This is a genomic window from Candidatus Delongbacteria bacterium (genome assembly GCA_020634015.1).
Taxonomy (GTDB): domain Bacteria; phylum CAIWAD01; class CAIWAD01; order CAIWAD01; family CAIWAD01; genus JACKCN01.
In genome coordinates this window covers 288,358-403,700 of sequence record JACKCN010000003.1, presented here as the reverse complement: position 1 = coordinate 403,700, position 115,343 = coordinate 288,358, and the positions used below count along the sequence as shown (strand labels likewise).

Here is a 115,343-nt window from a genome sequence, read left to right as displayed (position 1 = left end):
GGTGAAACTCTCGGCCGGCCAGATGCCCGCTTCCACCGCCTGGCTTTCCCAGCTGTGTCCGGTGCTGCCGTACTGCATCCAGTCCACCAGATTTTCCGTGGTCTGCTCTTCGGCGGCCCAGAGCCCCACGAAGCCGTGGGTGTTGCCCATGTTGGTGCCGTTCTGGAACCACAGCTCCAGTCCATCCGGCAACTGGGCCGCCGGAGCGTTGGTATGCACGGCCAGCACGGCACCCGCGGGCACTTCGATGGCGGGCAGCACCAGGTTGGGCCCGCCCGCATCCAGCAACCAGCCCTGCAGGTTCACGGTCTCGCTGCCCATGTTGTGAATCTCGACCCACTCCGCACCGCTGTCGCTGCCCTGCGGGTCATAGAAGACTTCTCCCAGACGAACCTGCGCCTGGACCAGCATGGGAGCCAGCAGCATCCAGAGTGCGCCCTGACCGGATCTCAATCTCATTGCTCATTCCTTCCTGTGAATCACCTTGGCCCACACAGGGGCCGGAAAAAGGCAGCACCGAAGTGCTGCCACCCCGTTCCAGACAGAGACGGCGGGACTAGGGCGGGTGCAACCAGGGCGGTGTCGGCATGGGTTTCCTTTCAACCGTGCCCCATTGCCGGGGCGACAGCCAAGGAAAAGCAAGCCCGATGCCAGATCGAACGCACGAAATATCAATGACTTGGAGTCCAGTCCTGGCCGTGGATTCCAGCAGGCCAGAATTGCGGATGAGTTTCGGGAGACGAACGGCGGGCGCCGTTGGCGCGGTCTCCGGCGGGCGGGTTGAGAGGACGTCTTGCAAGAGGGCAAGCCATGCTCTATCTTGCGCGGTTCGTCATTCAATCAATGGGTAGCTCCCCGGCCAGGCCTGGGGCTCCGGAACCACGCCGCAAGGCGGAAATTCTCAGGAGGAGAATATGTCTCGTTACCGTGGACCCAAGAAGCGGCTTTGCCGCCGCTTCGGGACAAACCTCTACGGTTATCGGAAAAGTCCGCTGGATCACAAGGGCTACGCCCCTGGCCAGCACGGTCAGAACCGCCGCTTCAAGAAGAGCGAGTACGGTCTGCACCTCGACGAGAAGCAGAAATTCCGTGCTTTCTACGGAATGATCTCGGAGAAGCAGTTCCGTGCCACCTTCGATCGCGCGCGTCGCAGCCGTGCCGGTGTGACCGGTGAAGTCTTCGTGGGCATGCTCGAGAGTCGTCTGGACATGATCTGCGTGCGCATGAACTTCGCACCCAATGTCTGGTCCGGCCGTCAGATCGTGACCCATGGCCACATCGAGGTCAACGGACAGAAGGTGGACATTCCGTCCTACGAAGTGAAGCCCGGCGACACGGTCAGCGTGCGTCCGCGCAGCCGCAAGATCCCCGTGATCATGCACCACTTCTTCGGCAGCAAGATCACCCCGCCGCCCTATGTCACCGTCGAGAGCGACTCCTTCACGGGCAAGCTCGACCACTTCCCCGAGCGCCACGAAGTGCCCTTCCCCGGCGACTTCCACGAGCAGCTGGTGGTGGAGTACTATTCGCGCTGAGCGCGGATATCCGCAGAATGCATCAGGGCCTTTCCCCGCGGGAAAGGCCCTGTTCTCTTTCATGCAATTGGGCGAGGCCGGGTTACGAAAGCTGGCTTCAGCGCGAGGATCCGGCAGTATCCGAGTCCTGCTGTTGCTGGCGGCGCATCCAGCGATACACGGTGCGCTCGCTGATCTTCAGACGCCGGGCCGTCTCGCGCGTGTCGCGGTTGCAGCGTTCCAGCATTTCCTGCACCACCCGGGCCGTGTAACGGTTCACTTCTTCATCCAGGTCAAGCACATCGCGCTGCAGGTCCGGGGCCCAGCCGCCTCCCGCGCGCATGTTCAGGGGAATGCCGCGATCGAAACTCAGATCCTCAGGGCCGATCTCCAGCGTGGCCGCATGCCAGGCCCGGTCCACCAGATTCAGCAGTTCGCGCACATTGCCCGGCCAGTCATGGGCCAGCAGGCGCTGCTCGGCTTCCGCGGCCAACAGTTTGTGACTGCCATGGAACAGGTTCAGCTCCGCAATCCGGCAGCGCGCCAGCTGGAGTACATCGTTGCCGCGGCTGGCCAGAGGGGGCAGGTCGATGACGACGGTACCCAGCCGGTGATACAGCTCGTGACGGAAACGATGGTCCTGGCTCAGGTCCTGGTTGGTGGCGGCGATCACGCGCACGTTGGCCTGTTCCAGCACCGTGGAGCCGACTCGCCGGAACTGGCCGCTGTCAAGGAAGCGGAACAGATTGGCCTGTGCATCCAGCGGCAGTTCTCCCACCTCATCCAGAAAAAGGGTACCCGCGTGGGCTTCGTGCACGAATCCCGCCGCATCCTGACTGGCCCCGGTGAAGGCACCACGGCGGTGTCCGAACAGGCGGGCTTCGGCCAGTGGCGACCCCAGGTGGTAACAGTTGACCGGTACGAAACTGCGGTCGCGCCGATGGCTGGCCAGGTGCAGAGCCAGAGCCACCAGTTCCTTGCCGGTGCCCGATTCGCCTCGAATGATCACGTTGAGATCGCTGGTCGCGTAGAGATCGATCATTTCGCGCACACGCCCGATGCCCGCGCTGTCGCCCACCATCCCATGCCTGCGTGAGACAAGGATCGCGGGGGGGCGCGAGCTTTCGAACATCAGACGCGCGCAGTGTTCCTTCAGTTCGGCAAGGTGGATGCTGGCCAGGTCTTCCAGTTGAGTCATCAACGAGCGCGCCTGCAGATAGACCGCATTGGCGGGCAGCGCGTCGCTGTCCAGGCGCAACCTGAAGTACTTGGTGAGCAGCTTCTCCCGGGTGGTGGAGGCAAGCTGGGTCAGGGTAGCGATGGCGTGCCCGGCGTCGGCCGCCTGACCCTGCTCCAGGAAGTACTCGCAGGCGAGCTGGGTCAGCAGGAAGCGCTGGGTGTCCGCGGACCGCCAGCGTTCGCTGACGATCCGGAATGCTTCGAAATCGTGTGCCAGCAAGGAGACCGCGCTGAACATGTCCAGAGCGATTCCCGAGCACGCCGGATCCCGGAGCACGGCGTGCACACTGGACCAGCGCGAGCCATTGGCACTGGGCGCCAGCGCCAGCGTCCAGATCTCATCCACACCCTGGCTGGCCACACCCAGTGCACGCCAGGCCTCCAGACAGTTGCGGGACAGTTCTGGATCCCTGGTGACCAGACTCCAGAAGCCGATGTTGAGCAGGCTGGATGAGCGGTACTCCAGCGTGAGGGCTTCGTCCGTGGCAAGCCGCTTGTACACGGCGATCGCCTGCTCAGCCTGACCGGATTTCCACTGGAGTCGGGCCCAATAGTACTCGAGGATCGGCCGTTCTCCTTCGCCAGCCTCCTCGAGGTCGGAAAGGTACGCGGCCAGAAATCCTCCCGGATCTCCCGCCTCGTAACATCGCAGACACTGAAACTTCTCGAGCAAAGACTCCATTACTCGACCCATTCACCTAGGTGAGCCACCACCTGAACGAAGCGCCGGGACCCCAGGGGAGCGGGGATCACAAAGTCAAAGGCCTCCTGCCTGATCCGCTCAGCCTGGCTGAAATCGTAGGGATCATCCGAAAGCAACAGGCTGTAACTCGAGGGAGTGCAGGGAAAACCATTCTCGGTCATCGTGGGAGTCGTGCCGGTCAACGGCACTTCATCACCGCCCGACTCGATGAGGATCACGGTCTTGAGGGGACGTTCCAGGGGGCGCCAGGGCAGAAGCACGGGGCTTTGCTGCTGGAAGTCGCCCTCCAGACGCAGGACATTCTCGACGTAACACTCGTGCAGGGTCAGCAGGCTGCCCGGGTAGCCATCGACGGACTTGATGCGGCTGCCGCTGAAATCACAGTGCAGCAGCTCGGTGGTGGCGGGTGCGCTCTGGTAATCGAGTCCGGTCCAGTTGGACTGGAAACTGAGACCGTCAAGCCCCAGCAGGTCTCCCCCCTCGACCAGGATGCCTGTCTCGTTGCTGAGAAACAGGCTGTGCGTCACGGTCAGCTGCCCTTGCTGCAGCAGGATGCCCCGGTGCGCATTGCAGAAGGCGGAGCTGTCGATGAGCACCTGTGACTGCTCATGGGTGATCGTCAGCGGATCTCCAGGCCCGGCCATCACGGTGTGGTGCAGTTCCAGGGTTCCGCCGGCCACGATGATGGACAGGGACAGGTTCTCGGCATGCACATGTTCAAGGATCAGTTCACTGCCGACGGGCACCGTCAGCACGGTGGAGGCGGCGCTGGTACTGATCACATCCAGTCCGTTGAAATGCACCGTGCCGGGGGCCAGCAGCAGGTCGGCCAGGTCCAGCAGGCGGTGTCCGGAGTCCCCGTGCACCACAAGAGTGTCGATGCCTGCCATGCTGACGGGGGCCAGGGCTTCGACGTCCGCGGTGCTCAAGGTCAGTTGGGATGCATGCGCCGACAGGACGGCGGAGGCGGTCGCCAGGGCGATGGCGAAGGGCAGCAGCTTCATGGCAATTCCTGATTTGTGTGATGAGGGTGGCAAGTTAACCGCTGCACTCCGTTCGGCGAAAGCAAAAAGTGCCTGCTTCGGAATTCCTTTGAGGAGGTGTCCAGAGAACTGGACACTCTGCCTTGAGGGATTAGGCAGGAGAACTCTAAGAACCAATGGCCCGGATTTCGGGGATGGTTACAAAGATATCAGGCAAGCTGCAATGCTATTTGATCAACAGTAACTTCCTTTGTGTAGCATTATCTAAATCATCTCTTGCAACAAGAAAATAGACTCCACTTGATAGATTCTTGAAATCTAGCGCTAATCGATGTGTTCCAGGGTTGAAGTTTTCACGGTCAATCACAGTAAGTACTTTTTGACCTAAAACATTGAACAAATCAGCATTAATAACCGCCGCGCGAGAAACAGTCAATTCAATCCGAGTACGCATGTTGAATGGATTAGGGAAAGCACTCCCCAAATGAAAGCCCAACCTTTCCTCTTTGTCATTAACAGCAAGCATCCCTTCAAAGGCAACAATTATCTGACGCTGAAATCCATTTGCAACATCGTTGACTGTAACTGCCGTGTTAAATTGAAGTTCAGAGTTAACATTGAACTGCGCATATCCAATATGCTCTAAGCCATCTTGCCATGAGTTTCCTATCTGCAGTAAATCAGGATCTTCACATGTCCACGTATAATTGGGATAATTAATGCCAAATAGTGACTCACAACTCAATAAAATTTGCAAATCACCACTCACTATGTTTACAGTATCGACACCAAGAGGATTACTAAATGTTCTGTCAACATAGACCCCTGGTGTCACACTGGTGAACCCAATACTGCTGTATGTCACCGACAAAGGACTACGAGTCAAATAGGTGGTAGCGCTAACATCCAAGGAGACCGATTCATTATTTCGGTTAGGACTCACATAGGAAAGCCAGTAGAAACTGCCAGCAATGTTTCGTAAAGATCTTTGAATGTTTCGAAACACGGAACGCAACTGCATGTAATCATCAATGAAGTAATTGCCCTCACTCAAGGATTCAAGAAAACTACTATCTACACCACTGCCAACCCCAATGCAAACCACATCGTAACCAGAAACAGCACTAACTGCTTCCTGTTCTGAAAAACTTCCCTGAGTATCCTCACCATCTGTAAGTAGCACAAGTGTACTTAACTGAATACCATCAATTGTCGCATAGTTACTCATAACATTACCAGCGGCTATAACGGCCCCGTAGAGATTCGTGGACGGTGGGCCAAGAGTAATCTGATCCACAGCGTTCAACAAAGCACTTGAATCAGCAGAAAATCCAATGACCTCCACAACACTCTCCGAGAAATAGTAGACAGCAATGCTTTGCTCCTGAAACCTAGATCGAATCACTTGCCGAGCCCCTTCCTTGATCGCGTCGAGGTTCACACCGACAGAAAAACTGTTGTCTAGCATGAGAACTGTTCTAAGATCCAAAGGAATGTCGCCAAGGCTGCCGACCCTAGCAATCGATTCGGTGATCGAGAGGTTGTTGCCATCATCTAGTATTTCATAGTTGCTTACATTCGAAAGCAACTCGATAGGAGAATAGTTTCCCTGAGAGAAATCACGCAATTGAAAGACTGAATTTACAAAGGAAGGGTGTAAAGTATCCGTAAACACTTCAAGAAAGTCTAGATACGGATCTCTGCAGAGCCATCCATAGTTATAGCCTCTCGTCAAAGGAATCTCAAGATCATCAAGATTCCCATCTGTGTCTTCAAAATAGAGATGGAATCCGAAATCAATGTCTTCGTCTTCACCCCCAATAACAGGTACAAGAGTCTTCTCTAAATACTCTCGATTCGTTTCACAGAACTCATCTGAAATGATTGCTTCATCAAGCTGCTGCCCCTCGGCCACAGGATAGATGGACACATAACCAGATTCTTGCATAAACCACTGGAAGTCGTTCAGTGCTCCCTGAGTAAAACTATGCTCAAGAAACACAAACGGATATGCATTTATCGCCCCTACAAGACCGATGCCGGACTCCTGAATAATATCTAAGTAGCCATCTCGATCAAGATCAAACACCAGATTTTGGCTTATTGAAGTACCTGGAGCTGCATGAGTATTCAACCAATCGGGCCCATAAAGCATGAAGGAACCACATAGCAGGTCCATCACACCGTCACTGTTTAAGTCCACAACTATCGGCGCTGGAGCCACATTCCATCCCGAGGGAATCGGAAACTCCACTGATGTTGACCAGCCGCTTCCACCCAATGGTTCTTGATTTTCCTTAATGCAGAAGTATCGTTGGTTGTCACTAAATTGTCGATAACAATAAATCATGTCGTTCCAGTTGTCTGTGTTATAATCAGCGAAAGAATATGAGAGAATTTCAGAGTCGCTTTCATGGATCAATATCTCATTGGGCCTATTGTAGGCTTCTTGGTTATTGATTTGAACATAAATATTGTCGTTAAGATTGTAAGTGATATCGTTGTCGCCATCACTGTCATAATCTGCAGATAGTGGAACTGAGTTTTCGTCAAACCAGCCAGAACTGGTATGGATGTCCATTTGCTGCCATTGACTAATGTTCTCAATCCACTTACTTGGTGACTGTTGTGGATGGGGTACGACAAATGCATCAAAGTCACCATCACTATCGTAGTCAACAACTTCGAGGCTTGGCCAAGGATAGGATGCAGACAACCCCAACGAGTGTACAATCTCATCACTCCAGGAAAACCCCGAGTTAAAACTAATCACAAGTGCAAAGCTATCCTCTTGAACATCAATACGAATGGCATCTAAATCACCATCCCCGTCAAAATCGAAGTAATCATTTTGCCAGAACGTTGCTTGGATTGGGCCATGCAGAATCCAAGAATCAAGATCATTCTCAAGAACTTTTAGGTCAGACCCGGCCTGTGAAATTATGTCGTCATCACCATCACCATCGACGTCTGCTACAATGGTAGGGTGGAACCCACCTGGAATACTAAGGATAGTCGCAGGTACAAATCGATACTCTGAACAATTTGCACTTATTGTGAATAGAATTGACCAAGCTGCAATCCACGATGACTTGTACATTAGATTGGTTCCTCTTCTTAGCGGTTTAGTAATGTTATTAGACTTTGCAATCACCGGAAATCTAAAATCTTAATCCGCCCTCGACCACGATGGACAGCGAAAGGTTCTCGGCGTGCACGTTCTCCAGCACCAGTTCACTGCCGACGGGCACCGTCAGCACGGTGGAGGCGGCGCTGGTACTGATCACATCCAGTCCGTTGAAATGCACCGTGCCGGGGGCCAGCAGCAGGTCGGCCAGGTCCAGCAGGCGGTGTCCGGAGTCCCCGTGCACCACAAGAGTGTCGATGCCTGCCATGCTGACGGGGGCCAGGGCTTCGACGTCCGCGGTGCTCAAGGTCAGTTGGGATGCATGCGCCGACAGGACGGCGGAGGCGGTCGCCAGGGCGATGGCGAAGGGCAGCAGCTTCATGGCATTTCCTGATTTGTGTGAGAAGGGCGGCAATTTAACCGCTGCAATGCGTTCGGCAAAAGCAAAAAATGCATGCCTGAAAAATCAGCGAGCCGCATGTCCAGAAAATTGGACGATGGCGAGCAGGACCTTCCAGCGCCAGCGGTTGACTGGATCGCTCGATGGGCGCGGATCGAATCGAGAGCCTGTTGCGCTCAGCCCTTCCAGATGCCCAGCGCCCTGATGGTGGCCACCCGGCGCTCGGCCAGCCCCAGCCGGGCGGGGCCGTTGACCTGACGGGTGATGCCCTCCAGATCGCCACGGTCCGAGAGGGCCGAGCAGCCCCGGGCATCCCAGAAGGCAAAGGCGATGCGAGCGGCCATTTCCGGCTCGCGCGCCCACTCCGGGTTCTCCTCCAGCTCCAGCCCCAGCAGCCGACCGATCTCGCGGAAGTTGGCGCGGCCGGTGAGCTGCTTGTATCCACTGCCGCGGTAGGCCCAGCCGTCGCCGCTGGCTTCGTCGCCATTGCCCAGCCGCCGGGCGTAGACCCGGTTGGCGATGGCCTGTGGACCCTGCCGAATCAGTTCCCTGGCATCCTCCGTGCTGCGCACGGCCCGGAAGATGGCGTCCAAGCGCTCCGGGTTGCGGTAGTTGAGGTTCTCCTCGAGCACGGTGAAGCCGGCGGTCTCGACGAAGATCTGGCCCATGAAGTGACACAGGCGGCGTGGGCGGTCGACCGAACAGGCCTGGCGAGCGGCTTCCAGAGCCTGGGCGTGAAGTTCCGGCTGGCGAATGCGCGGGGCGAAGCGCTTGAGGGTTTCCGCGGTGATCATCGACCGTCCTCCGGAAGATCGGGTCCGTCCGTGTGTGACAACGGCATCGCGCGCAAGGTGGGCGCTTCGGGTCACGATGGCTGGATGAGGTACTGTGCGTGACGGCAAGGTAGGTCCGTACGCGGGCCGGGAGGAAGGATTTTCGCACGCCTCGCGAAGAGAGCGCCGCGATGTGGACAATGCCTCATCGCGGCGCGCGGGTTCGTGAAGACGATCGAACTACTTCAGGCGGTAGGTCAGCCCACCCAGGATGGCCCAGTTCCACTCGGCATCGCCCATGCCATCGTCGATGAAGCGGTACTGCAGCTCGGGCGTGATCGAGAGCCGGTTCTCAAGGTAGAAGATGAAGGAGCTGTTGAAGGCGGCGGCGAAACTGTTCTCGGCATCCGTGGCGGTCAGGATGTCGTAGTTCAGGGTCAGGCCGTTGTACCAGTCGATCTGGTTGGAGATCTCGTAGTCCACGCGGAACACATTCTGCAGGCTGTACACCGGGTCCGAGGCGAAGACCGTCGCCAGCGAGGTGCGATTGGTCAGCTGCAGATCAAAGCCCACGGGACGGTGGTAGTCCAGGCGGGCCACCAGACGCGGGTCGCCGGAATCGCCGTTGTAATCGGACACGCGGGCACCCACGCCCACACGCGCGGCCCAGCCGTGCCAGCGCTGCGCCGTGGGCTCGTCCAGCACTTCCTGGATGCGCAGCACACCCAGCGCGCCCAGGTTCTCGCCGCCCAGCACACCGGCGGAAATCAGGATGCGCTCCATTTCCTCGTACCAGTACTTGCGGTACTCGATGGCGCCGTAGGTGCTGCGGAACTCGTCCTCGCGGTCGATGATCGCGGCCAGCTCGAGCAGGGCGCTGTCGGGCAGCGAACCGGTTGTGACACCGTACTTGACGAAGTCTTCGTTCATGCGCACGGCCACCTTGAGCACGGTGGCATTGATCGTGCGCCCGAGCCCCGCACCGGCCTCCAGATCCACGCGCGGGTCGTCGGCGGCATCCTCTCCGGCCAGCTTGCGAAAGTCGATGGCGGCCCCGCCGTAGACGAAGGTTCGCCCCTCGTCGCGCAGGTACTTGTCCATGGTCGTGTTCACGTTCACGTTCCAGGCGTCCTCGGCCTTCGCGCCATCGGCCGTGCCCTTGCTGGTGCTGTAGCTGGCCTCGCCCGTGATGTCGTAACTGAAAGGCAGCGAGCGCAGGGCCAGCCAGTAGGTGCCCGAACCACCCAGATTGTAGCCCACCTGCAGCGAATCCTGCGAGTTGCCGCTGGAATTGAAACTGCCGTTGAGATAGGCCTGCTGGGTCGTGCTGGTGGGAAAGCGGTAATCGGTCAGGGAAATCGACCGGCCCGACCCGGCCAGAGCCAGACTGGCCAACAGGGTCAGGCCCATGGTAGCGTGAGACTGCATGTGGAACCCCTTTCTACAGGAATCCGGATATCGCGCCTGGCGCCGGGCAATGGACTCATTCGATCGCGGCCAGTTGCGCCTTTGCCAGCGACCGCCTCCCGTCCGGGACGGAGCCGGCGCAAAACCGGCCGGAATGTCGCGAATTGGGTTCGAATGAAACGCTTCACGGTGCGCGGCAGGATGACGCAGTCTCAATGGGTCATTCAGCTTCCCGGCACAGCACTGATGCGTGAAGCTCTGGCATGTATCCGGATCAGAGGCCGTGGCTGTTGCGCAGGCGCGAGCCGAAGATCACGCCCATGGCGCCCAGCACCGGATTGAGCAGCGCCACCCAGACCGGTTGCTGGCCCTTGTTCATGGCCTCCAGCATGGGCACGTTCTCGGGGCGCACCACATCGGGGTCGGGGCCCATTCCCAGCATTGCAGGCAGAGCGACCAGCAGCCCCAGGATGATCACGATGCCCAGCAGCATCTGCGCGCCGCGCGCACTGTGACTCAGGTGGTCGGCGGTCCAGCCGCCGGCGAGGGCGGCCAGGAATCCGGCAGCCAGCAACAGGAAGATCCAGAGCGGACTGACCTGCCAGCTTTCGGGCTCGAAGGCGCCCTCCGCACCCACCACCTGCCAGGCCAGGCTCATCATTCCAAAAACCAGCGCGAAGATCACCCCATATCCGGCGAGGGCACTGAGAATGTTCTTCCTCATGACAACCTCCGGTGATTGGTTTGTTCCTGCGTGATCCAGGCATTGCACGGCAAGCCCGGAGATGGTTCAGTCGCAGTGACCGTCCAACAGGGCCAGCGACTCCTCGATGATGCCCAGACCCTCGTCCAGCTCGGACTGGTTGATGACCAGCGGCGGCACCACGAAGATGTAGTTCCAACGCACGAAGGTCGAGAGCCCCCGGCTGCGCAGCAGGGCGGCCGCCTCCGTCATGGGCTTGCTCATGGGCTGGTTCCAGGGCGACATCGCGGCGCGCGTGTCACGGTTCTTCACGATCTCGAGGCACCAGAAGAGCCCCGTGCCGCGATACTCGCCCAGACTGGGATGAGCGTCCTGCATGGCGGCGAAGCGCTGGCTCACATGCTCGCCCAGACGGGCCGCGTTCTGCACCAGCTGCTCGTCCCGGTAGATGGAAATGGCTTCCAGCGCGGCCGCACAGGCCATGGGGTGCGCGTTGTAGGTGAGCCCGCAATTGAGGAAGTGGTCGTCGAAGTGCTTGCCCACGGCCTCGCTGACCATCACCGCGCCCATGGGCAGATAACCGCCCGTGAGCCCCTTGGCCAGGCACATCATGTCCGGGGTGACACCGTGATGCTCGATCGCGAACATCTTTCCGGTGCGCCCGAAACCGCTCATCACCTCGTCGTCGATCAGCAGAATGCCGTAGCGATCGCAGATCTCGCGCATGCGCTGCCAGAAGGCCGGTCCCTGAGGCATGATGATGCCGCTGGTGCCGCTCCAGCCTTCCAGCAGCAGCGCGGCCACCGTGTCCGGACTCTCGATCAGGATCGTGTCCTCGATCAGGTCGGCCAGCACCATGTCTCCCTCTTCCGGGCTGCAGTGCCGGTACAGGGGACTGCGATAGGAGTACGGATCGGGAATGTGGATGAAGCCCGGCATCTCCGGCCCGTTCAGGTGCCGACGCGGATCGCCGCCCGCCGCCGCCGAGGCATAACTGCCCCCGTGGTACGCGCGGTTGCGCCCCAGAATCTTGCTGCGCCCCGTCACCAGCCGCGCCATCTTGATCGCGTTCTCGATGGCGTCGGCCCCGCCCAGCGTGAAGAAGGATTTCTTCAGCCCCGCCGGTGTGACATCCGCCAGAGCGTGTGCCAATTTGCCGCGCACCTCGGTCGCGATGCCCGGATAGGCGAAGCAGAGTTTGCCTGCCTGCTCCTGGATCGCGCGAACCATGCGCGGATGACTGTGCCCCAGATTGGCGTACATCAGCTGGGAGGAGAAATCCAGCCAGCGCTTGTCGTTGGCGTCCCAGAAATACACCCCTGCGAGCGGGTCATCGAGATCGGGTTCAGGCTGCCCTGCGCGGACCGGGGAAAACAGACTGTACTCCAGGTTTTCCCGCAGGATCTCGTCGTGGTGTGTCATGTCATGTGCTCCTCCGATGCGTCAACCTGATACGGACTCGGGGATCGGGCATGCTCGAGCCGGGGGTCGAGCGATTGGTCAATTCAGTTCCAAAGTCGTGCCATTCCGGGCCTCATCACGGATTTCATCGTTTGTCACTGTTAGTATCGGAGTTGGCTGTCATAGTCTGTCATAGCTTTCTGTCACAGCTTGTCATTGCTTTGCCTGGCCGACCAATCAAAGTCCCCAGGCCTGGAGTTGGACCATAGGCCCGATTCGGGTCAGTCAATGCGGCAGAAGCCAGCTCAAGGATCAACCCTTTGTCAAGCAGAAGCTTCAGATCGCGCTGCAATGAGCGGCGGCTCACTGACAGGGGAAAAGCGGCTCGAGCTCACCCAAAGATGCCCGTCCGGCTTGGTGTATCGCCGCAAGAACTGCCGCCTGGCGCGCACCGGGACCCTGAGCGTGTGCCTGTACATCGGCTCGTATGACCGATGCACCGCGGTTCTTGACCTCTTCCAGCTGCTGCATCAGTCCATGGACGAAGTAGTCCAACCAGCCCGTCAAATCCATCGAGTGCTCGCGCACCCCTTGTAAAGCTGTGTAGAATGCACTGCGGTCGCGGTCGTAGAACTCACTCAAGGTGAACAACCTTTTGAAGTCGTACCCCGAACGATACAGACACAAAGTCGAAAGAAGGCGTGATGACCTGCCGTTGCCATCGACGAAGGGGTGGATGTGCACCAACTGGAACTGAGCAATGCCAGCAATCAGAACGGGATGGATGTCAGTGTCTGCACGCAGCCAATCGACCAGCTCGCGCATCAAGAGCGGCACCTGTTCAGGTGTCGGGGGCGTATAGATAACTTCGCGAGTACGGCTGTTGGCTACAAAATTCTGGATCTTCCGGTATTGCCCCGGCTGAGCAGATCCGCCGCGCACTCCCTTGACCAGCCGTTTGTGGATCTCGCGGATCAAGGCCTCGGTGATTGGTTCGCCGCTGCTGAGATACGCAGCGACAAGATTGAAGGCATCGCGGTAGTTGAGCAACTCGCGCACATCATCGCGATTCGCTCCTGCCACGGCTTCGCCTGCCCATAACCGAGCAGCTTCGTCCAGTGTGAGTTCAGTGCCCTCAATGTGAGTTGTATGATGTGCCTCCAGCAGCAACGCCCGCTCGCTCATGCGTTCAATCCATTGCTCCGGGATGTCGCAGCCTCCAGAAACCACGTGCTCGCTCAATTGAAGTCAGTGCGGCCGTAATCGAATGTGTGATACGGAAACGTGGGGAGAAAGAGACATGACTACAACGCCCCAGAAAAGCGGAGCGAATACTGGGCACCCCGGAATACTTGAAAACCCCATTCACTGCCAATCCCGGAAGGATGCGCTGATGCAAACAGGTCCTGGGTGAATCACCATGCAAAGTCACCTCTTCAATTGCAACGGTGTCACGCACCGGTTCGAAGTTGTGATAAGGGATAGTGAACTGGCTCACGCCGCTCTCCACTTCGGATGTCCAATACTTGTTTGCAACTGCATTGCAATCGTGGCACTACCTTTTCCTCATTCTGCGAAAAGGTATCGATCTCCTGGGCATGATCTCTAGTGCAACACCGGCTGTAGACATAATCAGGCTGTCTCATCATCCAGAACTCAATTCTCATGGCACAAAGATCCGCAGTAGTTGTTGGCTACCAAGTGAAGACCTTCACAGCGAAGGCAAATCATTTACCGGACCAACAACCCCTTGACAACCTCAGATCCTCCTCCAGCACGTAGTACCTGCATGAAGTAGCAACCGGAAGAGACTGCCAACCCTTCGGCGTTAAGGCCGTTCCATCCAGCGTGATGTGTGCCCCCTGTCAGGTGCCCAATAGGCGATTCAATTACAACACGACCGGACACATCAAACACCCGCAGAAAAAAGTATCCCGCGACGACTGTTTGAAATTCTATGACGGTTGATGGATTGAAAGGATTCGGCGAAGTAGAGCTGATATGTAAATCTTTCGGCAAAGATCGGATCACAATGGGTTCTCGAATCGCCGTAGAGAGCTGCTTCAAAGCCAAGCTGTGGTTTGATCCTGCCGCCAATGCAATGAAACCAGTATTCGGCTCTGGTACGTTGCACTGCCCATAGTCATTGGAACCCCAAGCGACAATCCAGCCATCATTTTTAAGTCCCAAGCTATGGGTACTTCCCGCCGCCAAGGCGATAAAGCCCACATTTACAGCAGGCAGATCGCATTGTCCAAACTCATTTGACCCCCAAGCCACAATCGATCCGATTGCCTTCAGTCCCAAGCTGTGATTCAAGCCAGTTGACACTGCAATGAAGTCGGTGTTTGGCTCCAGGCACAGGCCCTATGTCACCCACGATACAATCGAACTGTCAGCCTTCAGCCCTAGACTGTGCGAACCACTCGCAGCAATCGCAATGAAGTCTGAATTGGGTAAAGGGACATTGCATTGACCAGCATCATTGGATCCCCAAGCCATAACTGACCCATCCGCCTTGAGGCCCAGGCTGTGTGATGTGCCCGCCGCGAGTGAGGATGTAATCCGTGTTGGGCATTGTGACATTACATTGGCCAAGGGCGTTGTACCCCCAAGCAGCAATCGATCCATCGGACTTCAGACCCAGGCTATGGCCGGACCCTACTGCAATCGCTGTGAAACCTGAATTGGGGAAGGGACTTCACATTGCCCATTGGAGTTATTCCCCCATGCGGAGATGACGCCTTCGATGGTCAGGCCCATGTTGTGGTTGGAACCCGATACCAGAGCAATAAAATCTGAGTCCGGCGATGGGAGATACCCACTGTTGCCCCATCTAATATTCGATCCATCACCCTTGAAGCCAATACTGCTTCGATATCCGGCTGCCAATGCGATGAAACCCGTGTTTGGCTCGGGGACATTGCATTGCCCTTCGAAGTTCCTGCCCCAAGCGATGATTGTCCCGTCTGCCTTGAGCCCCAGACTGTGCCACTCACCTGCATCCACCGCGATGAAATCGGCATTAGGCATAGGGACATTGCATTGACCCCTGGAGTTTTCACCCCAAGCAACGATCGAGCCATCGGATTTCAATCCCAGGCCGTGATAACTTCCGCTCGCGACTGCAATGAAGTCCGAATTCAGCATAGGGATGTCGCACTGGCCATAATCATTCAAGCCCCATGCGACAATTGAGCCACCTGCCTTGAGACCCAAACTGTGACCAAAACCTGTTTCCACCGCAACAAAACCCGTGTTGGGTGCGGGAATGTTGCACTGTCCGTATCCATTGGATCCCCACCCGGCTATCGTACCATTTGCCTTGAGGCCCAAACTGTGGTTCTTGTCCGCTGCCACTGCGCTGAAGCCCGTGTTCGGCTCAGGAACATTGCATTGACCGCTGTCATTAACTCCCCAAGCCACAATTGACCCGTCTGACTTCAAGCCGGACTGTGATATCCGCCAACTGCGAAATCAATGTAATCCACATCAGACTGGGGGACGGTGCATTGGTTATAATTATTGAAGCCCCAACCCAAAGTGGAGCCATCTGCACAAAGTGCCAAGCTGTGGTATTCACCTCCAGCTGAAGCAATTATGTCTGTCGTCGCTTCAGGCTCAACTTCGATGTATCGCCCCCAACCGAGGATAGAACCGGCTTCTTGCGCAAACAACACTTTCACAAAAACTGCATGGCTGAATAGCAGCAATAGAGTCGTCCAAAGTTTCGTCTTCATATCACGATTCCCAATGAGAGTTTGCCATCTGCAAGGAAGATGCATGTCGATAGCCTAATGAAAATCCTCTCCAGCCTGAGCCTAACAATCGAATGAAACCCGATCCTCCTGTAGACCCTACAGATACTCCCCCGCCCCCCGTGCCAGATAGCGGCCCGCGCCGCGCTCGACCTTCAGGTCCCCGTTGTCGAACTGCACGCGCCCATTGGCGATGACGTAGACCGGGCCGCCCTTGGTCTCGAAGCCTTCGAAGATGCTGCGGTCCACGCGGTGGTGGTGGGTCCTGGCGGAAATGGTGCTCTGCAGGGTGGGGTCCCAGAGCACGATGTCGGCGTCGGAGCCCACGGCCAGGGCGCCCTTGCGCGGGTACATGCCGAAGAGCTTGGCGGGGCGGGTGCTGTTCAGGTCCACGAACTGGTTCAGGTCGATCTGTCCGCCGCCGACGCCGTGGGTGTACATCAGGGCCAGGCGGTGCTGGATGCCCGCGGCCCCGTTGGGGATCATGCGGAAGTCGTCACGGCCCTTGTCCTTCTGGCCGCACTGGTTGAAGGGGCAGTGGTCGGTGGCCACGGTCTGGATCACGCCGGCCTTCAGGCCCGCCCAGAGGGCTTCCTGGTGCCCCAGCGGGCGGATCGGCGGGCTCATCACGTAGGCCGCGCCTTCGAAGTCGGGTGTGTCGTAGACGCGGTCGTCCAGGATCAGGTACTGGGGGCAGGTCTCGCCGAAGACGGTCTGGCCGCGAAGGCGGGCCTCGCTGATGGCGTTCAGGGCCTCGCGGCAGGTCACGTGCACGATGTAGAGCGGGGTGCCCGTCATGCGCGCCAGCATGATCGCGCGGCTGGTGGCTTCGCCTTCCAGGGGCGAGGGCCGGGAGAGTGCGTGATACTTGGGTGCGGTCAGACCCTGGTTGAACAGTTTCTCCTGCAGGGCCAATACCATGTCGCCATGCTCGCAGTGGGCGGTGACCAGGGCGCCCAGACCCTTGGCGGTCTGCATCACCTGGATCAGCTCGGTGTCGTCCACACCGATGGCGCCCTTGTAGGCCATGAAGGTCTTGAAGGACGTGATGCCCTCGTGCTGCACGCAGTGCGCCATCTCGGCGGCGGTCTTCGGTCCGAACCAGGTCACGGCCATGTGGAAGGCGTAGTCGGCCACGCTCTTGGCGGATTTCTCGCGCCACTGGGCCAGCCCATCCAGCAGGTCCTGGTTGCGGTCGGGGATCACGAAGTCGATGATCGTGGTGGTGCCGCCCGCCACACCCGCGGCGGTGCCGGTCTCGAAGTCGTCGGCGGAGACACCGCCCATGAAGGGCAGTTCCATGTGCACGTGCGCGTCGATGCCGCCGGGAAAGACCAGCAGGTCACCGGCATCGATCACACGGGTGGACGCATCCAGTGTGCTCAGGCCGGTGCCGATGGCCTTGATCGTGCCGTCCTGCACCAGAATGTCGCCGCGCACCGTGTCCAGCGCGCTCACCAGCTGTCCGTTGCGAATCAGAATGGAAGCCATCGTCACTCTCCTTTCAGATGTCCAGCAGGCCGGTATAGGTCTCCGGGCGCCGGTCGCGGAAGAACTGCCAGGTCTTGCGCACCTCGTCGATCATGCCCAGGTCGAGTGTGGAAATCAGCAGTTCGTCCTTGTCCTCCGAGGCGCAGTCAATGATCTGGCCGCGCGGGTCCACATGATAGCTGGAGCCGTAGAAGCGGCCGATGTTCCAGGGGGCCTCGGTTCCCACCCGGTTGATGCAGCCCATGAAATAGCCGTTGGCCACGGCGTGCGCGGGCTGCTCCAGCTTCCAGAGATACTGGGAGAGACCGGCCACGGTGGCCGAAGGATTGTAGACGATTTCCGCCCCGCCCAGGCCCAGCAGGCGCGCGCCTTCGGGAAAGTGGCGGTCGTAGCAGATGTAGACGCCGATTTTCGCGTAACGCGTCTGGAAGACCGGATAGGCCGGATCCCCGGGCTTGAAGAAGTACTTCTCCCAGAAGCCGCTGGTGTGCGGGATGTGCTTCTTGCGGTACTTGCCCAGATACTGGCCATCGGCGTCGATGACCGCGGCGGTATTGTAGAAGACGCCGGCCTGGACACGCTCGTAGACGGGCACGATCATCACCATCGCGTACTTCTTCGCGTAGCTGGCCAACAGCTCCACCGTGGGACCGGGCACCGGCTCAGCGGCGTCGTACCAGCGGGCGTCCTGCGAGGGACAGAAGTAGGGGCCGTTGAAGATTTCCTGCAGACAGAGAATCTGCACGCCCTTCTTGCCCGCCTCGTCAATGAATGACAGATGGTGCTCGAGGGCCGCCTGCTGGATTTCCTTGATCGGCCGGCTCTCGTCATTGATCGGATTGTGACACTGGATCAGGCCACTGATCACGTTTCGGGCCATGATGTATTCCTTTCCTCAGTCCTAGGACATCCAGTTGCGGTGTTCCTGTTCGATCCATTTCACGGTCATTTTCTTGTCCTGGGTCCAGAACCGGACCCCCGCCTCACCGGTGAGGTCGCCCGCACCGAAACGGGATTCGTTCCAGCCGCCGAAGGCGAAGGGTTCGCGCGGGACGGGCACGCCCACATTGACCCCGCACATGCCCGCACTGGCGTGTTTCATCACGTAATCCGCGGGCGCTCCGCTGCGGGTGAAGACCGAGCAGGCGTTGCCGTAGGGGCTGGAATTCTCGATGCGCAGGGCCTCCTCGAGAGTGTCCACATGCAGGATCGAGAGCACGGGGCCGAAGATTTCCTCGCAGGCGGCGGGCGCTCCCTCCTTCAGACCATCAATCAGGGTCGGCCCGCACCACCAGCCGTTCGCGAAGGTCGAATCGGCGGGCTTGCGGCCCCGGCCATCCACCAGCAGGCGTGCTCCATCCTTCTCGGCCTGGGTGATGTACCCCTCGATGCGCTCCAGGCTCCTGGCATTGATGATCGCGCCCAACTGGCTGCCCAGCGGAACGCCCTGGGCGTAACGGGTCATCTCCGCGATCAGCGCGTCACAATCGCCCACGGCCAGCATCACGCTGGCGGCCATGCAGCGCTGTCCCGCACAGCCGATGGCCGATTCCACGATCTGCTGGGGTGCGGAGTTCGGGTCGGCATCGGGCAGCAGGATCAGATGGTTCTTGGCCCCGCCCAGCGCCAGCACGCGTTTGCCGCTGGCCGCCGCCCGGGCGTAGACATGACGGGCCACGCGTGTGCTGCCCACGAAGCTCAGCGCCCGGATGCCGGGATGATCGCAGAGCGCGTTCACCACCTGCTCGCCGCCGTGGACCACGTTCAGCACACCCGCGGGCAACCCGGCCTCCCTGAAGAGCTCGGCCAGTCGCATGGCCGACAGCGGCACCTGCTCGCTGGGCTTGAGAATCATCGTGTTGCCCACGGTGAGCGCCACCGGCAGGGTCCACATGGGCACCATCACGGGAAAGTTGAAGGGTGAGATGCTGGCCACCACGCCCAGCGGGGCGTGTTCGGTGCGGCAGGTGATCCAGCGGCTGACTTCCAGCTGCTGGCCGGCGATGGTGTTGGGCAGGGCGCAGGCGAACTCGGTGAGTTCGATCGCCTTCAGCACGTCGGCGCGGGCCTCGCTCCAGGACTTGCCGTTCTCGGCGCAGATCTGGTTGGCCAACTCGTCCAGCGAACGCTCGAGCAGTCCCTTGAGGCGGAACATCACCTGGACGCGCTCCTTGATCGGAGTCGTGCTCCAGCCGGGAAAGGCGGCAGAAGCCGCCGCCACCGCCTGGGCCACGTCCTCGCTGCCCCCCAGTGGGACCTCGGCGATGGTCTGCCCCGTATACGGCGAGGTGACCGGCAGAGTGGTGCGGGAAGTCGACGGCTGGATCCGGTCGTCGATCCAGTTGCCCAGCCGTCCGTGATCGCTCTTGATGGTCAGTTGCATGATGGAATCCTGTCCATGAAGGTCCGGGACTGGCCTGGGACTCAGGCGCGCCCGGCATCGGTGATGGTGTGGCGCGAGAACAGCCAGTGCAGCAGTCCGCCGCTGAAGCCGCCCACGAACCAGCCAAAGTTGTAGATCCAGAGCGCGTGTCCGCTGAGCTTGGCCACCAGCGTGACGGCCACCGGAATGGCGAAGGCCAGCAGCGCGCGCCAGTTGAAACGGCCATAGAGCGGGCTGTCCGCCGTGTAGAGCTGGATCAGGTCCAGGCGCTGGCGGCGAATCAGGAAGTAGTCCACCACCATGATGCCCGCGATGGGTCCCAGCAGGCTCGAGTAGCCCAGCAGCCAGTTGCTGTAGAGGCTGTCCAGTCCCACCTCGGACACCACCCAGCCCAGTTTGCGCAACAGCTCCCAGGCCATCAGCAGGAAGCCGATCACACCCGTGATCAGCACTCCCCGGCGAAAGTTGATCCGGCGGGGAAAGAGGTTCTGCAGGTCGTTGGTGGGCGAAACGATGTTGGCCGCAGTGTTGGTGGACACGGTGGCCAGAATGATCACCAGCAGGGCCAGGCTGCCCAGCACGGGGCTGTGGATCGCGCCGATCAGGCTGATCGGATCACTGAGGCTCTGCCCCACCAGTGCGGGCGAGGCCGCGGTGAGCACCACACCCAGCGACGCGAAGAGCAGCATGGTCAATGGCAGGCCGATGATCTGGCCGATGATCTGGTCCCGCTGGCTCACGGCGTAGCGGCTGAAGTCGGGAATGTTGAGCGACAGGGTGGCCCAGAAACCGACCATGGCCGTGAGACCGCCGAAGAACCAGGGCCAGAGACTGTCCCCTGCGGGGCGCGAGGGCGCGGCGGTCATCAGCGCTGGCCAGTCCACCTTGGGACCGGCCCAGAACAGCAGGCCCACGCCCACCAGCACCAGCAGCGGTGCGGCCAGAGTTTCCAGCAGCTTGAGCGAATCAAACCCTCGCAACACGATGCCGATGTTGAGCAGCCAGAAGAGCACAAAGCCAATCACCTCACCCGTGCCCCCCAACGAAGCCCAGCCCGGCAGCACCTGCGCGAACAGCAGGTGAATGGCCAGACCGCCGAAAAGGGTCTGGATGCCGAACCAGCCGCAGGCGATCAGGGCGCGGATCACGGCCGGAATGTTGGAGCCCTGGATGCCGAAAGACGAGCGCAGCAGCACGGGAAAGGGAATGCCGTAGGTCGTGCCGGGAAACGCGTTGAGAACCAGTGGCACCAGCACCAGGATGTTGGCCAGCAGGATCACGATCAGCGCTTCGGGTACCGAGAGACCGAAGTAGGAGGTGAGCACGCCGCCCAGAGTGTAGGTCGGCACGCAGATCGCCATGCCCACCCAGAGAGCCGCGATGTGCCAGCGGGTCCACGTACGCTCGGCGAAGCGGGTGGGCGCGATGTCATCGTTGTAGACGGCGCTCGCCTTCAGTTCCTCGCTGGCCTCCAGTTCCTGGTAGCCGTCGCGCTCGTTGATCACCGACTGCGCCATCAGGCCTCCTTCCCCGGAGGACAACTGCCCTCGCCGCCCGCCTCACGCACGCGCTCCAGCGGGGGATTGGTGGCCAGATACTGGGGCCAGGTCATGGGTTCCGGGGCGTGGCGCGCTTCCACCATGGTGATGCAGTCTTCCACAGGGCAGACCAGCTGACAGAGGTTGCAGCCCACGCACTCGGGTTCGATCACGCGGAAGCGGTTGCCCTGCTCGCCATGGAGAATCTCGATGGCCTGATGGGCGGCGTCCTCGCAGGCGATGTGACACTTGCCGCACCCGATGCAGGTCTGCTCGTTGATCTCGGCGTGGATGTGGAAGTTCAGATCCAGCTTCTCCCAGCTGGTGAGTTTCTCGAGGCTCAGCCCGCAGAAGTCCTCGATGCGGGTGTAGCCCTTCTCGTCCATCCAGTTGGACAGTCCGTCGCAGAGGTCGCGAATGATGCTGAATCCGTGAGTCATCACGGCCGTGCAGACCTGCAGTGTGCTGGCGCCCAGCAGGACGAACTCGGCCGCGTCGCGCCAGTTGCCGATGCCGCCGATGCCGCTCAGGGGCACGCCCGCGGTGCGCGAGTCCTGCCCAAGACTGGCCAGCATCTTGAGCGCGATCGGCTTGACCGCCGGGCCACAATAACCGCCGTAGGTGGACATGCCACCCACATTGGGGCTGGGCACCAGAGTCTCCAGATCGATACTCATCACGCTCTGGATGGTGTTGATCAGCGAGAGCCCGTGACACCCCGCCTTGACCACCGCCGCGGCCGTGGGCACCACCGAATGCACGTTGGGAGTCAGCTTGACGATCACGGGCACGCGGGCCACTTCCATCACCCAGCTCACGATCATCGCGGCGATCTCCGGGTCCTGGCCCACGGCGCTGCCCATGCCGCGCTCGTTCATGCCGTGGGGACAGCCGAAGTTCAGTTCCAGCCCGTGGCAGCCCGTGTCCTGGGTGCGTTTCACCAGCTCGTGCCAGTCCTCGCGTGTGGTGTTGGCCATCAGGCTCACCACCAGCGCGCGGTCGGGCCACTCGCGCAGCACCTCGCGGATTTCGCGCAGGTTCACCGACAGGGGACGGTCGGAGATCAGCTCGATGTTGTTCAGCCCGGAGACGATCTGGCCATTGTATGCGTTGGCGGCATAGCGCGAGGACACATTGCGCACCTGGTCGCCCAGGGTTTTCCAGACCACGCCGCCCCAGCCCGCCTCGAAGGCGCGTACCACATTCAGCTTCTTGTCCGTGGGCGGCGCCGAGGCCAGCCAGAAGGGATTCGGGGAGCGGATGCCCAGGAATTCGCTCTCAAGCTTCGCCACGGGCGGCCTCCCTTCCCAGATATTCCAGAATGCCGACCGCGGCCAGTTTGCCCGCCTGGACCGCGTCCACCACCTCCTTGCCGCCGTTCACACAGTCGCCCCCGGCGAACAGGCCGGGCATGGATGTCTTTCCATTGGCGCCCACCTGAAGTCGTCCCTTTTCGTGATGCAGTCCGAACTGGTCCAGCAGGCGCTGATAGGGACGCTGACCGATGGCGCGAATCACCATGTCGGCTTCGAGGGTGACTGTCTCACCGGTGGGCACGGGTCGGGCGCGGCCTCCGGCGGGGTCCTGTTCCAGCCTCATGCGCTGGCAGATCAGGGCGCTGACCTGGCCTTCGGTGGCGATGATCTCCTGCGGGGCCGCCAGCCATTCGATGCGGCAGCCGTCGCTGAGGGCCAGTTCCAGTTCCGCATCGCTGCAGGGCTTTTCCTCGCTCGTGCGGCGGTAGACCAGAGTCACGACCTCGGCACCCAGACGCTTTGCCTGGGTGGCCGCGTCGATGGCGGTCATGCCCATGCCCACCACCACGACCTTCTCGCCCACGGGCACGCTGTCCAGCGGTGTGCGCCGGATGCGATTGATGAAGGCCAGGGCATCCACCACGCCTTCCGCGTCTTCACCGGGAATGCCCAGCGGCTCGGTGATACCGACTCCAAAGGCCAGAAACACGGCGTCATGGTCTTCTCGCAGGGTCTGCAGCTCGAGGTTGCGCCCCAGCTCATGGCCGAAGGCCAGCTGGATGTTGGGGTGCGCGCAGAGGAAATCCATTTCCTGACGGCAGAATTCTTCGGTGACCTTGTAGGCGGCCACTCCGTCCACCATCAGCCCACCTGCCACCTCTTCGCGCTCGAAGAGTGTGACACGCACGCCTTCGCGGGCCAGCTTGACCGCGCAGGACAGACCCGCCGGTCCGGCACCCACGATGGCCACCCTCAGCTCGCCCGCGGGTTTGCTGGTGAACAGCGGCCAGTGCTCCACCAGCGCGGCGTCGGTGGCGACGCGCTGCAATCTGCCGATGGCGATCGGGCGCTGCTCGTGCGCATTGAGCACACAGGCGCCCTCGCAGAGGATCTCGACGGGGCAGACCCGGGCACAGCTTCCGCCAAGGGGATTGGCCTCGAGGATCGTGTGCGCGGCGCCGCGCAGGTTGCCGCTGGCGATCTGCTTGATGAACAGCGGTACGTCGATGTGGGTGGGACAGGCCTTGGTGCAGGGTGCGTCAAAGCAGTAGAGGCAGCGATTGCTTTCGGCCCGTTGCTCGCCCCGGCTGAGCGCGGGTTTCAGCTCGGCGAAGCGGCGGGTGTACTGGCCCGGAGCCAGTCGATTGGCACGCAGGGACATGAGCGATCCAAAGTTGGCTGTGCGGCCGGCAGGTCGCCCCGGGTTCGCCCGAAGTGGGCAGGGGGCTTGAAGCCGCGATGGTGTCCGATTGAAGCCGTGAATATACGGCCCGGGCGGGGGCGGACCTACCATTCAGGCGGGCCAATGGAATTCGTGGATCGAGCTCGCCCGGTTCGGCCGGAGGCCGAGGTGCCATCGGCGAACCCAGAGCTGAAAGGTCACTTCAGCAGGATCATCTTTCGAACCGTGGAACCGTACTCGGAACGCAGTTCATAGAAGTAGATGCCACTGGCCAGTCCCCGGCCGTCCAGCACCAGTTGGTGATGGCCCGCCTCCTGCAATCCGGGTGTCCAGGACTGCACAAGACGGCCGCCCAGATCGTACATCCGCAGTGTGACGTGCTGGGACACGTGCAGGGTGTAAGGAATCGTGGTGTCGGGATTGAAGGGATTGGGCTGGTTCTGGTGCAGGCTGAACGCGGTGGGGAGATCCCACTGCCAGGTGCTCCGGGTGGGTTCAAAATCATAGACCAGCAACCCGGCGGAGCCGGTGCCGACAATGAGTCGATCGTTGCCGAGTGTCATTCCAAGGTGAATCTGGGAAATGGGCTCGATCGCGGTCGCACGGGGACTGAATGGCGTACTCACATCGAACATGACCAGGTCACCGTCCCTGTTCGTCAGACACAGTCGATTGCCCTTCAACAGCATGCCAAGGTAACCGGAGACGTTCTGGATGGTGCTCAGCTTCTGGATTCGGTCCGGCTGGCTCACATCCAGCAGAATCGCCTTCTCTGCGGTATTCATGGCACATACGAGATCGCCCGAAAATGCCACGTTCCAGATGGAACCGAATTCGCGACTGGCCCGGACCAGGCTCGGGTTCGTGGGGTCAGCCAGATCGATCAGGCGCAATCCCATCGTCCCATCGGCGACACAGACCCTGTTCCCTTGCACCTCAACATCCCGAGCATAGCCCGGTGTGTCAAGAAATCCCGATTCCCGCAGGCTGCCGTCTTCTTCCAGAGTGACGATGCGCAGACCAGCCTCTCCAGCCACCACGCAGAGCAGCCCATCTTTGAAAGCCAGATCCAGGGCAGGCTGCACAAAACCCAGCTGGCCGGTTTCCACCGGGACCTCAGGAACACTCAGATCGATGCGGTGCAGAATTCCTTCGTCATCAATGACACACGCGCAACTGTCGCGCATGGCCAGCCTTCTGATTCCGTGCTCGATCAGGATGGAACCGATCTGTCGAATCTCCGCAGGATCCGACACATCGTACACACACATGCTTCCATGATTTTCCAGGCCGTATCCCTTGGCACAGGCAATGTCACCGTTTGTCGCCACGAGGCTGGCGTGATCGCCGGATGGGCAGATTGACAGTTCCTGAAGGTCCGCCGGATTCCGTGCGTCGATCACGCGCATACCGCTGGAGTAATTGCTCATGCAGACCAGGCTGTCTTCGACCGCCAGACCCCATGAGTAACCTGGAACACCAAACTCACAAATCGTCGTTGGGTGTGCTGGATCACTGATGTCCACGGCCCTCAAAGTGGCGGCGGTGGAAAGAACGTATACCACGTTTCCGCTGATTGTGATATCCGGACTCATTGTGCCGAGTTCGCATGATCCGATCAATACAGGTGCATCCGGGTCCCGGATATCCAGAATCAGCAACTCTCCGAAAAACGACCCCACGGCGGCAAGCGTTCCATTCAGCGCAATCCCGCTGATTCTCCCGGTGATGCTCACAAAGCCGCGCTCGAAGGGATGTGCAGGATCCTGCAGGTCCACCAGACTCAGTCCGCCAGGACCCTGCACTAGCGCCAGCTGGTCCATCATGGCGACTGCCTGTGCGCCGGCGCCATTCGTCAGGCGCCCAAGCAGGCGGGGATCCGTCGGGTCATGGACATCGACCACGCACAACCCTGAGTTGTAACTTGCCACACACGCCACGTCGGCACGGACCGCGACATCGATGATCAGACCATCCAGATCCAGATGGCCGATTTCCTCTGGACGCGCAGGATCGTGCAGATCGATCACACGCAATCCGGCTCGGTAGTCAGCGACAAAGGCCAGACTGTCCTGCACGGTGATGGAATACACGAGACCCGGGGTCTGCACCGAACCCAACCGACGAGGTTGAGCTGGGTCCGAAAGATCCTGGACGAGCACATGACATCCTGCGCTCATCACCGCCAGATCGCCCAGCATGGCCACGGCAAGGCAAGGACCCTCGCTGCTGCCCAGCAGGACAGCAGTCTCCTTGTCTTGGCCATGGGCAGCAGAACAGCCCAGCAGGGCCAGGCAGAAGCCAAGGCAGAGAGTCTTCACTGTGTCTTCCCGGGTGATGGAGTTCTTGGCCGCCCAAGGTCGGGACACGAATCCACTGATGCATGATCCTGCGCAAGCAATCGGCCGTCCGATCGAATGCCCTGGCGTCTGGGTGGCTCCGGGGCAGGCAGGATGCCCGGCGTGGCGCAAAAGGATCTGGCCCCCGGTGCGGTGCTCCGGGGGCCAGACCAGTCAGCAGATGCTGAATTCCGTGCCTATTTCACCAACAGCATGCTGCGGGTCAGACGGCTGCCTTCGTACTCGAGGGTGTAGAAATAGATGCCCGAGGCCAGGCCGCTGCCGTCGAAGCGGATGCGGTGTTCGCCCGCGCCCAGCCCACCGTCGAGCAGCGTGGTGACCGGGCGCCCCATGATGTCGTGCACGGTCAGACTGACCCGCCCTGAGCCGGGCAGATTGAAGCGGATGATGGTGTCCGGATTGAAGGGATTGGGCGCGTTGTGCTCCAGACTGAGCCCGGTGGGTACGGCAGGTCCGGGCTCCACCTTCGTGTTTTCCAGCACTTCGCCCGTGACCAGATCCATCACCACGAACAGGAAATCCTGTGTTTCCCCCAGATCGACGAAGTACTGTGCCGTCCAGAGCAGGCGGGTCGGGTCTTCGGGCCACAAATAGGATTGGGCCCCCGCCTGGAAGGATTGCTCGCATTCGGGATACAGTTGCAGGAAGTCGTCCCCCCCGTTGTCCAGAGCGATCTGCTGCATCGTGGCGGAATCCAGGAAAGTCTGAGGCAGGGCGGGCAGGTCCCGCAGGCTGCCTTCAACAGGCATGATCTCGGCCTGCACACCGGCAAAGCTCAGGTACACGACAAGCGCATCGGTCATGGTGGGCGCACTGAACATGCAGATCCAGCTGCCGGCTGCGCCATCCTCATCGAGGCCACCCCAGGTCTGCAGAACCTTCGCCTGTGCAGAGGCATCCCACTCCAGTGCCAGTGGGGTGGCGTCCGCCAGGGCTTCCTGGGCGGTGCGCATCGTCGCGAACAGATCCAGCGCGAAGTCGATGCCGGTCAGATTGCCGTCCACCAGGATGCTGTCCTGCTGGCCGTCTTCATCGGGGTCATAGATTCCGATCACGTCCACACCCTGATCGGGATTGATCTGACCATCGCCATCCAGATCGAGGGCGGCAACGGGGTAACACACGCCCGGGCGCACGAAGGGAATCTCATAGGCCCCGAACGGCCCTCCGATCGTCCCACAGAGGAACTGGGGCTCGTCGGCGAAGATCGGCTGGTCGGTCAGCAGGACCATGGCATTGGCAACCACGCCGGAAAAGGTCACTGTGCCGCCAACGGAAAACTGGCCAAGGCTCGCCTGGGTGCTCAGGAAAATGAATTCCGGGTTCGCCAGCGAGCTGGCGTCATCGCCGAAGGCCTGGCCCAGGACAAGGCAGAAATCCGTTTCTGGTGCCAGCTGCAGTGACAGATTCAGCTCGGTGAAGTCGCCGTTGACGCTGAAGTCCGTCAGGCTCATCCAATACTCGGGTTCGATGAGCATGAATTGCACGGGCAGGACCGCATCCTCACCAGCAAAGCTGTTGGCGAACTCCCTGCTGGTGTCGAGCGGAGTATCGAATGAGAGCACGAGTGTGATTGCCCCTCCAAGTCCGGCCGTGCCGGTGGCGGGACTGGAAGACACAAGGTGAATCGCGCGGGATGGAGTTCCGATGGCCAGCACCAGAAGCAGAGAAGCGAGCAATGATTTCATGGGTTACTCCTGTGGTTGGCTTCGCGAGGGACACTGATTCGCGGTCCGCAGCTTGCCACAGCAGAGTATCGGCAGTCTTTGATGTGAAAAGTGTGAGCAAAGTCAATCACGACAGAGATTTCGAGAGAAGAGCCTTCCTGTGGCGCAGGAAGGCTCTTTCGATTGAATGACGCGTGCGGTCAGTCCGCGATGACCCGCCGCACGCTGTCGATCAGGGTGCCGTCGCGGTACTCGATGACCGCCACCACCTCCTCGCCCAGCCTGGCTTCGGTCTGGTGCCCGCCCGTCAGTTCCATGGCCTTGCGGTGCAGGTCCTCGATGGTCACCAGCGGCAGGTCGCTGCCCTTGAGGCGGTCCAGCAGATCCTGACGGCGCGGATTGACCGCGATGCCGTGATCGGTCACCAGCACGTCAATGGTCTCGCCGGGGGCGGTCACGGTGGTGACACGCGGCATCACGATCGAATGGATCTTGCGCACCAGCGGCGCCGTGATGATGGTCACCTGGGCGTCGGCCGCATCGGTGAAACCGCCGATGCCGTGCAGCAGCCAGCCATCGCTGTGCGTGTTGACATTCACATTGAAATCGAAGTCGATCTCGGTAGCGCCCAGCACGCCCACCTTGACCCGCGGCGCGAAGCAGCCCTTGCTGTGCCAGTTGTATGACACGAAGGGATTGGTGTCCACATGGTTGGGATTCTCGCGCAGGCTGCGCACGCCCTCAAGGTCGAAGCTCTGCCCGTCGAGGATGTACTTCACCAGCCCTTCCTTGAGCAGCTGCACCAGCAGGCCCGTGCTGCCGCCACGAGCGAAGTCGGCCACCACGCCCTTCTCGCGCATGTAGTTGCCCATGTACTCCACGAACTTCAGCGACATGCCACCCGCGCCCGCCTGGAAACTGAATTCGGGCTCGTCGATCAGGCCCGCATCGCGCACGAAGCGCGCCGCCAGCTCGGCGATCATCACCCGGTCGGGCTCCTCGGCCACCCGGGTGGTGCCGCTGACGATCTGTGAGGCATCGCCCAGCCGGTCCACGGTGACCACGCGGTCCACGTTGCCGCCTTCGATCATCCAGGGCAGGCAGGGAAAGGGCACCAGATTGTCGGTGACCACCGTGACCCACTTCGCATACAGGCTGTCGGCCAGTGCAAAGCCCAGCGGACCGCAGGCACTGGGGCCGCGGTCACCCGTGGCATTGCCGTGAGGGTCGGCGGTGGGTGCACTGATGAAGGCGGCATCGATCGTCAGGTCGCCATCCTGGATCGCCCGGAAGCGGCCACCATGGCTGCGCAGGATGGCCGTCTTGCCGAATCCGCCCGTGGAGCACAGCTTGCCCACCGGTCCGTTCATCGAGCCTTCGATGTGCGAGACCACCCCGTTGCGGATGTGGTCGCAGAGGGGCTCATGGCAGGGAAACAGCGCCGAGGGCGCCACCACAATGTCGCGCAGTCCCTTGCGCGCGACGATCTCCAGCACCTGGTTCAGAAGCAGATCGCCATTGCGCAAGTGGTGATGAAAGCTGATCACGCTGCCGTTGCGCAGCTGGGCCGCTTCCACCGCCTCTTCCAGCGACTTCAGTCTCTTGTCGCGGTAGTCCGCGCCACTGCGGATCGGAGCGCCCGCCTTGTGGCCCGTGGGGGGCGTCTTGCCCACTCCGAGGAACGGGCGCACGGCCCGGCCATTGACCTGCTCGGGCACCCAGCGCCCAAGCGAATTCTGTATCAGTTTCATCGGTCCTCCACGATTCGTCGCGTTGATTCCGGGAACGGGCGCGAAGGTGCCAAAGAGACGGGGCATCGCCAAAGTCCCCACTACAGGAAGCGCTGACGTGCACTATGGGTGGCTCCGCGGCTGGCTTCCTGCCAGCGGACTCGGGTGGCTCCGCGGCTGGCGTCCTGCCAGCGGATTCGGGTGGCTCCGTGGGTGGCGTCCTGCCAGCCACTTCAGGTGGCTCCGCGGGTGGCTTCCTGCCAGCGGACTCGGGTGGCTCCGCGGCTGGCTTCCTGCCAGCGGACTCGGGTGGCGCCGCGGGTGGCTTCCTGCCAGCGGACTCGGGTGGCTCCGCGGGTGGCGTCCTGCCAGCGGACTTGGGTGGCTCCGTGGGTGGCGTCCTGCCAGCGGACTCGGGTGGCGCCGCGGGTGGAGACCTGCCAGCGGACTCCGGGTGGCGCCGCGGCTGGCGTCCTGCCAGCGGACTTGGGTGGCTCCGTGGGTGGCGTCCTGCCAGCGGACTTGGGTGGCACCGTTGGTGGCTTCCTGCCAGCGGAATCGGGTGGCGCCGCGGGTGGCTTCCTGCCAGCGGACTCCGGGTGGCTCCGCGGGTGGCCTCCTGCCAGCAGACTTGGGTGGGTGGGTGGCTTCCTGCCAGCGGAGCTCCGCGGGGGCTGCCAGCCACCTCGGGTCGCGGGTGGCTTCCTGCCAGCGGACTCGGGTGGCTCCGCGGCTGGCGTCCTGCCAGCGGACTCGGGTGGCTCCGCGGCTGGCTTCCTGCCAGCGGACGCGGGTGGCTCCGCAGGTGGCGTCCTGCCAGCGGATCCTCGGGTGGCTCCGCGGGTGGCGTCCTGCCAGCGGACTCGGGTGGCTCCGCGGGTGGCTTCCCACGAAAAGGGCGAGCCGCATCCGCGGCCCGCCCTGGTTCAAACAAGAATGTCTGGCTGGATCAATTGTTGAAGGGGTCGTCCGCATGACTGAAGACCCAGTCCAGTCCATAGCCCTCGCCACGGTTGGCATGGCTGTGGCAGGAAGAGCAGCTGGTCTCGCTGCCTCCTTGAACCAGTACCGTGCCGTCGCCCTCGAACATGACGTACTCCCAGCCCCCACCCTCGGGGTTGAAATCGCCGGAACGCTTGATCATCCCTGCGCGGGCGGGCAGAACGCTCCCATCCACCCAGACTTCCTTGACGAACATCGTGCCCGTGGGCCAGGCCTCGTCGCCGGGGACCGGTTCCGGATTCGCGTCCAGCTGCTTCTTGTAGACCCGACGGGTCGCGTCCGCCCCGCCGTGCGCGGTGTTGAGGAAATCATGATCGCCGGTGGCCTCGCCCACCACGGACCAGTCGCCGTAGAGCAGCAGGTCATTGATTCCGAAACTGGAGCGGCCGGGATGCTGGAACACGAAATCGAATCCGTCATAGGTGGTGGCGGCCGCATGGCAGCCATTGCACATGCCATTCAGCATGTCCATTCCGCCGCGTGCGGTGATCTGGGTGCCGTCGTTGGACAGCACCAGCCACTCCCAGTCCCCGGCGCCCGGGTTGAAACCCGCGCCCCGCTTGGCCATCGCCAGCACGCCCATCTGCTCGGGCCATTCCCAGTTGCCGCTTTCATCGAAGGTGAACGTCTCCTTCACCAGAACCGTGCCTACCGGATACTGGTTGCTCACCGGATCCAGCGGCCGATTGGCGAACACGCGCCGGCTGAAGAGGGCGTCGCCCCCCATGTGCGCCGTGCCCAGGCCATTGCTGGCGTCGATGGTGTAGTCCACCTGCTGCCAGTCCCGGTAGTCGCTCAGGTGGGCAGGCTGGGCCACATATCCTCCGCCTGAATTGAAGGCATCTCCAGGATGGTGGAACACGAAGTCCAGACCATAGCCTTCTTCCGGATTGGCATGGCTGTGGCAGCCATTGCACATGCCGTCCAGCATGTCGGCACCACCGCGAGCCGCGATGCTGTGATCCGCGGGATCCAGCATGAACCATTCCCAATCACCGGCAGCCGGGTTGAAACCGGCGCCACGCTTGACCATGCCGGTGATTTCCATGATCGAGCCATCCAGCTCGACACTCTTCACCAGAGTGGTGCCTACAGGATATTCTCCCTGATCCGGGTTGGCCATTTCCTGCTTCTTGTATACACGTCTCAGAGCATTGCCCGAGGAAGACTGGTGGGCGCTCTGAAGGAAATCATGGTCCTCCACGGTCTCCGCAATCCGGGTCCAGTTCTCGAAACCGCTGAAGCGAGCGGCATCGGCCACGACCTGTGCGGGATGATGAAACACAAAATCAAGTCCACCGTACCCGGGCGCGGCGCCATGGCAGCCGTTGCAGGCGCCAGCCATCATCTCGGCACCACCGCGGGCGAGAACGGTGCCATCGGTGCCGAGCTCGAACCATTCCCAGCCCGCGGCAGCCGGGTTGAAATCTCCACCACGCTTGACCATGGCCAGCAGGGCACCGCCCGCGGGCAACACGCGGTTGCCTGCGGCATCGTAGCTGAAGGTCTCCTTGACGATGATCGACCCCTCGTCGTAACGCTCGCCACTGGACGACAGCGCGGTCGGGTTCATGAAGATGCGCCGGGCATAATCTTCCAGCTCGCCCTGGTGTGCGTTGCCCAGACCGGGCGTGCCGTCGATGGTGTAATCCACTTCCTGCCAGGACAGGTAAGCCTGGAAAGCGCTCTCGCCAACCACCACACCATTGTCCATTGCATCACCGTCGTCCGAATCGCAGCCGGTCAGCAGCAGGGCGCTCGCGACCAGCCCCAGCAGGCAGCTGCACATGATCCTGTGTGTCATCCATCTCTCCCGTGTTGTCAGAATGTGAGGCCACTTCCTTCAGCGCCGGGCGTACACATCCCCGCCAGCGTGAACGCGGGAATCGCATGGCGTGTGTGGCGCTGTGTGCGGTGGATCGGTTCGATTCCCGATCCTCGAGACTGAAGATGGATCAGTCTCGCACCACAAGCCTCACGAAAGAATCACAAGTGGAGCAGGAGGAAGAGATTTTCAGGGAGGCGCCCGGACAGGCAGACACAGCGCTGGTCCACGGGTCTGGGCATGGGCGGGACGGGGTCGTTCCCGAAGTTCAGACTGGCGGTTCCGGGATCGGGGCGTGCATCAATTGTTGCCGGCACCCTCATCGATCCACTGGCCGATGGTCGCGATCTGCGAACTGGAAAGGGGCGGTCCGGAGGGTGGCATGATGCCTCCCATGCCATTGATCTTCTGGTACAGGAGGCTGCCCACCGCGTCGCCGGGCACCACCACGGCCCCGCTGTTGCCACCGGCCATCGTGCTGGCCCACGAGGACAAGGTCAGCCCATTGGTCCCGCCGTGGCAGCTCACACAGTTCTGCTGGAAGATGGGCAACACGGAACTGGCGAAGGAGGTGGATTCCGGTTGCAGGCAGAAGGCGAAAGACAGCGCACCCGCATCCTCGGCCGTGCCATGGCAGGAGTTGCAGGACCCCCCGCCCAGATTCGTGCCCTGCTGGAGGATGGCATTGCGCGTGAGCGCCAGTTCGAACCATTCCCAGTCATCGCTTTCCGGACTGCTGCCCGGAGCCAGCTTCCTCATGGCCACGATGCCCAGCGCTTCGGGCCAGATCACGGTGTACCCTTCCTGGCGCGAGGTCTCCATGACCACCACACTGCCTTCCAGCACGTGGTTTCCGCTGCGGCGCACGTTGCCGAAGTTCACCCGCGTGAAACGCGGATCATCGCCTTCGTGTGCCGATCCCAGCACCTCGGGAGCGATGTGATCGGTGCTGAGAATGGGCCAGTCCTGGTATCCCTGGAAATCCCCAAGAGGATTGTCGTTGCTCTCGCCAATGTCATCACAAGCGCCCAGAAAAAGTCCCAGCAACAGGAATCGGGGCAGACCGTGAGTCAGGAATCGAGTCTTCATGCGTGCTTTCAATTGCTTGCGGCCCAGCAGTCAAAAGTGATTGTGACCTGCTCGCCCACCTTCAGAAACAGGAACTCGGGCCGGGGAATGCCGTAATCCGCCAGAGCCACGGGAAACTCGGCCTGTACATGCAATACGGCACCCGGATGTCGGCAAGGTGTCTGGCTGCCGTCCGGCACCCGGGTCACAACCACGGGCACCTCGATTCGCCGCGTGACACCGTGCAACGTGAAGTCCACTTCAGCACTCAGCCTCTGGGGCTGATTCTCCACCAGCGCACCCCCATGGGTCGGAAGAAGTGACACAAGCCTGAGCTGGCTCGTGGGAAACCGCTCCGCGTGCAGGTGATTGCTCAGCATGTGCTGGTTGCGCAGGGAAATGCCCGTGTCAAAACCCTTCACGTCCACCAGGAAGTCCGCGTGCACGGGAGCGCCCAGCTGGTCTGGATCGAGGCTCAGTTCGCCACTGATCCGTGTGTTCACGCCCTCGAAGGATTCCAGAACCGCCTCGGAGTGAAACACCACACGATTCCATTCCTTGCCCCCGGAAACGCTGAAGGACTGGACTCCCGCGAGGGCGAACAAGGGACAGAGCAACAGGCAGACGATTCTGGTCAGCAGCGCCATGGCTCCTCCTAGAGGAAGTAATGCACCATCAGACTCAGTTCAAGCCAGCTGGTTCCGGCAGAGCCGTTCTCGCGCCGGAAGAGCGAAGCCCCGGGCTGGATGGCCACCCAGGGCCAGGGAATCAGATCCAGCGCCAGGCGGTTGCGAGTCTCGAAACCACTGTTGGCGTCCAGATCCCAATCGTGGAAATCGTGACTGTAGAGCACATCCATGCCCTGGCGCACCGTATACGAGAATTCGTGGGAATGCACCAGCTCGTCGTGCTGCGCGGATCCACTGACCGATTCGTCGTGCAGCATACCCAGCTCACCGAGCCAGGTGAAGGGACCCGCATGCAAGGCGGCAAAAGGTCCGTAGACCGACACGGTGCGCGCACCCGTCGTGAGTGATTCCAGCCGGTTGACCCGTGCGCTGGCACCCAGAGTCAGGTTCTTTCCCATCACTCGAGTCATGTGCGCCACGCGCCCGGTCAGCGCCTTCTGGGTATTGTCATCGAACTGGGCATTGATCCCGTTGGTGAGCGCCAGGCTGAAACTGTAGCCGTCGGGATGGAATTCCAGCTCGACACCCGTGTCCTGTTCGCGGTTGCGCGTGGAAAAGCCGAGGCGCTCGCGGGTGAAGGCGTTGTGATCCACGGTTTTCCAGCCATACCCGGGCATGAACCGCCCGACCTTGACACTGCCGTTGGCCGGCAGCACGTGCGCCAGAGCCCAGGCTTCCCAGCTGCCGCTGAGCGCCTGTTCGTACACCATTTCATAACGCGGAGCCAGGTTGAAGTGCAGGTACAGATCGCCCTGCATCTGCAGGAAACTGCTCAGTTCGGGCCGGTTCTCGTAGGTGTTCGCCGGGCGATCGGCCACACCGTCGGAAGGAGAATCGTGCACCAGCAGCGTGCGGAAATCGGCACCCACGCTCAGCCGGTCGCTGATCCGGGTTTCCAGCGCACCCAGCTTGTCAAAGTCGAAGCCGTTCATGGCCAGCTCGGTGCCGGCGAAGAACTGGCTGCCGAAGGAGGTGCGCATGCCGCCGCCTTCGGGATTGACATGGCAGAGATGGCAGGACTGGTTGTAGCGGGCCGAGTATCTCGGCAAGCCGTGCCCCACCAATGGCAGGAGCAGGGTCAGAAACAACAAACGGAGCATGCGTGGAGGTCTCCGGCTGCGGAGCTCGGTGTGGAGTCCGGGTCGACGATTGTTTGGAGTCGTGCATCGTTGCGTTCTGCGAATGCAGTCGGCCAGCAATATGCGCAGAGATATTGGTTTCAACAGATAAAAAGGAGGCCGTGAGCAACTTGTGACAATTGAAGAGCATGCGACCCGGGCAGGCCCGGGTTCAGGTCACTGGGACCATCAGAGCAGGGAGGCACCCGCCTCGCGCCAGGCCTGCTTCTCCTCATCGGTGACGAGGTAGCGTTCGGTCCAGCGCTCAGGATTGCGACCGTCGATGGCCTGGACCAGTGCCCGACGATGGCCGGAGTCCATGGGCAGCATCAGCAACTGCTGCACGAAAGCCCGGCTGAAGGATGGAAGTCCCGTGGCCATTTCCAGTGCAATCGCCTGCTGCTCCGCAGGTCCCGCCAGTCCCTCACGGACCCAGTCGGCCGCTTCGGGGCGCGTGCCCAGCCAGTTGAGCAGGCTCTGGCGCAGCGGCGCATCCAGGCCTTTCTCAAGCAGTGCGCGCCCACTGCGCACCAGCGATTCGGGCTCGGCTCCCCGCTCCAGCAGCAGTTCCAGCCCGCCGGGGCGCGCCAGCAACTGATCGATGCGCGGCCCGGTGAACTCGGCGGCAGGCAGCGAACGCAGTACATCCAGGGAAGACCCGTGATCCACCAGCTGCCAGCAAAGGTCCGGATTGAGCCCGCTGAGCCCGCCCGATTGCCGGGCCAGTTGCGCGAGAACCCAGGCACGCTCTTCCGGTGCAGTCAGCCGGGGCAGGGCACTCTGGAGAGTGTCCAGCGAAGGCGCCGGCAACTTGCGCAGCAGGTCGACGGCACGGGCATGGCGTGCACCACCCAACGCCTTGAGCAGAATTCCGGGCAGGACCGGGTCGGCCAGAACCGAGGTCGGCAATTCGTCTTCTCCCGCAAGCCAGCGCAGTTCCTGCATGGAACTCCAACTGCGCCCGCCATCGTGCGCGCGGAAGGCATGCAGCAGATCAGGGTTCGCCTCAAGCTGTGCAGCCAGAGTGCGGGCGTCCGTGTCATTCAACTGCAGGTGCGGAATCAGCAACAGCAGGGCCGGAGTGTGCAACTGGCGCCAGGCGTTGTACAGCGGGCGCGCCTTCACCCGGGGTGGGTTGGGCAGTTCCAACGGCAGGGTGGCCCGGGATTCCAGGGCCTTCACCAGCAGGCTCATGAATTCGGACTCGGGCAGGCTGGCTTCGCAGAGCAGCTGGAACAGTTCAGGGGTCCACCGGCTCACGCGATGCAGGCGTGGCAGGGCGTGCTTGCGCCAGCGTGGCAGGGCAAGGGCCTTCTCCACGAGCGAGGCGGGCAATGGAAAAGCCGCATCGGCCAGCAGGCGCTCCTTGACCGACGGGGCCGTGTGCGGTCCGAACACCCGGGAAATCAGCTCGGGCTGGCGGGCGATCTCGCGCTTGAGCCAGGTCAGCCCCTCAGCGCCCAGCCCTTCTCTGGCCCAGTCCAGGACCTGGTCCACGCTGAGACGGGGGTAGAACTGGATGTCCTCGGCGCGCAAGCGCGAGCGGCCTTCTTCTCCCTGCTCGTGCAGTTCGTACTGGATCAGTTCGCCGGGAAACGCCTGAGTGGCGTACTCGAACAGCGCGAACACGTCGGCGTCCATGCGGAAATCGTGGACGAAACCATAGTTCTGGCCGGGCGCCAGAGCCTTGACCCGACCGGCGGAGGGTCCCAGGGAGCGGGAAGCATTCATGCGTGCAATCCTGTTCAGTCTTTCAGAAACCGGGGCCGCACTCACGACCACGGCCCTGTGTGTCAGCATCGGCTGCCGGATCAGGCGTCCGGGTTGTCGCCGTGTACGCAGGAGAACATCTTGATGTCGTCCCGCAGGAACCAGCCGCAACTGCGCCAGAAGGCTTCGGCCCCGGTGTTGTTCAGCTGAATGTAGATGTGGCTCTTGAGAATGCCTTCGGCGGCCAGCGCATCCAGGCAGTGCCGCACCAGAGTGCGTCCCAGGCCGCGCCGCCGGTGGCCGGCTTCCACCACCACATGCTGGAGCGAGCCACGCCGTCCGTCGTGTCCGGCAATCACTCCCCCCACCACGCGGCCCTCATCCTCGGCCACGAAACTCAGGCCGGGATTCAGGGCCAGATAGGCCGCGATGGCCTCGGGACGGTCGGCTTCGCGCAGGCGGATGCCGGGACAGGCCTCCCACAGGGCGCGCAGGGCAGGCAGATCCTCCGGAAGCAGGATTCGAAAGTGCATGGATGCGTCCACGAATCCCCGGGCGCCGGGGGGCGGCACGCGCACTCGCGCGGCGCGCTCAATTAGCGAGTTTGCCACCGAAGGCGAAAGCCCGGTTCCGTCATGGAAACTGGCTGCGAACCCGGAAGAAGCGCATGGGCTGGGCCACCTCGATGGGCAGCGCAAGCAGGGTATCCGCGGTGGAGGTCAGCAACTCTCCCGCCACACCCGGGAAGAAGCCCGACTCGCTGGCGTATACACCGTACCCGCTGGCCCCCGCGATGGGCGACCAGGACAGGCGGACCGCATTGCCCACAAGGCGGATGTGCACCACGGGCACGTCATCACCCGTATCATCCACGAACAACCGGAACGCGCTGCGCCCGTGGGTGCCAGCCACCAGCTGGCGCGTGCCGGGGTGAAAGTCCAGATCCATCACGGGGCCGAGGGGCAGGCCGGGGGCTGTTTCGGACCAGCTCTGGCCACCATCGGCCGTGGTGTAACACCCGGTTTCGGCGCCCACCCAGATCCGCAGGCTGTCGGCCGGATCGATGGCCAGGGCGTAGACGGGTGCATCGGGCAGTCCGGCACTGATCGGAGTCCAGTGGGCCCCGGCATCCCAGGTGCGGTAGATGTGGGGCTGAGGGTCGTTCCAGCGCAGCCCGCCCAGACTCACGATGGCGCCTTGAACGTGATGCGGATCCGCCACCACGTCGGAGATCCAGCGAGTCACGAGTGACGAACTGACGTCCTGCCAGCTGCTGCCGTGATTCAGGGTGCGGGCCAGACGCCCGTCGTCGCAACCGGCCCAGATCACAGCGTTGTCCAGGGGCGACACCGCGATGGACGTGATGGTGTTGAATCCCGCATCGCCACTGAATCCGGACGTGAGATCCCCGGAGACGGCGCTCCAGCTCAGTCCAAGATTGGTGCTGCGCCAGACCCGTTGGGTGCCGTAATACAGGACGTCGGTCTCCACCGGGTCCAGCACCACCGGGGTGTTCCAGTTGCGCCGGTCACCCGTGGATATGCCCGAGATGGAGCTCGAGAACGATCCTCCACCATTCGTGCTGCGGTACAGACTGCCCCACTGGTATTCGGCGAAGATCAGATCGGGCACGCTGGGGTGTACGATCACGTGAAACCCGTCGCCGCCCAGAATGTCATCCCAGTCGTCCAGCTGCCCGCTGAGAGTGCGGATCGTGCCATTGTCCTGAGTGCCGCCGTACAGGCGCTCCGGCTGGACCGGATCGATTTCCACCGTGTAGAACTGGGTCAGCGGCAGGTTGACGAAGTGGACCCAGGTGGCCAGATTCAGGCTGGTATACAGCCCGCCGTCGTTGCCGACCCACCAGCGCCCGTTCAGCGGATGGCGCTCCATGGCGTGAAAGTCCACATGCAGCGCGTAGGCCAGTCGATTGTAGTTGGCCCCTCCATCCAGACTGCGCCACCAGGTGACGCCCAGCGCGAGCACGTGATCGGGATCCAGCGGGTCCACCCGCAGATTGCCGAAGTACCAGCCGAAATTGCTGTAGATGTTGTTCAGCGCACTCGAGTTGGTCGCCGTGAAACTGTCGCCCCCGTTGTCGCTGCGCCAGAGGCCCATGAAGTACCCCGGGTCATCGGCGAAACTCACGTAGACCCGCTGTGGATCACCGGGGGCCACCGCGATCGCGGGGCGGCCCAGCATGCCCGGCGTGGGCAGGCCGGAATCCATGGGCGCCCAGGTGACTCCCCCATCGTCACTGCGCCAGACCCGGGAGCCCGGTCCTCCGCTGATGCGCGTCGTGAGCGTGCGCAGGCGCTGCCAGGTGGCGGCGTAGATCCGCTGGGGATTCTGGGGGTCGAGAGCCAGATCCGTGGCGCTGGTGCTGTCGTTGACGAAGAGCGTCCGGGTCCAGCTCTGGCCACCATCGACGCTGCGGTAGACGCCCCGTTGCCCTCCGGTGCCGTAGAGTCGACCCATGGCAGCCACCCAGATCCGCTGCGAATCCTGCGGATCCACCACGATCCGACCGATGTAGAAGCTGGAATCCAGTCCGGCGGGCTGCCAGTGATCGCCACCATCCGTACTCTTCCACAGGCCATTGCCCGGAAAGCCGTAACTGGACGAATTGCTTTCGCCCGTGCCCACCCAGACGGTCTGTCCATCCTGTGGGTCCAGGGCCACGTCCCCGATCGCCAGCGCGCCTTCTTCCTGGAACACGGCTGTCCAGTTCGCTCCCGCATCGGTGGTACGGAACACGCCGCCGGCCGCACTGCCCACGAAGACCCTGCTGGTATCCTGCAGGTCCAGGGCGATGTCGGTGACCCGTCCGCCCACGTTCAGGGGTCCCGCCTGTTGCCAGATTGCCCGGGGAGTGGCCGAAGGGCGCTCACGCAGCACGCGGGCCTGGCGGCGCACGCGGTTCACGGCGTCAAGGGAAATCTCCTCATCGGGCCAGGCCACCATGCGGAACTGCCACTCGTTGGGCAGGGAATTGGGCTGGGCATCGGGACGCAGTGAGTGTTTCAGTTCGCGGGCCAGCTGGCGGCTCTGCTCGAGAGTCAGCGGCTGCTCCCCCGACCACCGTGATCGGGACATCCAGAGTGCACCAGCTGCGCCCAGCAGCAGCAGGCCGACACGTCCATGGCGGATCAGAGTTCGCAAGAGGATCACCTTTCTGGCAATGGCACTCAATGAGCGCCGATGTCAACGCAACAGAATTGCCCTGCTGGGCAGGGAAGCGGAGCGGTTTCCCCGCACGCTCAACCAGTACATGCCGGAGGCAACCGGCATTCCTCCAGCCGTGTCACCATTCCAGAATGCCTCATGCATGCCAGGCATCAGTTCCCCAAGGGCGGTCGTGGTCACCGTGCGACCGAGCAAATCGTGCACGACAAGTGAGACGGCATCTCGATCGGCAAGCTCGAAGCGGATCATCGTTCGCGGATTGAAGGGATTGGGAGCCAGCGCGAGGATCCGGATCGAGCCGGGTTGCATCAGCCCGGCTGCCACCGGAGAATCCAGTGCGGCCTGTCCTTCCTCCTGCAGGGCGATACTGGTGGCCCCGCCTGCCGCCACGAAGAGAAATCCCGTGTTCGGCAGGGGCACGTCGCACTGGCCATCGTCATTGTGTCCCCATGCCACGATGCTGCCATCGGCACGCAAACCCATGCTGTGCAGGTCACCGGCGGCGATGCTCACGAACCCCTGATTCGGTTCGGGCACATCGCATTGTCCCCAGGAGTTCAGTCCCCAGGCAACGATGTGTCCGTCCTCCGCAAGTCCGAGACAGTGTCCGCGGCCCGCCGCGACCAACGTGAATTCCGTGTTCGGTTCGGGCACGTCGCACTGCCCCTCACTGTTCTGCCCCCAGGCCACGATCGAGCCATCGGAGCGCAGTCCCAGCGCGAAATCCTGTCCCGAAGCCAGGGCCACGAAACCCGTGTTCGGTTCGGGCACGGTCAGCTGGCCGCTGTCATTGGCACCCCAGCCCACGATGCTGCCATCGTCGCGCAGACCAAGACTGTGATACTCGCCCGCGGCGATGGCCTGAAATCCTTCCGGAGGAACGGGGAGTGTGCATTGGCCTTCGTCATCACTGCCCCAGCAGATCACGCTGCCATCGGACCTCAGCCCGATGCTGTGGCGGAAACCGGTTGCCAGGGATACGAAGTCCGAATCGGGAACGGGCAACTCCGCCTGGCCATCGCCATTCCAGCCCCAGGAGATGACACGGCCATTCTCGCGCAGTCCCAGTCCGTGCAGATACCCCTCGGACACGAAGACGATGTCTTCATTGGGGGCAGGAATGCTGCACTGGGTCTTGCTGTTGGCCCCCCATGCCAGGGCATTGCCCGCCTGGTCCAGCCCCAGACTGTGCCAGCAACCGCCCGCAATCGAGGCAAGCGCAGCAATTCCCTCGGGTGGAGTGCTCTGCCCGAACCCATTGGCCCCCCAGAACACGGGACTGCCATCCGCTCGCAGGCCCATGCTGTGATGACCTCCTGCGGACACCTGCACGAAATCCGTGATGCCCTGCGGCACGTCGCACTGCCCGTATCCATTGGATCCCCAGGCCAGGATTCGACCATCCGCTGTCAGGCCCAGGCTGTGGGCATGGCCTGCCGAAATCGAAATGAAGTCGGGATCTGCGGCCGGCGTGTTGCACTGGCCCCATGCATTGCTGCCCCAGGCGAGCACCGTGCCATCGGATTTCAGGCCCAGACTGTGCAGTTCCCCGGCCGCAATCGCGATAAAATCGGTGTTTGGTTCCGGCACCGAACACTGACCCTGGCCATTGTATCCCCAGGCCACGATGCTGCCGCTTGCCTTCAGTGCCAGATTGTGGAAATCGCCTGCCGCGATCGCGATGAAACCTGCGTTGGGGACCGGATCATTGCATTGACCATTGGTATTGGTGCCCCAGGCAACCACGGTTCCGTCGGCATGAAGCCCCAGACTGTGAGAATCGCCCCCATCCAGTGCGACGAACTGCTCGTTGGGTTCGGGAATGCGACACTGGCCGAATCCGTTGTCCCCCCAGGCGATGGCGCTGCCATCTTCCTTCAGACCCAGACTGTGCTGGTGCCCACCGGCCACTGCCACCAGACCGGTCATCGCGGGCGGCTCCAGTACCACCTGACGCCCCCAGCCAACCAAGGTGCCAGCCGGTTGGGCGGCAAGTCGGCCGGCAATGGCACACAGCAACAGGACTGCAAGGCTCCAGGTGCGTATGAATGAATTCCACATGGATGCGTCCTCCTCTCCGGAATGGATTGAGTCCTTCACGTGGCCAACTGGATGGAATTCTTGTGGCCGAATCGTAGGGAATGCGCCGGGGCGATGCCAGCCCGAAGCGAAGCGGCAGCAGATTCCCGCCGGGGAGGGTTTTTTCCTTACTTTGCCGCGGACCACCGTGGTCCCACGAAGCGGGCACGGCCCCAATGCCTGGACAATTCCTGACCAGGCCAGCTCGGACGGAGTCGATGAGCATCACGATAGAACAGATTGCCGAAGCCGGGGTTGTAGGCATGGGTGGGGCCGGATTTCCCACCTGGAAGAAACTGCAGGCCTCCGTCGACACCCTGCTGGTGAACGCCGCCGAATGCGAACCCCTGCTGCGCAAGGACAATGTGGTGCTGCAGACCCGCGCGGCCGAGGTGGTGCGGGGCGCCGAACTGGCCGCCCGGCTGGTGGGTGCCAATCGACTGATGATTGGCATCAAGGGCAAGAACAAGGCGTCGCTCGTCGCGATTCGCGCGGCCATTGCCGAGCATCGGGGCGAGCCGATGATGGATGTGGTCGAGCTGGGCGATTTCTATCCTGCGGGCGACGAAGTCACTCTGGTCTACGAACTGACCGGCCGCATCGTGCCCCCGGCGGGCATTCCGCTGCACGTGGGCTGTGTGGTCATCAACAATGAAACCGCGCTGAACATCGCCGAAGCCGCGTCTGGCCGGGCCGTGACCCACAGTTTTCTCACCATTTCCGGCGAGGTGCGCAAGCCCTGCACCGTGCGTGCGCCACTGGGTGTCTCCTTCCGTGAACTGGTGGAGTTCGCCGGTGGCAGCAAACTGCGCGAGTTCGTGATTCTGGATGGGGGCCCGATGATGGGTCACATCATCGAGGATCTGGACACTCCGGTGGTGAAGACCAGTTCGGGCGTGATCGTGCTGCCCCGCGACCATCCCTATGTGGAGCGCGAGCTGCGCAGTCGCCTGACCAAGTTCCGCATCGGCAAGAGCGTGTGCGACCAGTGCAGTCTGTGCACCCAACTCTGTCCGCGCTACCTGCTGGGCCACCCTCTCGAACCGCACCAGGCCATGCGCCAGCAGTTCGTGACGGAGTTCCCTGCTCACAGCCGCTGGGGCCAGGTCTGCTGCGAATGCGGGCTCTGCACACTCTACGCCTGCCCCGAGGGTCTGTATCCGCGGGAAGCCTGCCAGGATTCCAAGCGCAGTCTGGCCGCCCTTGGCGAACCTTACAATGGCCCCAAGGATGTGACACCGCACCCGATGTACGCCAATCGCAAGGTGCCCACCAAGCGATTGCTGATGCGGATCGGGCTGAGCCGTTTCGAGCACGACGCTCCCTTCACCGAGTTCAATGGTGGACTGGACAGCCTGCGCATCCTGCTGAAGCAGCATATCGGGGCCGCCGCGGTGCCCTGCGTCAAGGAAGGCGAGATGGTGAGCGCCGGCCAGGTGCTGGCCCGTCCGCCCGCCGGAGAGCTTGGCGTGCCCGTTCATGCCCCGCGAGCCGCCCGTGTGACCCGCACCACCCATGAGGAGATCAACCTGTCGTGATGCGCAACCAGAACGCCCAGTTCACGCCCGAACGCCCCCACGACGCCGTGGGCATCATTGAATTCTCCTCGATCGCCAAGGGCATCGAGGCGGCGGACACCATGCTCAAGACTTCGGATGTGGTGCTGCTGGTCTCGCGCACGATCTGCCCGGGCAAGCACATGAGCGTGATCGGAGGCGACACGGCTGCCGTGCGCGCAGCCATCGACGCCGCCCGCATCGTGGGCGAACGGGAACTGGTGGACGATTTCATGATCGCCAACCTGCACCCCCAGGTGATCCCCGCCATGGAAGGTGTGTCGGAAATGGGCGAGGTGGATGCCCTGGGCATCATCGAGGCCTTTGCCGTGGCCACCTTGATCGAAGGCGCGGACACCGCCGCCAAGACTGCCAAGGTGCGCCTGCTGGAAATCCGCCTGGCCATGGCCATCGGCGGCAAGGGCTTCGTGACACTCACGGGCGACGTGGCCGCCGTACGCGCCGCCGTGGATGCCGGCGCCGCCAAAGTGGCCGCCAAGGGCCTGCTGGTGCAGAAGGTGGTCATCCCCAGTCCGCGACCGGAGATCATCCGGGATCTGATCTGACCTGCCCTGGATTGCCGATCAGCATCGAATTCAAAACCTGCCTCAATTGAGCCCCGCAATGCTGCGCCAGTTCGCCAGGAACTCGTCCATTCTGGATCGGTATTGCCTGCAGCGCCCCTTGTTTGTCGAGCCCAGATTCGTGTAACACTGGTGAAGTGTGAGAATATCGCGTGATTCGCCGAGAGCGAGCGCGCGGTAACTGGACCACGCATACTCGTCCGGTCGCGTCACCAGGCGGCTCTTGACCGGGTTCATGTCGATGTACAGGAAACAACTGATCAGGTGTGAATCGGACTCAACCGGGATCGACCTGTAGCGACGCTGCCACAGCGACCCGCTGCGATGCCAGCTGAGATTGAAGTATCGCGCGTAGCGGCTCTGCAATGCGCACAGAAGTTCCGGAATGTCTTCCGGATCGGAAGCGGAAAGCAGAAGATGCACATGGTTGCCCATCAGGCAATAGGCATGCAGCTTGACGGTACTGCGCTCAAGATACTCGGCGGCGTAAGACAGATAGACCGCCCGGTCCTGGTCCGTGTGGAAGACGGCCACCCTGTTGTTGCCACGCTGTGTGATGTGATAGACGGTATCCGGTGCCAGGATTCGGCGTTTGTTCGGCATGATTCCTCCATGGTCGTTGACCCACGGAGAGTACTTTCGAATGGCATCGTGTTTCAAGTGGCCGGAGACATCGGTGCGGAATAACTGGCGATGCTGTCAGGGAAACTTGACGGTGTCGACCGCCGCGGTCGGGGAGATGGTCCACTTGGGGACGGTTCCATCAACCGCCTCGATGATCATGTCCGCGACACGCCCTTCGACCACTACCTTGACCACTACCTTGACCACTACCTCGACCGCTGCTACGCCCACAACCACGACCGCTACCTCGCCCGCCACCTCGACCGCCGCTTCGCCCACCACCTCGACCCCTACCTCGCCCACCACCTCGACCGCTACCTCGACCGCCACCTCGGCGGTCGATTCGACCGTCACCTCCTGACACACACCAGAATCTCAGCCCTTCGTCGGTAGATCCCGGTAGGGTCGGGCTTCGCTGCGGGTGGGGTCCAGACCCAACACGTCCAGCAGGCGCCGCAGTTCCTGGGCGGCGGCGTCAAGGTCTTCGCCGGGGGCGATGACCCGTTCGAATTCCACGAAGGTGCCCAGGCCGTGCACCTGGTCCAGATGGACCCGAGTGGGACCGAGCATCAGCAGTTCGCGGACCTTGTTCACGGAACCCGCATCGCCCAGAGCCGAAGCCAGCAGGGTCTGTAGCTGGGCGCCGTCATCCAGAGGCAGGCGCGTGTACTCGGACAGTCTCACACCCGTGCTCTCCGCGCGGCGATAGTGGATCAGTTCGCTCTGCAGCCGGCCATCGCGCTCTTCGTGACGCATCTTGAGCAGACTGCCCTGGCGCGCGGGAAAGAACGTATCCTGTTGTTTCAGGCGAGCCTCGGCGCGCGCACCCAGGGCCAGCAGGCGCCGGCGCAATTCATCCAGGCCGGAGACACGCAGTTTCAGTTCGAGATTTCTGCCGGGTCCTGCCTGCAGGCTGGACGCTCGCGGCGGCGCAACCGGCGACTTGTCACCTGCGGGCAAGACGCGCTCGCCGGGCAGTTCGTCGCGCACACCGGCGGCGGCCCGTCGTGCACCGGCCACAGCCAGTTGATCGCAGCGCTCGTTCTCCACATGGCCCGCATGGCCCTTGAGCCAGCGCCAGTCCACGCTGTGATACTGCTCCTGGTCGTGCAGGCGCTGCCAGAGGTCAATGTTCTTGACAGCCGCCCCCGTGCTGGTCTTCCAGCCCTTGGCGATCCAGCCGTGAATCCACTTGGTGATGCCATCACGCAGGTAGCTCGAATCCGTGTACAGAATCACACTGGACGCCTGACGAAGTTCCTCGAGTGCCCGGATCGCCGCCATCATTTCCATGCGGTTGTTGGTCGTGGACGGTTCGCTGCCGGAAATCTCCCGCCGGAAGGACCCCGCGCTCATCACGACACCATAGCCTCCTGGTCCGGGATTGCCACTGCAGGCCCCATCGGTGTGGATCGTGATCACGGCCTCGTCTCCGCCGGCCGGAGCAGTGCGTCGATTCATGACAGCGTCCCTGTATGCTTTCTGGAGCCCCTGATCAGGGCAACTGGATGAGGTAGTCCGCCGCTCCCGACGCACCGCGGGTGAGCGTGCAGCCCGACAGCCGCTGCCCGTTCTTCACCAGCACGATGTTCATGCTGGTGGGCTGGCTGCCCAGGCTGTTGCCCTGGGCGTCCCGGGCGGAGAGATTCAGCCCGTTGGGAAAAAGGTATGCGGGCAGGAAACACGTGCCCTCCGCATCCGTGGTGGCCTGGGCGGCGCCGGGCCAGATGAGCGGATTGCCCTGCAGGCAGATCAGTTGTCCCGTGCTGTCGCTGCCGGCCACCAGGCTCAGGTGATACAGGCCCATCGGCACACCGGTGAGCGACATGGCCACCGTGTGTTCGCCGGCAGCCTGAGTGCCGTTTGTCAGATAACGCAAGGCCACGCCGTCCAGTGTGTTCAGTCGCAGCGAGGTGGTGCGACCCGCGGGCAGGCCATAGCCGATGGTGATCGCCGCGGACAGCGGATTGGGTGACACAGGATGCAACGCGAAAGGAACGGGCTCGCCCCCACTGCATTCGTCCTCAAGACCGGACAGCTGCAGCACGAAAGGAATCGGTGTGCCCCAGAGATAGATCTGGGTGCCTTCGTAGTTGCGTTGGATCGTGCTGCCGTTGCAATTGAAATAGGCGAAGACCGCCTGGATCTCGGACCCGTTCGCCAGTAGATCGTCGTGAGCGAAGTACAGATGCAGGTAGGGATCGTTGGCATTGTTCTGCCCGCCGATTCCGGTTTCCTCGAGGAACATCGCCCCATTGCTGACGGCCACGATCGCACCCCCGCTGAGGGTGACGCTCGACGGAATCTGGCTCTTGATCAGGTCAACCTGGAACTCGGCATGCAGGCCGGCGGCCAACAGCAGGATGGACAGAAGGATGCGCGTCATCATTGCTCCGTGCCATAACAGGTTGCGGGATCAATGCTGATCGTGGCGTCGCCCAGTTCCACATCCGGCACGGTGATCACATGCACTTCCACCCCTTCCACCGGGTAGCCCCGTGCATCCAGCACCTGCAGGTAGACACCCGCGTCCCGGTTGCCCACAGGAGTATCGAAGCGTTCGCTCTCGGCGCCACAACCCGTCAGGCAGAGGGTGCCGCACGCAACGACCGCCAGCGCGGCGGTGCGTGAGCGGTGGAAGGAAATGACGCTCATGGCGTGCCTCCGGGCAGGATCATTTGACGAACACGATGCGCCGCTGGTCCACCTGACCGCGGCTGGCGATGCGCACGAAGTAGATTCCACTGGCCAGTCCCTGCGGACTGAACTCCACCTGATGGGTTCCGGCCCACAGGGTCTTTCCGACCAGCACCTGCTGCACGCGCTGACCCAGCAGATTGTAGACATCCACATCCACGGGGCCCCATTCGCGCAGCAGGAATTCGATGGTCGTGCTGGGATTGAAGGGATTGGGCCAGGTGCGCGAGATGCTGACCAGGCCCGGTCCGGGACTCTGAACGGACAGGGACGGTACGTCGATGCTCAGGCTGTCGATGGCCCAGCCATAGGCGGCCTGTCCGCGGTACACGAAGCCCAGCTGAACGGCACTGCCCGCGGCAAGACCGCTGAACTGCGTGCTGCGCCAGGTCCAGATCGGCAGATCGAATACACTGCCTTGGATGGTCAGGGTATCGGTGGCGAACAGAGTCCCCGGATCCAGCTTTGGCTGCCAGGGGCCGACGGTGCCATCCACCTGGCGAACTCTGCCGATCACGCGGGCTTCTTCTCTCTCGGTTCCCTCAATATAATTCCCGTAGTACGAGAGGAATCGCACCTGTAGAGTGCCATTGCCCGCGGCATCCACCCAGGGAGTATACAGGCTGTCCTGAAGCAGCTGCTCCACCGTTTCGGAATTGATGTAGGCGATAACCGAAGGCACATGCAGGGTATCCGATGCCGTACTCTCGCCATTGGCCTGGTCTCCGGGCGGATAGCTTCCCAGAGGAGTGAAGTTGAGCGAACGCGGGTTGTTGGGTCCGGATCTGGACCCCAGCAGCCAGCCGGCCGAACCCGGCTCAACGTGATCGGTGATCCAGCATTCCAGATTCTGGTAGCTGTTGTCGAAATCTGCCTGGAAAGGAACCGCCGTATCACACGACAGCGCCTCGACCCGCACTCGCAGCTGGTAGGCCAGTGCGCTGTCCTGGATCCAGACCTGGCTGGTGGGGTTGAAGCTCCAGGAGTTGCCCGGCGCGCCACCTTCTTCGGCGGGAGCTTCGGCGCAGATGAAGAGCTCCTGGCCCGTGATGTACTCCTGCACGATCCACCAGGCGGCACTGTCGCGCAGACTGTCGGTGACGGCCCCGAATGCGAAGTCCCGCCAGCCGGCGCAGATATCCTGGCCGGGAACCAGTACGGGCAGGGTCGCATCCAGCAATTCACCACTGGCGGTCGTCCAGGGCATGCCTTCCCGATCGGGCACCAGTCGCATGCGGCACGATCCGGTCCCCACCACGTGGGTCTGGCCTCCGATCGGGACGAAGGACAACAGCTCACTCTCGGCGGGAAAATCCTCCAGGCTCAACCGGATCGCGGAAGCGGAGCCACCCAGCACGGGAAAGCCCGGCGAATGCAATTGATCAATCCGGCCACTCTCGCCCGCCCAGAGAAGAGGTTCCTGGTCGAGTGTCACGGTCAGCAGGGAGTCGCTGGTATTGCCCAGGCTGTCGCTGGCTTCCAGTCTCACGAAGAGCGGACCTGGGTCAAAGCCGTCGATTTCCGGGGCCGCCAGAAATTCATTCAGCAGAGAATCGGGCCGGGTCGCGGCCGTCCAGAGTGTGTCACTCCCGTCCTGCCAGGTGGCCACCAGCAGGTCCGAAACACCGGAGGGATCTCGCGCGCCCACGCGCAGGGGCAGGGTACGATTGGCCAGCGGCCAGCTGGAGAAACGGCCGAAGTCCAATGCCGGGCCCTGGGCGTCACCCGCGGGTTGGTCGACCAGCACACGGATGCAGAGATCACGCTCGATGGTTTGCGCCGAGGCCATGCTGGCGGTGCGCACACTCGCGGATTGTCCAATGGGAAAGATGCAGTCGCCATCGGCACTCAGCCAGGGCGGATAGTTGCCGAAGGCCCGGGAGAGGCTCACACGCAATTGCTGACCGGCCACCAGGGCAACGGACACCGGGACATCGTCCACCGAGGGCAGAAAATCCTCGGCCAGACCGGCACCGGAAAACAGCACGCCTTCTTCCTGGAACACGGGCTGGCCGTTGGCACTCACGCTCACGGCCCAGAGTCCGCGCGCATCACCGGGCACGATGCCGCCGAAGGTGACGATGCGCAGGCCCCGGAAATCGCAGGAGAACGGCACGGTATAGGTCTGGGTGAAGGTGACGCTGTCGGCGGGCAGGTCGGGCCAGTACCAGACCGCCTCGCCGTGTTCGCCAATGAACGGTTGAGCCGGGTTGACCACGTCGCTGACCTGGTCCGCGTGTTTCATCGCGGTCGGTTCCAGCGCCTGCCCCAGAGCCAGCAGCACGACCGGAAGGCCCAGCAGGGCCAGCAGGGGCATCAGGATCCGCATGGCGCACTCAGGGTGTCGAGTGATGCACATCCGTACAGGCCGTGCGACAGAATGAAATCCCAGGTCAGGTCCGGCAGCAGGTAGCGGCACTGGGTGCCACGGGCCATGCGCTGGCGCAGCCAGGAGCTGCTGATTTCCATGCCCGGCCACTGGAGCACACGATGTGGAACCGTGCTGTCCAGCGGACTGCCCGGCCGATTGATCACCACCAGCTCCGCCAGTTCAAGAATTGCCTGTGGGTCCTTCCAGCCGGGAAAGCCGGCCAGGGTGTCGGCGCCCATCAGCAGCAGCAGGCGCGCGTTGGTCTCGGCGCGAATCTCCCGCAGGCTGTCGATGGTGTAACTGGGGCCGGGACGCCGGCCTTCGCGCTCGTCCACCCGGAAGGGGCTGTCGGCGCAGGCCAGTTTCAGCAGGGCCAGTCGGTCTTCGAAACTGGCCACGTGGCCCGTCTTCCAGGGACTGTGTCCCGCCGGCATGAATCTCAATTCGGCGGCACCCAGCTCCTGCATGGCGAACTCGGCCAGCGCCAGATGCCCCACGTGCACCGGGTCGAACGCTCCGCCATAGATCACCAGCGGTGCGGCCATGGACGGAGAATCAGCCATTCTGCAGGCGGTCCAGCAGCTCACGCGCTTCGGAGTTGCGCTCGGAGTCGGGATACTTTTCCAGGTACTCGCGCAGAGTGGCGCGGGCGTCCACATCACGGTGCATGCGCGCCTGGCACAATCCCTTGAGGAACAGCGCGCGCTCCATGATCTGGGGCTGGTCGTACCAGGTTTCCACCGCATCATCCAGATAGTGCAGCGCGGCCTCGTACTGGGTCATGCGGTAATACAGTTCGGCGCTCTTGAATTCCTTCCAGGCCAGCTTGTAACGGCAGGCGTCCAGCCGCTCCTCGGCGATCTGGGCCCACTCGCTGTCCGGAAAATCGTCCAGCAGGGCCTGATACTCATTGATCGCGCGGTAGGTGTAGCTCTGGTCCAGTCCGTAAACCGGAGAAAGTTCCCAGTAGCTTTCGGCGATGCGATAGCGGGCCTGGTCCACAAGCGTGCTGCGCGGGTAGCGGCTGATCACCTCGTCAAAGAGTTCGGCGGCCAGCACGAATTCCTTGAGCTGATACTGGGACTCGGCCTGCATGTAGGTGATGCTGTCCATCAGGGCACTGCCCGAATAGTCCAGTCCCATCTTGTTGAAGCGTTCGGCCGCGTCGAAGTAGCGTTCCTTGTGATACTGCTTCATGGCCTTGCGCATGGCCTGCTCCACCGGTTCGATGGGCTTGGGTTCCTTGCCCGCACAGGCCACCAGCAGCCAGGCACCCAGGAAAATGGTCAAGAGCGAAGAGAGACGCATGGGATGCGATTCCTGATTTGTGGTCAACGTGAACGCTGGCTGAACAGCAGCCAGCTCAACAGGATGCCCAGCCCGACGGCCAGCCCGACCCAGGGCCAGCTGGTACTCGCGGAGAGCCCGGCATGCGCAAGGCTGTCCGCTGGCTGGGCCAGAAACAGCGAATCCGCTCCGGTGGTCGGCAGGGTGCCGGGAAGTGTGGTCCCGTCGAGTGCGTCCATGGGCGATCAACTTACCAATGAAGAGGTCCGCGACCTACCGGGTTCCCGCTTTGCCAAGACCAGCAGTCTGTCAGATGCCCAGCGCGAATGAGGCGATCCAGAGTCCCTCCCGGTCGGGGGACAGCGGATTGTCCATCCAGCTCAGGTCCAGCAGCGTGTTGAAGGGCAGCAACTGGTGCGAGAAGCGTCGCAGACTGCTGCGCAACAGCCCGACGGACAGGCTGCGCACGGGTGCGCGCGACGGAAACAGCTCGTCCTGGGGCCAGTAGATCCCGGCTCGCACTTCGCCCAGTTCGCGCCACCCCAGCGACGCCCCCAGATGCATTTCCTGCGAATTGAAGCCCCGGCCTTCCTGGGTCACGTTGCGGATGTCGGCGGCGATCTTCAGTCTGGCGCCGTCCCGGGCCGTGGGAATCCGGGTATCCAGGGCCGCCCGGTCCCGCCCCATGGGGTACCAGCTCAGGCCAACGTTGATCGTGCCGTCGTCCACCCGGTCCAACCAGCGCCTGTCGGGAGCCTGACCGTCGCCACTGAGGTTCACGGCCACCGCGCCCACGTCCATCAACTTGTTCACGCGCACCAGCAGCCCGTAGTTCACCGTGAGCCTCCGGGTCTGGCTGCGCTCGTCCCAGCGGTAGGCCCCGCTGGCGCCCAGGCTGATCCGTTCGTCCAGCGAGAGCGCGAAGACCATCGAGGGTGTGTAGCGCTCGCTGGCCCGATTGCCACCGGAAATGTCGGTGGGCAGGTCCGTGTCCGCTCCGGGCTCATAGTCGGCAGGCACCAGACCCAGAGCGAGGCGCGAGTTCCCCAGCCAGAGGCCACGAATCGTGGCCAGTCCCGGAAGGGCGCGCGCGTAGGGTGAGGTATCACGGCCATCCACGGTCGGGGTGACCAGCAGGGGCAAGGGGTCCAGATAGAGCGCCCAGCCGCTGCGGCTCTCCCGGAAGCGGAGTCCGGCCGGATTGTAGAGATGAGCCTCGGCGCAGCGCGTATTGGCAGCGTAACACCCACCCATGCCCAGGATGCGTGCGCTGCGGTTGCTGCCCAGCCAGGTACGATCGGAGGCCCGGGTTGCGGGTACCAGCCACAGGCAGAGCGCCAGCATCACGATGGTGCGCATCACGGCGCTTCCTTGCGGTTCCGCCGCAGACCCAGCGCTCCCGCGAGGGCCAGCAGGGCCAGTCCGATGACAGGCAGCAGATCTCCGGTGCGCGTATACACCGTAAAGCCATCGCGGGTCTCCACCCTGGCCCGCAGCACGCCGCGCACTCCCTTGGGCAGGATCTCGCGGATTCTGCCGCGTTCGTCAATGGCGGCGCTGTAGCCATTGTTGCAGGCCCGCACCAGCCAGCGCCCGGTTTCCACGGAGCGCAGGCGCGCCACGGCCAGATGCTGGTCCAGTTCCCAGCTGTGGCCGAACCAGGCGTCGTTGGTCTGGTTGGTCAGCAGCTCGGCGCCTCCCAGAACCATCGCGCGGGCATGGGGAGCGAAGTTTCCTTCGAAGCAGATGCTCTCGCCGAAGCGCAGTGTATCACCTGAACGCGGCAGGATGCCCGGTGAACGGCGCTCCCCGGGACGGAACTCGGCCTGCCCCAGATTGAGCGAGCCCAGGATGGGCAGCAGCTTCTGCCCGGGAACCCGTTCCCCGAAGGGCACCAGTTGGATCTTGTAGTACCGATCGAGCACGCCCGTGGAATCCACCAGATACGCGCCGTTCTGGGGTTTGCCACTCTCGCGGTCACCACTGAAGTCGTTGACACCGGTCAGCAGGGGAGTGCCCGTCTCGTGGCTGAAGCGAATCAGCCGCTGCAGCGCGCTGAAGTTGTGACTGATGCGTGTGGGAACGGCCGTCTCGGGCCAGATCACCAGGTCGGCGGGGGCCTGTGCCAGTGCCTCGCGGCTGAGGCGCTCGTGAATCCCCAGACACCAGCTCCAGGGTCGGCGCCACTTCTGCAATGGGTCCACATTGCCCTGGACGAGCAGCAGCTCCAGCTCGCCCGTGGCGGGTGAACGCGGTGTGGAGTACCAGCCCGCCACTCCGGCCGAGCCCAGCAGCAGCACCGCGGCCAGCAGGGGACGCCAGCTGCGCGCGCCCAGCAGGGCCATCAGCACCAGCAGGTTCACCGCGAGCACGATCAGGGTCATGCCGTGCATGCCCGCCAGCGCGGCGACGGGTCGGATCATCGGGTTGAGTGCCTGACTCACGCCGATCAGGTTCCAGGGAAAGCCCATTTCCGAGCCACTGACGATCCAGTCCACGGCGATCACCGCCAGCGGATGTGCCCAGAGACCGAGTGCTCCATGGCGTCTCACGAACCAGACCGTCAGCGCGGCGCTGACTCCCCAGAGCAGGCTGAGCCAGAGCACGGCGGCCAGCATGCTGGCCAGGGCGGCCGCGGCGGGTAGATCGCTGTTCAGGCCGATCCACCAGACCGTGCCCAGATTGTAGCCGAAGCCAGCCACCAGCCCGGTCCGGAATCCGTGCCGTGTTTCAAGCAGGACCCGGTAGAATGGCACCAGGGCGATCAGACCCAGCAGGAAGGCTGGTGAGGGCGGAAAGGCCGCAGCCAGGAGCAGGCCCGACATCAGGGCAGCCCGGAGCGGTGCACGCCGGGTGTCCACCAGGGGCAGCAGGCGAGCCGCCGTGAGGTTCATGCTACAGCCGCACCGTCTTGCCCGACTCAGCGGACCGGTAGATCGCGTCCACCACTTTCATCACCTGCAGGGTCTGGGCCAGTTGGTCGTCGTCCGTGCTGCCGTTGCGAATCACTTCGGCGAAATGGGAGAGCTGCGAGCGGTAGGATTCCGTATACAGATCCGCTCCCTTGGGCAGGGTGGCCGGAGTCATCGAATAGCGCTGGCCGGCCGCCTCACGCGTGATGCGCAGCGGGTTCATGAAGGCACTGCCCTTGGAACCAAAGAAGTAGCCGTAGGTCTTGTTCTCCTCGGGCAGCAGGCTCCAGCTGGCATCCAGATGGATCACCGTGCCGCCGGCAAGGCGCAGGTGGGCCGTGGCGGTGTCTTCCACATCCTTGCGCAGCAGGTCGTGGTACACGGCACCATGCACGCTTTCGACCTCGGGATAGTTCAGCAGCCAGAGCAGCACGTCGATCAGGGCCACGCCCCCATCCATGAGGACGCCACCACCGCTTTGCTGGGCCTCGTAGCGCCAGCCCTTCGGGGGCTGCCCACCGAACTTGCGCAGCCAGCCGCACTTGATGTAGAAGATGCGTCCCAGTTCGTTCTGCACCAGGAAGTTGCGCAGGATGTTGACATCCGCCCGGTAGCGGTTGTTGAAGCCGATCTGCAGCAGGGACTCCGGATGCTGGTCACGGGCACGCTGCAGCTTCTGGATCTCCTTCGCATTCAGGGTCACCGGTGTTTCCACCAGCACGTGCAGTCCGGCGGTGAGCGCCTGGATCACATAGGGCATGTGCAGATGGGTGGGTGTGGCGATGATCACGGCCCTGGCCCCGGAGGACCGCATCAGCTCGAGCGGATCACGGTAGGCCTGGGCCGACTCGCAGCGCGAGGCCAGCTGGCTGGCCATCCGGAACTGGGCGTCGCAGAGCGCCACCAGTTCGAAATCCTCCGACTCCCGCACGGAAGGGATGTGATAGACCTGTGACACCTGTCCACAACCGATGATCCCGATGGGTATCCGTTCCATGCTCATCTCCTCCCGCTCCTCAGCTCTGGATGTGCGTCCAACCAATCCTGCAGCAGCAGTGCGGCCGCCACCCGGTCCGTTGCCTGATGCCGCCCGCGCCGCTCGCGCGCGGGACGTCCTGCCTGTTCCAGCTGCTGCTGTGCCCTCACGCTGCTGAACGCCTCGTTCTGGAACACCACCGGGTATCCTTCCCGCGTCAGGACGGAGGCCAGGTGTCGGATCTGGGTGTCAAGCGTGCCGGGTGCTCCGTCATTGCGCTCGGGCAGCCCCATCACCACCAGCGCCACCCGCTGGCCGACGATCAGCTCCCGCAGGTGCGGCAGCAGACCGCGCCCGGCTCCCAGAGTCCCGAATGGGCTGGCCGTGCAGAGCTCGGAATCGCTGAGCGCCACTCCGATGCGCACGGTGCCATAGTCCAGCCCCATCACGCGGCAGCCTTCCGGAAAGGGCGGCAAGCCGGATTCGGGAGTGCCGTGCTCACTCATCGCGGTCCTTTCGCCAGTGACTCACTCTTGCCGCGTGCCCCGGGACGAATGGATGCGCCACCCGGAGACGCTTCGAATATAGTGCTGGCAGGCTGGGGGTGGTAGCTCGACACGGATGTCCCGTGGGAACTGCAAGGAAGTGGACGATGCGGGTCAGGTGTGAGGACGGCAGAGTTTCACTCGCCGAATCGCAGCCCCTGCATGATCGGGAGAATCACCGAATCCATCTGCGCGAAGGAACTGTCGGGCACGGTCCAGAAGAAGCTGAAGAAACGCTCGCCCAGCGGCACCACCCAGGAATCCTCCCAGAACAGCAGGCTGCCGTTCTCGGGCAGGTCGATGGCATAGTGCAGGCGACCATGCAGGCCCGCCGGGGCATTCATGGGCGTGAATGGCACGGGGTCCTGCATGTCGATGACCCGTCGCCCCTGCTGGGGCCAGGTCACCTGCTGGACATACTCCTCCAGCGGGAGCTCGCGCGTCTGCACCCAGACCGACAGTGAGACCAGTGAGGGGGATTCGCCCTGGAGGAACACGACGGTCCCGGTGCTGTCACTCTGGGGATCGATGAAGACCGTGGGCTGGTAGCTGTCGGGAAGTGGAAGGGAGAAGCCCAGCGAAGAGTATTGGCGATTCGGACCGGGAGAGCCCGAGCAGGCAGCCAGCAGCAGGATGCCGATGAAAAAAAGCAGGCGCCCGCACTCAGTCGGACGCCTGCGGAATCGGGCAAGAAAATTCACGGCAGGGTCTAGAACAGCGAGTTGAAGTACTTGGTGAGGACCAGGCTCAACTGGAAGTTGTTCGTGTTGGGGCTGGTGCGCACCACGTCGCCCTGCACGTTCTGGATGTCCTGGATGCGGCCGAAGCTCATGTCGCCACGAACGGCCAGGTTGACATCGTCATACAGCTTGAAGTTGTAACCCAGACCGGCACTCCAGGCCATGCCACTGCGCGTGATCGTGCGGGTGGTGGCGACCGTGGGGGTGGCAGGCGATCCGGAGACCGACTGGGTCAGGGTGTAGTCGTAGCTCAGGGTGGTGACGCCCGCGCCCAGATCCACGAAGAGATTGGGATTGCGCATCCAGTCGTAGGGGAACAGGTCGCTGCTGAGGCGGAAGATCAGCATCAGGTCGTGCTGCTGAAGCGTGCCCACCACATCGTTGATCAGGTTGCCGGCGCTGGGAGCGCTGACGTCAAGGTAGTTGCCGGTGGCATCGGTGTAGAAGGTGCCGTCGCCTTCGGGGGCGGTGTTGAAGTTGTACTTCACCAGCACGCCATAACCGCCGCGCTTGGACTGGAACCAGTGTCCCATGGCCACGCCGGCACCGAATCCCACCTGGTTGGCACCCATCAGCGGGAACACGGAGGTGGTGGGGTTGAACTCGAAGGTGTCCGAATAGTAGCCGGAATCGAGCATGTAACGCCCACCCAGGCTCACCTCGAAGATGTCGTTTCCGGTGGCCAGCGCAGTGCCGGCAATCATACAGCCACCAAGAACGAATCCGAGCATCAGATTGCGCATTCCTGTCTCCTCTGCAAAATCCACCCGCCACAGCAACGGTCGCCGTTGTACAGGGCTGATGACACACTGTTAGAATTTCTGTCTGAATTCGACTGGGAACCTCGTCCGGATCCCCGGAACCAAGCGGGTTCGGGGCGGGAGGGGGTGCAAGTGCGGAAACCCAGCAACAACCGTTCCACTTGCAGGCGACATGTTCCACCGGGCAAGAGGGAGAGACGCCCGCGGGAGCAGGGCCAATCTAAAAAGAAATGGGCGGGAATCTGCAACCGGGAACAATCGGACCTTCCTGCTTCCCGGATCTTCTCACGGATCGCTTCAGCCCTGTTCGCGCGCCAGCTCCAGAATCAGTCGCGACTCCCACTCCCCTTCGATCAGCAGGCCCATGGCCAGCAACCACACCATGGCTGAATCCGGCCAGTTGTGCAGGAGCAACCAGGGCAATGCCAGAGTACTGAAACACTTGGCCAGCAGCAGCAGGCGCAGCGGGCGTGCCGCGGTGCCCTGCGTCAATACCGCCAGCGATGCCGCACTGAGCACGGCTATGATCTGCAGGGTCTCCAGCAGGGTCGTCAACAGTTCGGGGCGCTCTTGGCCGGGCATCAGCAACAGCCCACAGCCCAGAATCAGCGGAGCCAGCAGCGGCAGCAGGACCATTCCCATCGGCGGCCTGGGCGCTCCCGCCGACAGGGTCGGCAGGGTCCGCAGCACGGTTGGCAGCAGGGCCATGGCGCAGGGAAGGGTCAACAGCGAATCGGGCAGGCCGGGCAGCAGATCACGGCCCAGCAGCGACAGCAGGGGCAGCAGTGCCAGAGCCAGTGCCAGCAGGGGCGGGCGCAGTGCGTCCTCGTGACGCAGGCGCTGCCAGAGGATCACCAGCCCCGGCAGGAGCGCACCCGAAGGCGGTATGTCCGGCCTCAGCAACGGCAGCAGCAAGGTCCAGCCCAGCACGGCGTTGAGTGCCAGGGCCCCCGGGGCGCGCGGCAGATCGTTCAGGAACAGCTGGTACAGACGGTCGATGCTGGAAGACACGGGACCTCGAAGAATGGCGTCCGGCCCGTGCGCAGCGCCGGGCAATCAGGGAGCGGTGGCCGAGCCCAACTCGAGCAGGGTCGAAAACAGCGCCAGCTCGAATGTTGGCGACGCACCCCAGCTTAATGTATCCGTGCGACTGAGTGTCAGCCCCGAGTCCACGGCGCGGCAATGCACCAGACAGGAATCCAGAGCCTGCTGGTAGAAGAATGTCTGCGCCATCAGCAGGTGCAGATCACGCCAGTCGATGTGGGTATCGTGGGAGAACCGGAAGTCGGGGTCGCGCCGCAGGGCTTCGCGCGCACGCTGGATCACACGCGGGTAGTCCGGCGGCGAGCTGTCGCGCCGGGCGAAGGCCTCGCCCACCCGGGCACTGTTGCGCTCGTCGTCGGCCAGCAGCGCCTGGCGAAAGGCCAGAGCCGCGGGTGTCGCCTGCCCCAGCATCAATTGGCACCAGCCCTGGCCTTCACTGGCTTCAGGATAGAGTCCCCCCGTGTCGAGCAGCGCGCTGAATGCGGCCAGAGCGCCGTCATAGTCCTGTTGGGCGTAGCGGTTCCAGGCCGAGGACAGCGCTCCTTCACCGGTGTCATCACTCGTGCCCGTGATACCGCACCCACTCAGTCCGATCAGGGCCAGCGCCAACAGTCTTTTCATGCTCACCTCAGCAACAGCATTTTCTGGTGTGCCGCCCCCTGCGGACCGGACAGGCGTGCCACATAGGGGCCGCTGGCCACTGGTCGGCCCTCGGCATTGGTGCCATCCCAGCGCAGGGAATGCACGCCGGCGGGAAGTTCCTGATCCAGCAGCACGCACACCCGGCGCCCCAGCATGTCGTACACGACAAGCTGCACGCGCCCATCGCTGGGCAGTTCCAGCTCGAGCCGCGTCGAAGGATTGAACGGATTGGGCACGGGAGGATTCAGGCGGAAACTCGCCGGCAACGCGACACCGTCGGCCAGTCGATACTCGCCGGCCGTGATGCCCATGACTCGCAGCCCACCGGGAATGATCTGCGATGGAAGTGCCTGCCAGCCATTTCCGCTGCGCTTCTCGAGTCGCTGTCCTGCCAGCGCCGAAACCTCCAATTCGGCACGCTCGCCGCTGCGGAAGGAAATCACCTGCCACGAGTCGGCGTGTTTGGGGTCCAGGCTGCGCAGCGCCCAGCGGGACTCACTGTCGGAACGGATCCAGAGCCGACCGTCCGGCGAGGGAAATCCAATCGCGGCCTGGCCGAGTGTTCCGGACGCGAGCACAAGCGAGTCCAGGGCGATGTTTCCCACGATGTCCTGTGAGCGCACGTGCACCGTGACCTGCCCCTCGGGAAGCGCCAGGTCCGCCCGGAAGACCCAGGAAGATCCGGAGGGATTGCCCAGGCCCACGAAGGGCACCACGGTCTCCTCCACACTGCCCTGCGGCGGCGCTCCCAGGCGCTCGTCACTCAGGGCCACCAGATCCAGCACGGCGGGATTGGCTCCATTGGCCAGCACACCCAGGGTGATGCCGGGTGCCACATTCTCCAGCGAGTGGATCTCGAGCTGGGCCGAATCGACGTTCTGTGAGAGATCTTGCGCAAGCAGCGTGAACAGATCGATCCCCAGGTGATCGGGATCCGTCTGGATCAGCACCCGGTCAAGCTGTTCTTCCCAGATCATCGACAGGGGAGAATCCGCTGGCGGCACGAAGCTCCAGCTGATCACATCGCCTTCATCCTGATCGTAGACATAGGAACTGACCTGCTCGAGGGTGTCCACCTGCCCGGCAATGATGTAGCGCGGCGGGAACTCACTCACCACCGGCGGTGTGCCCTCGATGACCCGCAGCGGCACGAAACCACTGGCACTGTTGCCCAGAGGGTCGGCCACCGCCAGCCAGAGAGTGTCTCGCCCGGTTTCGCTGCCACTTGTGATCCGCAAGCGGCGACCTTCGAGCAGTTCCGCCGTCAGACGCGGATTGGGCTGCAACGTCCAGAGCATGCTGGCCGCGTCCTCGACCACATCATGGATGTGCTCATCCAGCAGAATGCTGGAATCGCTGGCGAAGGTGCTCAGCAGCAGTTCGCGGAAGGGCAGGATCGTGGGCAACCCCGTGCTGTCAACCACCACGGCCATGCTGGTCTGGGATCCACTGTGGCCTTCGGGGTCGGAGGCACGCCATGTGATCCAGTCGAACAGTCCCCGGGTGCCGGGCGCATTCACCGTTGCCGTACGCGCCTCGGTATTCAGCGAGACCCCGAAGACCTGGTTGTGGTCCAGGGTCCATTGCATCTGGTTCACGGGCGTGTCCAGATCCCAGACATGCTGATCCAGCGGAATCGGCCCGAATTGCTGTCCCGCCCAGAGCAACAGTGGCTGGAAATCGCCCACCGTCGGGCTGTTGCCCAGCAGCGAGACAGCCAGCAGGGTGTCCTCGTCCGTGTTGAGATCCGGGTCGGTGGCCGTCAGGATCACGCGTTCCACGCCGCGCCAGGACGGACTCAGGCTGCGGAACGTGGCGATGTGGGTCTGGCTGGTGATGCTGACCTGAATCCGCTGCTGTCCGCGGGCTTCCACCAGCAACTCGTCGTCGTTGTTGTCTTCGTCACTCAGGTAGTCGTTCAGGTTGCGCGAGGCGGTCTGGCTGCTGAGAAAGACCACATCGTCCACCGCTTGCCAGATCGGGGGATGCGAGTTGACCAGCACCCTCAACGTGTCGGTGTCGAAGCCGCCATCCAGATCGTCGACGCGCACCAGAAAATCCACCGGAGTGAACAGCGGCGTGTCGTCCTGTACCACGATGGTCAGAGTGCGGGCCTGTGAGTCAATGCGCAGGGCCACCAGACTGGTGTCCGAGGGGCTGCTCCAGAACAGTTCGTTCCAGGTGTTGTCCACATCGGAGGTGACCTCCTGAAGGTCCAGAATCGTTTGTCGGTCGGGGTTCACCGGAATGCGTGCCGTCCCGAAGTCGAGCTCGGGTGCATCGTTCACCGGCAGCACCACGACCGGAATCACGGCCACGTCGGCCATGCCGATGCTGTCCTCCACGCGGACCGTCACCTGACCCGTGCCGGCCCAGTTCGGCAGCGCACTGAAAATGCCCACATGGGTGGCCGGGTTGATCACCAGGCTGAGCGCGGGATCGATCTCGGTCACGGTCCAGCTCAGGGTACTGACGTCGTTGTTGGGGTCCACGACGTACTCATTGAAGGGCAGGAGGAAGGTCTCGTCCTCGAAGAAGCGCACGAGAGCATCCGGGTTGCGCAGGGTGTCGGCGATCTGCGGCGGTTCGCCCTTGAAGACCCGGTAGGTCTGTGTGGACGTGGTGGCCGCGAACATGGCGGTCACGGGCTGGGAATGCACCTCGCCGGGTCCGCCATTGTCGCTGGCGATCAGCCAGAAGGCATCCGCGGTGCGCACCGTGTCCAGATTGCAGACTGAATTGGTCAGGGGCGACAGGTTGAAACGGATCAGCGCCGGATCCACACTGGAACTCTGTTCCAGATGGTCAAAGAGATTCAGGCTGTCCACAGGGTGCGCCGAGGTGAGGTAGACATCGGGCAGGGGTTCCAGCGAGACTCCCACCACATTCAGCACCAGCGGGCGCTCCTGGTTGAAGTTATACTCGCGGTCTTCGCTGTCACGCCAGTAGAGGCTGTTGCGGAAGTAGAAATTGTTGTGATCGAAGCCCAGCTGATGACCCTCGATGGCTCCCGTGATGCGGATATGGAAACTGCAGAGAATGCCCACCGCCTGAAAGGCCGGTCGCTCACCATTCTGGGATGTGCCGGTCTGCACGATCCAGTCCAGGCGTTCGCCGCTCATGTGCTCGTTCAGGGGTCGGTCGCTGTGATGGCCCGAGAACAGGACCGAGTAGGGGAAGATCGCGTTGCTCTGGATCCAGCCCAGGTTGCCCGTGGTGGTTTCCCAGCGCACGGGTTCCATGATGTGCTCGGGAAAGCTCCAGAACAGCTGAAGCCCGGAGATGTACTCACCCCGGGTGTCGATGTGCACGTCCACCTGATACTCCATGCCGATCTGGGCATTCAGGGTATCGTTCTCGGACACGGTCAACCAGACCCGGGTCTGCGGGGACTGGGCGCCCGCACTCAGGGTCAGCAACAGCAGCAGCAAGATGTTTCGCAAGAACGGCATCCGGGTGTCCTGTCAGTCTGGTCCCGGAGGAGAGTCCGGGCTTCAGCCTAATTGGCAATCCCTGTGCCAAGCTCTGCACTTCTGAAGTTCGCTTGTAAATCAAGGACTTGGCTGCCGCTTTTCGCCAGCAGGAAGCATTTTCCGGGAAAATCATGCCGCAGCGGAGGAGGTTTCTGCCAAAAAAAAGGCTCTGGCGGGGGGAGCCAGAGCCAAGTCCGGAACATTCACGCACGGGCTTGGAACCCGGGCATGAAGTAGGCGAAAACCCACGGAAGCCTTGAAGGAGGGTATTGGCTCCCAGTCTCCGCCAGCCCAACCAATTGAAGGAGAAAAAGCGAAAGCAATTCGATTTTCAAGAGGAGCAAAATGCAAAGCCCGGGCCAATTCGCCCCAAACAATTTTATAACTGATAATAAAGGACTTGCGTCGTGCGACTGACCGGATTTCCGGCCGTCATTCGGGTTGGCGGACAGGATTGGGGGACAACGGATGTCCTTTGGGAGCAAATTTTGTCCTTTCAGTTCTCTGCGGGCCGTTCCGCTCCTGACCGGTTTGCCTGCCCCCTTCTTTCCCGCCCCTGCTCTGCTATTTTCGACCTCGCACACACGGACGCGGAGCCGACTCCGCCCCTCATTCATACAGAAGGAATCCATACATGCTGCGACGCTCGGGAATACTCCTGCATCCAACCTCACTGCCCTCGGCCACGGGCATTGGCAATCTTGGCAAGGATTGCATCGATTTCCTGGACTTTCTCCAGGAATCGGGGCAAAGTCTCTGGCATATCCTGCCCCTGGGCCCCACGGGTTACGGCGACTCGCCCTACCAGTGTTTCTCCGCCTTCGCCGGCAATCCCCTGCTGATCGATCCTCAGGATCTGGTGGAGCTGGGACTGCTCGATGCGGATGCCGTGAAGGCCCCCGCCTGGGCACGGCGCGGGCCCGTGGAGTACGGCAAGGTGGGCCCCTGGCTTGAAGAACTGTTCCGCAAGGCCTATGCGGCCTTCAGGGCACAGGGCGACACGGACCTGGCCGCTCAGTTCGTGGCCTTCTATTCCCTGGAAGGCTGGTGGCTGCACGACTTCGCCCTCTTCATGACACTGAAGCACGCACATCAACTGCGTCCCTGGTGGGAATGGGAACCGCAGTGGCGCGTGCGCGAGCCTGAGGCGATGGCTCGCCTGAACGAGGAGCGGCAGGAAGAGATCCTGTACCACAAATTCCTCCAGTTCCTGTTTCAGCGCCAGTGGGACCATGTCCGCATGGCGGCTGAGGAACGTGGCATCAGGATCATCGGCGACCTGCCGATCTTCGTGGCCTACGACAGCGCCGATGTCTGGTGCTGGCCTCACTACTTCCGGCTGAATCAGGATGGCAGCCTTGAAGTGAAGACCGGTGTGCCGCCGGATTACTTCGCGCCCACCGGCCAGCTCTGGGGCAATCCGCACTACGACTGGCACACGATGCAGTCCGACAACTTCTGGTGGTGGCGCTCACGCGTGCACAGGCTGATGAGTCAGGTGCACACCGTTCGCATCGACCATTTCCGAGGATTCGAGTCGGCCTACGAGATTCCGGGAGATGCCGAGACCGCCGAATTCGGAGTCTGGGTCAAATCTCCCGGTGATACGCTGTTCACCGTGCTGACCGGCGCGTTTCCCGCCCTCTCGGTGGTTGCCGAGGATCTGGGCGTGATCACCCCGGAAGTGAGCGCTCTCAAGAACCGCTTCAACTTCCCGGGCATGAAGATCTTCCAGTTCGGCTTCCTGGAAGGCAACGCGGCCTTTCTGCCCCACAACTACGAGAAGGAGTGTGTGGCACTCACCGGATCCCACGACAATGACACCCTGCTGGGCTTCCTTGAGAAGCAGGAACCCACTCTCCACGAGCGTGTCTTCGACATGCTGGACGTGAAGTCTCTCGACCAGGTGCCGCGAGCCAGCCTGCGTGCGCTCTGGGCCAGCTCGGCCAACTGGGTGGTCATTCCCATGCAGGACTGGCTTGGATTGGGCACCGAAGCCCGGATGAACATCCCCGGAACCCTTGGCGGAAACTGGCGTTGGAGGCTGGGCAAACGTTATCGCAACCGCAAGGATGAAGTCTGGCTCAAGCAATTGGGGGACATCTACGAACGCAACAGCGGCTGATTGCCGCGACGGGAGAATCGGTGAACGTCACACTCTACCCCGCAGAAACCCGGGGGCACTCACGACTGGCCTGGCTGGACAGCCACTTCTGTTTTTCATTCGCCGATTGGTTCAATCGGGATCGTCTGCACTATGGCGCCCTGCGCGTGCTGAACGACGACTGGATCTCGGCCAACAGTGGCTTTGGAACGCACCCGCACGACAACATGGAGATCGTCTCCATCGGCCTGTCGGGTGAGTTGGAGCACAAGGACAGCATGGGGCATGCCCAGCGGATCACGGGTGAGGACGTGCAGGCGATGAGTGCCGGAACGGGCATTACCCATTCGGAGATCAATCCCAGCCCGGACCAGCCCTGCCATCTGCTGCAGATCTGGATCATTCCCGACCGCAAGGGACACACGCCGCGCTACGATCAGGTGCACTTTCCCGCCGAAGGCCGCAAGAACCGTCTGCAGGCTCTCGTCAGTCCTGATGGAACGAATGGCACCCTGCCCATGCACCAGCGTGCCTGGGTGGATCGGGCCGATCTGGAGGCGGGACTGAAGCTCGAGCTGCCTTCCGTGGACGAAGGCAGCGGGCTGTATCTTTACCTGCCTTCCGGTGAACTGCTCTGCGAAGGACACCAGATGCGTGCCGGTGACGCGCTCACCATCGACGGCCCCGGTACGTCCCACGTGGAAGCGCTGCAGGACTCCCAGCTGGTGGTGATCCGGGTTCCGCTGCGCTGATCACACCAGCCGCCGTGAATACGAGAATCCCCCGTCCGGCATGCCCGGCGGGGGATTCTGATTTTCATCGCCGCTCGTGCTCAGGCGCGACGGCGTTCGCTCTTGACGGGCGCGGTCTGACGGCGTTCGGCCACCTTCACGGGCTTGGCAGGGCGCAACTTGACGCGGGGGCGGTGCCCCTTGAGGATCGTATCACGCGTGACGACAACCTCTTCAACGTCCTTGCGCTCGGGCAGTTCGTACATCGCATCCAGCAGCCGCTCTTCGACGATGGCGCGCAGGGCACGGGCACCGGTCTTGCGACGGCGTGCCTCGCGCACGATCTCGAGCAGGGCCTCGCGGGAGAAGTTGAGCGCCTGGCCGTCCAGCTCGAAGAGCTTCTGGTACTGGCGCACGATGGCGTTGCGGGGTTCGGTCAGGATCTGCAGCATGGCCGACTCGCTCAGTTCCTCGAGCACGGTCACCGCAGGCAGACGGCCGATCAATTCGGGAATCAGGCCGTAGCGCATCAGATCCTCGAAGGCCACCTGCTTGAGCACGCCGTCCGAATTGAGTGAGCGGATGGTGCTGTCGGCACCGAATCCCATGTGATTGCGCCCGATGCGGTGGCTGATGATGTCGGTCAGCCCGTCGAAGGCGCCGCCGCAGATGAAGAGGATATTGCGCGTGTTGATGTTGATCAGCTTCTGCTCGGGATGCTTGCGACCACCTTCGGGCGGCACGGAGGCCACAGTGCCTTCCAGCATCTTCAGCAGGGCCTGCTGCACGCCTTCTCCGCTCACGTCACGCGTGATCGAGACGTTGCCTTCCTTGCGCGCGATCTTGTCGATCTCGTCGATGTAGACGATGCCCATCTCGGCCGAGGCCACATCGTAATTGGCGGCCTGCAGCAGGCGAACCAGAATGTTCTCGACATCTTCACCCACATAGCCGGCTTCGGTGAGCACGGTGGCGTCGGCGATGGTGAAGGGCACCTGCAGGAAGCGGGCCAGAGTCTGGGCCAGCAGGGTCTTGCCCGTACCGGTGGGGCCGATCAGCAGGATGTTGGACTTCTGCAGTTCCACATCCTTGGAGATGGTATCCCCGCTCTGGGAGCGAATGCGCTTGTAATGATTGTAGACGGACACGGCCAGGGTGCGCTTGGCACCTTCCTGGCCAATCACGTACTCATCCAGCTTCTGCTTGATTTCACGGGGGGTGACCAGACGATCGATGGGCAGGCGCCGGTTCTGGTTCATGTTGCGCCGCACGATCTGGGCCGAGGCTTCGACGCACTCGTTGCAGATGTTGACCATCGGTCCCTGAATCATGATCTGCACATCATGGCTGTTGCGGCCACAGAAGGAGCAGGTCGGATTGGGATCGCGGAATTCCTGGTCGCGGGACATGATACCCCTTAGAGCTTGCCGCCCACGGCGCGTGCGCGGGAATTGTCGTCGGCGATGACTTCGTCAACCAGGCCGTAGGCCACCGCGTCTTCGGCGGACATGAAGTTGTCACGATCCGTATCGTGCTCGAGCGCTTCCAGAGTCTGACCCGTGTGACGGGCAAGGATCTGATTCAGCTGGACCTTCATCTTCAGGATCTCACGAGCCTGGATCTCGATGTCCGAGGCCTGTCCCTGGATGCCGCCGAGAGGCTGGTGGATCATGATGCGGCTGTTGGGCAGGGCAAAACGCTTGCCCTTGGCGCCCGCGGCCAGCAGCACGGCACCCATCGAGGCGGCCATGCCGATGCAGATGGTGGACACGGCCGGACGAATGAACTGCATGGTGTCGTAGATCGCCAACCCGGCGCTCACGCTGCCACCCGGCGAATTCACGTAAAGGTGGATGTCCTTGTCGGGGTCCTCGGCCGCCAGAAACAGCAGCTGGGCCACGGTGAGGTTGGCGATGTGATCGTTGATGCCCGTGCCCAGAAACACAATGCGTTCCTTGAGCAGGCGGGAATAGATGTCAAAGGCCCGCTCGCCGCGGCCTGTGGTCTCGATGACGGTCGGAATCAAGCCCATTCGGCTTCACCTTTCAGACGGGTATCGACGCACGTGTCTCAGGCTTCGCTGGCGTCCATTTCCTTGTCGACGATGGTCGAGACGGAACGCAGGTAATCGAAGAGCGCACGTTCCACCAGAGACTCGGCCATCTTGCGCATGGCGTCGCCGCGCTTGAGCTGAAGCTGGACGGTCTCGACGGTCTGCCCCTGCTCGGTGGCGATGCGTTCGATCTCGGCCTGGATCTCGGCGTCGCCGATGCGGATGCCCTGCTTCTTGAGCACGGCCTTGGCGATCATGTTCCAGCGAATGCTGTTCTCGATCTGTGGGGCGTACGTGGAACGCACGATGTCGTCGTCGATGGGATTGCTGGTGCCCTTCTTCGCGCGGTCCAGCAGGTCTTCGAGCTGCAGATCGATCATCTTCTGCGGCACCTCGAAGGGGTTCTCCGCGATCAGCTGCTCGACGATCCGGTTGTTCACGCCCTGTTCGATGCTGCGCTCCAGCGACTTGGCCAGCTCGCCGCGGGCGTGCTCCTTGAGCGCGGCCAGGGTATCGAAACCCGGGGGGATTTCCTGGGCGAACTCGTCATTCAGCTCGGCCTTCTCGGCACGCTTCACCTCGTGCACGGTGACCGTGTAATACTCGGTCTTGCCGGCGGTTTCGGGATCGGGATCGTCTTCCGGGTTGGTGATGCTCAGGTCGCGGCTCTCGCCCGACTTGATGCCCAGCATCTTGGAGTCGAAATCGGGACCGTACTGGCCCTTGCCCAACTCCACCTGGATGTTCTTGTACAGGCGATTGTCGACGGGCAGGCCCATCGAATCATTTTCCTGGATGTCACAGCTCAGCTGGTCGCCCTCGACAGCGCCATCCTCGCAGGGAACCCAGCTGGCGTAGCGCGTGCGCAGCTCTTCCATGGAGCGATCGATGTCGGCGTCGGTCACGTCGCGGCGCAGGCGCTCGACGGTCAGGCCTTCGACCTTGCTCAGCTCGATCTCGGGCTCGACCTCGATGCGGGCAGTGAAGGACAGATCGCCGCCGGGCTCGTGGTCCACCTTCTCGATCACGCCCTGCTGGATCGGAGACAGCTCCTTCTCGGCCACGGCCTGGGGATAGGCGGTCTGGATCATCTCGTTCACGACATCGTTGAGGACCTGGCCTTCCATGGTCTTGCGCAACATGCCCATGGGCACCTTGCCACGCCGGAAGCCCTTCATCGCCACCTTCTTCTGCAGGTCGCGGTACTTGAGTTCGATCTGCTCATTGACCGTGGCGGACGGAATGCTCACCGTCATTTCCACTTCGCCGGCCTTCAGCTCCTTGATGCTGACGTCCACCTTGTCCTCACGATTTTTCTGGTGCACACACTATTGATGCGGAAGGGGGGACTTGAACCCCCACGCCCGAAGGCACAGGAACCTAAATCCTGCGCGTCTGCCAGTTCCGCCACTCCCGCGGCTCTTTGCCCGTAGGTCGAACCCTGACACTGCGGATTCGGCGAACCGGCCAAGATATCCCGGCATCGCCTCAGATGCAAATGGACACCGACGCCGCTGGCTTTCCCGCGGGCCAGGAGTCAGGCAGGCTTGACATCCGAACGGACTTGTCCACGGTGGCTGGCATGACGCCCGCACCCTCCGCTGGCAAGGTTGCGGGCACGACGCCAGCATCCTCCGCTGGCAAGGCAGCAGGCACGACGCCAGCACCCTCCGCTGGCAAGGCAGCAGGCAAGACGCCAGCATACTCCGCTGGCAAGGTTGCGGGCACAACGCCAGCATCCTCCGCTGGCAAGGTTGCGGGCATGACGCCAGCACCCTCCGCTGGCAAGGTTGCGGGCATGACGCCAGCATCCTCCGCTGGCAAGGTTGCGGGCAAGACGCCAGCACCCTCCGCTGACAAGGCAGCAGGCATGACGCCAGCACCCTCCGCTGGCAAGGTTGCGGCCACGACGCCAGCACCCGCCGCTGGCAGGGCAGCAGGCATGACGCCAGCACCCGCCGCTGGCAAGGCAGCAGGCACAACGCCAGCACCCGCCGCTGGCAAGGCAGCAGGCACAACGCCAGCAGCCGTCGTCAGATCCAGCGTTTGCGGCGGAAATAGATCAGGAAGGACAGAACGAAGAACAGGCAGGCCCCCCAGAAGGCGGGGTAGCCCCAGATCCAGCGCAGTTCCGGAATCGACGGGCTGCCATCCGGGTGCTGGAAATTCATGCCATAGACGCCCGCCAGAAATGAGAGTGGGATGAAGAGTGAGGCCATGATCGTGAGGATCTTCATGATCTCGTTGGCGCGCAGGTTCACCAGCGAAAGATGCAGTTCCACCACCTGGGTCACGATCTCGCGGTGCGACTCCACCTGCTCCGAGGCATGCAGCACATGGTCATGCACGTCCCGCAGGAAGGGGCGCACGGCGCGTCGCAGCAGGGGTGTATCCGCCAGCATGGCCGAGCCCAGGGCGTCGCGCAGGGGCAGAAATGCCCGCCGCAGAGAGTACATGCGCCTCCGCAGCTCGAAGGCCCTGGAGAGGACATGACCGCTTTCCGCCTGCTGGACCTGCAGTTCGAGCTGGTCCACTTCGTCGCCTATGCGATCCATGACCGAATAGCTGCTGTCCACCACCACGTCCAGCACGGCGGTCGCCAGCAGATCCGCATTCCCTGCGCGCAAGCGACTGTCGGAGCGCTTGAGGCGGGTTCTCAGCGGTTCCAGCAAGCCGTCGGGCCGTTCCTGGAACGTGAGCACCCAATCCTTGCCCAGCAGCAGGCTGACCTGCTCCATCGAGTGGCCGTTCCGATTGCTCAGAATCCGCTTGAGATGAAAGACGAGCATGTTGTCCAGCTGCTCGAACTTGGGGCGCTGGCGGGTATTGAGGATGTCCTCGAGGACCAGAGAGTCTATCTCGAAGCGCTTGCCCAGAGCTTCGATCCAGGGGATGTGATGCAATCCGTCCAGGTGATACCAGGCCAGTCCCGCAGGCCTGAAGGAGGCGAGCTGTTCAAGGGAGTCAAAGGTTTCGACCCGGTGTGCACCGCCCTCCACGATTTCCACGGTGAGAGTGACCGCGTGGTCCCGGGGCAGTCCGATGTAGACCAGGCTGCCCGGTGGCAGTCCCGCCTTGGACGAGAGCTTGGGTCGGCTGCTGGCACCGGTTGCCGTCGCGTCCGGAGCGGCGGGCGGCTCGGATGCGCCCTTCCTGTGGGTCTTGCGAGCACCCATCTCAGAGCCCGTTTCCCGCGCGCAGCTCACGCACGCGCTGCAGCTCACGGATCAGCAGATCCAGTTCCTCGTCGCGTACCAGAGGCGAGTAGATCCGCTCGCGGCGCACGTCATCGGGCCTGTGCTCCACCACCAGCAGTTCCTCCTCGGCACCCAGCGCCTGCTGGCAGATGCCGCCCGGGTTCCACCAGGAGCTGCCACCCCAGAAGCCGATGCCATCGTCAAAGCCCTGGCGATTGCAGAACAGGATCGGCGCGGACTGGGTCTTGGCATGAAACGCCAGCAGGCTGTACCACACGCGGGCATTTTCATTTTCCACCCTGATACCGGGGCCGAAGCCATAGGCCGAAGAGTTGGCGGACAGCGCCCTGGTTGGGCTGTTGGCGGGAGCCAGCATCAGGGTGGCGCCCTCCTGGGCCAGTACCAGCGGAAATCCCGCATGCCACCAATCGTTGCAGATCAGCATGCCGACCCGCCCGAACCGTGTGTCGAAAGCGCGTGCGGTCTCGCCACGCGCGAAGAAGCGTTTCTCTTCCAGCAGACCGTAGGTGGGCAGAAAGAGTTTGCGGTGTACATGCAGGAACCTGCCCCCGCTGAGATAGGCCTGACTGTTGTAGTACAGGAAGGCGGGACTGACCTCGACGAATCCGACGCAGAGATCGATCTCGCGGCTCATCTGAAGCAGGGGTGTCCAGAAGTCATCGTCACGCCCCAGCGCCACCTCGTGCACCATGTCGCGCAGCGCGTAACCCGTGAGAGACAGCTCGGGAAACAGTGCCAGCTCGCAGCCCCGGTCCAGAGCCTGCCGGGCCAGCTCGAGGTGCCGGTCGCGGTTGGTGGACAGATCGCCGAGGCGAGGGTTGAGCTGACAGGCAGCCAGCCGGTGGGTCTGTGTGGTGCTCATGGCATTCCTGGGGTGCGTGGACGGCATCCGCGGATGCGCGTCAGTTGCGGATGCCCGTCGTTGGCGCGGGGATCCGTCCGCCGCGGCGGATGAAGATGCTGCTGTCCTGGGTGCGCACGGGCATGATCGGAGCGGCACCCAGCAGGCCGCCGTAATCCACCATGTCGCCCACCTTGTATCCCACGGCGGGAATCAGGCGCACGGCGGTGGTCTTGTTGTTGACCATGCCCAGTGCGGCTTCATCGGCAAGGATCGCGGAAATGGTGGTCGCCGGGGTGTCACCGGGGATCGCCACCATGTCCAGCCCCACCGAACACACGCAGGTCATCGCTTCCAGCTTCTCGATGGAGAGCACACCTTCGGCCGCCGCGCGAATCATGGCCTGGTCTTCGCTCACGGGTATGAAAGCGCCGCTCATGCCACCCACGAAGGCCGACGCCATCATGCCGCCCTTCTTGACCGCGTCGTTGAGCAAGGCCAGGGCGGCGGTGGTACCGTGTGCGCCAACGCGCTCGAGGCCCATGCTTTCCAGAATGTCGCCCACGCTGTCGCCCGGTGCCGGTGTCGGGGCCAGACTGATGTCCACCACTCCAAAAGGCAGACCCTGGAGATCGGCGACCGCGCGTCCGATCAACTCTCCGGTACGGGTGATCTTGAAGGCCATGCGCTTGATGGCCGTGGAGATTTCGCCGAAATCGGCCGCATCGCCCATTTCCTGCACGGCCTTGAGCACCACGCCGGGACCACTGATTCCCACATTGACCACCACATCCGGTTCGCACACGCCGTGGAAGGCACCCGCGATGAAAGGGTTGTCCTCCACCGCGTTGCAGAACACAACCAGCTTGGCACAGCCAATGCTCATCCGGTCGGCCGTCTCACGCGCGGTTTCCTTGATCACCTCGCCCATCAGGCGCACCGCATCCATGTTGATGCCGGCGCGGCTGTTGCCGATGTCCACACTCGAGCAGACGTGCTTGGTCTGGGCCAGCGCCCGCGGGATGGCCAGAATCAGGTTCTGGTCACCGGGCGTCATGCCCTTGGCCACCAGAGCGCTGAAACCACCGATGTAATCCACGCCGCACTCGGCGGCGGCCCGGTCCATGGCAATGGCCAGTTCCACGAACTCGTCGGCAGTCATCACTTCGCCGGGAATGGCCAGCGGAGTCACCGCGATGCGCTTGTTGGCGATGCGGATGCCGTAGCGGGATTCGATTTCCTGGGCGGCGGCCACATGGCGGCAGGCGGAGGTGGTGATCTTGTCATACACCTTGCGCTTCATGACCGCGCAGGAATCGGAGGCGCAGTCCCGCAGGCTCACGCCCATGGTGACGGTGCGGATGTCGAAGTGCTCGATCTCCGTCATCTGCAGGGTCTGCAGGATTTCCTCATGGGTCCAGGACATGCAATACCTCTCTGGGAAGCGACGTGATGATTGCGGAGCCTAGACCCGGTGCATCGCCGCGAACACATCCTCGTGCTGGGCGTGAATCTGCATCGCGTGGGTCTCGCCCACAGCCTTGAGCGCCTTCTGCAACTCGACGAAAGCCGAACTGAGACCCTGGGCTTCCACCACGATGATCATGGTGAACCAGTCCAGCATCAGTTTCTGGCTCACATCCACGATGTTGGCGTTGAAGGACGCCAGGCACTGGGTCACGGCGGCCAGCACCCCTGGACGATTCTTGCCGTACACGGTGACGATGATCTGGCTGCCCTTGTGGCTGAGATGGCTGGCCGTGAACTGGGGCAGCGATGACAGCGTGCTGCGGTCCATCTCCATGCGCTCGACGGCGGCTTTCACCTTCTCGCGTACATTGTCCGGCGTGGCCCGGGGACCCAGTTCGTCAATGATCCGTCGGGTCAGGGTCCGCAGGGTTTCTTCGCTCACGGCCATCACTTGCCTCCTTTGGCATCCGCCGCCGCATTGCCCGGCTCACCGGGTATCACGCTGAGAAATTCCGGGCTGGCTTCCAGCTCGTCCACAATGCCCACCACGGCCGCTTCCACCGAGATGTCGGGATTGTTGCCAATGGCCATGCGGGCCGCGTGGCCGTAGGCGCAGATGACCAGTTCACCCACGCCGGCACCCACCACATCGGCGACCACCACCAGATCCTCGTTGGTCTTCACTTTCAGGTTGACCGGATGGATCAGCAGCAGACGCAGGTTGCGCAGGTTGTCCACCTTCTTGGTGGACCAGACGGTACCCACCACTTTGCCCAGAAACATGGCTCACTCCTTTGGGGTCCGGGATGACGCCGGGATCCGGCGCGACGGGCCAATATAGTGTAGCCGGACCCGCCCGGCAGCTTTGCCCGAAAATTGCTGCCCGGGGGTCGGCTGCACCGGGAAAGCTCCTGGTACCCCGAAAAAGAACCTGGGCCGGTTCAGCGGAACCGGCCCAGGAAAACACTCGAAAGTCGAGACAGGGGCTAGAAGGCGAAACGCAGGGTGTACCACTGCGTGGCGTCAAAGACCTTGTTCTCGGTGTAGCTCCAGTCGACGAACAGGTCCGTGGCGCCCAGATCGAAACGGAAGCCGAGGCCTCCCGACCAGGTGTACAGATAGTCCTGACTGAAGGTGGCGTCGTCGGAAATGTTGGACGCGTAGGTGTAGCCGAACCGTCCGAAGGCCAGGTTGCGGAAACCATACTCGGCGCCGAAGATGTACTCGTCGCTGGAATGGTTGTTGCCCACGAAGGCCGCATAGGTCGACAGGCGATTGATCGGGTCTTCCATCACGTCATAAGCCAGACCCAGCTGGAACGAGGACGGCAGTTCGAAGTCCTGGTACTCCAGAGTCCAGGTCTTGCGCACGCTGCCCGGCTCGGCGTCGTCGGGAATGAACTTGGTCTCGTTGCCGTATCCGGAGAACTTCATGTTGGCACCGAAGTTCTTCAGCACGATGCCGAAGCTCAGTCCGTCCATGGGCGTCTCGACCTGCACACCGAAGTCGAAGGCCACGCCGCTGGCGCTCATGTCCTTGACCTTCTGGTTGACCAGGTTGGCATTCATGCCCAGTGCCACACGGTCGGAAATGCGACGGCTCCAGGCCAGCGTGATGATGCTGGACTTCGGCTGCAGCACTTCGCCCGTGCCGTCCGGCTGGGACTCGGTGGTCACATTCAGGTCACCATAGTTGAAGACCCGCGCACTCACGCCCAGGGCTCCCAGGTTGCCGAAATTGTGCGCCGCCGCGAACTGGACCATGTCCATGTCGGCCCAGTAGTTGAAGTTGCCGAAGGTGGCTTCGTTGCTCTCCAGGTCCACCAGTCCGCCGGGGTTCCAGCAGATGGCGTCCACGCCGTGCACGTCGCCCAGGAACGAACCCATCAGGGCCGTGCCACGGGCGCCCACCGGAATGCGCAGCTCCTGCGCACCGGCACTGCCCACGCTGGTTTCACCACCAGCCAGTGCGCTTCCCGCCAGGCCAAGGGCCAGGGCCAGTCCCGCACTGATATATGTCTTGCTGTTCATAAGTCCTCCCATCAGTTCCGGGGTGCCCATCAATAATCCTTCAGGCGTTCTTCCTCGAGGAAGACCGCCACCTTGCCGAAGGACTCACCGTAGCCGGGCGCTTCCACGAAGTACACGTAGACGCCGCTGGCCACGTAGATGTTGTTGGAATTCTTCAGGTTCCACTGCAGTTCGTAGGTCGAGCTGCCCGGAGAGGTCTGAAGGGTCTGGATGTGATCACCGGCGACGTTGAAGATCTTGACGGTGGCATTGGCCGGCAGGTTGGTGAACTTGACCACCTTCACGTCCGCCTTGGTCTCGTAGGAGCTGCGTCCGTAATAGGGGTTGGGCACCGCACGCACCGTATCCAGCGTCTTCGAGGACATGTGCGCTGTGGTGGCCGTGGTGGACCAGGTGAAGACGTCGGCGGTCGTGTTCACGTAATTGGGGACCATGCTGAAGGTTGCCGGACGTGCCGCCAGCAGCGACTCGAAACAGCCACCGGTGGCATCGTTCGGATCCGCACAATCACCGGTCTGGCTGCTGCGCAGCAGAATCCAGGCCGCCCACTGCACGTCAGCACCGGGGCCCCAGTTGTCGTCGTCGTAATCCACGCCGCCGTTGTAGTCGCTGTCCATGATGAACAGATACTCACGACCGCCCAGGGACGAACCGTTGGGGTTCCAGGTACCATCCGCCGTGTTGGAGGGATCGTTGGGATCGTCATTCTCCACGAAGCAGATGTTCAGTCGACGCGGGTTGGCCGGATCGGACATGTCGAATGCCTTGCCGGGGAAGGTGCCGATTCCATTGGCCGCATAGCCCATGTCACGCCGGTAGACCTGACAATTGGACCACTCATTCTGATCCGCCGTGAGAACCACATCAACGGCCGTGTAATCGGAGGGTGCCAGCGTACTGCCAAAGAAATTGACACCGAGACCCAGCCCGCCGAAGAACAGTTCCAGTCCACCGGCAACACCGGTCAGCCAGCGTCCGGAGTTGTCGGGATCGTTGGCGGTCCAGCCGTAGGAGTTGCCCTGAAGAGGCGGTCCAAGCGGTTTGACCAGAGTACCGTCGACAAGAGGAGCACCCGTCACATGGTGCGCGAAATCGGGATAGTCGGTGTCCGCCTGGGCCACACCGTGGGCCTTCTGGACGTTGTGGGTGGTATCCATCACGCGCCACCAGGTCTGCACCACGGTGGCGGTGTCCGGCAGTTCGCCCTCGACCCAGCTGGTGTCATAATAACTGACCGCGTAGTTGGCGGTCATCAGCTGGGCTTCGTCGATCAGGTCCAGCTCGACCGTGCCATCGCTGGAACCGGCCGAGTGAATCACGGAATCAACGAAAGCGGTGTTCCAGTCGGTCCCGTTGGGACCGGCGTTCGGCGTGACCGCAACCACCACCTTGGCGGATTCCAGGTTGTTGGGCACCGCGTTGGGGTCGTAGCTGTAGGCGCTCACGGCGAAGTAGTAGGTGTGATTGTTCACCAGGCCCGTGTTGCCGTTCCAGGTGAAGGCGTCGCTGGTGATCTCGATGTAGCGCCGCACTCCGAAGTCGGAACCGAACTGCTGCGGCTGACGGTAGATTTCACCGGTCTCGGGATCGAAGGCCGTGTCGAAGATCGTCGCCACACCGTCCACCTCGTCGTAGGTCCCGATGCGGATCCAGGGACCGGAAGACGTCGCGCCCTGCCAGATGTTGTAACCCTGGAAGGCGTAATCGCCGGGAGAATCCTGGGACGCGCCGTTCCAGACCAGGCTCACCTTGTTGGGCATCTCGCTCACGGTGCTGAACTCGGGAATGGCGGGCGGCTGGGCCACCACGAAGTTGTTGTCGAACGCGGTCTGGGCAAAGGTGTCCACGTAACGCATGAAGGTCACCGAGCTCAGCCGGTTGGTGCCCTGCGCGGCCACGATGGCGGCCACCACCACATTGGTGTCACCGGGGGCCATGTAGAAGGGCCCGGCGCTCAGCATGTAGCGACGGTCGGCGGGGTCGGTGTCCAGTTCACCAGTACCGGTGACGGGATCGCCGGCCACCTGGAAGGTGGTGCCGTTGGGCAGCGGAGTACCGTCCAGCTGCAGACCGGACATGTAGTTGTAGGTGTCAATCTTGGAATGGGGGTCCGTGCCGTTGATGTACTTGTTGAAGGAGGTCATCGGCAGGGTGGCCGGCACCGTTCCGCTGGCCGGGGGCCATTCCAGCCCGTAGGTGTTCGTCGGTCCCTGGAAGAAGTCGAAGCCGACCGCCGGGGGCGCCGAACCGTAGGCATTGTCATTGTTGGTGGCGTTGTAGCAATAGCCCAGACCGATGTCCGGATCACAGCCCACGAAGTCGTCACCGGCGCCGCCCAGATCGGGGTCGGCCCAGAGGGACACATAGGCGTTGTGCAGGGTATCGCTGGCCGCGGGATCGTAGACCATGTCGAAGCGCATGAAGATCACGTTGCCCAACGCATCGCTGCGATTGAAGGCGAAAGTGGTCTGACGGATCTGGATGCCGATGGGATCGGTGGCTCCGGCGTCGTTGGTGTGCGACGCGGCCACACCGTCGTTGTAGTACGCGAAGGTCATCTGATCGGCGCCCAGCTCGTTGATCCAGGGGGTGCCATCGCTGCCCACGGGACCACCGCCGGCGATCCACTCGTTGTAATCTGTGGCGGTCAGCGGCACGAAGGCATTGGGATCATCGCCGTTCTTGTCCTGGACCATGAAACCGTTGGCGACCTTGCCAAGGTGGTCCTTGTAGATCTTGTAGACGCGGTTGACCGGGGAGGTGGGATCGCCTCCCAGCGGACCCTGGCTGAACTCGCTGGAGTACTCGGCCACGGTGACCAGGGTGTCGCCCCCGCGGATGCCACCCATCCAGAGACCGGCATCGTAGATGATGGTCTTGTCGGACAGGGGGTAGGTATTGGGGAAGTACAACCCGTCGGCCTTGCCGCGGATGTTGGAAATGTCGTAGGCAAAGTTGCCTTCGTTGGTGACGAACAGGTCCAGCTGGTTGGCGTCGATCGTGGTCAGGGTGGACCGGATGTCCGTCTCCTGTCCCGATCGTTTGCTCACCGGCCGTTCCGCCGTTCCCACCGCGACCACCGTCAGCATGGCAAGTGTGACGGCGACAAGCTTTCGACTCATGTATCTGCTCCTTGCTTGCTCTGACTAGTAGGTGACCGTGAGGCCAAAGAACACACGACGCGGGGAACTCCAGTTGTTGGGGTCGTCCTCGCGGAAGCGGTAGGCGTCAGGACCGGTCATACCGTCATACTCGGAAATGGCGCCAGCGTTGTTCTGCTGCCAGGCCAGACCCTCGTTGGTACCCAGCCAGTAGGTGGTGCCCGCATCGCCGGAGCCTTCCCAGACCGCGACCTGGTTCTCGGTGTCCAGCAGGTTCTCGACCCGGGCCGAGAGCTCGAGGCCCACGCGACCGAAGGCGAACTTGCGGGTGAGCTGCAGGTCCAGCTGGTAGTTCCAGTCCATGTACGAGGCATTGATGCTGCGCTCGTTCTCGGGGAAGGTCGAGCCCAGGGTCACCTCGTTGTACACGTTGCGCTTGGTGTAGGGGCGACCGGAGTTGGCGTTCAGCTGCACGCCGAAGACCGTGTTCTCGAGCACCGGATAGTCGGCCAGACGGGGGCCGTCACCCTTGGCGAAGGCGTAGGACAGCAGACCGGCCAGATTGTGGCGACGGTCGAAGACCAGCGGGTTGGTGTACTTGGGCACTTCACCGGCGGTGTGCGACACGCGATCGTTGCTGTCGTTGCTGGAACCGGTACCGTTGGCCCAGGACAGGGTGTAGTTCACGACACCGCTGAAGCGCTTGTAGGGCTGCAGGCGATACTCGAACTCGAAGCCCTTGGTCACGGCACGGTCCATGTTGAAATAGGTGCTGTAGCTCGAAGGCACTGCCGACAGGTTCTGGCTGTTGACGTAGTCCTTGATGTCCTTGTAGTAGGCGCTGAAGGCCACCGAGGCATAGTCTCCCAGCGCGTGGTCAATGCCGAACTCGAAGGAGGTCAGCTTGATCGGCTCGAGGTTGGGATTGCCCAGCACGGTGTGGTACGGCGAGTTGTTGATGTAGTAGTCGTAATACTCGTAGCCGATGTAATACGAGTAGAACGAGGGGAACTGCGCGTACTTGCCATAGTTGAAGTGGAAGGTCGTGTTCTCCGAAGCCGGGAAGCTCACGCCCAGGCGCGGGCTCCAGATCTTGAAGCTCTGGGTATCCTCGGTGTCGTTGGCCAGGCTGAACACACCATCGTTGCCGAGGGGCGAGGTCAGGTCCTTGATCTTGCGCGTGTTGGGATTCAGCACGTCCAGGCGCAGGCCCAGATCCAGACGGATACCATAGGACAGGCTGACCTTGTCCTGCACATACAGACCGAAGACGGTCGGCTCGCGCGGGCCAGTGGAGTCGCCGCCGGAGTCGGTCTCTTCGCCCAGGCGGTCGTAGCCGAAGTAGTTGGCATCCACGAAGGCGTTGGCGTTGTAGTTGCCGGCACCATCGGACTGCACGTTGTTGGGGAAGAAGTGCTCGTAGTAGCGCACCGTGTACATCTGCCCGTCCACACCGAAGCGCAGATCATGGCGGCTCTGCAGCTCGGCCAGTTCGTCGGCGTCGGAGGTCAGCAGCGAAGCCAGCGACGGTTCGAAGAGCATCTGCAGGTCCAGACGCCAGCTCAGGCTCTCGGTGCGGCGCTTCATGAAGTTGCGGAACATCCGGTCCGGATCCCAGAACAGGGCGGCCGTGGGATAGGTCGGCAGATTGTCCGTTCCGTAGGCCAGCAGGTTGTCCTTGAACATGTTGTCACCACGGAAGCGGCTCACGTCGGTGTAACCGGCGGTGAAGGTTCCGTTGATGTCCTTGTTCACGGCATAGTTGAAGCGCCCGTAGATCGCGGTGTTGCGGTCTTCGTAGTAAGGCATGTGATCGCTGTTGAAGTAGTACGAATGACGGTACTCGTTCCAGTCCTCGTTGGACATCAGGAAACCCAGGTCCATGCGCATGCTCTCGGAGAAGTTCGAGGTGAGCTTGGCCGCGGCGCTGAGATACTCGGAGCCGGCGTTGTTCTTGGGGCCATTGTCAACGAAGGAAGGTGACAGGTCATCGGTGGCGAAGGACTCGGCAGCCACCATGAAGCGATGGTTCGTGTTGCCGGGAATGATGGGACCGGAAATGCCCAGACCGTAGACCAGGTCGCCGTAGTTGTGCTTGGTGTCGCCCAGTTCGCTTTCCATCTCGGCGGTCACCTTGTAGTCCGAACCGCCCGAGCGGGTGGTCCAGTTGACCACGCCCGACATGTAGCGGCCGTACTCCGCGGAGAAGTTGCCCTTGTGAAAGGTGAACTCGTCCCAGGCCAGATTGGGCACGCGGAAGGTCACCAGACCGGAATAGGGATCGTTCAGGGACACGCCGTCCACGTTGAACATGATCTCGTCCGGGCGGGAGCCACGCACCGACAGCTGGGGCCCGTTGGTGTTCTCGTTGTAGTAACGACCGGTGTTGCTGGTGTTGTAATCGTAGGTCTGCACACCGGACTGCACGGAAATGATGTCATTGTATCCGCGCACGGGAACATCGGCAAGCTGTCCGGCGTCCATGATCTGCACGCTGGAAGTCTTGTCAAGCTGCACCAGCGGGCGCTCGGCCACGATGGTGATCACGTCGCCCTCGATGGCCGATTCCTTGAGCGTGACATTCTGCACCGTCTCGAAGTCGGCATGGATGCGCAGGTCGGTCACTTCACCGGTGGAATAGCCCACTGTACTGACGCTGAGGGTGTAGACGCCGGCCGGAATGTTGGAGATGAAATACTCTCCATCGATGTCCGACGCCGCCCCCATGGTTGTCCCCTTGATGATCACGTTGGCACCGGCGAGGGGAGCTCCGGTGTCCGTACTGCTGATCGTTCCCTTCAGACTGCCCGTCGTCGCGGCGAGCAGTGCGGCTGGAAGCGCCAGCAGGAGCAAGAACTGGAGAAAGCCACGTTTCATTTTCTCCTCCCTAGAATGGATTCCCGCCGGTATCCATGTATGGAGTACCGACGCCCGGCAAGCCAAGAGTCACCGGGGCATGTATGTTCATTTTCGAATTCAAGCGGGATGCGTTCTGTGTCGGAACCGAGATTGTCCACTGGGTGAGGACCATGTTCGGATTGCGCTAAATCCGACAGTCAGGAAGCTATAGCATGCTTTGCGGCTTGTCAAGGCTCAATCGGGAAGCTGTCTCGCGCCCGTACGACAAAATTGTCCAGTCGAACCTGACAGAAAACATGGGGTTGGCAAGGGCCAGCAAGTATCACGAACAGCATTCCGGAGCGAGTGCATTCCCTGAATGGAGCACGGCACTGACAGCTTTGAAGAGGAGATTACTGCAGCTTTGTTCAAAGCTGAATGCGCTGCAGCTCACGCCTCAGGCTGACACATGCGGCCAGCCCTTCGACCGTGCGACTTCCGAACCAGGTCAGCAGCTTGCCGTCCAAACGGCGCAAACGCGGCTTGTGCCGTCCGGCCAGATGGAAGGCCTGCTGCAGTTGGCGCCCCTCGTGCATCGTGAACGCCCAGGGTTCGCTGCTGAGCAGCAACCAGTCCGGAGATGGTGTGCCAGGATCGGCAGGATTGACCACAGGGTAGGCCGTGGCAGCGGAAGGCAGGGCCAGACGAAATCCAGCCCGGCGGAGGAGGTCGCCCCCGTAGCGGTCGGGTCCCAGCGCCATCAGTGGATCCAACCAGATGAGAGGAAGTACCGCGGGTCCGGCGGAGGTTTCGCTGGGTGTCCGAAGCCCATCCAGGGCGCGCTGCAGGCAATCCGCGGCTTTGACACCGGAGGCCAGACCCAGACGATCCCCGAGTGCGCGCAGCAGATCCGGCACATCGGCCACGCACCGGGTGGTCGAGAGCAGAATCTCGATCCCGGCTTCACGAAGGCTCCGGTGATCTTGCAGTCGATTCTCCTCGGCGTCCATCAGCACCAGATCCGGCTTCAGCTTCAGGATCCGCCCGATCATCGGCGTCTTGGTGCCGCCCACCCGTCGCACACGGCGTACGCAGGGCGGAGAATCGCACCAGGCGGTCCGCCCCACGAGGCGCTCAGGGGGCAGTCCCAGGTCGAGCACCGTTTCGGTGAGCGAGGGCACCAGAGAAATCACACGCTCGGGATGACGGCTCATGACTGCGGGTCCTCCCATCGTGCCGCCCGGGGGCACACCCGGGTTGGGGATCAGCCCTCGGGGGCCGGACTGGGAAACAGGGCCTCGATGCGCTCCACCTGCACTTCGTCGAGCTGCAGGGTCAGGGCACCCAGGTTCTCTTCCAGCTGTTCGATGGTCGTGGCACCGGTGATCACGCTGCTGACCCAGGGGCGGGTCAGAATCCAGGCCAGCGCAAGCTGGGAAGGCGTGGCACCGAATTCGCGGGCCAGGGCACTGAACTGACGGACCCGGGCGAGCTTGTCCTCCACCAGCAATTGTTCGCGCAACCAGTCGATGCGCCCCAGGCGACTGCCCTCGGGGACACCCGCATCGTACTTGCCGCTGAGCAGGCCGCTGGCCAGGGGACTCCAGACCACCATTCCCATGCCCAGTTCACGGGTGGCCGGTGCGATCTCGTGTTCGACCCTTGAGCGGGTCAACAGATTGTACTGGGGCTGCTCGACGGCAGGGGCGTAGGCACGCCAGTGGTCGGATTCGTAGCGCGCGTCGCTCAGCTGGTCGCCGGTCCACTCGCTGGTCCCCCAGTAGAGGATCTTGCCCTGGCGCACCAGGTCATCCATGGCCCGCAGGGTCTCCTGGAGCGGTGTGTCCTCGTCCCAGCGATGACAGAAGTAGATGTCCAGATAGTCGGTCCCGATGCGCTTCAGGCTCTTCTCCACCGACTCGATGATGTGCTTGCGCGACAGCCCGCGGTCGTTGACATCTTCGGACATGGGCCAGAACACCTTGCTGGAAATCACCAGTTCGTGACGGGGAGTGTCCTTCAGCAGGCGCCCCATCAGACGTTCCGACTCGCCGTGGGCGTAGATGTCGGCAATGTCAAAGAAATTGATGCCGGCCGCGAGGGCGTGATTGATGATGCGCCTGGCCAGCGCTTCATCCTTGAGGGAGCCGCCGAAGGTGGTCCAGCCACCAAGGCTGAGAGCACTCAGGCGCAGACCGCTGGCACACATCTGACGGTAGGACATGGACTGAGTTGTCATGGAAGAATCCTTGATAGCTGAGGTGAGGCCGGCGGAGAGCCAATCTTCTGGGTCAGGGACAACCGGCAGCGAGGCAGTCAAGATGTGAAAGTAAATCAGCAAATTGAAGCTGTGTTCCGCAGGGCCTGCGATCCTCAAGGCCCGTGACGACACGAACGGGGCCCTCCTTCCGGGCCATCAGAGGGCGGCACGTCGTGCCGCCGTGCCCGACAGACACCACAGAAAACGAAACGGTACTCCCGCATGAAACCGAAACAGATCCTGTTCACTGTCCTGATGCTGCTCCTGGGGTGGGTGGCCATGCAGATGCTCATCCGTGCCCGCGAAGCGAAAGTGCGACGACCCGCACCCGCGGTGGAGGTGGTGGTGAACACAATGGTCGCCAAGCCCGGGAACCTGGACACACGGGTCACTGCCTGGGGCCGGGTACGCACCGTGGCCGACATCGAGCTGTTGAGCCAGGCGGAAGGCACTGTGGAAGCCGGTGACAGGGAATTCATGCCCGGGGCCCGTTTCGAACGAGGTGCGGTACTGCTGAAGGTGGATGACCGTCCCGTGCGCCTGAAACTGGAAAGCGCTCGCAGCGATCTGCTGAACAGCCTGACCCGCACGCTGCCCGAGCTGGAGTTCGACGCTCCCGAGGATGGCCCGGCGATGAACGCGTGGCTGGGCGATTTTGATCTGCGCCAGACACTCAAGCCACTGCCCGAGGTCAGTTCCCGCGCGGAACGTCTGCTGTCCCAGGCCGGTGTGATCCGGCTCTGGAACACGGCCCGCGATCTGGAAATCCAGCTGGAGCGCCATGAAATCCGCGCTCCCTTCGACTGTACCGTGATCACCGCCAACCTGCGGCCCGGTGCCACGGCTCGCCTGGGCACGAATGTGGGACGCCTGTTGAACCTGGAGACTCTGGAAGTGGAAATCCAGGTCGCGGGCTCCGACCTCCATCTGATTCGCACCGGTACGGTGGTGGACGTGCGACTGCCCGGAACGGGCGAGATGCTGCGGGGCCGGGTCCAGCGTCTGGGGCAGCGAGTCGATGAAAGCACGCGTACCGTGCCGGTATATGTGCGTATCGCGGACGGCAACGACCGTCTGCTGGAAGGCGCCTTCGTCGAAGCCTTGTTCCAGGGCTCCCGCGTGGACAACGCCCTGCGCATTCCAACCTATACGCTGTCGCAGGAGAACCGGGTCGGTCTGCTCGTGGGAGGTGTTCTCGAGAGGCGATCCGTGAATGTGATCCATACCGAGGGGGACTCCGTGGTCATCCAGGGCGGCTTGGCCGCCGGTGACTCGCTGGTGCTGGACCTGCTGCAGGGAGTCGCCGACGGCACGCGCCTGCGTGATGCGGCAACTCCCCGGCCCCAACCCTCGAGCCCGGAAGGGGCCCGTCCATGAGAGGGATCATCAGCGGTTTCATCCGCTACCCGATCTGGAGCAACGTGCTGATGCTGGTGGTCTTCGCTGCGGGCCTGATCTTCATGCTCAGCATGAACAGTTCGGTCTTCCCCGAGATCCGGCCGGACACGATCACGATCCAGGTTCCGTTCCCGGGCGCTTCGCCCGAGGAGGTGGAAGAGGGCATCGTGTTGCGCCTGGAGCAGACACTCGAGGGACTGGACGGAGTCGAACGGATCACGAGTGTGGCCAACGAGAACCTGGCCTCGCTGACGGTCGAGGTGCAGAAGGGCAGCGACAAGGACCGCGTGCTGGCCGACATCAAGAATGCCATCGATCAGATCACGGCCCTGCCCGAGGACGCCGAGAAGCCGGTGATCTTCGAACAGCGCTTCCGCGGCCGGGCAATCAGCATTGCGCTGTACGGCCCCGCGGATCACGCCACGCTCAAGGATCTGGCCGAGGATTTCCGTGATCGCCTGCTGGAGCAGCCGGGCATTTCCCAGGTCGTGCTGGAAGGACTGCCCGAGCGGGAGATCTCGATCGAAGTCAGCGAAGAAAGCCTGCGGCGCTACGGCCTGACCTTCTCGCAGGTGGCCGCGGCTGTGTCCGGCGGCAACGTCAATCTGACGGGCGGCAAGCTGGACACGCGCAAGGAAGAGTACCTGATCCGGGCCCTCGGGCGTGGATATCAGGTCACGGATTTCCTGGACCTGCCCGTGCGGGGCAACACAGGTGGTGCTGTGGTCCGGCTGGAACAGGTGGCGCGCGTCCAGGAGCGCTGGGAGGACAACCCCAAGCGCGTGCATCACGATGGCAAGCCCGCCGTGCTGGTCAACGTGGACAAGACGATCAGCGAGGACATTCTGGAAGTGGCCGAGATCTGCCACGAGCAGGTGGCCCTGTTCAATGATCAGGGCCTGCCGGTCCAGGCCCGCGCCATCGACGACCGCACCCTGAATCTCAAGGACCGCCTGAATCTGCTGATCAAGAACGGCCTCTTCGGGCTGACCCTGGTGGTGATCTGCCTCTGGTTCTTCCTCAACATCCATGTGTCCTTCTGGGTCGCGCTGGGTGTGCCGTTCTCGTTCTTCGGCATGTTCATCATCGCGGGTCTGGTCCCCATCACCATCAACGTGATCAGTCTCTTCGGCATGATCATCGTGGTGGGTATCCTGGTGGATGATGCGATCGTGGTCTCGGAGAACATCTTCGCGCATCACGAGCGTGGCGCGCCGCCGATCAAGGCCGCCATCGAAGGCACCCTGGAGATGATCTGGCCCGTGCTGACCAGCGTCTCGACCACGATCATCGCCTTCACGCCCTTCTTCTTCCTGGACGGCAATCTGGGCAAGTTCATCTGGCAGGTCGCTCTGGTCGTGATCGCCTGCCTGGCGTTCAGCCTGATCGAATCCTTCCTGATCCTGCCTGCTCACCTGGCCCACTCGAAGAGTCTGCGCAAGGGCGCCACGGTCAATCCCGTGCGCCGTCGCGTGGAAGGATTCATCCGGTACATCACGGTCAGGCTTTACAGCCCCCTGCTCAAATGGGCGTTGCGCAATCCCATGCTGACGCTCTGTTTTCCGGCCGCGATGCTGATGGTGATCTTCGGAATGGTGCGCGGTGGCCAGGTCGGTCTCACATTCTTCCCGTTCATCGATGGCGACAATTTCCCCGTGAACCTGACCCTCAGCAGTGGCAGTCAGGAAGTGGAAACCGAGCGCCAGTTGCAGCGCATCGAAGAGGCTGTGGCCGAGGTCAATCGCGAACTGTCGGCCTCACGGCCCGACAGCCAGATGGTGATCACGGGTGTGACGCGCACCATGGGCAGCAACGATCTGGGCGGCAACGGCGCCAATGCGGGCAAGCTGAACGTGCTGCTGCTGCCCACCGAGCAGCGCAACATGGATTCCTATGTCATCGCCAACCGCATCCGTGATCGCGTGGGAGATGTGCCGGGATCCCGCGCGCTCACATTCGGTCGCGTGGGCACATTCGGCAAGCCGGTGTCAATCAGTCTGCGCAGCCGCGACCAGGCCCAGCTTGAGCTGGCGCGTGACATCCTGCTTGAAGAACTGCACCAGGTGGATGATCTGAAGGACATCACCGACAGCGATCAGGAAGGCCGCCGCGAACTGGTGCTGAGCCTCAAGCCCCAGGCCCGCAGCCTGGGCTATACCCTGCGTGATGTGACCAGCCAGGTGCGACAGGGCTACTTCGGTCTGCAGGCGCAGCGTCTGCAGCGCGGCCAGAACGAACTGAAGGTCTGGGTGCGTTATGGTGAAAAGGAACGCTCCAGCATCGGCGAGCTGCAGAACATGCGCATCACGTCTCCCACGGGCGGAATACACCGTCTTGGTGATCTGGTGACCATCACCTGGGGCAAGGGCATCACCAGCATCCAGCACCAGGATGGTCAGCGCCTGATCACGCTGGAAGCCAGCCTGAACAATGAGAGTGCCGACCTGCCGCCGATTCTTCAGGGCATCAAGGAAACCGCGTTCAAGGCCGTGGCCGAACGTACGCGTGGTGTGACAGTCTCCTTCGAGGGACAGAGTCGCCAGCAGGCCAAGGAGGCGGCCTCGATTCGCCGGACCTTCAGCATTGCCCTGGCGGCCAACTTTCTGCTGCTGGTGCTCGTGTTCCGTTCCTGGGGGCAGGCTGGACTGATCTTCTCGCTGATTCCCCTCAGTCTGATCGGTGTGGTGCTGGGACACTGGATGCACGGCATCCAGTTGAACATGCTGTCCCTGTACGGCATCATCGCGCTGACAGGCATCATCGTCAACGACGGCATCGTCTTCGTGGACCAGATCAACCGCAATCTCAAGTCGGGCATGCTGCTGCTTGACGCGATCCACGGGGCCGGACTCAGCCGCCTGCGACCGATTCTGCTCACCACCATGACCACCACATTCGGACTCGGCCCACTGGTGCTGGAAACCAGCCGCCAGGCCCAGTTCCTGATTCCCATGGCGGTGTCGGTGGCCTGGGGCCTGCTCTTTGGTACCGTGATCCTGCTGCTGGTACTGCCCTGCGGATTCCTGGCACTGAACAATGTGAGACAGATCTGGGCACGCCTTGACGGACGCACTCCACCCCCGGAAGCCCTCGAGCCCTCGGTGCTGGAACTGGAGACGGAGGAGCTGGCATGAACCCGATCCGATGCATCTCGCGCCTGCTGGTTCTGGCCCTGGTGCCGGCAACGACCCTGGCCGCGGCCGTGTTCCACGATGGCACTCCACTCTCCGCGCGGGAAACGGCGCGGCTGGCTCTGGAACAGGGTCCGCGCGGTCTCGTGATCCAGCTGGATTCTCTGTCCGCGGACAAGGGGTTCGCTCTGGGTCGCACTCCCTTTCTGCCGACACTCTCGGCGACTGCAGGTCTCAACGCGGGCCGCACCCTGTCCTCCGGCAGCCATGACGACCTGAACTCACAAACCGGCACGGCGTCGCTGAATCTGAACTGGACCCTGTTCCGCGGGCTGGCCGGGTTGGCCGATTCGCGCCGTGCCACGGCCGAGGCGACACGCGCACGGACCCTGGCCTTCATCGAGGCCGAGAATCTGGCTCTGGAAGCACTTCAGGGCTGGCACGCCCTGCGTGAGGCGGAGCGCGGAGTGGACATCGCCCGGGAGAGCGCGCTGATTTCCCGCGAACGCTACCAGCAGGACAGCCTGCGACGGGCGCTGGGCGCGATTTCACCCCAGGCGCTGCTCAACGCCGAGTTGGCGCTGAACGCCGACCGCAGCGCCCTGCTCGGTCGGGAGCAGGCCCTGAGAGCCGCACAGGCAACACTGGGAACCTTGCTGGGTCTCCCAGCAGGAAGTGTCTGCATCACGGGCGACAGCCTGGCGCTGTCCGCGCTGGCAACCGACGATGCGGAACTGTGCATTCAGGCCAGCACCCAGGGCCCGGCCGCCGAGATCGCCATGCTGGATGCCCGCATTGCCGACCAACGCTCCATGGCCGCCCGCGGCAGTCTGGTACCGCGCCTGGATCTGTCAGGCAGCCTGTCTCACCGTGACGCACGAAGCTGGTATCTGGAGGGCGGGCAGGCACAGCTGGGCAGCCGTTCGGCCACGGCGGGCCTGAGCCTGAACTGGGATCTGTACACGGGCGGTCAATCCAGCGTGACCCGCCAACGGGCGACGATCGCGGCGCGGCAGGCCACCCTGCGCCTGCAGGATACCCGCCTGGAGCTGGAGAACGGCATGCGGGTCGCCCTGGAGGCCTGGCGCACCCTCGACCGGCAACGGGAACTGGCGCAAGCCCGCGTTGAGGTGGCACGGCGCCAGCTGGAACTGCTGCGCCAGCAATACACCCTGGGGGCCGCCAGCTCGCTGGACTTCAGGGATGCTCAGGTCAGCCTGGCCTCGGCGCGGCTCAGCCTGGTGAGCACCGAATCCGACTGGAGCCTTGCCCGCCTGCGGATCGAGCGCCTGCGTGGACAGCTGCTGGACCGAGTCCTGAGCGACTGAAGCCTTTCAGCCTGCCTGCAGGAAAGTTGTGCTGACCCAAGAAATGACTGGCCCCGGTGACGGGGCCTTTCCATATTCGCCCCATCGTCGGGAATCACGCGCTTCCCATTTCATGCAGCAAACATCCACCGCAGGTTGACCGATACAGCCCTGGAACCATTTCCTCAGGGGACGGTTGCAGCCGCGAATTCTGGTCCATGCAGGAGGGGCAATCATGAGCACGCGCTTTCGCAAGGGAGTTCTGGCATCCATCACCGTGCTGTTCTGCCTGGCGGCGAGTTCTGCCTGGGCGGTCGTTGATGACATGCCCATTCCAGCAAAGCTGCAGGCCATGATTCTCAAGAAAGTCGTGGGCTTTGACCAGGCTCTGAGCAAGAAAGTCAGTTTTTCCGTGGGCGTGGTTTACAATTCCGAAAGCCAGCTGATGGCCGACGAAGTGGTCCGTGAGTTCGGCAGCAATGGAGTCAGCGCCGAACTGGTCCGGATGGATGATCTGGAATCAAAGCTGGCCAACTACGATGTGATCTATCTGGCTCCCGGAACCGCCGATGCCAAGTCCGTCATTGATGGCAGCGGCAAGCTGAGCGTCAGCGGGGTCCCCGATTTCGTCAACAGTGGCACTGTCAGCGTGGCCATCGGCGAGGCCAATGGCAAACCCAGCATCCTGATCCATCAGGGACGCCTGTCCCAGGAGCAGCACGAATTTTCCAGCAAGCTGCTCAAACTGGCAACGGTGGTCGGCTGACCTCCGCTCCAGACCCACCCATGATCCTGAACCCCCAAGGGGCACCCATCGGTGCCTCTTTACATTGAGTCCTCGAACTCGTCTCCCCCGCGCTGCCTGAAAATTCTCCCGAACATTCATCCGCCCAGACAGAATCACACCGGGGGATCCTCCGATATGATCCTTGCCTGAGGTCACTGCCCTCAGGATCCAATCAGGCAAGGCAAGCAAGAACAGGGCATGAGATGAACGCTCAGCACAAAGCTCAGATCCGCACGAAACTGGTCAGCGCCACAGGAGGCGTCCTGCTGCTGGTGGCCGTCTTCATGTCGGTATTCTTTCCATGGCGACAGAAGAAATCCATGGTGCACTACATGCAGGACAAGGTTGTGGCCGTGGCACACCTGATGGCCGTGAATGCCGAAGCCGGGCTGATCTTCGAGGACCCCTCGGTGGTCAAGGAGAGCCTGCATGGACTGCGCAGCATCGACGATCTGAGCTGGGGCATGGTGCTGGACGCGCAGAACGCGTGTTTCGTCAGCTACCGGCAACACGATGAAGCGGCCGATGTATCCGACGAGCTGGACCCCGCCCGGATCGCCAGTTGCATGACCGCGATCGCACCGGCTCTCGAAAAGATATCCAAGGGTTCCGCGCAGGAACTGCTGATGCTGGATGAGTATCTGGTGGCTCTGGCACCCGTGACAAGCGGAGACGAACGTCTGGGCACCATGGTGTTGAGTCTGGATCGAAGTCAGCTGAGCAGCGATGTCGCCTCGATCCGTTGGCTCTCGATCGGGATCAGCGCATTGATACTGATCTTTGGAACCTTCGCCTTCGCCAAGATCGCCGACCGCATTTCCAGACCCTTGAAAGTGCTGGAAGAAGCGGCCAACAAGGTGGCCGAGGGTGATACCGAGGTCCAGGTCTCGGTGCTCACGGGCGATGAACTGCAGAGCGTGGGCGACGCCTTCAACAAGATGGTGCTGAAGATCCAGGAGGCGCTCGAGGAAAGCGCCCAGAAGACCCGACTGGCCGAGGATGCGCTGGGCCAGGTGGAAACGCAGCAGCAGGAAACCGCGGACAAGGCCCGTCTGGCCGAGCAGGCCGCCAACGATGCGGAATCGGCCCGCCAGGAAATCCTGCGCCAGCAGGAGTACATGCAGGCCCAGATCGAGGAACTGCTGCACGCAATGGACCAGGTGGCCGACGGCAGTCTGACCATCAACCTGGTGAACACCCAGAATGATGAATTCACGCGCCTCTTCAATGGATTCAACCGCACCGTGGTGAACCTGCGCGGCACCATCGAGAAGGTGGCCAACACGGCCGAAAGCCTGCATCGCAGCTCGGGCCAGCTGATGGAAGTCAGCGAAGCCATGAGTGGCAATGCCGAAACCGCGTCGCGCGAAGCTGAAAGTGCCGCCGGCGCGACCCGCGAAGTGGATGAGAACATCCAGACCGTGGCCTCCGCCACCACCGAGATGGGCGCCAGCATCCAGGAGATCTCCCAGAACGCCTCCAAGGCCGCGCGGATCGCCTCCACGGCGGTGAACACGGCCAGGGACACGACGGGCACCATTGGCAAGCTGGGCGAAAGCAGCGCGGAAATCGGCAAGGTGATCAAGATCATCACGGGCATCGCCGAACAGACCAACCTGCTGGCGCTGAACGCCACCATCGAGGCTGCCCGCGCGGGAGAAGCCGGCAAGGGCTTCGCCGTGGTGGCCAACGAGGTCAAGGAGCTGGCCAAGGAAACCGCCAAGGCCACTGAGGATGTGGGGCGCCAGATCGCCAACATCCAGTCCGATACGGGACACGCCATTGAAGCCATTTCACAGATCTCGGCCATCATCACGGAAATCAGCGACCTGCAGAACAGCATCGCCAGTGCCATCGAGGAGCAGAGCGTGACCACCTCCGAGATCGGCCGCAACGTGACCATGGCCGCCCAGGGCAGCACGACCATCGCGGCAAACATGAACTCGGTGACCGACGCCGCCCAGTCGACCACGGAAGGCGCGACCAACACCATGAGTGCGGCCCGCCAGATGTCGGAAATGTCCGCCGCCCTGGAACAGCTGGTGCGACAGTTCAGCTTCTGAGCCGTGCGCACCGCCGCGAAGCACCGGCGCAGATCACGACCCCAAACCCCCGATCGCCCACGCGACCGGGGGTTTTCTCCGTCTGTTTTCCGACTTGCCGCACCACTGGCGAATCCGCACATTGAGCGCTTCGCCTGCGCGACTCGCGCGCAGCGCGTGTGTGTCATCCGCCTTCGCCCGATGCACGCCCTTGCGGGGCGTTTGTCATTTCAGAACGGAAATCTCCCATGATCGAGGTCCGCAATCTCAGCAAGGACTTTGTGGTTCACCGCAAGCAACCGGGCCTGCTGGGCAGCATCCGCTCACTCTTCGTGCGGGACCGGGTGGTGAAACACGCCGTGCGCGATGTCAGCTTCTCGATCGGCGAGGGGGAAATCGTGGGACTGGTGGGAGCCAACGGCGCGGGCAAGACCACCCTGGTGAAGATGCTCTCGGGCATCATCCATCCCACGGCCGGCAGCATGTCGGTGCTGGGTCACGACCCCTGGAAGCGCGACAACGAGTTCCGCCGCCGGATTGCGCTGATCATGGGCCAGAAGGCCCAGCTCTGGTGGGATCTGCCCGCCGCCGATTGTTTCCTGCTGCTGCGCGAGATCTACCAGATTCCCGAGGCACAGTACCGTGAGACACTGGACTGGCTCTGCGATGCCCTGCGCGTGAAGGGCGAGATCAACTTCCAGATCCGTCGTCTCTCGCTGGGCGAGCGGATGAAGATGGAGCTGATCGCCGCCCTGCTGCATCGCCCGCGGGTGGTGTTTCTGGACGAACCCACCATTGGCCTGGATCTGGGTGCCCAGCGCGCGATTCGCGATTTCCTGCTGCAGTACCGCGAGCAGCATCGCCCGGCGATGATTCTCACCAGCCACTATATGGAAGACATCGAACGGCTCTGCCAGCGCATCATCATCATCCGCGACGGGTCCTTCGTGTACGACGGCCCGCTGGATCAGGTGGTGCGCAGCTACGCCAACCACAAGCTGGTGGTGGCGCACCTGCGCCCCCTCGAAGCCGGAGAGGAACTGCCCGACCCCGCCAGTCTGCAAGGCGAGGTACAGGAGAGCGGCCCCGATGTGATTAGGGTCAAGGTGGACCGTTCGCGTGTGACGGCGGTGGCCCAGCAGCTGCTCAGCGGCTGGCCAGTGGCCGACCTCAACATCGAGGAAGTGGACATCGGCACGGTCATCGAGCAGATCTTCAACGAGACCACGGCGGTGCGTCAGTGAGTCCGGCCCTCTTCCTTTCGGTCTTCAGCCTGGAAGCGCGCAAGCTGATGAGCTACCGCGCCGACTTCTGGATCAACTCGGTGCTGGGTTTCGTGGCCCACTACGGAGTGATGTACTTCCTCTGGCAGGCCCTGTACCGGGAAAGTGGCCAGACGACGATCCGTGGCTGGACTTTCGGGATGATGATCCTGTACTACGTGCTGGCGATCCTGGTGGGCAAGCTGGTGCGTGGGGCCGAGCACCTGGGTGACATTGCCCAGGACATCTACGATGGCGGCCTGAACCGCTACATCATCTACCCCACCAGCTATTTCCGCTTCAAGTACGCCCAGCATCTGGGCAATGTGGTGCCCGCCGTGGTGCAGCTGGTGTTGTTCACGGCACTGTACCTGATGATTCTGCCCATTCCCGCCGAGGCCAACATCAGCGTCGGGTCGGTGCTGATGGCGCTGCCCTCGATCATGCTGGGCAACTTTCTGTACTACACGCTGATGGCTCCGTTGCAGATGGTGGCCTTCTGGGCCGACAACGTCTGGAGCCTGAATGTGCTCTTCCGTTTTGCCAGTGGGCTGCTGGGAGGCACGATGCTGCCGCTGAGCCTGTTTCCCGAATGGGGCCAGCGCATTCTGGTCTGGCTGCCCTTCAGGCAGCTCTTCTCCGAGCCGGTGCTGATCCTGCTGGGCCAGCACAGCACGGGCGCATGGCTGCGCTCGCTGCTGGTGACCTTGCTCTGGATCGGCGTGGCCTGGGTGCTGCAGAACGCGCTCTGGCACAAGGGAAAGCATGTCTACACGGGAGTGGGAATCTGATGCGATACCTGCGCCTGTACCTGTACTTTCTGCGATTCTCATTCAGCCGCGCGATGGAGTTCCGGCTGGATTTCTGGTTTCGCATCGTGATGGACTGCACCTTCTACGCGGTGCAGATCATCTTCTTTCGTGTGCTCTACACGCAGACCGGGTTTCTGGGAGGCTGGAGTTTCGAGCAGTCGCTGGTGTTCATCTGCGGTTTCTTCCTGATCGATGCGATTCACATGACCGTGTTCGCCAACAACCTCTGGTGGCTGCCCATCCTCATCAACAAGGGCGATCTGGACTATTATCTGCTGCGCCCGATCAGTTCGCTGTATTTCCTGAGTCTGCGGGATTTCGCGGCCAACAGTTTCGTGAACCTGATCATCGCCGCGGGCCTGCTGGCCTGGGCGCTGAGCAGCTATCCAGGCACGCTGGGCACCGTTCCGGTGATCCTCTTTCTGCTGGGGGTGATCAACGGCAGCCTGCTGTACTACATCCTGCACATCTGTTTCCTGATACCCGTCTTCTGGCTGCACAGCAACCGGGGCCTGGGAGACATCTTCTTCACGCTGCAGAGCTATGCCGAGCGGCCCGACAGAATCTTCAGCGGCTATGTGCGTCGCCTGCTTGTGACCGCCCTGCCCTTCTCGCTGATCGTGAGCTTTCCCACCCGGGTTCTCTTCGAAGGCCTCACCCTGCGCCTGCTGTTGCACATCAGCGGAGTCACCCTGCTGGCCTTCCTGTTCCTGCTCTGGCTGTGGAACAGGGGCATGCGGGCCTACAGCTCGGCCTCGTCCTGAGTTCCACTCCACTCAGCTCCCCCGCAAGTTCCGCTGCATATCCGGGCAGGCAATCATTGATCGCGCTGCTCTCAAGCCTCGCCAGCACAGGTTGGCCTCAACAGGGCGCTGCTGCTGGAAGCTTCCTTGACCTTTGCTGTCCCGGACTGATTGGCGGCTCCCCCTTCACCATCCCTGAAGGAACCCCCACCCGGCTGCCCCCTGAACGCGATCTGCCTTTGCCCACAGCCCAGCTTGGACGGAGCCCGGATTCGCGGATCCGCCAGTCCATGGATTCATTCGATCAATCGAAATGATGGGTGAGATGGCCCATTTTGATTGAACTTTCTTGGCAATTCACTGCGATCCCCGCCTATGGCCTTGATTCTGTTCATGTTGAAGAGATGGCCTGAATCCTGCATGTATTCCCGTATGAGACGACCTGTCCCGTCTCCGCCCTGGCACTCGGTAGCCCACTTTCCTGTCCCGCCAGGAGGCGTTGGCGGGTGAGGGCCCTCATCGCACTGTTGATCCGTGCCGTGAAGGGCCGGGGCCGCCGGGTACCAGCTCAACCATGCAGAGGAAGGAGCCATTGTGATGCGGCCTTCCCGGATGCCATGCGACACTTCGAACTCGACTCAGTCACACTCACTACCGAATGGCACACCGTGCCGCAAATTGACAGGCAACATCATGACGTACAGCAATCGTTTGGTCATGGGTCTTGCAGTCGTCGGGGGATTGGCATCCATCGCCCATGCCATCTCCCTGACCGACTACACCTTTCCCACGAGTACCACACAACAGGCCTATGTGAACGGCACTTTCAACGCCGACGGCAACTCAACGGACACGACCCAGGTCGGCTACAACTTCGGCGGCTCAGGCAGTTACTGGCTGGCACTGCGCTCCCTGCCCTTCAGTTATGACGTGACGGCCGGTGCCAGCGCCAGCACCAACCGGGCCACCGCGGACGGAGCCTCGGCCGAAAACGCCTGGGATGTCAACGTGGCCACCACCCTGGACAAGTACCTGCGCAACGACGAGAAGTTCTTTGTCTACGGTGCCGCCGCCGTGGACTATCGCAAGCTGGCTTTCGAAGACAAGGCAGATGATCCTCGTGTCGATGTTGAAGCGGGCATGGGTTTCGGGCGCACGATCAACGCCACCGTGTTGAAACAGGCCGTTCGCATGGATGAGGACTTCGTGAAGTACGGCATCACCACGCGTGGAATGCCCGATGCCGCCCTGCTGAGCCTGGCCGCGATCATCGACCGCGAAGACGAGTTCCGCAGCCAGTACGGCCCCGTGGAATACCGCAAGTACTGGTACGCCGAAATGGAAAACATCCTCGTGGATGCCGGTGTGATGGCCACCTCGTCCCTGGGTGCCATGGGTGTGTTGCGCATCCAGGAAGTTCTGGTGGAGCCCTCGGCCCAGCGCTGGCACGGTTGGAAGGCACGGGCAGGCGTCGGTGCGCGCATCTCGGATTATGACGGTTCCAGTGGTGACCCCACCCTCACGGCGCGCCTCGACTGGCACCGGCCGATAGGCATGGACCTGCAGATCACCAACAGCACGGCTCTCTCGACCGTGCTGTCCAGTGATGTGGTCTACACCCTTGAGGATCTGTTCCGCGTGGATTACGAGATCTCAAACCGCATTGATTGGTACAACAGTCTCACGGCCCGGATGGACATTCCGACCGCGACCGACGCGGAGAACAACCTGGAAGCCACACTGTCCAGCACCTTCCTCTTCTATCTGGAAAACCAGCTCTCCTTCAATCCGGAAGTGCAGTTCCGCTGGCGCGATGACGGCATCGTGGACGCGGAATGGGACTGGGTGATCCTGGGCGGCATCACATACCGTCTGAAATAGCTGGAGAAGTCGTGTTCTGCGGGACGAAGGGTCTCCGCGGATTGGGCATGTCATACAAGGGACCGGCGCGGGGCAATGACCCTGCCGTCCGGTGGGCCACACAACAACGGAAACGAGGACATCATGGAATCAACTGGCAACGAAAAGATCGTGGAAGCCCTGAAACTGCTGGATACTGCGGCAAAGGACAAGAAGGACGAGCTGCGTGAGCTGTTGAACAACCGCTATTCGCACCTGAAGAGCGCGCTGGCCGACACCGAGTACACGGTGATCGAACGCCTGACCAGCACACTCAAGGATCAGATCGAGACGCTGGTCAACGCCAGGAATCAGGGCCAGGCCAAAGTTCGCGAAGCCGCGGGCAATGTGGACGAGCATGTTCACACCAATCCCTGGCCCTACCTCGGCGGCGCGGCTGTGATTTCGCTGCTGGGTGGCTACCTGATGGGGCTCAAGATGAGTTCGAACAACCGGAACGCAAGTTGAGACGTCTCCTCTACACCGTGTTGAGCCGTGTGTCGCAGAGCGTCTTCACGCCTTACGTCACGGTGCTGCTGGATCTGCTGCGCATCGAAGCGGCGGCCGAGGTGGTGCGCGGTGTGCGTGTCCTGCGCATGCTCTTTCTGAGCGGGTTGGCCACGGCCTTGATGGTTGTGCTGGCAACGGCAGGCTTCGTGTTGGTGCACTTCGCACTGTACGCCTTGCTGCCGGTGCCGGCGAACTCAATCGTGATGCTTGCGCTGGGGGCACTGTACCTCCTGACCGCCATTCTGGTGCTGCGCTGGATCAGCCTGGAGAAAACCTGGCTGAAGTACTCGGGAGCCAAGCGTGGAATGGACCAGGCCACCGGGAAGGTGCCACGCGATTGAAGCCGGCCATGCCCATCTTTCGCACGTGCGAATCGATCTGGTCGGGAAGGGCATTGACTCCTGTTGCTGCATCACACCCTGCCTGAACGCTCAGCATTTCGTTTCCGGCGCACTGGCCAGCACGGTGAGTGCGGGCATGCGGGGCTGACGCGCGATGCTCACATTCAGCTCCTGAATTCCCGAAGCGGCCATGAGGGAGGCCGGACTGGAATCCCTGATCTGGATCACGGGATTGCAGCGAGCCAACAACGAAGCCCGTCACTTCGTGCCCATCGGTTCCAACGGGTTCTACCAGCGAGGTGGTGAGCGTGCCCGCTTCGACCAGCAGCCGATTGACGTGCAGACCATGGTCTCGGCCTGCCTTGAAGCTTGGCGGGTCAGCGGAGACGAACGCTGGCGCAAGGAAGCCCGCCGCACCTTCGAGTGGTTTCTTGGCCGCAACGACCTGGGACTGCCGATCTATGACCCCACCACCGGTGGCTGTCGTGAGGGCCTGCACCCTGATCGTGTGAACGAGAACCAGGGCGCCGAATCGACTCTGTCCTTCCTGCAGGCGCTGATGGAGCTGCGACTTGCGGAGCACACGGTCCTTGCACAGTCAGGCAGCACACCATGACCGTGATGCCCATTGGCCTGCACGGATTGCAGCACCGGAACACATGGTGGCGCAGAATGCAGTCAGGACGGAAATGATGAACCGGGATCAGTGGGGGGGCAGGTGGGCTCAGCTCAAGGGGCTGGCCAGGATGATCCGGGGAAATTTGACACACAACGAATACCAGCGGGTCCTGGGATCGACCGTGCTGCTGCTCGGCATCATGCAGCAGCATGTCGGCGACAGGCGCGCGGTGCAGAAGGCCAAGCTGGACAACTTCTGATCGGGACCTACCACGCGGCGCGATTTCCAGAGATCGCGCTGTGTTTTCCCGACCGGAGAATGAAGTGACAGGAGTTCCTGGAAAGGCACGCGGCCAGACTTCCACTCCTGCGACCACGATGGCCAGGGCGGATTCCATGGCAGGACGCAAGTCCGTCCGCTTGCCATGCGGACGGCCGGCAGTGCTCTCGTGCGCGTGCCCCGTGCCCGGGTCCCGGACACTTCCATTCCTGCCGTTCCAGTACCGTGACCCCGCCCACTCCCCACATGGTACAATTCACTCAGTCACGTGATATTGAGCACGAACCCGCGAGGATCGTGGAAATCCGGGTGTGGCATTGGATGCACGAGCGCCCAATGAGTGGGCCCTGAGCCCGCCGTATCCAGCACGGCGCACACACCCAGTCGCAGGGGTCCGTCCGCAAGTCCCAGAGGTTCCAGCGGCAATTCCGCCGTCAACTCACCGCCATTGGCACGACGGATGAACTGGAACGCCAGCTCCTGCGGAGTCCACCCGGAATCGGCCGTCTGACGCGTCTCCCGGAAGTGCAGCAGGTTCCAGTGTCCCGCTGGTGAGAGATTCAATTCGTGGTAAGAAGAGTGACCCGGCTGGGCAAGGAAGAGCTCGAAGCAGGTGGTCCGCCAGAGACCGTCACGACGCTCCGGGTGCTCCGCGATGTCGGGAAGCAGCACCTCTGCCTGTGGATCACGCAGGTGAAAGGACAGCGACAGGATTCCAGCCGAGCGCGAAAGCCGGACCTGGAGATCCAGGTCCGGCAGACGGGTCTGTGACGGATGGGGTTCAAGCCTCAGCATGAGAACTCCCTGACACTGCGTGTTCCGTGCAGCGTCCGCGGCTGACTCAGGACTTGTCCGGACGCGGCTCGAGCGTCATTTCCGAGAGGCGATTCTCCCTGTAGGCCGAGAGGCTGTCGGAGAGAGCACCCCAGGCCATCTGGCTGCCTGCGGAATCCGCGCTGAAGGCCAGGGTGCTGCTGGCCATGAAACCCGTGGCACGGGCATCCGCGATGGCTGCCATGTCGGCACTGAGAAACACGAATTGCCAGCCGTGCGATTCGCGGCGTTCCTCGATCAGGGCCCTCACGCGCGCGTGGGTGAATTCGCGACTGCTGTTCTCCTCGCCGTCGGTCACCACCACGAAGACAATGCGGCCCGGTCGTTCGGCGGCGCCAAGAGCCTCCAGGCTGCCGTCCAGATCGAGAATGCCGCGCCCCATGGCATCCAGCAGGGGAGTGGCGCCCCGGGGCACGAAGGTCTCGCGGGTCAGACGGGGCACCAGCGGCAGGGGCAGGAAGTGATGCACACGCTCGAAGGGGTCCTCGCTGTCGAACTGCACCAGGGTCAGGCTGGCCCGGCCGGCCGTGTTCCGCTGGGAATCGAGGAAGGCATTGAAGCCGCCGATGGTGTCGTTGCGGATGGCCTCCATCGATCCGGTGCGATCCAGAATCACGGTGATGTGGGTCAGGTCCTCTCTCATGGTCTACCTCCAGGGTGTTGCTGGATGCCTGCTGCATGCTTGCGCGCTCGACGGCAATTGCCGGAGCCGCGGATCACATGTAGGGCATCACGGGTGTCTTGCCCGCACAACGGGCGTATACGGCCAGCGAGCCACGATGGTGGGCCGCATGGTCCAGGATCGCTTCGAAGATGGATGCACGCGGAGCGCCACCCATGATCGACTTTTCGGCGATGGGGGCCATCCAGTCGGCCTCGCTGGTATTGGACAACTTCTCCTGCACGCGCTGGATGGCCTCGTCGTGCCAGGCTTTCGCCTTGGCCAGACTGGTCACGGCACGCACTTTCAGTTCCTGGTCTTCCCAGTCTTCCTTCATGCCCTTGGGATCAAACGCGCCCACCAGGAACCAGTCGATGGTCTGGGCGCTGTGCGCCACCTGCTGGGCCACGCTGAACATGCCCGGAAAGGGAGCGAAGCCCGAATCGCTTTCGTCGAAGGCTTCCAGAGACCGGTTGAAGAACTTGCCCAGGGTATCCAGGGTGTTGCGACAGCTTGCGATGCTCATGCGTGACTCCAGACTTGGTTGGTTGGATGGCGTCGTCGTACGGAGGCGAAGGTAGGAGGGGGCTGGGACAGTCAAAAGGAAAGCGAAGGGGGCGGGCCTTTTCCTTGCGTTTCCAGCGCGAGACCTGCAGCTTTGACGGGTTCGGAATTCCACGCCCGCACACAGGTTTCGGCCCTCACGACGCAGCAGCAGGAGACCCACATGCAGAAGTCCGCGAGCCATGGCGATTGTGTCAACACTCCGTTGCCCGGTGGGCCCGGGATCCATGTGCCCGACCTGGCCAGCTACCGGGAACTGTATCGCCATTCGGTGGACGACCCCACGGCGTTCTGGGCGGAACAGGCTCTTTCCCTGAGCTGGTTCAGTCGTTGGCACGGGGTGCTGAATGCGGACTTCACGCGCGGCGAGGTGGCCTGGTTCACCGAAGGACGGCTGAACGTGGCGCACAACTGCATCGATCGCCACCTGCCGGAACGGGCAGCCCAGACCGCGATCATCTGGGAAGCCGACGAGCCCGGCGAAGCCCGCCATATCACCTATGCCGAACTGCAGCAGGAAGTCTGCCGCGCCGCCAATGCGCTCAAGGCCGCCGGAGTCCGCCGCGGGGACCGCGTCATCATCTACCTGCCCATGGTGCCCGAGCTGGCCTATTCCATGCTGGCCTGTGCGCGCATTGGCGCCATTCATTCCATCGTGTTCGCCGGCTTCTCGGCCGACAGCCTGCACGACCGGGTGGTGGACTGCCAGCCCACCGTGCTGATCACGGCCGACGAAGGCCTGCGTGGCGGCAAGACCATTGAACTGAAGAAAATCGCCGACCGCGCTCTGGAAGGGCTGTCGATCGTCAGGACCGTGCTGGTCGTGCAACGCACGGGCGCCCCCGTGCACATGGAAGAAGAACGGGATGTCTGGTATCACGACGCCGTCTCGCGCGAGCGTTCCTACTGCTCGTGCGAGTGGATGGACAGCGAGGACCCGCTCTTCATCCTCTACACTTCGGGTTCCACGGGCAAGCCCAAGGGTGTGCTGCATACCCAGGCGGGCTACCTGCTGCAGGCCAGTCTGACCCATCGCCTGGTCTTCGACTACCGTCCGGGCGAGGTCTACTGCTGTGCCGCCGACATCGGCTGGATCACGGGCCACAGCTACATCATCTATGGTCCGCTGGCCAACGGCGCCACCACCGTGATGTTCGAGTCCACGCCGCTCTATCCCACCCCGGAACGCTACTGGCAGATGGTGGAAACACACAGGATCAACAGCTTCTACACGGCCCCCACGGCCATCCGGGCCCTGGCCCGCGAAGGAAACGAGCATGTCACCCGGCACGACCGCAGCAGCCTGCGCGTGCTGGGCACGGTGGGCGAGCCGATCAATCCCGAAGCCTGGCGCTGGTATCACGACGTGGTGGGCGAAGGTCGCTGCCCCATCGTGGACACATGGTGGCAGACCGAGACCGGCGGCATGATGATCACTCCTCTGCCCGGCACCACGACCATGAAGCCCGGCTGTGCCACCCTGCCTTTCTTTGGAGTCCAGCCCGTGCTGGTGAACGACCGCAACGAGATTCTGGATGGCAATGACATCAGCGGCTATCTGTGCATCAACCACCCCTGGCCGGGCATGGCACGCACCATCTGGGGCGACCACCAGCGCTTTCGCACCACCTACTTCAGCCAGTATCCCGGCCGCTATTTCACGGGTGACGGCTGCCGCCGCGACGAGGATGGCTACTACTGGATCACCGGCCGCGTGGATGACGTGATCAATGTGGCCGGTCACCGCCTGGGCACGGCGGAAATCGAGAGCGCGCTGGTGGCCAGCCCACTGGTCTCCGAGGCGGCCGTGATCGGCGTGCCTCACGAGATCAAGGGCACGGCGATCTTCGCCTTCGTGATTCTCAGCCGCGAGGCGGAAGACATCGAACGCCACGAGCTGGTGGGCGCGCTCAAGTACCAGGTGCGCGAGGAAATCAGCGCGATCGCCCAGCCCGATGTGGTGCTGCCCGTACCCGGGCTTCCCAAGACCCGTTCAGGCAAGATCATGCGCCGCATTCTGCGCAAGATCGCCGAGGGCGAGTACGAGGAACTGGGCAACGTGAGCACCCTGGCCGATCCGGCCATCGTGGACGCCCTGATCGCCGCCCACAAGGGACTCAAGAACTACTGATCGGGCCGGCGGACGTGGACGTGCCCGTCCGCTTCCGCCAGGTATGGCCCGGGGTCAGGATCGGCCGACCTGCACGCAGCAGCCTGGTGCAATGGGTGGCGCACGATTTCCGACGTCCAGCTGAAACGGTCGCCCGCGAACTTGCCGGCCTCCCGCGAGGCGCTCACTGCCCGGGAGAGGCGATGACTCCCGCCAAGCTCCAGACGGCGCTCCGCACCGGAAACGGCGTCAGACAGTGCCCAGGACAAGAACACCGGCAGCCCCGCGGCGGGGGTTGGTGCGTGAAACGCTTCTGGGACTCGGGGTGGCCGATCTCAGAGACAGCAGGATTTCTCGATGCGTGAGCTGTCGGGCAGTCTGTACTCCCGATGGAGATCGGCCGCCAGACAGGAGTGCGTCGGCAGGATCGCCAGCACGTGTCCGGGCCGCAAATCTTTCAGGAAGGATGCGGGGGCGCTGAGCATTCCGTGCTCCTGGGAAATGCGCGTCACACAGGTATCCGCCATGCGCTCGCCCAGCCCCCGGGCCGTCAATGCCACCACCTGGCCGAAACAGTCGCGTGGCTCGTCCCTCTGACCGGTTGCATCGGTTTCTGCAATCCGGATCGCTTCACGGCTCAGATGCACAGCGCCTCCGTGCAGAACCGCCTGCCCCAGGTCGGGGCGCACGTTCAACACGGGACAGAGTACCGCAAGCGCCAGCCCTTCTTCGCCGCAGGCCCCAATCTGAAGCTGCATCAAATCGTGAAAGACGAAGTTGCCCGGACGCAGTTCGTCATACACCTCAAGGCCGCTGGCCAGTTGGCAACAGGGCGTGTCACCGAATGACAGCGCAACGGGCCCGATTCCGGCCGCCTCCAATGCCGCTCGGCAGTTCAGCATGCGCTCGCCCACCCTGCTGGCCACGGCCTGAACCTGGACGGGTCCGCGTGCGGCATAACTGTCGCCCGCATGGGTCAGCAGACCCTTGAACCGGCAAGCGGGCATACGCCGCAGCTCCCGGACCAGCGCCACCAGTTCCTCAGGTTGATTCCAGGGAATGCCCGAGCGCCCATGACCCGTATCCACTTCCACCCAGAGCGGAATCCGCGCGCTGGTCGGCAGCCCGTGCAGGTCCTGCAGCACCCCTGGATCGGCCACCAGGGCCGCGATGGAAGCATGCGTGTTCAGTTCGGCAAGGGACGGCAGCCAGGTGGGATTGAGCGGCAGGGCCAGCGTTTGATCGCTCCAGCCGGCCTCCAGGAAGAGCCTGGCCATGTCCAGCGAGGACACCGTGATGCCCTGGACACCCGCTTCGCGGAACCTGGCGGCGAGCGCTGGACTCTGGTGTGTCTTGACGTGCGGTCTCAGCGGACGCTGCCAGCCACGCGACCGGTCGAGCATGTTCTGGATGTTGGCCTGCAGGCGACGCTCGTCCAGCAGCAGGCAGGGCCGCTGAATGCCTTCAAGCCAGAAGGGTGTGGTGGGCGACATGTGTGCCATGGGTACCTCTGGATCCTGGATTCCCGGCAGCGGGATCGGGACTCACCTCCCGCAGATCCGTCCGGATGTCGTCTGGCCGTGCTGCCCCGATGGGTTCGTCCCGTGATACGAACCCAGCCAGTGTGAGGCAGAGCAGCACCAGCAGGGTGTAGGCATTGACCCAGAGGAACAGGCGGCGCACCCGGTTGCGCGGCTGTTCCTTGCCCATGATCAGGGCTCCGGTGAGCAGCAAGCCCAGTGAACCGATGGCCAGCAAGCCTCTCAGCCAGGGTCCCAGCCCGAATCGCGGCGCCATGAAACTGAGGCCCGCAAGCACCAGCAGGAAGACCCAATTGCGGCTCAGACGCCTGAGCTGCAACTGACCCAGATGGCTGGCCAGCGTGCGCAGGCCCGCCCGGTGATACTCCTCGCCGATCAGCAGCAACAGGATCCAGAAGTGGGGAAACTGCCAGATGAAAAGGAATGCCGCCACGAACCAGATCAGCGGATCATCCAGGCGCCCCCCAGCCGCCAACCATCCCACGAAGGGCGGAATGGCCCCGCTGAGACTTCCGGGAAGCACGGCCAGGTGACTGCGGGTCTTGAGCGGTGTATACAGCAGGTTGTAACAGACGAAGGAGGCCAGACCCGCCAATGCCGGCGGCGCCCCCCAGCCCAGAAACAGCAGCAGGGAGCCCAGCACCAGCAGATTCAACCCGATGGCCAGCACGGTGGTGCTGCGGATCCGGCCAGTGGGCAGGGGGCGACTCCTCGTGCGCTCCATCAGAGCATCGGTGTGGCGTTCCTGCCAGTGATTCAGGCTGGCACTTCCGGCCGCCTGCAACCACAGACCAAGAAACACGCCCGGCACCGCCATGGAAAGCTGAGGCTCGGCCAATAAAAAGCCGAAGGCCGCAGTCAGAGCGACTGCGGCCGTCACGCGAATCTTGATCAGCTCGAGCAGAATTCCCGCTTGAGGCTGCAAGGACTACTTCAGGGTCTTGACGTAGGAAATGACCAGATCCAGTTCCTCGGGCGTCATCGGCAGGGGAGCCATCACGGGCTGGAAGTCCTTCTTGATCTCGGCCATGGGCTCGTTGATGGACTTGCGCAGATACGCCTCATCCACGGTCTTGGTGATTTCCTGGCCATTGGCGATCACGGTGGTCTGGCTTCCGAACACGCCCTTCAGCGTGGGACCAAGAGCGGGCGCGCCGTTGATCTCGGTGGTGCCGTCGAGGGTATGGCAGGTCAGGCAAAGCTTTTCGGCCATGACCTTCTGAGCGGCTGCCACATCCACGACCGGAGCGCTTTCTTTGGCCATGGCAGGTGCTTCGGTGGTCGTGGTGGTCGCTGCGGGCTTGTCACCTCCACCGCAGGAAACCAGACCAAAGCCGCACACGGCGCCAAGCACGAGCATGTTCAGTTTCATTGTTACTGTCCTTCCACTTCGGCGGCTTCTTCAACCGCCAATGAGTCCGCAGCCACCGCATCCATTGCGGTGCTGTCCATCGGGGCCGCCACCTCTTCAACCACGGGTTCGGCCGTCATCTGCACGTCTTCCGTGGTTTCTGCCGGCTTGTTGCTTCCGCCACAGGCGGTGAAAATGGCAAGCATGGCAGCACTGAGAACAACCCATTTCTGAATCTTCACTTCAGCTCCTTGATGGTCTCGATCAGGACATCCAATTCCTCATCGGACACAAGCCCAGTCTGCGAGGGCATCTGGTTCGAGTAGCCTTTGACGATATCGGCAGCCGGATCGAACACGGATTTCCGGATGTAAGCCTCATCGACTGTCAATTGTCGTTCGGCCCCATCCGTCAAAACCGTTTCCAACTTACCAAATAATCCTTTGAAAGAAGGACCCACCAACGGAGTACCGTCCAGGGAGTGACAGGCCACGCAGCCCTTGGCCGCCAGAAGCTCGCTGCCCGAGAGGGTCTTGTCCTTGGTATTCAGCCACTCGGTGAACGCGGCATCCTCGACCACCGAGACCGAAGACAGCATGTAGGAGTGGTCGTTCCCGCAATACTCGGCGCAGAAGAGGGTGTATTCGCCAAGCTGTTCGGCCTGGAACCAGGTCCAGTTGTTCTTGCCCGGCACGGCATCCTTCTTGATGCGGAAAGCCGGCACATAGAAACTGTGGATCACGTCCCGGGATTCCAGTTCCACCACGACCGCGCGGTCGAGGGGGACCACCATTCGATCGGCTTTCTTGCCGTTCTCGTACTCGAAGACCCAGCGCCATTTGAGCCCGGTCGCCTTCACCACCATCGCATCATCGGGTCGGGTGGTCATGAGATCAAAACCGCCGAAGGCGATGTAGAACATGTACATCGCAAGAATGGTGGGAAGGACCGTCCAGAGCACTTCCAGCTTCACGCTCCCGTGAATGTGCGTCGGTTTCGGATTGCGCTTCTTGCTGAAGCGGATGACGCACCAGACCATGAAGGCCGTGATTCCCAGCATGATGATGATGGAGGCCCACAGAATGAAGGCCATGGGTCCATCGACACCTGCGGCAAATGAAGAAACACCTGAAAACATGTGCATCACCCTATCTGAAAAGGAGGTCGCCGAAAAGACCGGCCAACAGGATCACCAACAGCAGGAAAGCACAGGCCACCATGATGCGCAGACCGCGGCTTTCCCATTTGAGGTGCATGAACCAGTACATCACCAGGAAGGCCTTGACTGGAGTCACGATGCCCGCGATGGTGATACCCACCGTACCGGGAAACAACAGTGATCCGGCCACGGTGATCGTGGTCAGCGCGAGCAGGGCGATCCAGACCAGCACGAAAGTCGAATAGGGTGCCGGCTCATGGTGTTCGTGTGAGGTGTCGTGTGACATGAATCCTCCTAGTTCGTGAGGTAGAACAGGGGCAGCAGGAAGATCCAGATCAGGTCCACCAGGTGCCAGTAGAGGCCGACATTCTCAAGCTTGACGTAATCCGTGGGTGTGATCCATCCCTTGCGGATGTGCCAGTAGATGAAGCCCATGCAGATCATGCCCACGATCACGTGAAATGAGTGCAGGCCCGTCATCATGTAGTACAGGCCATAGAAGATCACCTCGCCCTTGTCGTGGTGCTCGATCATGGTGCTCGAGCCGGGATAGACCCCGTGATGGACCTTGGCCGACCACTCGAAGTACTTGTTCACCAGAAAGCCAATCGCCAGCAGGAAGGTCCAGCCCAGGGCGTTGACACTGGAGCGGATGTCGCCCTTCTGCATCGCGGACACGGACAGGACCATCGTCAGGCTGCTGGTCAACAGGATCACGGTATTGAACACACCCAGAAAGGTGTTCAGCTCGGTGGCCGCGTAGGCGAACTGGTCTTCGTAGAAGCTGCGGTACGCGCCGTAGAGGATGAACAGTCCACCGAAGAGCAGCAGTTCCGTGAACAGGAACAACCACATGCCGATCTTGGCGCCCTCGTAGTCCTTGTGCTCGGCGTGAACAGGGGCTTCGGTTGCCGCTGTGTCGTGAGTGCTCATCAGTGAGTGCTCTCCTCATAGTCGTATGGACCGCGGGTGACGATGACCTCGTGGTTGAAATTCAAGAGAGGCGGCGGCGAGGTGGTGTCCCATTCCAGGGTCGTGCCCTGCCAGGGATTGTTGCCGGCGACCGGTCCACGGAACGAGCTGCGGATCAGGTTCCAGGCCATCAGAATCAGCCCCAGGGCAAGAATCCAGGACCCCACGGTGGACACCTGATGCAGGAACTGGTACTCGGGCAGATAGTCGTAGTACCGGCGTGGCATGCCCTTCAGTCCAAGCAGGAACATCGGGAAGTACAGAGTATTGAAGCCGATGAACTGCAGGATGAATCCGATCACGCCCTGTGTCTCGTCGTACATCCGGCCGAACATCTTGGGCAGCCAGTAGTACATGGCCCCGAAGAAGGCGAAGACGATGCCGCCGAAGGCCACATAGTGGAAGTGCCCCAGCACGAAATAGGTGTCGTGCAGGGTGATGTCCGTGGACAGGGCGGCCAGCGGCAGGCCCGTGAGACCGCCGATGCTGAACTGGAAGATGAACGCCAGCGTGTAGAGCATGGGGGTCTTGAGCTCGATCGAGGCCTTGTACATCGTCGCGATCCAGTTGAAGATCTTCATGCCCGTGGGCACGGCCACGAAGAAGGTCAACAAGGAAAAGATCTTGGCCGAGGTCGGGCTGATGCCCGTGGTGAACATGTGATGTCCCCAGACCAGATAGCCCACCGCCGCGATGGACATGCTGGACAACGCGATGGCCTTGTAACCGAAGATCGTGCGATGGCAGAAGGTCGCCAGCATGTCCGACACGACACCCATGGCGGGCAGCACCATCACGTACACGGCCGGGTGGCTGTACATCCAGAAGAGGTGCTGGTACAGGACCGGGTCGCCGCCCAATGCCGGATTGAAGACGCCCACGTGCAGGAATCGCTCGGCCATCACCAGCAGCAGGGTGATGCCCACCACTGGAGTGGCCAGCACCTGAATCCAGGCCGTGGCGTACAGCGACCAGACGAAGAGCGGCATCTTGAAGAAGTCCATGCCCTTGGCCCGCATCCGGTGGATGGTGGTCACGAAGTTCAGACCGGTGAGGATCGAGGAAAATCCCAGCACGAAGGCGGCAAGCCCGGCCATCACGGCCGCGAATCCGGTTTCATAGCTGTAGGGCACATAGAAGGTCCAGCCCGTGTCGGGGGCTCCGCCCGGTGTGAAGATCGAGGCCAGCGCCAGGGTCGCTCCGGTCATGTAAAGCCAGAAGGACAGCAGGTTCAGGCGCGGAAAGCTCACGTCCGGAGCACCGATCATCAACGGCAGGAAGAAGTTTCCGAATACCGAGGGCAATCCGGGTACCACGAAGAGGAACACCATGATCACCCCGTGCAGGGTGAAGAAGGAGTTGTAGACCCGCGGAGTCACGAAGGGCAGGGTCTGGCCCGCCGTGAACAACTCCAGGCGGATCAGCAATCCCAGGGTGACCGCCACCGCGAAGAAGCACATCATGGCGATCAGGTACATGATGCCGATGCGCTTGTGGTCGGTGGAGAACAGCCAGGAGTGCAGACCGGTCGCCTTGCCGGTCGTGCCCTCTTCGTAGAATGTCGGTGTCTGGTCTGGCGCAATGCCTGCGTAGGCCATGGCTCTGTCCTTTGCTTGGTCCCGACCGGTGCAGCCCGGACGTGCGCCAGGTCTTCACCTTGAAGACTGCTGGTGCGATGCGGGCTCTGCTGGAGTGAACGACGTGTGTTTCAACAGCCGACTGATCGTGTATCAGTCCCGCTGTGCTTTTCGAGTGCGATTTCTGCCGGCGTAGACCAGGAAGATGGCCAGTCCGGCAATGAAGAACAGCATCACGATTCCAAAAACCTTGAACAGCGCGAACACGTAGGTCCGGCTTTCGGGATCGTAGCTGAAGCAGTAGGCCAGAACCCGGGAGATCGAGGGCATGATCTTGCCGCTGCGAGCCTCCACGAGGGCCATTCTGAAATCGAAGGGCAGGAAATCCGTGCCGTACAGGTATCGGACAATCTTGCCATCGGGGGCCAGAACGATCAGGCCTCCCGCATGAATGAACTCACCACCCGTTTCCTTGTAGCGAAAGCCCACGCTGTCGCTCAGGGCGGTGATCGCTTCCTGGCTGCCGGTCAGGAAGCGCCAGTGTTCGGGCCGGAAATTCTGCCGATCGACACTGCTGATGTAGTTGGCCTGTTTCTGCCTGGCCAGCTCGGGAGTATCCGTCGGATCAAAACTGACGGCCAGCAGCATGTAGTCATCGCCCGGAATCAGAGAGGTTCGCCCGATGACCGCCGCCACCTCGTTGAGCAAGGGTGTGCAGATTCCCGGGCAGGTGTAGTACACCATCATCAGGATGGTGGGCTTGTGAATCAGGCTGTCCAGTCGGACCGGCTGACCATTCTCATCAATGAACTCGACACTCCCGGGGACATGGCCACCGAGGTGCTCGACGAAGGCGATCTCATCAGCAGGATCACCGATGGAATTCTGTGACCAGGCCATCAGCGGCAGACACAGCAGGAGCCACAGCCGGGTCCAGGTCAGTGCCTGACGGATCGTCCGGAAACAAGTCAACGGGATGTCTCGCTCAACGTTTTCTGCAACACGGCCCACTCGTCACCCGTGAGGGACAGCAGGGTGGGATTGAAGCCGTTGCCGGGCACTCCCGCACTCAGGACCTGGACCAGCAGCTTGCGGTCGTTCTGCCAACCCGTGAATCCGCGCATGGTCTCCCCCGCGCGATCCATGCTGTTGACCACGCGTGCGACAAGCTTCATGCCATCCGTGGAGGTGATGCGATTGGTCGCCAGGGGTGGCAGATCACGGTTGTCGCGATCGATCTGCTGCATGGCCACGCTGACCGGCACAAGATTGGGCTCGATCTGGTCCTTGCTGAAGCCGAAACGCTCGTCGAGCGCCGAAATCTGGGCGGCCGTGGGGCGTGCGTGGGTGAAACCGGAGAGTTTGATCACCCAGTGCGCCAGCGCGAAACGGTCGGCCGCGGGAAGATGCTCGAAGGTGGGCATCTTGGGCGGCAGACCGGCAGACAGAGTGCCCACGATGTCGGTGAGCGTGTTGCCGTTCTTCCAGCCATCGCTGTGGGTGAAATTCCTTGCACCCAGGGCAATGCCGGCGGGCGCGTCGCCCTTGCCTTCGGCACCGTGGCAGGCCACACACTGGGCATTGAAGACTTCCTGCCCCCGGGCCAGCATCTCGGCGCTTCCCGCCACGGCGGCAGCCAGATCCAGACCCGGCTTCTTCACACCCTGCACGGGTTCGATCTCGGCCAGATCGGGCTTGTGATACTTGCCCATCTTCTCGGCGTGATGATCGGGGCCGACAACCAGTCCGAAGTCCTCGCTGGTCTTGCCCTGTTTGTGGGACATCACCCCGGGAAGCACCACGAAGGTGAAAATGGCTCCGCAGATGGAGATGAAAACCACCCCCCAGAACAGTCCGCTGAGCACCGAGCCTTTGTCTGACGCAAAACGCTTCATCCTGTGATCCCCGATTGCAGCGGTTTCTAGAGGTGGAATTCCAGCCCGGCCTTGAGGTTGGCATCACCAACCGGCATGTCCGCACCCCGTTCCATGCTGCGACGCAGCAGTACGGTCCCCAGACTGAGGAAGAACAGGGCGAAACTGATTTCCTGCCAGCCGAACACCATGTGAGACGTGCCGGACATCCTGCCCAGACTGGGGAAGATGACCCAGTAGATGTCGATCATGGTCGTTCCGATGATCCACTTGGACACCCAGGCAAGACGCTTCACGTCCGTCTTGGCCGCGCGGGACAGCAGGGCCACGAAAGGCACCACGAAGCGCGCCACGGACAGACCCAGAGTCAGCCAGTACCATCCGCCCGACAGGCGATCGAGATACCAGAAGATCTCGAAGGGCAGATTGCCGTACCAGTACAGCATGAACTGGCTGAAGGAGATGTAGGTCCAGAACACGGTGAAGGCGAACATCAGTCCACCCAGACTGTAGAGGTGATCCGGGCGCACCTGGGGCAGACGCCCCAGCTTCAGTTGACGCAGCACCAGCAGGGTGATGGTGGCGATGCCGGTCAGCACGCAGACCGAGAAGAAGTAGACGCCGAAAATCGTGCTGTACCAGCGCGGCTCCACGCTCATCAGGAAATCGAAGGCCGAGAGCGACAGCGTGATGGCGAAGAGGAACATGAAGGGCGGCGCGAACTTGCGCGCCCCCAGATTCTGGCGCGGATCACGGCTGCTGTCCTGGGCGAAACTGCCCAGCACGAAGACCTTGTAGGCGATGGCCCAGACCAGGAACGAGAACAGCAGCCGCCCGAAGAAGAAGGGCTTGCTGAACCAGAGGTGCTTGGCATGCAGGTGGTGGTCGGCGGCGGCCATTTCCATGAACGCGGGCGTGCCCCATTCATAGAAGTGATACGCCCCCAGCACCGAGGCCACCAGACCGATCAGGAACAGAGGGCCGATGAGCGTGGTGATGCGCTCGGGCACACGGCGCATGGGAATGCTCCAGCGCGCACCCACCAGATGTTCCAGCGCGATGATGAAGATGCTTCCGAGGAAGATCGACAGACCGATCACGTACCAGGAGATCCAATTCGCCGCGAAGCGCATGGCCCCCCCGCTGAACCAGGTCGCGATCACCCCCAGCAAGCCAATGCCCAGCAGGGCCAGGGGAAGCATCGAGGTGTTGCGTGCACGATCGCTCATGGGTGGGTCTCCTGGGCCGGCGTGGTCTCGGTCTCAGCCGGTTGATTGGTCCGCAGCTCGAGTTTCATGGGAACGACGGGCGCTGGCGGATACTTGGCCAGAATCAGGTCCTCGTCCGGGGCGTCCTGGGCACGCTGGAGGGCGCGCACGTAGTTCACGATGTGCCAGCGATCGGTGTCCGCAATGTCCTTGCCGTAGGCACCCATGGTGTTGCGACCGTGGGTGATCACGGACCAGATGTAGCCATCACCGATCTCGCGCACACGCTGGGAGTGCAGGTTGGCCGGCAGTCCACCGTAGTTCGGCCCGATCAGGCCCTTGCCATCGGCCACTGGACCGTGGCACACCAGGCAGTAATTCTCGTAGAGCGCCTTGCCGCGGGTCATGGATTCCATGGTGGAGCGCACGGGATTCACCTTGTAGAGCCCGGCGGTTTCGTTGTCGGTGATCAGGTCCGGCAGGAATCCGCGAGCCACGGTGCCAACCACGGGCGTCCGCATGCCGAAGCCATCCTTGAACACGGCGTTCTGGCCTTGCGCATTCTGGCGGAAGGTGTTGTCCAGATTCACCATCGGAGGCAGCACCGGGAACCAGCGAATCACTTCACGCATGCCGAAGCCGGCTCCCACGCAGATCAGCAGGACCAGCAGCACTCCCTTGATGGGCAGCAGTTCTCCGGAACCGATTTCGTCGGTTTCATAGACCACTTCCAGATCCTGCCCACCGGCCGCTTCCAGCACGGCACGTGCTTCGGCTTCATCCACACTGCCGCCGCGCGGGGCTTCGCAGACCAGGGCGAAACGGTCACGCGTGATGCCCTTCATCGCCTCGGTCTTGAGGAAGGGATGCGAGAGATGCGGGAAGCGGTTGGCCACCAGCAACATGCCGAAGACCGCACCGAATGCGGAAAAGAGCACGGTGGTTTCAAAGGTCACCGGAATGAAGGCCGGCCAGCCGAAATGCGGCTTGCCACCGAACTCCAGCGGATAGGCAAAGTTGAAGATCCAGGTCTGCAGGCCGAATCCGAAACACAGGCCGGTCAGACCCATGCCCAGCACGATCCAGCCCACCCACGAGGTCTTGATGCCCAGCAGCTTCTCGATGCCGTGCACAGGATAGGGCGTGTAGGCTTCCAGCTTGCCGTGCCAGGTGGCCCGCACCTTGGGAATCGCGTCCACCAGTTCCTGGGCACTGTTGAAGAGGGCGATCACCGCCTGGGCGCCCTGCGTCTTAGACATGGTGGTCTCCTCCGTGTCCGTGGTGAGGCTGGGTACCGGGCAGCACCGCTTTCACTTCGGCCGTGGCGATTACCGGCAGGCCACGAGTGAAGAGCAGCACCATGGTGAAGAACAGTCCGAAACTGCCCACGAAGATGCCGACGTCAATGATGGTGGGACGGAAATAGTCCCAGGCGCTGGGCATGAAGTCGTGATGCAGCGACGTGGCCACGATCACGAAACGCTCGAACCACATGCCGATGTTGACGAAGATCGAGATCACCAGCATGAAGGGCACACTGCGACGCAGGGCCTTGAACCAGAAGAACTGGGGCGCGATCACATTGCACGAGACCATGATCCAGTAGGCCCAGGCGTAGGGTCCGGTGGCGCGGTTGAGGAACACGAAGAATTCGTAGGGATGCCCCGCATACCAGGCCATGAAGAACTCGGTGGCGTAGGCATAACCGACCATCGAGCCCGTGGCCAGAATCACCTTGTTCATGGTCTCCAGGTGGTTGACCGTGATCAGGTGTTCCAGGTTCATGATGTTGCGCACGAACACCAGCACCGTGACCACCATCGCGAACCCGCTGAAGATGGCGCCCGCCACGAAGTAGGGCGGAAAGATCGTGGTGTGCCAGCCGGGCAGCAGCGACACGGCGAAGTCAAAGGACACGATCGAGTGCACCGACAGCACCAGCGGCGTGGCCAGACCGGCCAGGATCATGTAGGCCTTTTCGTAGTGATTCCAGTGAGTGGCACTGCCGCGCCATCCCAGAGACAGCACACCGTAGATCATCCGGCGAATGGTGCCCTTGGCACGATCACGCACACTGGCGAAGTCGGGAATCAGGCCCACGTACCAGAACAGCAGCGACACGGTGAAGTAGGTCGACACCGCGAACACGTCCCAGATCAGCGGGCTGTTGAAGTTGACCCACATGCCACGCGTGTTGGGATAGGGGAACAGCCAGAAAGCCGCCAGCCAGGGACGACCAGTATGGATCACCGGGAAGATGGCGGCGCACATCACCGCGAAGATCGTCATCGCCTCGGCGAAACGGGCGATGGCGTTGCGCCACTTCTGCCTGAACAGGAACAGGATGGCCGAGATCAACGTTCCGGCGTGCCCGATGCCCACCCAGAACACGAAGTTGACGATGGGCCAGCCCCAGAACACGGGATCGTTGTTGCCCCAGACACCCGTGCCCTTGTAGATGGACCAGCCGATGCAGGACATGCCCATCATCAGAATGCTGAGGGTGAAGGCGATGGCCACATACCACTTGAACGGCGGCTTGCGCTCGGTCGCGCTGAGCACGCTGTCGTCCACCTGGCCGATGCTGACCTCACCGACCGTGATCGCCGGGGTTTTCAGTGCGTCCAGCAGGCTGGAATCAGTGCTGCTCATGGGCGTCTCCGGATTCGGTGGACAGGGCCGGGTTGCGCACTTCGGCCAGATAGGTCACGGCGGAGCCGACACCCAGTTCCTCCAGCACCTTGTAACCGCGATCGGTCTTCAGGGCGCGGGACAGGCGACTGGAAGGATCCTTCAGGTCGCCGAAGATGATGGCGTCCGTGGGACAGGCGTTCTGGCAGGCGGTGCGGATCTCGCCGTCTCGTACCGGGCGATTCTCCGACTTGGCGATGTTGCGCGCGTTGTTGATGCGCTGAATGCAGAAGGTGCACTTCTCCATGATGCCGCGATCACGCACGGTCACTTCCGGATTGGCCGCCAGATCCAGCGGGCT

General features: G+C 62.4%; 97 protein-coding genes, 1 tRNA gene and 2 pseudogenes (2 of these 100 only partly in view). 19 read left to right on the top strand and 81 right to left on the bottom strand.

The window, feature by feature from the left end:
• Positions 1-459, bottom strand: the 5' portion of a protein-coding gene (locus H6678_08390; GenBank protein MCB9473813.1) for a lamin tail domain-containing protein. The gene continues 663 nt to the left of window position 1, outside the view; the window shows 459 of its 1,122 coding nt (coding positions 1-459); it begins with the start codon at positions 457-459; its stop codon lies off the left edge, out of view.
• A gap of 455 nt (positions 460-914) precedes the next feature.
• On the opposite strand from H6678_08390, the gene rpsD reads away from it, so the two are divergent.
• Positions 915-1,535 (top strand): 30S ribosomal protein S4, encoded by a 621-nt coding sequence (gene rpsD / locus H6678_08385; GenBank protein MCB9473812.1) that lies wholly within the window; start codon positions 915-917, stop codon positions 1,533-1,535.
• Positions 1,536-1,632: 97 nt separating this feature from the next.
• On the opposite strand, the gene H6678_08380 is transcribed toward rpsD, so the two are convergent.
• The 31 genes and pseudogenes from H6678_08380 to H6678_08230 form a co-directional block, all read right to left on the bottom strand.
• Positions 1,633-3,426, bottom strand: coding sequence for a sigma-54-dependent Fis family transcriptional regulator (locus tag H6678_08380; GenBank protein MCB9473811.1), 1,794 nt, complete (start codon positions 3,424-3,426; stop codon positions 1,633-1,635).
• An 8-nt stretch (positions 3,427-3,434) separates the two neighbouring features.
• Positions 3,435-4,460, bottom strand: a complete 1,026-nt coding sequence (locus H6678_08375) for a hypothetical protein (protein MCB9473810.1) — start codon at positions 4,458-4,460, stop codon at positions 3,435-3,437.
• Between the two features lie 205 nt (positions 4,461-4,665).
• Positions 4,666-7,539: a VWA domain-containing protein gene (locus H6678_08370; protein MCB9473809.1), complete on the bottom strand. Its 2,874-nt coding sequence runs from the start codon at positions 7,537-7,539 to the stop codon at positions 4,666-4,668.
• A gap of 61 nt (positions 7,540-7,600) precedes the next feature.
• A complete protein-coding gene (locus tag H6678_08365) occupies positions 7,601-7,948 on the bottom strand; it encodes a hypothetical protein (GenBank protein MCB9473808.1) in 348 nt (115 codons plus the stop codon).
• Positions 7,949-8,142: 194 nt separating this feature from the next.
• Positions 8,143-8,760, bottom strand: a complete 618-nt coding sequence (locus tag H6678_08360; protein ID MCB9473807.1) for a glycoside hydrolase family 19 protein — start codon at positions 8,758-8,760, stop codon at positions 8,143-8,145.
• A gap of 219 nt (positions 8,761-8,979) precedes the next feature.
• The gene (locus tag H6678_08355) at positions 8,980-10,167 is read right to left on the bottom strand and encodes a hypothetical protein (protein MCB9473806.1); all 1,188 of its coding nucleotides are present in this window, start codon (positions 10,165-10,167) and stop codon (positions 8,980-8,982) included.
• Positions 10,168-10,420: 253 nt separating this feature from the next.
• Positions 10,421-10,870, bottom strand: coding sequence for a hypothetical protein (locus tag H6678_08350; protein MCB9473805.1), 450 nt, complete (start codon positions 10,868-10,870; stop codon positions 10,421-10,423).
• 66 nt (positions 10,871-10,936) lie between these two features.
• Positions 10,937-12,271: an aminotransferase class III-fold pyridoxal phosphate-dependent enzyme gene (locus tag H6678_08345; GenBank protein ID MCB9473804.1), complete on the bottom strand. Its 1,335-nt coding sequence runs from the start codon at positions 12,269-12,271 to the stop codon at positions 10,937-10,939.
• Positions 12,272-12,440: 169 nt separating this feature from the next.
• Positions 12,441-13,568, bottom strand: a pseudogene (locus H6678_08340) (Fic family protein).
• A gap of 413 nt (positions 13,569-13,981) precedes the next feature.
• Entirely contained in the window at positions 13,982-14,557 is a 576-nt protein-coding gene (locus H6678_08335; GenBank protein MCB9473803.1) for a hypothetical protein, read from the bottom strand.
• 175 nt (positions 14,558-14,732) lie between these two features.
• Positions 14,733-14,921 carry a hypothetical protein gene (locus tag H6678_08330; protein ID MCB9473802.1) on the bottom strand — a complete coding sequence of 63 codons (189 nt, stop codon included), beginning with the start codon at positions 14,919-14,921 and terminating at the stop codon, positions 14,733-14,735.
• A complete protein-coding gene (locus H6678_08325) occupies positions 14,912-15,697 on the bottom strand; it encodes a chromosome condensation regulator (protein MCB9473801.1) in 786 nt (261 codons plus the stop codon). Before H6678_08325 ends, H6678_08330 begins: the two co-directional genes overlap by 10 nt.
• Positions 15,694-15,990 (bottom strand): hypothetical protein, encoded by a 297-nt coding sequence (locus H6678_08320; protein MCB9473800.1) that lies wholly within the window; start codon positions 15,988-15,990, stop codon positions 15,694-15,696. Before H6678_08320 ends, H6678_08325 begins: the two co-directional genes overlap by 4 nt.
• Positions 15,991-16,107: 117 nt before the next feature.
• Complete coding sequence (gene hydA / locus H6678_08315) at positions 16,108-17,499, bottom strand: dihydropyrimidinase (protein MCB9473799.1); 1,392 nt, start codon at positions 17,497-17,499, stop codon at positions 16,108-16,110.
• A gap of 13 nt (positions 17,500-17,512) precedes the next feature.
• Positions 17,513-18,379 carry an acyltransferase gene (locus H6678_08310; protein ID MCB9473798.1) on the bottom strand — a complete coding sequence of 289 codons (867 nt, stop codon included), beginning with the start codon at positions 18,377-18,379 and terminating at the stop codon, positions 17,513-17,515.
• Between the two features lie 21 nt (positions 18,380-18,400).
• Positions 18,401-19,882: a CoA-acylating methylmalonate-semialdehyde dehydrogenase gene (locus H6678_08305; protein MCB9473797.1), complete on the bottom strand. Its 1,482-nt coding sequence runs from the start codon at positions 19,880-19,882 to the stop codon at positions 18,401-18,403.
• A 41-nt stretch (positions 19,883-19,923) separates the two neighbouring features.
• On the bottom strand, positions 19,924-21,399 hold the full coding sequence (locus H6678_08300) for an NCS1 family nucleobase:cation symporter-1 (protein ID MCB9473796.1): 1,476 nt from the start codon (positions 21,397-21,399) through the stop codon (positions 19,924-19,926).
• Positions 21,399-22,712, bottom strand: coding sequence for an NAD-dependent dihydropyrimidine dehydrogenase subunit PreA (gene preA, locus H6678_08295; GenBank protein MCB9473795.1), 1,314 nt, complete (start codon positions 22,710-22,712; stop codon positions 21,399-21,401). Before preA ends, H6678_08300 begins: the two co-directional genes overlap by 1 nt.
• Positions 22,699-24,057 (bottom strand): NAD(P)-dependent oxidoreductase, encoded by a 1,359-nt coding sequence (locus tag H6678_08290; GenBank protein ID MCB9473794.1) that lies wholly within the window; start codon positions 24,055-24,057, stop codon positions 22,699-22,701. Before H6678_08290 ends, preA begins: the two co-directional genes overlap by 14 nt.
• Positions 24,058-24,275: 218 nt before the next feature.
• Positions 24,276-26,399, bottom strand: coding sequence for a T9SS type A sorting domain-containing protein (locus tag H6678_08285; protein ID MCB9473793.1), 2,124 nt, complete (start codon positions 26,397-26,399; stop codon positions 24,276-24,278).
• A 215-nt stretch (positions 26,400-26,614) separates the two neighbouring features.
• Positions 26,615-28,126, bottom strand: a complete 1,512-nt coding sequence (locus H6678_08280; GenBank protein MCB9473792.1) for a T9SS type A sorting domain-containing protein — start codon at positions 28,124-28,126, stop codon at positions 26,615-26,617.
• Positions 28,127-28,305: 179 nt separating this feature from the next.
• On the bottom strand, positions 28,306-29,856 hold the full coding sequence (locus H6678_08275; protein ID MCB9473791.1) for a citrate lyase subunit alpha: 1,551 nt from the start codon (positions 29,854-29,856) through the stop codon (positions 28,306-28,308).
• A gap of 212 nt (positions 29,857-30,068) precedes the next feature.
• Positions 30,069-30,368 carry a hypothetical protein gene (locus H6678_08270; GenBank protein MCB9473790.1) on the bottom strand — a complete coding sequence of 100 codons (300 nt, stop codon included), beginning with the start codon at positions 30,366-30,368 and terminating at the stop codon, positions 30,069-30,071.
• 416 nt (positions 30,369-30,784) lie between these two features.
• Positions 30,785-32,641 carry a cytochrome P460 family protein gene (locus H6678_08265; GenBank protein ID MCB9473789.1) on the bottom strand — a complete coding sequence of 619 codons (1,857 nt, stop codon included), beginning with the start codon at positions 32,639-32,641 and terminating at the stop codon, positions 30,785-30,787.
• A 321-nt stretch (positions 32,642-32,962) separates the two neighbouring features.
• Positions 32,963-33,751, bottom strand: coding sequence for a c-type cytochrome (locus H6678_08260; protein ID MCB9473788.1), 789 nt, complete (start codon positions 33,749-33,751; stop codon positions 32,963-32,965).
• An 8-nt stretch (positions 33,752-33,759) separates the two neighbouring features.
• Positions 33,760-34,377: a YceI family protein gene (locus H6678_08255; protein MCB9473787.1), complete on the bottom strand. Its 618-nt coding sequence runs from the start codon at positions 34,375-34,377 to the stop codon at positions 33,760-33,762.
• An 8-nt stretch (positions 34,378-34,385) separates the two neighbouring features.
• Positions 34,386-35,519 carry a hypothetical protein gene (locus tag H6678_08250; GenBank protein ID MCB9473786.1) on the bottom strand — a complete coding sequence of 378 codons (1,134 nt, stop codon included), beginning with the start codon at positions 35,517-35,519 and terminating at the stop codon, positions 34,386-34,388.
• A gap of 207 nt (positions 35,520-35,726) precedes the next feature.
• Positions 35,727-37,268 carry a hypothetical protein gene (locus H6678_08245; protein ID MCB9473785.1) on the bottom strand — a complete coding sequence of 514 codons (1,542 nt, stop codon included), beginning with the start codon at positions 37,266-37,268 and terminating at the stop codon, positions 35,727-35,729.
• 80 nt (positions 37,269-37,348) lie between these two features.
• Positions 37,349-37,780: a GNAT family N-acetyltransferase gene (locus H6678_08240; protein ID MCB9473784.1), complete on the bottom strand. Its 432-nt coding sequence runs from the start codon at positions 37,778-37,780 to the stop codon at positions 37,349-37,351.
• 100 nt (positions 37,781-37,880) lie between these two features.
• Positions 37,881-40,409: a glycosyl hydrolase gene (locus tag H6678_08235; protein ID MCB9473783.1), complete on the bottom strand. Its 2,529-nt coding sequence runs from the start codon at positions 40,407-40,409 to the stop codon at positions 37,881-37,883.
• A 42-nt stretch (positions 40,410-40,451) separates the two neighbouring features.
• On the bottom strand, positions 40,452-42,494 hold the full coding sequence (locus tag H6678_08230) for a hypothetical protein (protein MCB9473782.1): 2,043 nt from the start codon (positions 42,492-42,494) through the stop codon (positions 40,452-40,454).
• Positions 42,495-42,730: 236 nt separating this feature from the next.
• On the opposite strand from H6678_08230, the gene H6678_08225 reads away from it, so the two are divergent.
• Entirely contained in the window at positions 42,731-44,050 is a 1,320-nt protein-coding gene (locus tag H6678_08225) for an SLBB domain-containing protein (protein ID MCB9473781.1), read from the top strand.
• A complete protein-coding gene (locus tag H6678_08220; GenBank protein MCB9473780.1) occupies positions 44,050-44,634 on the top strand; it encodes a BMC domain-containing protein in 585 nt (194 codons plus the stop codon). The genes H6678_08225 and H6678_08220 overlap by 1 nt, the downstream gene beginning before the upstream one ends.
• Positions 44,635-44,676: 42 nt before the next feature.
• On the opposite strand, the gene H6678_08215 is transcribed toward H6678_08220, so the two are convergent.
• The 18 genes from H6678_08215 to H6678_08130 all read right to left on the bottom strand — a co-directional run bounded on the left by H6678_08215 (position 44,677) and on the right by H6678_08130 (position 62,703).
• On the bottom strand, positions 44,677-45,255 hold the full coding sequence (locus H6678_08215) for a transposase (protein ID MCB9473779.1): 579 nt from the start codon (positions 45,253-45,255) through the stop codon (positions 44,677-44,679).
• A 96-nt stretch (positions 45,256-45,351) separates the two neighbouring features.
• Positions 45,352-45,630 carry a hypothetical protein gene (locus H6678_08210; protein MCB9473778.1) on the bottom strand — a complete coding sequence of 93 codons (279 nt, stop codon included), beginning with the start codon at positions 45,628-45,630 and terminating at the stop codon, positions 45,352-45,354.
• A 21-nt stretch (positions 45,631-45,651) separates the two neighbouring features.
• Complete coding sequence (gene rnhA, locus H6678_08205) at positions 45,652-46,737, bottom strand: ribonuclease HI (GenBank protein MCB9473777.1); 1,086 nt, start codon at positions 46,735-46,737, stop codon at positions 45,652-45,654.
• Between the two features lie 34 nt (positions 46,738-46,771).
• Positions 46,772-47,662: a hypothetical protein gene (locus H6678_08200; protein MCB9473776.1), complete on the bottom strand. Its 891-nt coding sequence runs from the start codon at positions 47,660-47,662 to the stop codon at positions 46,772-46,774.
• Positions 47,662-47,931, bottom strand: coding sequence for a hypothetical protein (locus tag H6678_08195; GenBank protein MCB9473775.1), 270 nt, complete (start codon positions 47,929-47,931; stop codon positions 47,662-47,664). The genes H6678_08200 and H6678_08195 overlap by 1 nt, the downstream gene beginning before the upstream one ends.
• 19 nt (positions 47,932-47,950) lie before the next feature.
• Complete coding sequence (locus tag H6678_08190; GenBank protein MCB9473774.1) at positions 47,951-50,302, bottom strand: T9SS type A sorting domain-containing protein; 2,352 nt, start codon at positions 50,300-50,302, stop codon at positions 47,951-47,953.
• Positions 50,290-50,907: a nicotinate (nicotinamide) nucleotide adenylyltransferase gene (nadD, locus tag H6678_08185; GenBank protein MCB9473773.1), complete on the bottom strand. Its 618-nt coding sequence runs from the start codon at positions 50,905-50,907 to the stop codon at positions 50,290-50,292. The genes H6678_08190 and nadD overlap by 13 nt, the downstream gene beginning before the upstream one ends.
• Positions 50,900-51,652, bottom strand: a complete 753-nt coding sequence (bamD, locus tag H6678_08180) for an outer membrane protein assembly factor BamD (GenBank protein MCB9473772.1) — start codon at positions 51,650-51,652, stop codon at positions 50,900-50,902. Before bamD ends, nadD begins: the two co-directional genes overlap by 8 nt.
• A gap of 23 nt (positions 51,653-51,675) precedes the next feature.
• Entirely contained in the window at positions 51,676-51,870 is a 195-nt protein-coding gene (locus H6678_08175) for a hypothetical protein (GenBank protein ID MCB9473771.1), read from the bottom strand.
• A gap of 70 nt (positions 51,871-51,940) precedes the next feature.
• Positions 51,941-52,993, bottom strand: coding sequence for a hypothetical protein (locus H6678_08170; GenBank protein ID MCB9473770.1), 1,053 nt, complete (start codon positions 52,991-52,993; stop codon positions 51,941-51,943).
• Complete coding sequence (gene lnt / locus H6678_08165) at positions 52,990-54,525, bottom strand: apolipoprotein N-acyltransferase (GenBank protein MCB9473769.1); 1,536 nt, start codon at positions 54,523-54,525, stop codon at positions 52,990-52,992. The genes H6678_08170 and lnt overlap by 4 nt, the downstream gene beginning before the upstream one ends.
• Before the next feature lies 1 nt (position 54,526).
• Positions 54,527-55,540 carry a Gfo/Idh/MocA family oxidoreductase gene (locus H6678_08160; protein ID MCB9473768.1) on the bottom strand — a complete coding sequence of 338 codons (1,014 nt, stop codon included), beginning with the start codon at positions 55,538-55,540 and terminating at the stop codon, positions 54,527-54,529.
• Between the two features lie 2 nt (positions 55,541-55,542).
• Entirely contained in the window at positions 55,543-56,025 is a 483-nt protein-coding gene (gene ruvX / locus H6678_08155; GenBank protein ID MCB9473767.1) for a Holliday junction resolvase RuvX, read from the bottom strand.
• Positions 56,026-56,201: 176 nt separating this feature from the next.
• Positions 56,202-56,765, bottom strand: coding sequence for a hypothetical protein (locus H6678_08150; GenBank protein MCB9473766.1), 564 nt, complete (start codon positions 56,763-56,765; stop codon positions 56,202-56,204).
• An 8-nt stretch (positions 56,766-56,773) separates the two neighbouring features.
• The gene (locus H6678_08145; GenBank protein MCB9473765.1) at positions 56,774-57,547 is read right to left on the bottom strand and encodes a hypothetical protein; all 774 of its coding nucleotides are present in this window, start codon (positions 57,545-57,547) and stop codon (positions 56,774-56,776) included.
• 315 nt (positions 57,548-57,862) lie between these two features.
• Positions 57,863-58,576 (bottom strand): hypothetical protein, encoded by a 714-nt coding sequence (locus H6678_08140; GenBank protein ID MCB9473764.1) that lies wholly within the window; start codon positions 58,574-58,576, stop codon positions 57,863-57,865.
• Between the two features lie 45 nt (positions 58,577-58,621).
• Positions 58,622-59,230, bottom strand: coding sequence for a hypothetical protein (locus tag H6678_08135; GenBank protein ID MCB9473763.1), 609 nt, complete (start codon positions 59,228-59,230; stop codon positions 58,622-58,624).
• Positions 59,231-59,232: 2 nt separating this feature from the next.
• On the bottom strand, positions 59,233-62,703 hold the full coding sequence (locus H6678_08130; GenBank protein ID MCB9473762.1) for a hypothetical protein: 3,471 nt from the start codon (positions 62,701-62,703) through the stop codon (positions 59,233-59,235).
• A gap of 655 nt (positions 62,704-63,358) precedes the next feature.
• On the opposite strand from H6678_08130, the gene malQ reads away from it, so the two are divergent.
• Together malQ and H6678_08120 are read left to right on the top strand one after the other, a co-directional pair.
• A complete protein-coding gene (gene malQ, locus H6678_08125; protein MCB9473761.1) occupies positions 63,359-64,849 on the top strand; it encodes a 4-alpha-glucanotransferase in 1,491 nt (496 codons plus the stop codon).
• A 20-nt stretch (positions 64,850-64,869) separates the two neighbouring features.
• Positions 64,870-65,580: a pirin family protein gene (locus H6678_08120; protein ID MCB9473760.1), complete on the top strand. Its 711-nt coding sequence runs from the start codon at positions 64,870-64,872 to the stop codon at positions 65,578-65,580.
• Positions 65,581-65,660: 80 nt separating this feature from the next.
• Here H6678_08120 and clpX read toward each other — a convergent pair whose 3' ends face one another.
• The 14 genes from clpX to H6678_08050 all read right to left on the bottom strand — a co-directional run bounded on the left by clpX (position 65,661) and on the right by H6678_08050 (position 83,334).
• On the bottom strand, positions 65,661-66,968 hold the full coding sequence (gene clpX, locus H6678_08115) for an ATP-dependent Clp protease ATP-binding subunit ClpX (GenBank protein ID MCB9473759.1): 1,308 nt from the start codon (positions 66,966-66,968) through the stop codon (positions 65,661-65,663).
• 8 nt (positions 66,969-66,976) lie between these two features.
• Complete coding sequence (gene clpP, locus H6678_08110; GenBank protein ID MCB9473758.1) at positions 66,977-67,591, bottom strand: ATP-dependent Clp endopeptidase proteolytic subunit ClpP; 615 nt, start codon at positions 67,589-67,591, stop codon at positions 66,977-66,979.
• A 38-nt stretch (positions 67,592-67,629) separates the two neighbouring features.
• Entirely contained in the window at positions 67,630-68,910 is a 1,281-nt protein-coding gene (gene tig, locus H6678_08105; GenBank protein ID MCB9473757.1) for a trigger factor, read from the bottom strand.
• Positions 68,911-68,947: 37 nt separating this feature from the next.
• Positions 68,948-69,029, bottom strand: a tRNA-Leu gene (locus tag H6678_08100).
• 616 nt (positions 69,030-69,645) lie between these two features.
• A complete protein-coding gene (gene corA, locus H6678_08095) occupies positions 69,646-70,788 on the bottom strand; it encodes a magnesium/cobalt transporter CorA (protein ID MCB9473756.1) in 1,143 nt (380 codons plus the stop codon).
• A 1-nt stretch (position 70,789) separates the two neighbouring features.
• Positions 70,790-71,692 (bottom strand): carbon-nitrogen hydrolase, encoded by a 903-nt coding sequence (locus tag H6678_08090; protein ID MCB9473755.1) that lies wholly within the window; start codon positions 71,690-71,692, stop codon positions 70,790-70,792.
• A gap of 40 nt (positions 71,693-71,732) precedes the next feature.
• Positions 71,733-73,097 carry a PFL family protein gene (locus tag H6678_08085; GenBank protein ID MCB9473754.1) on the bottom strand — a complete coding sequence of 455 codons (1,365 nt, stop codon included), beginning with the start codon at positions 73,095-73,097 and terminating at the stop codon, positions 71,733-71,735.
• Between the two features lie 39 nt (positions 73,098-73,136).
• Entirely contained in the window at positions 73,137-73,589 is a 453-nt protein-coding gene (locus tag H6678_08080; GenBank protein ID MCB9473753.1) for an ACT domain-containing protein, read from the bottom strand.
• Positions 73,589-73,924, bottom strand: a complete 336-nt coding sequence (locus H6678_08075) for an ethanolamine utilization protein EutN (protein MCB9473752.1) — start codon at positions 73,922-73,924, stop codon at positions 73,589-73,591. Before H6678_08075 ends, H6678_08080 begins: the two co-directional genes overlap by 1 nt.
• Before the next feature lie 203 nt (positions 73,925-74,127).
• Positions 74,128-75,171, bottom strand: a complete 1,044-nt coding sequence (locus H6678_08070) for a PorV/PorQ family protein (protein MCB9473751.1) — start codon at positions 75,169-75,171, stop codon at positions 74,128-74,130.
• Positions 75,172-75,200: 29 nt separating this feature from the next.
• Complete coding sequence (locus tag H6678_08065; protein ID MCB9473750.1) at positions 75,201-78,293, bottom strand: hypothetical protein; 3,093 nt, start codon at positions 78,291-78,293, stop codon at positions 75,201-75,203.
• A gap of 24 nt (positions 78,294-78,317) precedes the next feature.
• Positions 78,318-81,149, bottom strand: coding sequence for a TonB-dependent receptor (locus tag H6678_08060; protein MCB9473749.1), 2,832 nt, complete (start codon positions 81,147-81,149; stop codon positions 78,318-78,320).
• A gap of 389 nt (positions 81,150-81,538) precedes the next feature.
• Positions 81,539-82,324, bottom strand: coding sequence for an ABC transporter substrate-binding protein (locus H6678_08055; protein MCB9473748.1), 786 nt, complete (start codon positions 82,322-82,324; stop codon positions 81,539-81,541).
• Positions 82,325-82,374: 50 nt separating this feature from the next.
• Entirely contained in the window at positions 82,375-83,334 is a 960-nt protein-coding gene (locus H6678_08050) for an aldo/keto reductase (protein ID MCB9473747.1), read from the bottom strand.
• 258 nt (positions 83,335-83,592) lie between these two features.
• On the opposite strand from H6678_08050, the gene H6678_08045 reads away from it, so the two are divergent.
• From H6678_08045 to H6678_07985, 13 genes and pseudogenes are all read left to right on the top strand, one after another.
• Complete coding sequence (locus H6678_08045) at positions 83,593-84,747, top strand: efflux RND transporter periplasmic adaptor subunit (GenBank protein ID MCB9473746.1); 1,155 nt, start codon at positions 83,593-83,595, stop codon at positions 84,745-84,747.
• Complete coding sequence (locus H6678_08040; protein MCB9473745.1) at positions 84,744-87,902, top strand: efflux RND transporter permease subunit; 3,159 nt, start codon at positions 84,744-84,746, stop codon at positions 87,900-87,902. The genes H6678_08045 and H6678_08040 overlap by 4 nt, the downstream gene beginning before the upstream one ends.
• The gene (locus tag H6678_08035) at positions 87,899-89,227 is read left to right on the top strand and encodes a TolC family protein (GenBank protein MCB9473744.1); all 1,329 of its coding nucleotides are present in this window, start codon (positions 87,899-87,901) and stop codon (positions 89,225-89,227) included. Before H6678_08040 ends, H6678_08035 begins: the two co-directional genes overlap by 4 nt.
• Before the next feature lie 214 nt (positions 89,228-89,441).
• Complete coding sequence (locus tag H6678_08030; GenBank protein ID MCB9473743.1) at positions 89,442-89,972, top strand: DUF4154 domain-containing protein; 531 nt, start codon at positions 89,442-89,444, stop codon at positions 89,970-89,972.
• A gap of 224 nt (positions 89,973-90,196) precedes the next feature.
• Positions 90,197-92,056, top strand: a complete 1,860-nt coding sequence (locus H6678_08025) for a HAMP domain-containing protein (protein ID MCB9473742.1) — start codon at positions 90,197-90,199, stop codon at positions 92,054-92,056.
• A 227-nt stretch (positions 92,057-92,283) separates the two neighbouring features.
• A complete protein-coding gene (locus H6678_08020; protein ID MCB9473741.1) occupies positions 92,284-93,279 on the top strand; it encodes an ATP-binding cassette domain-containing protein in 996 nt (331 codons plus the stop codon).
• On the top strand, positions 93,276-94,088 hold the full coding sequence (locus H6678_08015; GenBank protein ID MCB9473740.1) for an ABC-2 family transporter protein: 813 nt from the start codon (positions 93,276-93,278) through the stop codon (positions 94,086-94,088). Before H6678_08020 ends, H6678_08015 begins: the two co-directional genes overlap by 4 nt.
• Positions 94,088-94,873, top strand: coding sequence for an ABC-2 family transporter protein (locus H6678_08010; protein MCB9473739.1), 786 nt, complete (start codon positions 94,088-94,090; stop codon positions 94,871-94,873). Before H6678_08015 ends, H6678_08010 begins: the two co-directional genes overlap by 1 nt.
• A 672-nt stretch (positions 94,874-95,545) precedes the next feature.
• Complete coding sequence (locus H6678_08005) at positions 95,546-96,733, top strand: hypothetical protein (protein MCB9473738.1); 1,188 nt, start codon at positions 95,546-95,548, stop codon at positions 96,731-96,733.
• A 75-nt stretch (positions 96,734-96,808) separates the two neighbouring features.
• The gene (locus tag H6678_08000; GenBank protein MCB9473737.1) at positions 96,809-97,219 is read left to right on the top strand and encodes a DUF883 domain-containing protein; all 411 of its coding nucleotides are present in this window, start codon (positions 96,809-96,811) and stop codon (positions 97,217-97,219) included.
• Positions 97,216-97,602, top strand: a complete 387-nt coding sequence (locus tag H6678_07995) for a hypothetical protein (GenBank protein ID MCB9473736.1) — start codon at positions 97,216-97,218, stop codon at positions 97,600-97,602. The genes H6678_08000 and H6678_07995 overlap by 4 nt, the downstream gene beginning before the upstream one ends.
• A gap of 175 nt (positions 97,603-97,777) precedes the next feature.
• Positions 97,778-98,218: pseudogene (locus tag H6678_07990) on the top strand (glycosyl transferase family 1).
• Positions 98,219-98,264: 46 nt separating this feature from the next.
• On the top strand, positions 98,265-98,480 hold the full coding sequence (locus H6678_07985) for a hypothetical protein (GenBank protein MCB9473735.1): 216 nt from the start codon (positions 98,265-98,267) through the stop codon (positions 98,478-98,480).
• A gap of 284 nt (positions 98,481-98,764) precedes the next feature.
• Here H6678_07985 and H6678_07980 read toward each other — a convergent pair whose 3' ends face one another.
• From H6678_07980 to H6678_07970, 3 genes are all read right to left on the bottom strand, one after another.
• On the bottom strand, positions 98,765-99,295 hold the full coding sequence (locus H6678_07980) for a DOMON-like domain-containing protein (protein ID MCB9473734.1): 531 nt from the start codon (positions 99,293-99,295) through the stop codon (positions 98,765-98,767).
• Positions 99,296-99,341: 46 nt separating this feature from the next.
• Positions 99,342-99,839 carry a hypothetical protein gene (locus H6678_07975; GenBank protein MCB9473733.1) on the bottom strand — a complete coding sequence of 166 codons (498 nt, stop codon included), beginning with the start codon at positions 99,837-99,839 and terminating at the stop codon, positions 99,342-99,344.
• Positions 99,840-100,050: 211 nt separating this feature from the next.
• Positions 100,051-100,521 carry a DinB family protein gene (locus H6678_07970; protein MCB9473732.1) on the bottom strand — a complete coding sequence of 157 codons (471 nt, stop codon included), beginning with the start codon at positions 100,519-100,521 and terminating at the stop codon, positions 100,051-100,053.
• A 201-nt stretch (positions 100,522-100,722) separates the two neighbouring features.
• Here H6678_07970 and acs point away from each other — a divergent pair, with 201 nt between their 5' ends.
• Positions 100,723-102,690, top strand: a complete 1,968-nt coding sequence (gene acs, locus H6678_07965) for an acetate--CoA ligase (protein MCB9473731.1) — start codon at positions 100,723-100,725, stop codon at positions 102,688-102,690.
• 314 nt (positions 102,691-103,004) lie between these two features.
• Here the strand turns inward: acs and H6678_07960 are convergent, their stop codons facing one another.
• The 14 genes from H6678_07960 to H6678_07895 all read right to left on the bottom strand — a co-directional run.
• The gene (locus tag H6678_07960) at positions 103,005-104,171 is read right to left on the bottom strand and encodes an alanine racemase (GenBank protein ID MCB9473730.1); all 1,167 of its coding nucleotides are present in this window, start codon (positions 104,169-104,171) and stop codon (positions 103,005-103,007) included.
• Entirely contained in the window at positions 104,134-105,135 is a 1,002-nt protein-coding gene (locus tag H6678_07955) for a protoheme IX farnesyltransferase (GenBank protein MCB9473729.1), read from the bottom strand. The genes H6678_07960 and H6678_07955 overlap by 38 nt, the downstream gene beginning before the upstream one ends.
• A gap of 3 nt (positions 105,136-105,138) precedes the next feature.
• Positions 105,139-105,582: a cytochrome c gene (locus H6678_07950; GenBank protein ID MCB9473728.1), complete on the bottom strand. Its 444-nt coding sequence runs from the start codon at positions 105,580-105,582 to the stop codon at positions 105,139-105,141.
• 2 nt (positions 105,583-105,584) lie between these two features.
• Positions 105,585-105,803, bottom strand: coding sequence for a hypothetical protein (locus tag H6678_07945; GenBank protein ID MCB9473727.1), 219 nt, complete (start codon positions 105,801-105,803; stop codon positions 105,585-105,587).
• A complete protein-coding gene (coxB, locus tag H6678_07940; GenBank protein ID MCB9473726.1) occupies positions 105,800-106,708 on the bottom strand; it encodes a cytochrome c oxidase subunit II in 909 nt (302 codons plus the stop codon). Before coxB ends, H6678_07945 begins: the two co-directional genes overlap by 4 nt.
• Position 106,709: 1 nt before the next feature.
• A complete protein-coding gene (locus H6678_07935) occupies positions 106,710-107,006 on the bottom strand; it encodes a cytochrome C oxidase subunit IV family protein (GenBank protein MCB9473725.1) in 297 nt (98 codons plus the stop codon).
• An 8-nt stretch (positions 107,007-107,014) separates the two neighbouring features.
• Positions 107,015-107,653, bottom strand: coding sequence for a cytochrome c oxidase subunit 3 (locus H6678_07930; GenBank protein MCB9473724.1), 639 nt, complete (start codon positions 107,651-107,653; stop codon positions 107,015-107,017).
• Positions 107,653-109,290, bottom strand: a complete 1,638-nt coding sequence (locus H6678_07925) for a cbb3-type cytochrome c oxidase subunit I (protein MCB9473723.1) — start codon at positions 109,288-109,290, stop codon at positions 107,653-107,655. Before H6678_07925 ends, H6678_07930 begins: the two co-directional genes overlap by 1 nt.
• Before the next feature lie 132 nt (positions 109,291-109,422).
• Complete coding sequence (locus H6678_07920; GenBank protein ID MCB9473722.1) at positions 109,423-110,241, bottom strand: SCO family protein; 819 nt, start codon at positions 110,239-110,241, stop codon at positions 109,423-109,425.
• A complete protein-coding gene (locus H6678_07915) occupies positions 110,238-111,164 on the bottom strand; it encodes a c-type cytochrome (protein ID MCB9473721.1) in 927 nt (308 codons plus the stop codon). The genes H6678_07920 and H6678_07915 overlap by 4 nt, the downstream gene beginning before the upstream one ends.
• 26 nt (positions 111,165-111,190) lie before the next feature.
• Positions 111,191-112,372, bottom strand: coding sequence for a hypothetical protein (locus tag H6678_07910; GenBank protein ID MCB9473720.1), 1,182 nt, complete (start codon positions 112,370-112,372; stop codon positions 111,191-111,193).
• Positions 112,369-113,610, bottom strand: coding sequence for a DUF3341 domain-containing protein (locus H6678_07905; GenBank protein MCB9473719.1), 1,242 nt, complete (start codon positions 113,608-113,610; stop codon positions 112,369-112,371). Before H6678_07905 ends, H6678_07910 begins: the two co-directional genes overlap by 4 nt.
• Positions 113,603-115,003, bottom strand: coding sequence for a polysulfide reductase NrfD (nrfD, locus tag H6678_07900; GenBank protein MCB9473718.1), 1,401 nt, complete (start codon positions 115,001-115,003; stop codon positions 113,603-113,605). The genes H6678_07905 and nrfD overlap by 8 nt, the downstream gene beginning before the upstream one ends.
• Positions 114,990-115,343: the final stretch of a 4Fe-4S dicluster domain-containing protein gene (locus tag H6678_07895; protein ID MCB9473717.1), read on the bottom strand. The gene runs 2,664 nt beyond the window's last position; only the last 354 of its 3,018 coding nucleotides appear in the window; its start codon lies off the right edge, out of view — the gene reads right to left on this strand; it ends in the stop codon at positions 114,990-114,992. The genes nrfD and H6678_07895 overlap by 14 nt, the downstream gene beginning before the upstream one ends.

Bases quoted from the DNA above. Each gene is read 5' to 3' on its own strand.
- H6678_08290 (MCB9473794.1), bottom strand. From the start codon at position 24,057: ATGTCCCTGCGTGCCAATCGACTGGCTCCGGGCCAGTACACCCGCCGC.
- H6678_08245 (MCB9473785.1), bottom strand. From the start codon at position 37,268: ATGAATGCTTCCCGCTCCCTGGGACCCTCCGCCGGTCGGGTCAAGGCT.
- H6678_08065 (MCB9473750.1), bottom strand. From the start codon at position 78,293: ATGAGTCGAAAGCTTGTCGCCGTCACACTTGCCATGCTGACGGTGGTC.
- H6678_08005 (MCB9473738.1), top strand. From the start codon at position 95,546: ATGACGTACAGCAATCGTTTGGTCATGGGTCTTGCAGTCGTCGGGGGA.
- H6678_08225 (MCB9473781.1), top strand. From the start codon at position 42,731: ATGAGCATCACGATAGAACAGATTGCCGAAGCCGGGGTTGTAGGCATG.
- H6678_08045 (MCB9473746.1), top strand. From the start codon at position 83,593: ATGAAACCGAAACAGATCCTGTTCACTGTCCTGATGCTGCTCCTGGGG.
- H6678_07905 (MCB9473719.1), bottom strand. From the start codon at position 113,610: ATGTCTAAGACGCAGGGCGCCCAGGCGGTGATCGCCCTCTTCAACAGT.
- clpP (MCB9473758.1), bottom strand. From the start codon at position 67,591: ATGGGCTTGATTCCGACCGTCATCGAGACCACAGGCCGCGGCGAGCGG.
- H6678_08080 (MCB9473753.1), bottom strand. From the start codon at position 73,589: ATGGCCGTGAGCGAAGAAACCCTGCGGACCCTGACCCGACGGATCATT.
- hydA (MCB9473799.1), bottom strand. From the start codon at position 17,499: ATGGCTTCCATTCTGATTCGCAACGGACAGCTGGTGAGCGCGCTGGAC.
- H6678_08050 (MCB9473747.1), bottom strand. From the start codon at position 83,334: ATGTCCTACCGTCAGATGTGTGCCAGCGGTCTGCGCCTGAGTGCTCTC.
- H6678_08280 (MCB9473792.1), bottom strand. From the start codon at position 28,126: ATGAAATCATTGCTCGCTTCTCTGCTTCTGGTGCTGGCCATCGGAACT.
- rpsD (MCB9473812.1), top strand. From the start codon at position 915: ATGTCTCGTTACCGTGGACCCAAGAAGCGGCTTTGCCGCCGCTTCGGG.
- H6678_08160 (MCB9473768.1), bottom strand. From the start codon at position 55,540: ATGGAACGGATACCCATCGGGATCATCGGTTGTGGACAGGTGTCACAG.
- H6678_07935 (MCB9473725.1), bottom strand. From the start codon at position 107,006: ATGTCACACGACACCTCACACGAACACCATGAGCCGGCACCCTATTCG.
- ruvX (MCB9473767.1), bottom strand. From the start codon at position 56,025: ATGAGTGAGCACGGCACTCCCGAATCCGGCTTGCCGCCCTTTCCGGAA.
- nadD (MCB9473773.1), bottom strand. From the start codon at position 50,907: ATGGCTGATTCTCCGTCCATGGCCGCACCGCTGGTGATCTATGGCGGA.
- H6678_08375 (MCB9473810.1), bottom strand. From the start codon at position 4,460: ATGAAGCTGCTGCCCTTCGCCATCGCCCTGGCGACCGCCTCCGCCGTC.
- H6678_08365 (MCB9473808.1), bottom strand. From the start codon at position 7,948: ATGAAGCTGCTGCCCTTCGCCATCGCCCTGGCGACCGCCTCCGCCGTC.
- H6678_08305 (MCB9473797.1), bottom strand. From the start codon at position 19,882: ATGCAACTGACCATCAAGAGCGATCACGGACGGCTGGGCAACTGGATC.
- H6678_08300 (MCB9473796.1), bottom strand. From the start codon at position 21,399: ATGGCGCAGTCGGTGATCAACGAGCGCGACGGCTACCAGGAACTGGAG.
- H6678_08190 (MCB9473774.1), bottom strand. From the start codon at position 50,302: ATGCGGATCCTGATGCCCCTGCTGGCCCTGCTGGGCCTTCCGGTCGTG.
- H6678_08025 (MCB9473742.1), top strand. From the start codon at position 90,197: ATGAACGCTCAGCACAAAGCTCAGATCCGCACGAAACTGGTCAGCGCC.
- H6678_08085 (MCB9473754.1), bottom strand. From the start codon at position 73,097: ATGTCCTGGACCCATGAGGAAATCCTGCAGACCCTGCAGATGACGGAG.
- H6678_08175 (MCB9473771.1), bottom strand. From the start codon at position 51,870: ATGGACGCACTCGACGGGACCACACTTCCCGGCACCCTGCCGACCACC.
- H6678_08260 (MCB9473788.1), bottom strand. From the start codon at position 33,751: ATGAAGACTCGATTCCTGACTCACGGTCTGCCCCGATTCCTGTTGCTG.
- H6678_08230 (MCB9473782.1), bottom strand. From the start codon at position 42,494: ATGTGGAATTCATTCATACGCACCTGGAGCCTTGCAGTCCTGTTGCTG.
- H6678_07925 (MCB9473723.1), bottom strand. From the start codon at position 109,290: ATGGCCTACGCAGGCATTGCGCCAGACCAGACACCGACATTCTACGAA.
- H6678_08250 (MCB9473786.1), bottom strand. From the start codon at position 35,519: ATGCTCCGTTTGTTGTTTCTGACCCTGCTCCTGCCATTGGTGGGGCAC.
- H6678_07960 (MCB9473730.1), bottom strand. From the start codon at position 104,171: ATGGCACACATGTCGCCCACCACACCCTTCTGGCTTGAAGGCATTCAG.
- nrfD (MCB9473718.1), bottom strand. From the start codon at position 115,003: ATGAGCAGCACTGATTCCAGCCTGCTGGACGCACTGAAAACCCCGGCG.
- rnhA (MCB9473777.1), bottom strand. From the start codon at position 46,737: ATGAATCGACGCACTGCTCCGGCCGGCGGAGACGAGGCCGTGATCACG.
- H6678_08060 (MCB9473749.1), bottom strand. From the start codon at position 81,149: ATGAAACGTGGCTTTCTCCAGTTCTTGCTCCTGCTGGCGCTTCCAGCC.
- H6678_08320 (MCB9473800.1), bottom strand. From the start codon at position 15,990: ATGAAGACGAAACTTTGGACGACTCTATTGCTGCTATTCAGCCATGCA.
- H6678_08000 (MCB9473737.1), top strand. From the start codon at position 96,809: ATGACCCTGCCGTCCGGTGGGCCACACAACAACGGAAACGAGGACATC.
- H6678_08220 (MCB9473780.1), top strand. From the start codon at position 44,050: ATGCGCAACCAGAACGCCCAGTTCACGCCCGAACGCCCCCACGACGCC.
- H6678_08240 (MCB9473784.1), bottom strand. From the start codon at position 37,780: ATGCACTTTCGAATCCTGCTTCCGGAGGATCTGCCTGCCCTGCGCGCC.
- bamD (MCB9473772.1), bottom strand. From the start codon at position 51,652: ATGCGTCTCTCTTCGCTCTTGACCATTTTCCTGGGTGCCTGGCTGCTG.
- acs (MCB9473731.1), top strand. From the start codon at position 100,723: ATGCAGAAGTCCGCGAGCCATGGCGATTGTGTCAACACTCCGTTGCCC.
- H6678_08075 (MCB9473752.1), bottom strand. From the start codon at position 73,924: ATGTTTCTGGGCAAAGTGGTGGGTACCGTCTGGTCCACCAAGAAGGTG.
- H6678_08145 (MCB9473765.1), bottom strand. From the start codon at position 57,547: ATGCGCAATCTGATGCTCGGATTCGTTCTTGGTGGCTGTATGATTGCC.
- H6678_08010 (MCB9473739.1), top strand. From the start codon at position 94,088: ATGCGATACCTGCGCCTGTACCTGTACTTTCTGCGATTCTCATTCAGC.
- H6678_08350 (MCB9473805.1), bottom strand. From the start codon at position 10,870: ATGAGGAAGAACATTCTCAGTGCCCTCGCCGGATATGGGGTGATCTTC.
- H6678_08055 (MCB9473748.1), bottom strand. From the start codon at position 82,324: ATGAGCCGTCATCCCGAGCGTGTGATTTCTCTGGTGCCCTCGCTCACC.
- H6678_08370 (MCB9473809.1), bottom strand. From the start codon at position 7,539: ATGTACAAGTCATCGTGGATTGCAGCTTGGTCAATTCTATTCACAATA.
- H6678_07915 (MCB9473721.1), bottom strand. From the start codon at position 111,164: ATGAAGCGTTTTGCGTCAGACAAAGGCTCGGTGCTCAGCGGACTGTTC.
- clpX (MCB9473759.1), bottom strand. From the start codon at position 66,968: ATGTCCCGCGACCAGGAATTCCGCGATCCCAATCCGACCTGCTCCTTC.
- H6678_08040 (MCB9473745.1), top strand. From the start codon at position 84,744: ATGAGAGGGATCATCAGCGGTTTCATCCGCTACCCGATCTGGAGCAAC.
- H6678_08310 (MCB9473798.1), bottom strand. From the start codon at position 18,379: ATGGCCCGAAACGTGATCAGTGGCCTGATCCAGTGTCACAATCCGATC.
- H6678_08020 (MCB9473741.1), top strand. From the start codon at position 92,284: ATGATCGAGGTCCGCAATCTCAGCAAGGACTTTGTGGTTCACCGCAAG.
- H6678_08135 (MCB9473763.1), bottom strand. From the start codon at position 59,230: ATGAAAAGACTGTTGGCGCTGGCCCTGATCGGACTGAGTGGGTGCGGT.
- malQ (MCB9473761.1), top strand. From the start codon at position 63,359: ATGCTGCGACGCTCGGGAATACTCCTGCATCCAACCTCACTGCCCTCG.
- H6678_08200 (MCB9473776.1), bottom strand. From the start codon at position 47,662: ATGACGCGCATCCTTCTGTCCATCCTGCTGTTGGCCGCCGGCCTGCAT.
- H6678_07930 (MCB9473724.1), bottom strand. From the start codon at position 107,653: ATGAGCACTCACGACACAGCGGCAACCGAAGCCCCTGTTCACGCCGAG.
- lnt (MCB9473769.1), bottom strand. From the start codon at position 54,525: ATGAACCTCACGGCGGCTCGCCTGCTGCCCCTGGTGGACACCCGGCGT.
- H6678_07910 (MCB9473720.1), bottom strand. From the start codon at position 112,372: ATGAGCGATCGTGCACGCAACACCTCGATGCTTCCCCTGGCCCTGCTG.
- H6678_08195 (MCB9473775.1), bottom strand. From the start codon at position 47,931: ATGAGCGTCATTTCCTTCCACCGCTCACGCACCGCCGCGCTGGCGGTC.
- H6678_08360 (MCB9473807.1), bottom strand. From the start codon at position 8,760: ATGATCACCGCGGAAACCCTCAAGCGCTTCGCCCCGCGCATTCGCCAG.
- H6678_08070 (MCB9473751.1), bottom strand. From the start codon at position 75,171: ATGAACAGCAAGACATATATCAGTGCGGGACTGGCCCTGGCCCTTGGC.
- corA (MCB9473756.1), bottom strand. From the start codon at position 70,788: ATGGGTGCTCGCAAGACCCACAGGAAGGGCGCATCCGAGCCGCCCGCC.
- H6678_08265 (MCB9473789.1), bottom strand. From the start codon at position 32,641: ATGACACACAGGATCATGTGCAGCTGCCTGCTGGGGCTGGTCGCGAGC.
- H6678_08130 (MCB9473762.1), bottom strand. From the start codon at position 62,703: ATGCCGTTCTTGCGAAACATCTTGCTGCTGCTGTTGCTGACCCTGAGT.
- H6678_07970 (MCB9473732.1), bottom strand. From the start codon at position 100,521: ATGAGCATCGCAAGCTGTCGCAACACCCTGGATACCCTGGGCAAGTTC.
- H6678_08090 (MCB9473755.1), bottom strand. From the start codon at position 71,692: ATGAGCACCACACAGACCCACCGGCTGGCTGCCTGTCAGCTCAACCCT.
- H6678_08035 (MCB9473744.1), top strand. From the start codon at position 87,899: ATGAACCCGATCCGATGCATCTCGCGCCTGCTGGTTCTGGCCCTGGTG.
- H6678_07980 (MCB9473734.1), bottom strand. From the start codon at position 99,295: ATGCTGAGGCTTGAACCCCATCCGTCACAGACCCGTCTGCCGGACCTG.
- H6678_07950 (MCB9473728.1), bottom strand. From the start codon at position 105,582: ATGAAACTGAACATGCTCGTGCTTGGCGCCGTGTGCGGCTTTGGTCTG.
- H6678_08030 (MCB9473743.1), top strand. From the start codon at position 89,442: ATGAGCACGCGCTTTCGCAAGGGAGTTCTGGCATCCATCACCGTGCTG.
- H6678_08355 (MCB9473806.1), bottom strand. From the start codon at position 10,167: ATGCAGTCTCACGCTACCATGGGCCTGACCCTGTTGGCCAGTCTGGCT.
- H6678_08275 (MCB9473791.1), bottom strand. From the start codon at position 29,856: ATGAAACTGATACAGAATTCGCTTGGGCGCTGGGTGCCCGAGCAGGTC.
- H6678_08215 (MCB9473779.1), bottom strand. From the start codon at position 45,255: ATGCCGAACAAACGCCGAATCCTGGCACCGGATACCGTCTATCACATC.
- H6678_08255 (MCB9473787.1), bottom strand. From the start codon at position 34,377: ATGGCGCTGCTGACCAGAATCGTCTGCCTGTTGCTCTGTCCCTTGTTC.
- H6678_08345 (MCB9473804.1), bottom strand. From the start codon at position 12,271: ATGACACACCACGACGAGATCCTGCGGGAAAACCTGGAGTACAGTCTG.